The sequence below is a fragment of the Enterococcus sp. 3C7_DIV0644 genome (assembly GCF_002141235.1).
Taxonomy (GTDB): domain Bacteria; phylum Bacillota; class Bacilli; order Lactobacillales; family Enterococcaceae; genus Enterococcus_D; species Enterococcus_D entomosocium.
The window spans coordinates 1,194,756-1,310,098 of sequence record NZ_NGLK01000001.1 but is presented as its reverse complement, the minus strand read 5'-3'; the positions used below and the strand labels follow the sequence as shown (position 1 = coordinate 1,310,098).

100 protein-coding genes and 1 other annotated feature (2 of these 101 cut by a window edge) are annotated in these 115,343 nt (G+C 42.9%); of the genes, 79 read left to right on the top strand and 21 right to left on the bottom strand.

The genetic code is table 11. The features are described 5' to 3' along the window. A protein-coding gene (locus A5877_RS06100) for a DUF1015 domain-containing protein (RefSeq protein WP_086316565.1) crosses the window boundary here: on the top strand, positions 1-54 show its end. 1,170 nt of this gene lie to the left of the window's left edge; the window shows 54 of its 1,224 coding nt (coding positions 1,171-1,224); its start codon lies off the left edge, out of view; its stop codon occupies positions 52-54. A 43-nt stretch (positions 55-97) separates the two neighbouring features. Here the strand turns inward: A5877_RS06100 and A5877_RS06095 are convergent, their stop codons facing one another. Continuing rightward, positions 98-1,447: an Nramp family divalent metal transporter gene (locus A5877_RS06095; protein WP_086316564.1), complete on the bottom strand. Its 1,350-nt coding sequence runs from the start codon at positions 1,445-1,447 to the stop codon at positions 98-100. A 156-nt stretch (positions 1,448-1,603) separates the two neighbouring features. Further along, positions 1,604-3,946 (bottom strand): ABC transporter ATP-binding protein/permease, encoded by a 2,343-nt coding sequence (locus tag A5877_RS06090; RefSeq protein WP_008380388.1) that lies wholly within the window; start codon positions 3,944-3,946, stop codon positions 1,604-1,606. 138 nt (positions 3,947-4,084) lie between these two features. Between A5877_RS06090 and A5877_RS06085 the strand changes: the two genes are divergently transcribed. The 8 genes from A5877_RS06085 (at position 4,085) to A5877_RS06050 (ending at position 14,620) form a co-directional block, all read left to right on the top strand. Then, the gene (locus A5877_RS06085) at positions 4,085-4,570 is read left to right on the top strand and encodes a MarR family winged helix-turn-helix transcriptional regulator (protein ID WP_008380390.1); all 486 of its coding nucleotides are present in this window, start codon (positions 4,085-4,087) and stop codon (positions 4,568-4,570) included. 160 nt (positions 4,571-4,730) lie between these two features. After that, complete coding sequence (locus A5877_RS06080) at positions 4,731-6,518, top strand: glycoside hydrolase family 13 protein (RefSeq protein ID WP_008380392.1); 1,788 nt, start codon at positions 4,731-4,733, stop codon at positions 6,516-6,518. A 304-nt stretch (positions 6,519-6,822) separates the two neighbouring features. Then, positions 6,823-7,875, top strand: a complete 1,053-nt coding sequence (locus A5877_RS06075; RefSeq protein WP_016612859.1) for an aspartate-semialdehyde dehydrogenase — start codon at positions 6,823-6,825, stop codon at positions 7,873-7,875. Positions 7,876-7,997: 122 nt separating this feature from the next. After that, the gene (locus A5877_RS06070; RefSeq protein WP_005228243.1) at positions 7,998-9,680 is read left to right on the top strand and encodes a ribonuclease J; all 1,683 of its coding nucleotides are present in this window, start codon (positions 7,998-8,000) and stop codon (positions 9,678-9,680) included. Between the two features lie 241 nt (positions 9,681-9,921). Next, complete coding sequence (locus tag A5877_RS06065) at positions 9,922-11,361, top strand: MFS transporter (protein WP_016612801.1); 1,440 nt, start codon at positions 9,922-9,924, stop codon at positions 11,359-11,361. A 198-nt stretch (positions 11,362-11,559) separates the two neighbouring features. Then, positions 11,560-12,243 (top strand): metal-dependent hydrolase, encoded by a 684-nt coding sequence (locus A5877_RS06060; protein WP_086316563.1) that lies wholly within the window; start codon positions 11,560-11,562, stop codon positions 12,241-12,243. A gap of 37 nt (positions 12,244-12,280) precedes the next feature. Then, on the top strand, positions 12,281-13,612 hold the full coding sequence (locus tag A5877_RS06055) for a DRTGG domain-containing protein (protein ID WP_005233948.1): 1,332 nt from the start codon (positions 12,281-12,283) through the stop codon (positions 13,610-13,612). 54 nt (positions 13,613-13,666) lie between these two features. Further along, positions 13,667-14,620, top strand: coding sequence for a bifunctional oligoribonuclease/PAP phosphatase NrnA (locus A5877_RS06050; RefSeq protein ID WP_008380500.1), 954 nt, complete (start codon positions 13,667-13,669; stop codon positions 14,618-14,620). Between the two features lie 144 nt (positions 14,621-14,764). Here the strand turns inward: A5877_RS06050 and dapD are convergent, their stop codons facing one another. From dapD to dapA, 3 genes are read right to left on the bottom strand one after another with little or no spacing between them, the layout of a single operon-like run. After that, positions 14,765-15,478 (bottom strand): 2,3,4,5-tetrahydropyridine-2,6-dicarboxylate N-acetyltransferase, encoded by a 714-nt coding sequence (gene dapD / locus A5877_RS06045; RefSeq protein WP_086316562.1) that lies wholly within the window; start codon positions 15,476-15,478, stop codon positions 14,765-14,767. A gap of 12 nt (positions 15,479-15,490) precedes the next feature. Next, a complete protein-coding gene (gene dapB / locus A5877_RS06040) occupies positions 15,491-16,246 on the bottom strand; it encodes a 4-hydroxy-tetrahydrodipicolinate reductase (protein WP_086316561.1) in 756 nt (251 codons plus the stop codon). A 13-nt stretch (positions 16,247-16,259) separates the two neighbouring features. Next, positions 16,260-17,141 carry a 4-hydroxy-tetrahydrodipicolinate synthase gene (gene dapA / locus A5877_RS06035; protein WP_008380503.1) on the bottom strand — a complete coding sequence of 294 codons (882 nt, stop codon included), beginning with the start codon at positions 17,139-17,141 and terminating at the stop codon, positions 16,260-16,262. A gap of 222 nt (positions 17,142-17,363) precedes the next feature. Here dapA and A5877_RS06030 point away from each other — a divergent pair, with 222 nt between their 5' ends. The 8 genes from A5877_RS06030 (at position 17,364) to A5877_RS05990 (ending at position 24,956) form a co-directional block, all read left to right on the top strand. Then, positions 17,364-18,533, top strand: a complete 1,170-nt coding sequence (locus tag A5877_RS06030) for a M20 family metallopeptidase (protein WP_016621702.1) — start codon at positions 17,364-17,366, stop codon at positions 18,531-18,533. Between the two features lie 4 nt (positions 18,534-18,537). Further along, a complete protein-coding gene (gene lysA / locus A5877_RS06025) occupies positions 18,538-19,854 on the top strand; it encodes a diaminopimelate decarboxylase (protein WP_005233959.1) in 1,317 nt (438 codons plus the stop codon). A 23-nt stretch (positions 19,855-19,877) separates the two neighbouring features. Continuing rightward, complete coding sequence (gene dapF / locus A5877_RS06020; protein WP_005228261.1) at positions 19,878-20,711, top strand: diaminopimelate epimerase; 834 nt, start codon at positions 19,878-19,880, stop codon at positions 20,709-20,711. A gap of 93 nt (positions 20,712-20,804) precedes the next feature. Beyond that, positions 20,805-21,039, top strand: a binding site (T-box leader). 50 nt (positions 21,040-21,089) lie between these two features. Then, positions 21,090-21,947, top strand: a complete 858-nt coding sequence (locus A5877_RS06010; protein ID WP_086316560.1) for a MetQ/NlpA family ABC transporter substrate-binding protein — start codon at positions 21,090-21,092, stop codon at positions 21,945-21,947. A gap of 14 nt (positions 21,948-21,961) precedes the next feature. Continuing rightward, positions 21,962-22,987 carry a methionine ABC transporter ATP-binding protein gene (locus A5877_RS06005; protein WP_086316559.1) on the top strand — a complete coding sequence of 342 codons (1,026 nt, stop codon included), beginning with the start codon at positions 21,962-21,964 and terminating at the stop codon, positions 22,985-22,987. Further along, entirely contained in the window at positions 22,980-23,639 is a 660-nt protein-coding gene (locus A5877_RS06000) for a methionine ABC transporter permease (RefSeq protein WP_005233963.1), read from the top strand. The genes A5877_RS06005 and A5877_RS06000 overlap by 8 nt, the downstream gene beginning before the upstream one ends. A gap of 182 nt (positions 23,640-23,821) precedes the next feature. Then, the gene (locus A5877_RS05995) at positions 23,822-24,154 is read left to right on the top strand and encodes a zinc ribbon domain-containing protein YjdM (RefSeq protein WP_086316558.1); all 333 of its coding nucleotides are present in this window, start codon (positions 23,822-23,824) and stop codon (positions 24,152-24,154) included. 85 nt (positions 24,155-24,239) lie between these two features. Then, positions 24,240-24,956 carry a zinc metallopeptidase gene (locus A5877_RS05990; protein ID WP_005233966.1) on the top strand — a complete coding sequence of 239 codons (717 nt, stop codon included), beginning with the start codon at positions 24,240-24,242 and terminating at the stop codon, positions 24,954-24,956. Between the two features lie 55 nt (positions 24,957-25,011). On the opposite strand, the gene A5877_RS05985 is transcribed toward A5877_RS05990, so the two are convergent. After that, complete coding sequence (locus A5877_RS05985) at positions 25,012-25,692, bottom strand: hypothetical protein (RefSeq protein ID WP_086316557.1); 681 nt, start codon at positions 25,690-25,692, stop codon at positions 25,012-25,014. Positions 25,693-26,439: 747 nt separating this feature from the next. On the opposite strand from A5877_RS05985, the gene A5877_RS05975 reads away from it, so the two are divergent. Then, entirely contained in the window at positions 26,440-28,047 is a 1,608-nt protein-coding gene (locus A5877_RS05975) for a CTP synthase (protein WP_008380521.1), read from the top strand. Positions 28,048-28,311: 264 nt separating this feature from the next. Here A5877_RS05975 and A5877_RS05970 read toward each other — a convergent pair whose 3' ends face one another. Then, positions 28,312-28,767 (bottom strand): YehR family lipoprotein, encoded by a 456-nt coding sequence (locus A5877_RS05970; protein WP_005233973.1) that lies wholly within the window; start codon positions 28,765-28,767, stop codon positions 28,312-28,314. 368 nt (positions 28,768-29,135) lie between these two features. Between A5877_RS05970 and A5877_RS05960 the strand changes: the two genes are divergently transcribed. After that, entirely contained in the window at positions 29,136-30,005 is an 870-nt protein-coding gene (locus A5877_RS05960) for a class II fructose-bisphosphate aldolase (RefSeq protein ID WP_005228297.1), read from the top strand. A 92-nt stretch (positions 30,006-30,097) separates the two neighbouring features. Here A5877_RS05960 and A5877_RS05955 read toward each other — a convergent pair whose 3' ends face one another. Continuing rightward, the gene (locus A5877_RS05955; protein WP_086316556.1) at positions 30,098-31,645 is read right to left on the bottom strand and encodes a putative ABC exporter domain-containing protein; all 1,548 of its coding nucleotides are present in this window, start codon (positions 31,643-31,645) and stop codon (positions 30,098-30,100) included. After that, the gene (locus A5877_RS05950) at positions 31,629-32,363 is read right to left on the bottom strand and encodes an ABC transporter ATP-binding protein (RefSeq protein WP_086316555.1); all 735 of its coding nucleotides are present in this window, start codon (positions 32,361-32,363) and stop codon (positions 31,629-31,631) included. Before A5877_RS05950 ends, A5877_RS05955 begins: the two co-directional genes overlap by 17 nt. A 241-nt stretch (positions 32,364-32,604) precedes the next feature. Between A5877_RS05950 and A5877_RS05945 the strand changes: the two genes are divergently transcribed. The 4 genes from A5877_RS05945 (at position 32,605) to A5877_RS05925 (ending at position 36,645) form a co-directional block, all read left to right on the top strand. Further along, positions 32,605-33,864 carry a UDP-N-acetylglucosamine 1-carboxyvinyltransferase gene (locus tag A5877_RS05945; RefSeq protein WP_086316554.1) on the top strand — a complete coding sequence of 420 codons (1,260 nt, stop codon included), beginning with the start codon at positions 32,605-32,607 and terminating at the stop codon, positions 33,862-33,864. Positions 33,865-33,866: 2 nt separating this feature from the next. Further along, positions 33,867-35,162 (top strand): transcription termination factor Rho, encoded by a 1,296-nt coding sequence (gene rho / locus A5877_RS05940; protein ID WP_005233978.1) that lies wholly within the window; start codon positions 33,867-33,869, stop codon positions 35,160-35,162. A gap of 99 nt (positions 35,163-35,261) precedes the next feature. After that, a complete protein-coding gene (locus A5877_RS05935; RefSeq protein ID WP_008380527.1) occupies positions 35,262-35,525 on the top strand; it encodes a type B 50S ribosomal protein L31 in 264 nt (87 codons plus the stop codon). Positions 35,526-36,018: 493 nt separating this feature from the next. Next, positions 36,019-36,645 carry a restriction endonuclease gene (locus A5877_RS05925; protein ID WP_086316552.1) on the top strand — a complete coding sequence of 209 codons (627 nt, stop codon included), beginning with the start codon at positions 36,019-36,021 and terminating at the stop codon, positions 36,643-36,645. Positions 36,646-36,790: 145 nt separating this feature from the next. On the opposite strand, the gene A5877_RS05920 is transcribed toward A5877_RS05925, so the two are convergent. Next, positions 36,791-37,690, bottom strand: a complete 900-nt coding sequence (locus tag A5877_RS05920) for a LysR family transcriptional regulator (protein WP_005234023.1) — start codon at positions 37,688-37,690, stop codon at positions 36,791-36,793. A 236-nt stretch (positions 37,691-37,926) separates the two neighbouring features. On the opposite strand from A5877_RS05920, the gene A5877_RS05915 reads away from it, so the two are divergent. From A5877_RS05915 to A5877_RS05880, 8 genes are all read left to right on the top strand, one after another. After that, entirely contained in the window at positions 37,927-38,778 is an 852-nt protein-coding gene (locus tag A5877_RS05915) for a sugar phosphate isomerase/epimerase (protein ID WP_005234024.1), read from the top strand. A gap of 29 nt (positions 38,779-38,807) precedes the next feature. Further along, a complete protein-coding gene (gene aroE, locus A5877_RS05910; protein ID WP_008380533.1) occupies positions 38,808-39,656 on the top strand; it encodes a shikimate dehydrogenase in 849 nt (282 codons plus the stop codon). An 87-nt stretch (positions 39,657-39,743) separates the two neighbouring features. Then, positions 39,744-41,024 (top strand): MFS transporter, encoded by a 1,281-nt coding sequence (locus A5877_RS05905; RefSeq protein ID WP_086316551.1) that lies wholly within the window; start codon positions 39,744-39,746, stop codon positions 41,022-41,024. A gap of 115 nt (positions 41,025-41,139) precedes the next feature. Beyond that, positions 41,140-42,468, top strand: coding sequence for a hypothetical protein (locus A5877_RS05900; RefSeq protein ID WP_005234027.1), 1,329 nt, complete (start codon positions 41,140-41,142; stop codon positions 42,466-42,468). 17 nt (positions 42,469-42,485) lie between these two features. Then, positions 42,486-44,606, top strand: a complete 2,121-nt coding sequence (locus tag A5877_RS05895; RefSeq protein ID WP_086316550.1) for a hydantoinase/oxoprolinase family protein — start codon at positions 42,486-42,488, stop codon at positions 44,604-44,606. 12 nt (positions 44,607-44,618) lie between these two features. After that, on the top strand, positions 44,619-45,287 hold the full coding sequence (locus A5877_RS05890) for a hypothetical protein (protein WP_086316549.1): 669 nt from the start codon (positions 44,619-44,621) through the stop codon (positions 45,285-45,287). 87 nt (positions 45,288-45,374) lie between these two features. Further along, complete coding sequence (locus A5877_RS05885; protein WP_176273509.1) at positions 45,375-46,214, top strand: SDR family NAD(P)-dependent oxidoreductase; 840 nt, start codon at positions 45,375-45,377, stop codon at positions 46,212-46,214. 138 nt (positions 46,215-46,352) lie between these two features. After that, complete coding sequence (locus A5877_RS05880) at positions 46,353-49,268, top strand: NADH-dependent flavin oxidoreductase (RefSeq protein ID WP_086316547.1); 2,916 nt, start codon at positions 46,353-46,355, stop codon at positions 49,266-49,268. Between the two features lie 531 nt (positions 49,269-49,799). Here A5877_RS05880 and A5877_RS17280 read toward each other — a convergent pair. From A5877_RS17280 to A5877_RS05865, 4 genes are all read right to left on the bottom strand, one after another. Beyond that, positions 49,800-49,967: a hypothetical protein gene (locus A5877_RS17280; RefSeq protein WP_005234033.1), complete on the bottom strand. Its 168-nt coding sequence runs from the start codon at positions 49,965-49,967 to the stop codon at positions 49,800-49,802. Positions 49,968-50,189: 222 nt separating this feature from the next. Then, complete coding sequence (locus A5877_RS05875; RefSeq protein WP_061053221.1) at positions 50,190-50,963, bottom strand: ABC transporter permease; 774 nt, start codon at positions 50,961-50,963, stop codon at positions 50,190-50,192. Between the two features lie 5 nt (positions 50,964-50,968). Then, complete coding sequence (locus A5877_RS05870; protein ID WP_061053220.1) at positions 50,969-51,772, bottom strand: hypothetical protein; 804 nt, start codon at positions 51,770-51,772, stop codon at positions 50,969-50,971. Next, entirely contained in the window at positions 51,769-52,743 is a 975-nt protein-coding gene (locus A5877_RS05865) for an ATP-binding cassette domain-containing protein (protein ID WP_016612782.1), read from the bottom strand. Before A5877_RS05865 ends, A5877_RS05870 begins: the two co-directional genes overlap by 4 nt. Positions 52,744-53,139: 396 nt before the next feature. Between A5877_RS05865 and A5877_RS05860 the strand changes: the two genes are divergently transcribed. After that, positions 53,140-53,808 (top strand): CPBP family intramembrane glutamic endopeptidase, encoded by a 669-nt coding sequence (locus tag A5877_RS05860; RefSeq protein WP_086316546.1) that lies wholly within the window; start codon positions 53,140-53,142, stop codon positions 53,806-53,808. Between the two features lie 46 nt (positions 53,809-53,854). Here the strand turns inward: A5877_RS05860 and A5877_RS05855 are convergent, their stop codons facing one another. After that, positions 53,855-54,646, bottom strand: a complete 792-nt coding sequence (locus tag A5877_RS05855; protein ID WP_061053219.1) for a helix-turn-helix domain-containing protein — start codon at positions 54,644-54,646, stop codon at positions 53,855-53,857. A 235-nt stretch (positions 54,647-54,881) separates the two neighbouring features. Between A5877_RS05855 and A5877_RS05850 the strand changes: the two genes are divergently transcribed. From A5877_RS05850 to A5877_RS05840, 3 genes are all read left to right on the top strand, one after another. Further along, positions 54,882-55,895 (top strand): acyltransferase, encoded by a 1,014-nt coding sequence (locus tag A5877_RS05850; protein WP_086298042.1) that lies wholly within the window; start codon positions 54,882-54,884, stop codon positions 55,893-55,895. A gap of 177 nt (positions 55,896-56,072) precedes the next feature. Beyond that, entirely contained in the window at positions 56,073-57,137 is a 1,065-nt protein-coding gene (locus A5877_RS05845) for a DUF1002 domain-containing protein (protein WP_008380562.1), read from the top strand. A 160-nt stretch (positions 57,138-57,297) separates the two neighbouring features. After that, positions 57,298-57,669 carry a YccF domain-containing protein gene (locus A5877_RS05840; RefSeq protein ID WP_008380564.1) on the top strand — a complete coding sequence of 124 codons (372 nt, stop codon included), beginning with the start codon at positions 57,298-57,300 and terminating at the stop codon, positions 57,667-57,669. A 257-nt stretch (positions 57,670-57,926) separates the two neighbouring features. On the opposite strand, the gene A5877_RS05835 is transcribed toward A5877_RS05840, so the two are convergent. Continuing rightward, on the bottom strand, positions 57,927-58,778 hold the full coding sequence (locus A5877_RS05835) for a MurR/RpiR family transcriptional regulator (protein ID WP_008380566.1): 852 nt from the start codon (positions 58,776-58,778) through the stop codon (positions 57,927-57,929). A 152-nt stretch (positions 58,779-58,930) separates the two neighbouring features. On the opposite strand from A5877_RS05835, the gene gnd reads away from it, so the two are divergent. From gnd to A5877_RS05780, 11 genes are all read left to right on the top strand, one after another. Continuing rightward, positions 58,931-59,830 carry a phosphogluconate dehydrogenase (NAD(+)-dependent, decarboxylating) gene (gnd, locus tag A5877_RS05830; RefSeq protein ID WP_008380568.1) on the top strand — a complete coding sequence of 300 codons (900 nt, stop codon included), beginning with the start codon at positions 58,931-58,933 and terminating at the stop codon, positions 59,828-59,830. Positions 59,831-59,841: 11 nt separating this feature from the next. Then, on the top strand, positions 59,842-60,843 hold the full coding sequence (locus A5877_RS05825) for a D-isomer specific 2-hydroxyacid dehydrogenase family protein (RefSeq protein ID WP_008380570.1): 1,002 nt from the start codon (positions 59,842-59,844) through the stop codon (positions 60,841-60,843). A 15-nt stretch (positions 60,844-60,858) separates the two neighbouring features. After that, a complete protein-coding gene (locus A5877_RS05820; protein ID WP_086316545.1) occupies positions 60,859-61,962 on the top strand; it encodes an iron-containing alcohol dehydrogenase family protein in 1,104 nt (367 codons plus the stop codon). Between the two features lie 11 nt (positions 61,963-61,973). Then, on the top strand, positions 61,974-62,807 hold the full coding sequence (locus A5877_RS05815; protein ID WP_008380575.1) for a PTS sugar transporter subunit IIC: 834 nt from the start codon (positions 61,974-61,976) through the stop codon (positions 62,805-62,807). Positions 62,808-62,826: 19 nt separating this feature from the next. After that, positions 62,827-63,684, top strand: a complete 858-nt coding sequence (locus A5877_RS05810) for a PTS system mannose/fructose/sorbose family transporter subunit IID (protein WP_008380577.1) — start codon at positions 62,827-62,829, stop codon at positions 63,682-63,684. Between the two features lie 18 nt (positions 63,685-63,702). After that, positions 63,703-64,209: a PTS sugar transporter subunit IIB gene (locus tag A5877_RS05805; protein WP_005228434.1), complete on the top strand. Its 507-nt coding sequence runs from the start codon at positions 63,703-63,705 to the stop codon at positions 64,207-64,209. Positions 64,210-64,311: 102 nt separating this feature from the next. Beyond that, positions 64,312-65,187 carry a hypothetical protein gene (locus A5877_RS05800; RefSeq protein ID WP_008380581.1) on the top strand — a complete coding sequence of 292 codons (876 nt, stop codon included), beginning with the start codon at positions 64,312-64,314 and terminating at the stop codon, positions 65,185-65,187. A 24-nt stretch (positions 65,188-65,211) separates the two neighbouring features. Further along, entirely contained in the window at positions 65,212-65,667 is a 456-nt protein-coding gene (locus tag A5877_RS05795) for a PTS sugar transporter subunit IIA (RefSeq protein ID WP_008380583.1), read from the top strand. 20 nt (positions 65,668-65,687) lie between these two features. Beyond that, positions 65,688-66,785 (top strand): mannonate dehydratase, encoded by a 1,098-nt coding sequence (gene uxuA / locus A5877_RS05790; protein ID WP_005234052.1) that lies wholly within the window; start codon positions 65,688-65,690, stop codon positions 66,783-66,785. Beyond that, positions 66,782-67,399, top strand: a complete 618-nt coding sequence (locus tag A5877_RS05785) for a bifunctional 4-hydroxy-2-oxoglutarate aldolase/2-dehydro-3-deoxy-phosphogluconate aldolase (protein WP_086316544.1) — start codon at positions 66,782-66,784, stop codon at positions 67,397-67,399. The genes uxuA and A5877_RS05785 overlap by 4 nt, the downstream gene beginning before the upstream one ends. Positions 67,400-67,495: 96 nt before the next feature. Further along, positions 67,496-68,218 (top strand): HAD family phosphatase, encoded by a 723-nt coding sequence (locus A5877_RS05780; protein WP_008380587.1) that lies wholly within the window; start codon positions 67,496-67,498, stop codon positions 68,216-68,218. Positions 68,219-68,480: 262 nt separating this feature from the next. Here A5877_RS05780 and A5877_RS05775 read toward each other — a convergent pair whose 3' ends face one another. Continuing rightward, positions 68,481-69,275: an AraC family transcriptional regulator gene (locus A5877_RS05775; protein ID WP_176273429.1), complete on the bottom strand. Its 795-nt coding sequence runs from the start codon at positions 69,273-69,275 to the stop codon at positions 68,481-68,483. Between the two features lie 266 nt (positions 69,276-69,541). Between A5877_RS05775 and A5877_RS05770 the strand changes: the two genes are divergently transcribed. The 4 genes from A5877_RS05770 to A5877_RS05755 all read left to right on the top strand — a co-directional run bounded on the left by A5877_RS05770 (position 69,542) and on the right by A5877_RS05755 (position 74,354). Then, positions 69,542-71,158 (top strand): glycoside hydrolase family 43 protein, encoded by a 1,617-nt coding sequence (locus tag A5877_RS05770; protein WP_086316543.1) that lies wholly within the window; start codon positions 69,542-69,544, stop codon positions 71,156-71,158. Continuing rightward, positions 71,155-72,480, top strand: a complete 1,326-nt coding sequence (locus A5877_RS05765; RefSeq protein WP_086316542.1) for an ABC transporter substrate-binding protein — start codon at positions 71,155-71,157, stop codon at positions 72,478-72,480. Before A5877_RS05770 ends, A5877_RS05765 begins: the two co-directional genes overlap by 4 nt. 128 nt (positions 72,481-72,608) lie before the next feature. Beyond that, positions 72,609-73,520 carry a carbohydrate ABC transporter permease gene (locus A5877_RS05760; RefSeq protein WP_015510298.1) on the top strand — a complete coding sequence of 304 codons (912 nt, stop codon included), beginning with the start codon at positions 72,609-72,611 and terminating at the stop codon, positions 73,518-73,520. After that, positions 73,521-74,354 (top strand): carbohydrate ABC transporter permease, encoded by an 834-nt coding sequence (locus A5877_RS05755; RefSeq protein WP_086316541.1) that lies wholly within the window; start codon positions 73,521-73,523, stop codon positions 74,352-74,354. 55 nt (positions 74,355-74,409) lie between these two features. On the opposite strand, the gene A5877_RS05750 is transcribed toward A5877_RS05755, so the two are convergent. Then, a complete protein-coding gene (locus A5877_RS05750) occupies positions 74,410-75,588 on the bottom strand; it encodes an ROK family transcriptional regulator (RefSeq protein ID WP_005234059.1) in 1,179 nt (392 codons plus the stop codon). Positions 75,589-75,838: 250 nt separating this feature from the next. On the opposite strand from A5877_RS05750, the gene xylB reads away from it, so the two are divergent. From xylB to A5877_RS05715, 7 genes are all read left to right on the top strand, one after another. Beyond that, positions 75,839-77,335, top strand: a complete 1,497-nt coding sequence (gene xylB, locus A5877_RS05745) for a xylulokinase (protein WP_086316540.1) — start codon at positions 75,839-75,841, stop codon at positions 77,333-77,335. A gap of 117 nt (positions 77,336-77,452) precedes the next feature. Next, a complete protein-coding gene (xylA, locus tag A5877_RS05740; protein ID WP_086316539.1) occupies positions 77,453-78,760 on the top strand; it encodes a xylose isomerase in 1,308 nt (435 codons plus the stop codon). A 141-nt stretch (positions 78,761-78,901) separates the two neighbouring features. After that, positions 78,902-80,368 carry a glycoside hydrolase family 1 protein gene (locus A5877_RS05735; RefSeq protein WP_008380598.1) on the top strand — a complete coding sequence of 489 codons (1,467 nt, stop codon included), beginning with the start codon at positions 78,902-78,904 and terminating at the stop codon, positions 80,366-80,368. Positions 80,369-80,404: 36 nt separating this feature from the next. After that, complete coding sequence (locus tag A5877_RS05730) at positions 80,405-81,814, top strand: response regulator (RefSeq protein ID WP_086316538.1); 1,410 nt, start codon at positions 80,405-80,407, stop codon at positions 81,812-81,814. A 137-nt stretch (positions 81,815-81,951) separates the two neighbouring features. After that, positions 81,952-82,851, top strand: a complete 900-nt coding sequence (locus A5877_RS05725) for an ROK family protein (protein WP_086316537.1) — start codon at positions 81,952-81,954, stop codon at positions 82,849-82,851. After that, on the top strand, positions 82,848-85,118 hold the full coding sequence (gene yicI, locus A5877_RS05720) for an alpha-xylosidase (protein WP_016612766.1): 2,271 nt from the start codon (positions 82,848-82,850) through the stop codon (positions 85,116-85,118). Before A5877_RS05725 ends, yicI begins: the two co-directional genes overlap by 4 nt. Next, on the top strand, positions 85,119-86,582 hold the full coding sequence (locus tag A5877_RS05715; protein WP_086316536.1) for a glycoside hydrolase family 43 protein: 1,464 nt from the start codon (positions 85,119-85,121) through the stop codon (positions 86,580-86,582). Between the two features lie 57 nt (positions 86,583-86,639). Here the strand turns inward: A5877_RS05715 and A5877_RS05710 are convergent, their stop codons facing one another. Continuing rightward, the gene (locus tag A5877_RS05710; RefSeq protein WP_086316535.1) at positions 86,640-88,436 is read right to left on the bottom strand and encodes a sensor histidine kinase; all 1,797 of its coding nucleotides are present in this window, start codon (positions 88,434-88,436) and stop codon (positions 86,640-86,642) included. Next, complete coding sequence (locus A5877_RS05705; RefSeq protein WP_005234068.1) at positions 88,433-89,038, bottom strand: YesL family protein; 606 nt, start codon at positions 89,036-89,038, stop codon at positions 88,433-88,435. The genes A5877_RS05710 and A5877_RS05705 overlap by 4 nt, the downstream gene beginning before the upstream one ends. A 234-nt stretch (positions 89,039-89,272) precedes the next feature. Between A5877_RS05705 and A5877_RS05700 the strand changes: the two genes are divergently transcribed. The 11 genes from A5877_RS05700 to rbsK all read left to right on the top strand — a co-directional run bounded on the left by A5877_RS05700 (position 89,273) and on the right by rbsK (position 101,051). Next, entirely contained in the window at positions 89,273-90,214 is a 942-nt protein-coding gene (locus tag A5877_RS05700; protein WP_005228459.1) for a sugar ABC transporter permease, read from the top strand. Between the two features lie 15 nt (positions 90,215-90,229). Continuing rightward, on the top strand, positions 90,230-91,162 hold the full coding sequence (locus A5877_RS05695) for a carbohydrate ABC transporter permease (protein WP_005234069.1): 933 nt from the start codon (positions 90,230-90,232) through the stop codon (positions 91,160-91,162). A 21-nt stretch (positions 91,163-91,183) separates the two neighbouring features. Continuing rightward, a complete protein-coding gene (locus A5877_RS05690) occupies positions 91,184-92,932 on the top strand; it encodes an ABC transporter solute-binding protein (protein ID WP_016612762.1) in 1,749 nt (582 codons plus the stop codon). 138 nt (positions 92,933-93,070) lie between these two features. Beyond that, entirely contained in the window at positions 93,071-93,727 is a 657-nt protein-coding gene (locus A5877_RS05685) for an SGNH/GDSL hydrolase family protein (RefSeq protein WP_086316534.1), read from the top strand. Further along, complete coding sequence (locus A5877_RS05680) at positions 93,724-95,190, top strand: alpha-L-fucosidase (protein ID WP_086316533.1); 1,467 nt, start codon at positions 93,724-93,726, stop codon at positions 95,188-95,190. Before A5877_RS05685 ends, A5877_RS05680 begins: the two co-directional genes overlap by 4 nt. A 10-nt stretch (positions 95,191-95,200) precedes the next feature. After that, positions 95,201-96,010, top strand: a complete 810-nt coding sequence (locus A5877_RS05675; RefSeq protein WP_086316532.1) for an alpha/beta hydrolase — start codon at positions 95,201-95,203, stop codon at positions 96,008-96,010. Positions 96,011-96,161: 151 nt separating this feature from the next. Continuing rightward, positions 96,162-97,175 carry a LacI family DNA-binding transcriptional regulator gene (locus A5877_RS05670; RefSeq protein WP_008380606.1) on the top strand — a complete coding sequence of 338 codons (1,014 nt, stop codon included), beginning with the start codon at positions 96,162-96,164 and terminating at the stop codon, positions 97,173-97,175. A gap of 140 nt (positions 97,176-97,315) precedes the next feature. Further along, the gene (gene rihC, locus A5877_RS05665; protein WP_086316531.1) at positions 97,316-98,236 is read left to right on the top strand and encodes a ribonucleoside hydrolase RihC; all 921 of its coding nucleotides are present in this window, start codon (positions 97,316-97,318) and stop codon (positions 98,234-98,236) included. A gap of 11 nt (positions 98,237-98,247) precedes the next feature. Then, positions 98,248-99,618 (top strand): C4-dicarboxylate transporter DcuC, encoded by a 1,371-nt coding sequence (gene dcuC / locus A5877_RS05660; protein ID WP_086316530.1) that lies wholly within the window; start codon positions 98,248-98,250, stop codon positions 99,616-99,618. 4 nt (positions 99,619-99,622) lie between these two features. Next, positions 99,623-100,117, top strand: coding sequence for a GNAT family N-acetyltransferase (locus tag A5877_RS05655; RefSeq protein ID WP_005234078.1), 495 nt, complete (start codon positions 99,623-99,625; stop codon positions 100,115-100,117). Positions 100,118-100,121: 4 nt separating this feature from the next. Continuing rightward, positions 100,122-101,051 carry a ribokinase gene (gene rbsK / locus A5877_RS05650; RefSeq protein ID WP_086316529.1) on the top strand — a complete coding sequence of 310 codons (930 nt, stop codon included), beginning with the start codon at positions 100,122-100,124 and terminating at the stop codon, positions 101,049-101,051. A 91-nt stretch (positions 101,052-101,142) separates the two neighbouring features. Here the strand turns inward: rbsK and A5877_RS05645 are convergent, their stop codons facing one another. After that, positions 101,143-102,357: an amidohydrolase family protein gene (locus tag A5877_RS05645; protein WP_005234080.1), complete on the bottom strand. Its 1,215-nt coding sequence runs from the start codon at positions 102,355-102,357 to the stop codon at positions 101,143-101,145. Between the two features lie 228 nt (positions 102,358-102,585). On the opposite strand from A5877_RS05645, the gene A5877_RS05640 reads away from it, so the two are divergent. The 11 genes from A5877_RS05640 to A5877_RS05590 form a co-directional block, all read left to right on the top strand. Beyond that, positions 102,586-102,999: an RDD family protein gene (locus tag A5877_RS05640; protein WP_005234081.1), complete on the top strand. Its 414-nt coding sequence runs from the start codon at positions 102,586-102,588 to the stop codon at positions 102,997-102,999. Further along, positions 102,977-103,270, top strand: coding sequence for a hypothetical protein (locus tag A5877_RS05635; RefSeq protein ID WP_086316528.1), 294 nt, complete (start codon positions 102,977-102,979; stop codon positions 103,268-103,270). Before A5877_RS05640 ends, A5877_RS05635 begins: the two co-directional genes overlap by 23 nt. Before the next feature lie 50 nt (positions 103,271-103,320). Further along, positions 103,321-105,648 (top strand): glycoside hydrolase family 65 protein, encoded by a 2,328-nt coding sequence (locus A5877_RS05630; protein ID WP_086316527.1) that lies wholly within the window; start codon positions 103,321-103,323, stop codon positions 105,646-105,648. 11 nt (positions 105,649-105,659) lie between these two features. Continuing rightward, positions 105,660-106,937, top strand: a complete 1,278-nt coding sequence (locus tag A5877_RS05625; protein WP_086316526.1) for an extracellular solute-binding protein — start codon at positions 105,660-105,662, stop codon at positions 106,935-106,937. Positions 106,938-106,999: 62 nt separating this feature from the next. Then, positions 107,000-107,908 carry a carbohydrate ABC transporter permease gene (locus A5877_RS05620; RefSeq protein ID WP_008380619.1) on the top strand — a complete coding sequence of 303 codons (909 nt, stop codon included), beginning with the start codon at positions 107,000-107,002 and terminating at the stop codon, positions 107,906-107,908. Positions 107,909-107,913: 5 nt separating this feature from the next. Continuing rightward, the gene (locus A5877_RS05615) at positions 107,914-108,750 is read left to right on the top strand and encodes a carbohydrate ABC transporter permease (protein WP_016612747.1); all 837 of its coding nucleotides are present in this window, start codon (positions 107,914-107,916) and stop codon (positions 108,748-108,750) included. After that, positions 108,737-110,863, top strand: a complete 2,127-nt coding sequence (locus A5877_RS05610) for a glycoside hydrolase family 65 protein (RefSeq protein WP_086316525.1) — start codon at positions 108,737-108,739, stop codon at positions 110,861-110,863. The genes A5877_RS05615 and A5877_RS05610 overlap by 14 nt, the downstream gene beginning before the upstream one ends. A 3-nt stretch (positions 110,864-110,866) precedes the next feature. Continuing rightward, positions 110,867-111,892: a LacI family DNA-binding transcriptional regulator gene (locus A5877_RS05605; protein ID WP_086316524.1), complete on the top strand. Its 1,026-nt coding sequence runs from the start codon at positions 110,867-110,869 to the stop codon at positions 111,890-111,892. Between the two features lie 244 nt (positions 111,893-112,136). After that, on the top strand, positions 112,137-114,017 hold the full coding sequence (locus A5877_RS05600) for a BglG family transcription antiterminator (protein ID WP_034872122.1): 1,881 nt from the start codon (positions 112,137-112,139) through the stop codon (positions 114,015-114,017). Between the two features lie 3 nt (positions 114,018-114,020). Next, entirely contained in the window at positions 114,021-114,806 is a 786-nt protein-coding gene (locus tag A5877_RS05595) for a tyrosine-protein phosphatase (protein WP_016612742.1), read from the top strand. Positions 114,807-114,821: 15 nt separating this feature from the next. After that, on the top strand, positions 114,822-115,343 hold the 5' end (the start) of the coding sequence (locus A5877_RS05590; protein WP_086316523.1) for a PTS sugar transporter subunit IIC. 735 nt of this gene lie beyond the right edge of the window; 522 of the gene's 1,257 nt are visible here — the first part of the coding sequence; the start codon lies at positions 114,822-114,824; its stop codon lies off the right edge, out of view.

The window sequence follows — 115,343 nt, the reverse complement described above, 5'->3', positions numbered from 1 at the left end:
TTTGAACCAAAACTGTTGAGCGGTCTGTTTTTACATGATTTAGAAACGAATTAACCAAAAAAAGCTTACGAGGCTAGCTCGTAAGCTTTTTTCGATATTAGAAGTTGCCGAGTGTTTCGATGATCAAGCGGACATTCAAGACCGTCAGTGCAATGGCACAGATCCAGCCTAAGGTAGAGACCCATAGCGGATTCTTGAAGCGTTCCCCCATGATTTTTTTTGAGCTGGTAAAAAGAACCAACGGAATCATCGAAACGGGTAAGGCGAGGCTTAAAAAGACTTGCGAATAAATCAGCAGATCGTCCAAGGCTTGTTCGTTGCCGCCAAAGTAAATCGTACAAAGCAAGACGGGGATCACCGATAAGCCACGGGTGATCAGACGTCGCGCCCAAGTAGGGATCTTCATATGGATAAATCCTTCCATCACGACTTGCCCCGTCAGTGTCCCAGTGATCGTTGAATTTTGACCAGATGCCAAGAGCGCCACGGCAAACAGAACGCTCAAGACTGGACTGGCGACAGCACCAGCAATGGAGGAATCTTGCAAAGCATCGAACAGCGCGGAGAAGGTGCCGACTTCTTCGCTATGACCAAAGAACAAGGCGCTTCCTAAGATCAAAAGCAGGCAATTGACCAAAAAGGCAGCGGATAATTGGATATTGGAATCCCAAGTAGCGAACCGCACGGCCGTTGCCACTTCTTGGGTATCGCTGCGATCGATTTTTCGTGATTGGGAGATCGAAGAATGCAGATAGAGATTATGCGGCATCACAGTCGCACCAACGATCCCCAACGCCATTGTCAGCTGTCCATGGTTCAAGACTTGCTTTTGGGGAACAAAGCCTTGCAAGACAGCAGGCAAATTTGGTTGAGCAATAATGACTTCGTAACAAAAGACCAGCATAATGACCAAAATCAGTGTCATGACGATCGCTTCGATTTTTCGGAAACCCAATTTCATTAAAAAGAGCAGAAGCAGTACATCGAAAATCGTTAAGATGACCCCAACTAATAAAGGTAAGCCGAATAGTAGATTGAGAGCGATCGCTCCTCCGATCACTTCCGCGATATCCGTTGCCATGATAGCCAATTCGGTGACGATCCACAAAACAAAGCCTAAGCCTTTGCTGGTGTGTTTACGAGTTGCTTGCGCAAGGTCCATCTGGGTCACGATCCCTAGCTTGGCTGCCATGTATTGCAGCAGCATAGCGATCAAACTGGAAATCAAGATCACAGAAAGTAAGAGATAGCCATATTCAGCACCGCCACCGATCGAGGTGATCCAGTTTCCTGGGTCCATATAGCCCACGGCTACCAATGCCCCAGGACCAGAAAACGCTAAGAGATTGCGCCAAAAGCTGCCGTTTTTTGGAATGGCAACTGTATTATTTATTTCTTCCAAGCTAGGACCGTTGGCCGCTTGGATCAATTTTTTTTCTTCATTCATCGTTTCACACCCTATCTTTTTAGGTATACCTAAAAACAAATCTATTGTATTCCTCATTTATGGATTTTTCAAGAGAAACCTTTTGGAAGTCAGAAGGAAGGACAAAAAAACAGCAGCCAAGGGGATGGCTGCTGCCTGTTAGGTTTTCTTATAAAATTAGTCGGCGCGTAAAGCGATCGCTGCATCTTTTTTCGCTGCCATTCGAGCTGGAATGTGACCGCCGATCATGGTTAGGACGGTGCTGACAGCAATCAAGATCAGGCCGTGGACCGGATTTAATTGAGCAACATTTTCGAGATCAGTCATACTATATAAGATCGCGTTGATCGGGAATGTAGCTAACCAAGCAATTAGGACACCTAAAGCCCCTGAAGCGATCCCTAAAATACAGGTTTCGGCATCGAAGACGCGGGTGATGTCTTTTTTACGAGCACCTAATGCTTTTAAGACCCCAATTTCTTTCGTGCGTTCTAGTACAGAGGTATAAGTGATGATACCGATCATGATCATGCTGGTTACCAAGGAGATTCCTGCAAAAGCGATCAAGACATAGGTGATGGCATCCATCAAGCCACCAGTCAATTGAGTCATCGTACCGGCTAAATCGGAATAAACGATTTGGTCTTCTTTGTCTTTGCCTTTGTTGAAGTCATCCAAGTAATCAAGGATTTTTTCTTTGGCACTGAAATCATTTGGATAGATCATAATGCTGTTTGGTAAATCACTGCCGCCGAGATAAGCGATCAATGAATCTTTGGCACTTTCGTCAACGGGTTCATTCGTCATCACGTTGGTGTCGCTATCTTTTTGTGCTTGGACGATCGCTGAGTCTTGGTTTTCTTTGATCACTTCTTGCGCGAGGGCATCACTGTAGGCAATGCCGGTTGAAAGCAAGTTCATCGTAGAGTTTTGCTTGATACGTAAGATTCCGCTGATCGTTAATTCTTTGTTGTTGCTGTTATCGAAAACTTCATTTAAATCTTGGTTTGGAATGAAGTTTCCAGTCGGCAATTCGGTGTAAAAGGCATCATTAGACGCCAATGTGATTTTTGTTCCCACGATATCGTCGAAGGAAACCGTGTCACCATCTTCAATATCAAAACCGAGATTGATCAATGCATTGACATTCGTTACGTTGTTTTCATCGACGATCAAAACGACATCTGTGCTGGCACTTGGGTAGCTGCCTTCTAAAAGGTCATAGTTGTCTTTCAAGAAATTGCCGTTATCCTCTGATAACTGCTCAGGGAAAGTCGAAACCCCAATACCGGTTGAGGCACTCATGGCAGACATCATGGCATTGGTCTGTTCATTGTCAGGCGACGCGTTGGAGAAGCTGACTTGTTCCACATTGTCATCGATCTTGCGGAAAAGATTCAATGAAGTTGAACGAGTGTAGCCGATATTGTTACTTAACTCAGGATCAATGTCGTTGATGTAATCGAGAAACTCTTGATCGATTTTGTTGATATGGGTTGCACGATCCGTATCACTTAATTTGGCAGTGACCTCTTTATCTGAAGGGAAATCTTCAGATTTATCCCGCGTACCCATCGCTGATGGATCTTGTTCAGTGGCCACTTGTGAGATCGTGATCGGAAAACGAGCTAATGTTTCTGACTGGGTATTGTCGATTTGTTTTTGGAATCCCGTTGATAGTGACAAAACAATGGCGATTCCGATGATTCCGATACTAGAAGCAAAGGCTGTCAAGAAGGTGCGCCCTTTTTTGGTTCGGATATTGTTAAACGACAAACGTAAGGCCGTCATAAAACTCATTTTTGTGTGCTTTAATTCGAATTGGTCTTTCTTTTGGCCTTCGACATGGGGGTTCGAATCTTTAATGATTCGTCCGTCTTTGAATTCAATGATCCGTCCAGCGTATTTGTGGGCCAATTCAGGATTATGAGTAACCATGATGACCAATTTTTCTTTTGATAGTTCTTGGATCAGTTCCATGATTTGGACACTTGTCTCTGAATCTAAGGCACCTGTAGGTTCATCACAAAGGAGGATATCAGGATCATTTGCTAAGGCACGAGCGATCGCTACCCGCTGCATTTGACCACCAGAAAGCTGATTTGGTTTTTTGTGCATATGCTCAGCTAAGCCCACACGCGTCAAAGCATCGGTTGCTTTGGCGCGTTTTTCTTCTTTTGACACACCGCTCAAGGTCATTCCAAGCTCAACGTTGTCGATGATGCCTAAATGACTGATCAAATTGTAGCTTTGGAAGACAAAGCCGATCGAATTGTTCCGATAGGCATCCCAGTCGCGGTCTTTAAAGGACTTGGTTGATTTGCCATTGATGATCATATCACCAGAGTCGTAATTATCTAAGCCGCCGATCACGTTCAACATGGTTGTTTTCCCAGAGCCGCTTGGCCCTAAAATGGCAACAAACTCTTGTTTACGAAAGGCGACGGTGACGCCGTCGAGGGCTTTCGTAGTACTGGCGCCAACTGTATAATACTTCTTGATATCTTTTAATTCTAACATGGGGTCACTCTTTTCTTGCCGTTTTCACGATTATTTTCATTATGTAACCACGCTATCATAATGGTTAACAAAAATCAACGATTATCATTGTTTAAACAAATAATTTATACTAAACTAAAGACAGAAAAGAGGGAGAGTATGGAAAAAGCGTTAGGAACATTCAATATGGCGGTGTTTGCGGAGATCTTTTCGCTGATGGGAAACATATTGTTTGAAGAAATCGGTCTGGAAGATTTAAAATTGACCAAAATGGAAATCTTGGAACTCGTGGTGATCTCTAGTAATGAAGGAATTACGATGTCCGAGTTAGCCCAGCAAATCGGTACATCAAAAGTCCAAATCAGTCGTTCGATCTCGGGGTTGGAAAAGGCTGGCTTTGTGGTACGCAAAACCAACGGCGTCAATCGTCGCAACGTCAATGTTTATTTGGAAGAAGCTGGGAAGCAGTTGTTTGTCCAAAAGAAAAAACAAGTGGAAGACCGCTTGAATGCCAAAACCGCTCAAATGGCTGTGGAAGATATCCAGCAGTTGAGTCAGTCGTTGACGGAGGCAGTGGGGATCTTGCGTAAATATGACATTTTACGGACTGGCAATCAATGTGAGAAGAAGACACCGTTTGATTAAAAAAGGGTGAAGCAATCGTTTGCTTTTCAATCACTGAATTAATTTCATATTGACTTATATTATCGATTTTTTAGATAAAGCAACCGATTGCGTTTTTCTCTTGTTTTGACTTCTGATTTGTGCGACAATGGGTGTATCAAACAAGTCAAAGGAGTCTGCTATGAATACTACTGCCATCTATCATCGTCCCGAAAGTGAATTTGCGTATTTGTACGAGAAGGATAAAATGCATATCCGTTTGCGTACCGCCCGTCAAGACGTCCGCCATGTCCAGCTGCTTTGCGGTGATCCTTACACACTGTATAAAGAAGCTTGGTACCAACAAAGAATTGAAATGCAAAAAATTCTTTCCACGGACTTGCATGATTATTGGCAAGTATCGGTCGGAGCAGAATTCCGCCGTTTGTCTTACGGCTTTTCCATCGAAAGTTACGATGGGTTGCATGTCTTCTATGGGGATCACGGGGTCTACCCCTTTGAACAGCAATATTTAGAAATGAACAACAATTATTTTCGGATGCCTTACTTCCAAGAAGCCGATCGTTTCAAAATTCCCGAATGGGCGAAAGAAACGGTTTGGTATCAAATTTTCCCTGAGCGCTTTGCAAATGGGGACCCATCAAATGATCCTGAAGGTGTGTTGCCATGGAGCTCAAAAAATCCCGATCGCCAAGACTTTTTCGGTGGGGATCTACAAGGAGTCATCGATCATTTGGATTACCTTGTCGATCTAGGAATCAATGGGATCTATTTCTGTCCGATTTTTGAGGCATATTCGAATCACAAGTATGATACCATCGATTATTTGGCCATCGATCCTGCTTTTGGTGATAACGATACCTTTAAACGATTAGTGGAGGAATGCCACAAACGCGGCATCAAAGTTATGCTGGATGCTGTTTTCAACCATATGGGGGATACTTCGCATCAATGGCTAGATGTCATCAAAAACGGCAAAGATTCGCCGTTTGCTGATTGGTTCCACATCAATGAGTTTCCTGTCAACTACAAAGAAGGGGAAAACTTTGAAGATGCTTATGACATCACCTATGATGTTTTTGCCTTTACGCCGCATATGCCGAAACTCAATACGGAAAATCCCGATGTGCAAGATTATTTGTTGAAGATCGCTCGTTATTGGATCGAAGAATTTGATATCGATGCTTGGCGCTTGGACGTGGCTAATGAAGTTAGTCACTTCTTCTGGAAAAAATTCCGCCAAGTGTGTGATGAGGCCAAAGATGATTTTTATATCCTTGGGGAAATTTGGCATTCTTCTCAACGCTGGTTACAAGGCGACGAGTTTCATGCAGTGATGAACTACGCCTTTACAGATGCAATTATTGAATATTTTGTCAAAGACGAGATCTCCATGACGAAAATGGTCTCGGAATTAAATAACCAGCTGATGTTGTATCGGGAGCAAACCAACCAAGTGCAGTTCAATATTTTGGATTCTCATGATACCCCGCGTTTGTTAACTTTGGCTCGGGGAGACAAAGACTTGATGCGCCAAGTGATGGCCTTTACGTATCTGCAACAAGGCGTTCCTTGCCTGTATTACGGCGATGAGATTGGTTTGACCGGTGATATGGATCCGGATTGTCGTAAATGTATGATTTGGGATGAGGAAAAGCAAGATCGTGATTTGCTGCATTTCACCCAGTCATTGATCAAACTACGCAAAGACAACCAAAAAGTCTTATCTGAAGGTTCCTTGAGTTGGAACTGGGTTTCGGAAGAAGATGGCCTGATCATTTTCGAACGAGAGTTGGGGGCACAGCGGATCATCGGTATTTTCAACACTGGCGAGGACCAACTTACACTCTCTCGTCCTGATTCAATTTTGATGGAACAGTTTGTCCAACTGGAAGATGAGACGATGATCATCGATAACAAAGGCTTTGCTATCGTGAAAGTAAATAACGAAGAATCGAATGAAGCATAAAAATGAGGCAAGAATTGCATATGCAATTCTTGCCTCATTCAATGTTTTGGGTATTTTTAATTTCCCCATGCACGTTGGAAAGAATCTTCCCCAAAATTCCTTCTGTCGGTATTATATCCTATAACACCTAAATGTGACAAATGATAACCCTTAAATATAGGTAGTTTTTTCCTGAAACGGGGAAAACGATTGAAAATTTAGATAGTTCTGCCTTCTTTTTGCGCTTCTTTCCACGAAAGGCCTTTTCTTTTTTACAAGATATGATAAACTAGTAAAAATGTATTTTTATTCGAGGAGTGATTTGATGAGTACAGGGTATCACATAGCAGTTGTCGGAGCTACCGGCGCAGTAGGAACAAAAATGATTGAGATGTTGGAGAAGACCACGTTACCGATCAAAAAAATAACGTTGTTGGCATCCAAACGTTCTGCTGGGAAGACCCTTGTGTTCAAAAATGAACCACTCGTTATTCAAGAGCTGACCGCAGATTCCTTTGCGGGAGTCGATATTGCATTGTTCAGTGCCGGTGGTGGCATTTCAAAACAATTTGCTCCAGAAGCAGTCAAACACGGTGCAGTCGTAATCGACAATACCAGTCATTTTCGGATGGATCCGAATGTTCCTCTAGTCGTTCCTGAGGTGAATCCTCATGCATTAGCGCAACATAAAGGAATCATTGCCAATCCGAATTGTTCAACGATTCAAATGATGGTGGCATTAGAACCGATTCGTCAAAAAGTCGGTTTATCGAGGGTCTTGGTTTCAACGTATCAAGCAGTTTCAGGTGCTGGCGCACAAGCCTTGGCTGAATTGACTCGTGAATCTCAAGAACTATTAGCCGGCAAAGCCGCTGATGAACTAAATCCTGAGATTTTACCAGCAGGCAGCGATAAAAAGCACTACCCAATCGCGTTTAACGCCTTGCCACAAATCGATGTCTTTGCTGAAGACGACTATACTTACGAAGAGTGGAAAATGATCAATGAAACGAAGAAGATCATGGAAGATGCGCAGATTAAAGTAGCAGCTACGTGTGTGAGAATCCCTGTGTTTAGCGGTCATTCGGAGTCGATTTATATCGAGACCAAAGACCATGCCAGTGTTGAGGAAGTTAGGCAGTGGATCAGCGAATCCCCAGGAGCTGTCTTGCAAGATGATCCGAGTCAACAAGTGTACCCGCAAGCTTTGACCAGTGTGGACAAAACGGAAACCTTTGTTGGTCGGATTCGCAAAGATTTGGATGTCGAAAACGGCTTGCATTTATGGGTCGTTTCTGATAATTTGCTGAAAGGTGCGGCATGGAACTCTGTTCAAATCGCTGAAAGCCTGCATCAGCAAGGATTAGTTCATGTGTAAACCATAAGTTTTTCAGAAAAGTGTGGTGAATGCCACGCTTTTCTTTTTTTTGTTGTATAATAATAGGGACGGCTTATGCTTGGGAAATAATACAGTAGAAAAAAATTAAGAGGTGAATAAAAGTGGAAACGATAAAAATCATTCCTCTTGGCGGTGTACGCGAAAACGGAAAGAACATGTACATTGCTGAAGTTGGCGAGGATATATTTGTGCTGGATTGCGGTGTCCGTTATCCAGAAAATGAATTATTAGGGATCGATACAGTGATTCCAGACTTCACATATTTAGAAGAAAATGCCGACCGTGTGGCGGGTGTCTTCTTGACCCACGGGCATGCAGATGCGATTGGTGCATTGCCTTATTTCTTGGAGAATATCCAAGTACCGGTCTTTGGGACCGAGTTAACGATCGAACTAGCAAAATTGACCGTGAATAAAAATGAAGCTACCAAGCGCTTCAAAGATTTTCATGTGATCGATGAACATTCGGAGATCGACTTTGGCCATGCGACCATCAGCTTTTTCCGTACGACCCACTCTATCCCTGATTCTGTTGGAATCAGCGTAAAAACAGAAGCTGGCAATATCGTTTATACAGGAGATTTCAAGTTTGACCAAACAGCGATCCCTATGTATCAAACTGATTTTGGCCGCTTAGCGGAAATTGGAAAAGAAGGAGTCTTAGCATTGCTAAGTACGTCCTCAAATGCCGAAAATCCAACGCCGATTGCTTCTGAATTGACGATCCAAGATGAAGTTTATGACAATATCCGTTACTGGGAAGGTCGGATCATCGTCGCTAGCGTTGCTAGCAATTTGCAACGGGTGCAACAAGTATTAGATGCGGCGTTTCGTTCTGACCGCAAAGTCGTTTTGACTGGTCAAGATTTTGGTCGGATCATCAAAACGGCCATGAAGTTAGGGAAATTAAAATTACCTGCCGAAGACTTGCTGATCACCCAAAAAGAAATGAAAAAATACTCAGACGAACAGTTGTTGATTTTAGAAACAGGTCGTATGGGGGAACCAATCAAAGCGTTGCAAAAAATGGCCAACGGCTCTCACCGGACGCTGCGCATCAAAGAAGGAGATCTTGTTTACATCACAACGACGCCGACAACGGCAATGGAAACGGTGGTTGCGAAAACGGAAGATATCATCTATCGCGCTGGCGGTACCGTGAAACAGATCTCGGATAATTTCCGTGTTTCTGGTCATGCCAACCCGAATGATCTGCAGCTGATGTTGAATATGATGAAACCGAAGTACTTTATCCCTATTCAAGGCGAGTACCGCCAATTAGCCGCCCATGTGGACTTGGCGCAAGAAGTCGGGATTCCGATGAAAAATATCTTCATTACTGCACGCGGGGATGTTTTAGAATACAAAAAAGGCGAAATGATCGCCGCAGGTGCGGTCCCAGCTGAAAACGTCATGATCGATGGGATCGGTGTCGGTGATATTGGGAATATCGTCCTGCGAGACCGCAAAGTCTTATCTGAAGACGGAATCTTCGTTGCGGTAGTGACGATCAATCGTCGTGAAAAGAAAATTATTTCTGCGCCTCAAATCACTTCTCGCGGGTTTGTCTACGTGAAAGCCAGCCGTGACCTGATTCGTGAAAGTGGCGAGATCGTGGAAGAAATCGTAGAAAAACACCTTCATGATGAAGAGTTTGAATGGAGCAAATTGAAACAAGATATCCGTGATCGTTTGAGTCGTTTCTTGTTTGAACAAACCAAACGCCGTCCAGTCATCTTGCCGGTCATCATGGAATCAAGCCAAAGAAATCGCAACCGTAAATAATTCGTTTTGACCTACTGACAAAAGCAGGTGAAAGAATAGCCGTTTGACGGCCGATTTCTTTTCACCGAAGCTTTTGTCTTTTTTTGTGCAAGAAACAGGCGACGTTTTTTCAATAAATGCCCCTTATTTTGATCGTGAATGGGCAGATAAGGATTGACGGCGAATGGATTTCGATCAATAATACAAAGTTGTCCCCCTAAGACTAGAGGAACAAAATAAGCAAAGAGAGGATGGTCGATTTGTGAATAGTTATCAAGAAAACCCCGTAGTACAACAGAGAAAGTGGTGGATTCTCATTGCTGTTTCGATGTTTACCTTTATGTCAACACTGGATGGGAGTATCGTAAATATCGCATTGCCGACGATCTCGGCAGATATGGGTGTACCTATGAATCAAGCGGAATGGGTCGTGTCCGTTTACTTGATGATCGTTTGTGCCTGCCTTTTATTATTCGGTAAGGTAGGGGACAGTTGGGGCAAAATCAAAGTTTTCCGCTTGGGAATGCTAATTTTTATTATCGGTTCGCTGTTATGCGGGTTTAATCACTCCTTAGCATTTCTTTTATTTGCCCGAGTGGTGCAAGCGATCGGTGCTAGCATGACGATGGCGACGAATACCGGAATCATTACTGAAGTTTTTCCTATGAGTGAACGAGGACGCGCCTTAGGGATGATTGGTGCCTTTGTTTCGTTAGGCTCCATCGCCGGTCCTGGATTAGGCGGAGTGATTTTGGCGCATTTTTCTTGGCCGTTTATTTTTTGGATCAATGTTCCTGTCGGTATTCTGACGATGATTGCTGGAGAAAAGGTGTTACCAAAAGATATTACCATGAGTCATGATTCCATCGATAAAACCGGGTTTGTGCTGTTTTCAATTGCAATTATCAGCTTCTTCGGCGGCATTTTTCTTGGACAAGAGCGTGGCTTTCTAACGTGGCTGCCGCTGCTGTTGGGTGGGATCGCTTTAGTGGCATTCATCGTCTTTTTGCGAGTAGAAGCGCGTGTGAGCAAACCGCTGATTACCTTTGGGATCTTTCGTAATAAAATTTTCACCATGAGCCTGATCACGGCGTTGCTGATCTTTTCTGCAAACTTTTTTGTCAATGTCGTGATTCCCTTTTATTTGCAAAGTGCCCGAGGCTTAACGCCGAGCGTGGCAGGAATGCTGATGATGGTCTTTCCTTTGATGATGGTCATTGGTTCACCACTTAGCGGGTATTTGACGGACCGTGTAGGACCGGAGATTTTGGTCTTAGCTGGCTTAGCGTTGCTGTCCATCACTCAGCTGATGTATATGTTTATGAATCAGGATACGCCGATTTGGTATTATATAGTTGCCACTGCCATCATGGGACTTGGCAATTCGTTGTTCCAATCCCCAAACAATACGATGGTAATGAGCAGTGTCACCAAAGAAAATCTTGGGGTGGCAGGTAGTCTAAATTCCTTTGCCCGCAATTTGGGCATGGTGTTAGGGATATCCTTAGCAACGACGATTCTCTATGCAGCAATGAGTCAAGCGTATGGAAAGCATGTGACGACCTATATCGCAGGTCGGGCAGATATTTTTGCCTATGGCATGAAAATCACCTTCTTTGGTGCGTTCCTTCTTTGCATCACAGCGTTATTCTTAACCGTCTGGCGCATCTATAAACAAGGCGGGCGTAAGAAAACGCTATGATCGCTTGAAGTCATCAGGTCGAACTGTTCTATTCCTTATTCAGAAAGGGTAGAACAGTTTTTTTATTTTTCTTGACAAGAACCAGAAAAAGGACGGATGTATTAAAGTTGCCAGAATTTGTGCTTTTGGATTTCTGGCGTTATCTGTTATAATGAAAAATATTAGACTGTATTACTTAGATGGAAAGGGGAATGTTGTATGAAACTCACGTATCACGGACACTCAGTGCTTGCTATCCAATTAGCGGATGGCCAAAAATTGTTGTTTGACCCTTTTATTACTGGAAATGCTCTGACTGATTTAGATGCAGAGACAGTGGAAACCGATTGGCTTTTGATCACGCATGGTCATAGTGATCATATTGGGGATATGGTGCCGATCGCCAAAAGAAATGAAGCGCCAGTGATCAGTGTCGTTGAAATTTGCCGCTATGCAGCCCACAAAGGCGTTGCTGAGACGCATGGCATGAATATGGGAGGTTCTTTTGAGTTTCCGTTTGGCAAAATCTCAATGGTGGAAGCAAAACACAGCTCTGGCCTTGAAGAAGACGGAACGATGATCTATATGGGCAATCCTGTTGGAATCATTTTAGAAGCAGAAGGCAAAACCATCTACCACGCTGGAGATACTGCACTCTTTAGCGATATGGCGATGATCGGTGAACGTTTCGACATCGATGTGGCATTTTTACCGATCGGGGATAATTTTACGATGGGCGTTCAAGATGCCGCAACAGCAGCGGCGCTTTTAAACGCGAGCAAAGTAGTACCGATCCATTACAATACGTTTCCAATGATCAAGCAAGATCCGCAAACCTTCGTGAATTTATTGCCGGCAGGTGTGGGCCAGATCCTTGCAGTCGGTGAGACATTAGAAGTTTAAGCAACAGGAAGATTCGTAGTAGGAATAGGGGATAATTATGGCGACAAAACACGACTTGATTTTAGCGCATATCGAGAATCTGCCTGTAGGCGATCGCATCTCGGTGCGAGGAATCGCAAAAGACTTGAATGTCAGTGAAGGAACAGCCTATCGGGCGATCAAAGATGCGGAAAATATCGGCTTGGTTTCAACGATCCAACGTGTCGGAACCATCCGTATCGAACGAAAACTAAAAAAACACATTGAAAAACTAACTTTCGGCGAAGTCGTCCAAATCATTGAAGGTGATGTTTTGGGCGGCGCTGCCGGTTTGGACAAAGACTTGAACAAATTTGTTATCGGCGCCATGAAAGAATCAGCAATGGAACGCTACATCACGCCTGGCTCCTTAGTGATCGTCGGAAACCGCAACGAAGTCCACAAGTTGGCACTGGAGGATGGCGCAGCCGTCTTGATCACGGGAGGCTTTGAAACAACAGAGGAAATCTGTCGTTTAGCAGACGAATTGGAGTTGCCGATTTTACAAACGACCTATGACACCTTTACCGTGGCAACGATGATCAACCGTGCCTTAAGCGACCAGCTGATCAAAAAGGACATTATGCTGGTGAGTGACATTTATATGCCATTGGAAAAAACCAAGTATCTGCACACCTTTGATACGGTCAAGGATTACAAACTGCTCTCGGAGTCTACCAATCACTCCCGCTATCCAGTCGTCAACAAGAATATGCGGGTCGTTGGGATCATCACAGCCAAAGATGTCTTAGAAAAGCCTGATACGCAGATCATCGAACGAATCATGACCCGGGAACCACGGGTCGTAAAAAAAGAGATGAGTGTGGCCTCTGCCAGCCATCAGATGATTTGGGATGGCTTAGAAGTGATGCCCGTCGTAGCTGATGACCTTTCTTTGATTGGGATTGTCACACGCCAAGACATTATGAAAGCGATGCAGATGGTCCAACGACAAACGCAAATTTCAGATACGATTTCTGACCAAATCTCGGGACAGATGCAAGTTATCGAACAAGATTTTGAAGGGAACAAATTGCCGCAGCCGTATTTCAGCTTTGCGGTGACGCCCCAAATGGTTAATGAAGTCGGAACGATCTCTTTTGGTGTCTTGAGTGAAGTAATCGCTAATACGGCGAAACGTACGATGCAGTTGAATCAACGACGCAATAGCTGGATCGAGCAAGTCAATCTGCATTACTTCCGTTTGATCCAATTAGAAAGCGAGATCATCATTCAACCGAAGATTCTAGAACTGGGGCGACGTTCGGCGAAAATCGATATCGAAGTATCGATCGAAAATTCCTTAGTGGCAAAAGCGATCGTGGTATGCCAAGTAATGGAACGCCCATAAATCATCGAAAACGGCACTTATGGAAAAATTTTAGAGAGAAAGTTGAGACCATTCATGAAGGTACAAGAAGAAATACTTGCAACAATCAAAGCATTCGATCGGATCATTATCCATCGGCACCAGCGCCCTGATCCAGATGCATTAGGATCACAAGTGGGGTTGGCAGAAATTTTACGAGCTAGTTTTCCCAAAAAAGAAATCTATCAAGTTGGCGGACCCGTTGAAGGATTGGATTACTTGGCGCTGATGCAGACGATCCCTGATGATTTGTATAAAGGGGCGCTGGTGATCGTTACAGATACGGCCAATGCACCACGGATCAGTGACCAACGCTATGATCAAGGGGCGAAATTGATCAAAATCGATCATCACCCTAATGATGAACCTTACGGAGAGCTGGTTTGGGTCAATACGAAAGCCAGCAGCTGTAGTGAGATGATCGTTTCGTTTTGGCAAATGTTTCAAAACGAGCTGACGATGACGCAAGAAGCGGCTCGTCTGTTATATGCGGGCATTGTTGGTGATACTGGACGGTTTTTATATCCGGCAACGACAGCGACAACCCTGCGCTTAGCGGCTGAACTATTGGATTACGGCTTTGATGCTCCGAAGATCAATCGTCAATTGGATCAAGTCTCTCGCAGTGTTGCTCGCCTTTCAGGGTATGTCTACGAAAACATCGAGATTGATGAGATTGGTGCTGGCAAAGTGATCCTATCACAAGAATTGCAGCAGCGTTTTGGCGTAGTAGATTCGGAAACCTCAGCAGTCGTTTCCTTACCAGGGAAAATCGACGAAGTGATGGCTTGGGCGATCTTTGTCGAACAACCAGAAGGCTATTACCGGGTGCGGATGCGTTCGAAAGGTCCAGTGATCAATGAGATCGCCAAACGCCATCATGGTGGTGGACATCCGCTTGCCAGTGGAGCAAATGCAAAAGACCTTGAAGAAGTTGCAGTGATCTATCAAGAGATCCAAGCAGCGATCAAAGAATTTCAAGCAGAATAAACACTTTTACAAGCACATTTGCCAATAGAAAAAGGGCGTGCCAAAAGCTTTCGGCACGCCCTTTTTTAGACAAAACGCAGCGCAGGCTCATCACTGAACCGGCACTGCGTTTTTTTGTTGCGTATTTACGAGAAAATAAGAAGTTTACCCCCGTAGATCGTCTAAAAATTCGGTTTTGCTTTTCGTTTTCTCGTCTTTCATTTTGATGACTTTAGCTGGTGAGCCAGCAACGACTGCTCCAGCAGGGACATCTTCAGTCACCACAGAACCGGCAGCAACGACTGCACCTTCGCCGACACGGACGCCTTCAAGGACGACGGCATTTGCGCCGATCAAAACATTGTCTTCAATGATGACTGGGTTTGCTGAAGGTGGCTCAAGAACGCCAGCCAAGACAGCACCAGCGCCAATATGGGCTTTTTTCCCAACGGTTGCCCGGGCACCTAAAATCGCCCCCATATCGATCATGGTTTCTTCACCAACCACAGCACCAATGTTGATCACTGCCCCCATCATGATAACGGCATTTTTTTCAATGATGGCTTGGTCCCGGATAAAGGCACCTGGTTCGATACGGGCATCGACTTTCGTCAAGTCCAACAAAGGAATCGCTGAGTTGCGGCGATCATTTTCCAGATAGTGATCGGTGATTTTGTCTTGGTGCGCGGTTAAAAACTCAGCTACTTTTTGACTGTCACCAACCACGAAATAGAAGGTGCCGTTACCAAACAATTGGATGCCGTCTGCTTGGACGTCGCCAAGATCTCCATTGATATAGACTTTTACAGGTGTTTGTTTATTTGCTTCTTTGATATATTTTGCTAATTGATAAGGATCGGAAAATTGTAATTCTGTCATGAGAGACCACCTTTACTTGTCGATTAGATTTTGCATGGAATAAAAACCGGCTGGTTGATCGGCTAAAAATTCCGCTGCTTTTAGCGCACCATTGGCGAAGATTTCGCGGGAGAGCGCAGTGTGTTTTAATTCAATGATTTCATCCTGCCCAGCATAGATGACAATGTGTTCCCCAGGGATCGTTCCGCCGCGAACGGCATGGATGCCCATCTGCTTGCGGTCATTTACTAGATCACTGCCTTCACGCCCGTAGAGATACTCTTTTTTTGTTTCGCAGCTGTCATTGATACTATCTGCCAACAGCAAAGCTGTACCGCTTGGTGCATCAAGTTTTTGATTATGATGCTTTTCGATGATCTCAATGTCAAAGTCAGCTTCTAATGCGGGGGTGATACTTTGTAGTGCTTTGATCAGTACATTGATCCCCAACGACATATTGGCAGAATAGAAAACCGGAATCACTTTAGCAGCCAACGGCAGCATCATCTGCGTGTCTTCCGTCAAACCAGTTGTAGCAACCACGATTGGCAGCTGCTGTTCGACACAATAGTTCAACAAGGCAGGGACATTGCTATAATGAGAAAAATCAATCACCAAATCGATCGGCTGCGTGATTTTTTCTGGACGATCATAGATCGGAAACGGACCATCTAACTGCTCGGTACGATCCAAGCCGGCGGCCACTTCTAACTGAGGGTGCTTTGCGATCAGGATTTGCAACACTTTGCCCATGCGACCGTTTGCACCGCTTAATAAAATTTGTTTCACCAAAAACTCCTCCTTACAGCAATCCGTAATTGGTCATTTCTTCTTCTAAATGAACGAGAGTCGCATCTTCTGGGACACCCAAAGGCAAACGATAATGCAATTCACATTTGCCTAGCAAGGAGACCGCTGCTTTGATCGGCACAGGATTTACTTCACTGAAAATCGCATCGATCAACGGTTTTTGTCGCAACTGCTCTTTGATAGCTGCTTTTACATCACCATTTAAGAAATCAGCAACGAGTTGTGCCGTTTGTTTCGGAGCGATATTGCCGATCGTTGAAATCACGCCAGAGCCACCTAAAGCTAAAATTGGGGTTACTTGATCGTCATTTCCTGAATAGATCGCAAAGTCATCATCCGCAAGACGAGCGATTTCTGCGATTTGCGAAATGTCACCGCTGGCTTCTTTGATGCCTTTGATATTAGGGATTTTTTTCAGTTCTGCCACGGCTTCAGGTGTTAAATTTAAGCCGGTTCTTGAGCTGACGGAGTATAAGATCACTGGCAGCTCAACGCTTTGACAGATTGCTTCATAGTGAGCGACTAAACTTTTCTTGGTCGCTTTGTTGTAGTAGGGTGTTACAACCAATAATGCGTCAGCACCAACGCGCTGTGCTTCTTTTGAAAGATGGATCCCATGTTGGGTGTTGTTGGAGCCTGTTCCGCCGATGACGGGGATTCGACCAGCAACTTGTTTTACCACCGCTTCGATCACCGCGATATGTTCTTCATCGTCTAACGTGGATGCTTCACCGGTCGTACCGCATGCAATGATTGCATTCGTTCCTTGCTGCACATGCCACTCCGCTAACTCCTTCAGCTTATCGAAATCCACCGAACCATCTTGAAGCATAGGGGTGATCAACGCAACGCCAGAACCTTTGAATATTGTCAAACTACGACACATCCTTTCAACCAATTTATTTTTCGTAACTCTACGTATAAGTGTACCAAAACGAGGGGTAAATTTTTCAATAAAAATCGAAACATTTCGACAATTTATACTATAGATTATTCGAATTATATACTATAATATTAAACAATATCAATGAAAAACTGAATATTCGCTGGTTTTTATGGATATTTTTAAAAGGAATGTATAGAAAGGTGTTTTAACATGCAAGTATCGCAAGCAGTCAAAGAATTAACCGAAGACGTGGTTCGTTTTCGTCGTGAATTACATACAATCCCTGAATTAGGGTTAACTGAGTTCAAAACAAAGGAATACTTGCTGCGTCAGTTGCAATCCTTTGGGATCAAAGAAATCTATCCAGTGATTGAAACCGGCTTGATTGCTGTCTTTCGCAGCAATCGCCCAGGAAAGACGCTGGCCTTTCGAACGGATATCGATGCACTGCCGATCAAAGAAGAGACCGGTGTTTCCTTTGTTTCCAAACATGAAGGAAAAATGCACGCCTGCGGTCATGATGGCCATATGGCAACGATGCTAGGGTTTGCCAAATACTTAGCGACGCATCCTGAAGTGATTCGTGGAACGATCGTTTTGATTTTCCAACCAGCCGAGGAAAGCCCCGGTGGTGCTCAATTGATGATCGATGAAGGCATCTTACGAGATTTTGGCGTGGAAAAAATCGTGGGGCTGCACGTCTTCCCAGATTTTCCCGAAGGAGTCATTGCGAGTCGGAAAGGTCCGATGATGGCCCGTAACGGCGAGATCAATCTAACGATCAACGGCACGAGTGCCCATGGTGCCCAGCCTCATCAAGGACATGATGCCATTTTAGCTGCGGCTGCGATCATTCAAGGATTGCATTCGATCATTTCACGCAATATCAGCCCGCTTTCTGCTGGGGTCATCACTTTTGGGAAGATCCATGGGGGAGATGCGGAAAATATCATTCCCGGCAAGGTCGTTTTAAAAGGAACGATGCGGGCGTTTGAAGATGAAGTCTATGAAACGATGACGCGCAGAATCACCACTGTCGCACAAGAAATCGCCAAAGGATATGATTGCACGGCGGATGTTGAATTCGAACATCTTTATCGTGTCGTGGACAATGATCCTGAGATGGTGGAAGTGTTAGAAAAAGTGGTCGGGGAGAGCTACCGAGAAACACCGCCATATATGTTGGCAGAGGATTTTTCGATGTACCAAAAGGAGATCCCAGGCGTCTTTTTCTTTGTGGGTACCCGAAATGAAGAAAAAGGCTATGTCCACCCTTTACACAGCAGCAAAATGAATTTTGACGAAAAAAATCTATTGCAAGGCATCGAATGCTACGTTCGTTTGATCGAGGCGTTGAACGAGCCGACAGACAAGGAGTAAAGCGATGGCAAAAGAAATCAAGAACAATCACTTATACATTGACGGTTGCGATACCGTTGAGCTGGCAAAAACCTTTGGAACCCCCCTTTACGTGTATTCCGTTTCGGAGATTCGCGAAGAATGCCAAAAGATTCAGGCGCAGTTTTTGACGCGCTACAGCAAGACACGAGCAGCATATGCCGCCAAAGCTTTCTGTACTACAGCGATGCTGCAAGTGATCAAGTCAGAAGGACTTTCATTAGACGTGGTTAGCGGTGGGGAGCTGTATACAGCGATCCAAGCTGATTTTCCAGCAGAACACATCGAGTTTAACGGCAATAACAAATCCATTGAAGAATTAGCAGCCGCCCTTGATTATGGCGTGGGACGGATCATCGTTGATGGCATTCAAGAAGTCGGCTTGATCCGCGCGTTATGTCAAGAAAAGCAAGTCGTTGCTAAAATCTTGTTGCGCATCACACCCGAGGTTTCGGTCAGCACCCATCAATTTATCTCGACCGGACAAAAAGATTCAAAATTCGGGATTCCTTTAGATGAAGAAATCTTATTTCCGTTAGTGGAAGAAGTGATTCAAGCACCTGAATTGGATTTCTATGGCCTGCATTTTCATGTCGGCAGTCAATTGTCGGACAATCGCTCACATCTAGCGGCAGTTGATGCGGCTTTGGCCCTTGTCCAAACCATTCATGAACGTTTTGATTATTGGATCAAAGAACTAAATGTTGGCGGCGGCTTTGGCGTTCGATACACAGATGCAGATATTCGCCAACCCTACAGCTACTTTTTAGATCCTGTGATGGAAAAAATCGACGCCTTTTATGCGCAGCACCAGAGCGAACGTCCGACCATCGTTATTGAACCCGGTCGCAGTATCGTCGCAGAAGCAGGCATTAGTTTGCACACCATCGGCAGTATCAAGACATTGCCGGGAATCAGAACATACGCCAGCATTGACGGTGGCATGACAGACAATATTCGTCCTGGTCTTTATCAAGCAACTTATACTGGGATCTTAGCCAACCGCGCTTCCGAAGCAGCGACACAGAAGATCACCATTTCTGGTAAAGCTTGTGAGAGCACAGACATCTTAGTAAAAGATCTTGCATTACCGCCCGTTGAAACTGGGGATCTGTTTGCTACGTTCGCAACAGGAGCTTACGGCTATTCGATGGCCAGCAGCTACAATAATTTACAGATACCCGCAGTCGTCTTTGTGGAAAATGGCCAAGCGGAATTAGCCGTTAAACGCCAGTCCTACGAGCAAATGCTGCAAAATGAAGTGGTTCCTTCGTTTCTAAAAGAAGAAGCTTCCAGCAAGTAAAATTTTGAAAAGCAGGTGACAACATGACGATTCCTTATACAAAAATGCAAGGTGCGGGGAATGATTTTATCGTAATCGATAACCGCACATTGAAATTCTCCCATGAACAACTGTCGCAATTTGCTGCTCAAGTTTGCCATCGGAAATTTTCTGTCGGCGCGGATGCAGTCATGGCAGTGGATTTTCCCACAGGAACCGCTGATTTTCGGATGCGGTTTTACAATGCTGATGGGACCGAAGCAGAAATGTGCGGCAACGGCGCTCGCTGTATTGCCCGTTATGCCTTTGAGAAGGGAATTGCTGGCGAGCAGATGACCATCGAAACAGTTGCTGGCGATGTCCCCGCATGGCGCTTGTCGGCAAAACACTACAAAGTAACCTTGAATCCACCGACCGTGACTACATTTGATCAAGCGTACCCGAATCCAATGGTTTCTTTCGTGGACTATGTGGAATTGGGTGATCCAGGAATCCCTCATGCGGTGGTTCACTATCCTGGTCTGGCAGAAACTGAGTTGGAACAGCTGGCTGAACTTGCCAAAGAGATACGCTATTGGGAGGTTTTCCCCAAAGGGGCGAATGTCAATTTCTATGAAGAAGATGACAAGGGTGATCTGATCGTTCGCACGTATGAACGAGGGGTGGAAGGTTTTACCTATGCGTGCGGCACAGGTTCTGGTGCCACTGCGTATGTCGTGACCAAACGTCACCAGCAAGCGGCAGCGAATGTCTTGCTGCACGTGTTAGGTGGCGAGTTAACGGTAGAAGTTGATGTTGATCAGGGCGCATTAGAATTGATCGGTGATGCGGTTATGGTATCTGAAGGCTTGATTTTAGATGAGAATTTGACTGTGTAAACGCTGTGAAAATCATTGTAAAAAGATGGTTTTTTCGTGAAAAAAAGAATTGACATTCATTTGAGGCTATCGTATAGTTAAACACAAATTAAAAAACACGCGATGATAAGAAGAGTAAGTCAGTTTCGATTGGATCAGAGAGCTCGGATTGGTGAGAAAGAGCACAGCCGTTTGACTGAAGATGGCCTTGGAGCGTTTGGACGTGAGCAAAAGCAAGCGTGCAGCGGGATTGCCCGTTACAGCAAAGCAGTTGATAAACTGATAAGGTTGGCAGCTTGTGCCAATGAATTAAAGGTGGTACCACGAACATGGTTGTTTCGTCCTTTCTCTATGATGGAGAAAGGACGTTTTTTTATTATAAAAAGGGGGAACTAAAAAATGAAACAGTTGAAAAAGGGAATCGTTGGGTTAGTTGCTGCTGCTGTCTTAATTACATTGGCAGCTTGTGGCAATACTAGCAGCACAGAGGATACACAGTCTGGTGAAAACAGTGTAGATGCAGTGGAAGAAAAAGTCGTTGGAGTGGCACCAGGACCATATGGGGATATGGTGACAGAGGTGATCTCTCCATTACTGGAAGAAAAAGGGTATCAACTTACGACCAAAGTGTTTAATGATTATATTCAGCCGAACAATGCCTTGGCGAATGGCCAAATCGATGCCAATTTGTTTCAACATACGGCCTATCTAGAAAAATTTTCGGCAGATAACCAGTTATCCCTTACGGCATTACAAAAAGTGCCCACACTGGGAATGGGCATCTATTCGAATCAACTGTCCAGCTTGGATGAGTTAGCAGACGGGGCGACTGTTTCGATTGCCAATGATGCCTCAAATTTAGCTCGGACCTTGCAACTGTTAGCTGCCAATGAGTTGATCACCATCGCAGACAATATCGACGAAACGAAGGCAACGGTGAATGATATCGAAGAAAATCCGAAGAATCTGACATTTAAAGAATTAGACGCAGCCCAATTGGCTCGTTCGTTAGATACAGTTGATTTAGCTTTAGTACCAGGAAACTTCGCTTGGGCGGCTTCTCTTGATCCTGCAGATGCTTTGGCGTTGGAGTCGTTGAAAGAAGAATATAAAAATGTCTTTGTGGTGTCCTCCGAAGAAGAAGACAGTGATTTTGCTAAGGCAGTTACGGAAGTATTAGAAAGTGATGCATTTAAAGAAGCGATTGCCGAATCACCGTTCAGCAACTTTGATCAACCGAAATTTTGGACTGAGTAAGAAGGGCATATCTTATGGCAAAAATAGAAGTAAAACAAGTATCAGTGACATTCACTCATAAAAAACAAATCAAAAAAGCAGTGGATTCCGTTGATTTTTCCGTTCAAGCTGGAGAAGTATACGGGATCGTCGGATTGAGCGGGGCTGGGAAAAGTACCTTGGTTCGTACGTTGAATCTACTGCAGGTGCCCTCTAGCGGTCAAATTCTGATTGATGGTCAAGACATCACGCAAGCCAAAGGCAAACACTTGCGTGAAGTACGACAAAAAATCGGGATGATCTTTCAGCATTTCAATCTGATCCATAATCGAACCATCAAGGAAAATTTAGCCTTTGCTTTGCGCGCTGGGCATTATCCGAAAGATCAGCAAGAAGCGAGGATCAAGGAACTGTTGGAAATGGTGGATCTGCCTCACAAAATTCACGAGTATCCGAATAATTTGTCTGGGGGAGAAAAGCAACGGATCGGCATTGCACGAGCGATTGCCAACGAACCTGAGATTTTGTTGTGTGACGAAGCTACCAGTGCGTTAGATGTTGAAACGACTGAAGAAATTTTGAAATTATTGATCCGAATCAAGGAACAGACAGGCATCACCATCGTCTTTATCACCCATGAATTGGATGTTGCTCGCAAGTTTTTTGATCGGGTAGCAGTGATGGAAAAGGGTCGCATCGTTGAAGAACAAACGACCTACGGCTTGTTCAGTCAGCCTAAACAGCCTATTACGAAAAAACTGGTAGGTCGCTACTTGGATCTGACGCTTCCCGAGGAGATTCTAGCATCCTTCACGGAAGGCGACTTGCTGGAATTGCGCTATCAAGGTGAGTATACGTTAGAACCGCTGATTTCGACTGTAGCCAAAGCCTATGATGTGTCGATCAATATTATCCACGGAAAAATTGAGTATATCAAAAAAGATGTGATCGGTATTTTGTATATCTATTTGACCGGACCCGCCGAAGAAGCAGCAAAAGCCCAAGAACACCTAGCTGCGAACGTCTTTTCTCTAAGAAAGATAGGTGAAGAAAATGGCTGATACGCTTGAGATTTTAAAAACAAACCTGCCCCAAGCACTATGGGAAACATTCTTCATGGTGGGAACTTCAGCAATTATAGGAGTAGTTTTCGGCTTATTGATTGGATTAGTCCTGTTTTTAGTCGGCAGTAACCTTTTTCATAAAAATGTTTTCTTGCATCATCTGGCCGATTTTGTCGTCAATGCAATCCGTTCGCTACCATTTTTGATCTTATTGATTACGTTGATTCCGTTATCAGCGGTGCTGATCGGTGATCCTTATACCCCGGCGGGCGGAGCGATTGCTTTATCGATTGCCGCGATTCCTTTTTACGCCCGAATCGCTGAATCCGCATTTGCCGAAATCGACTATGGCGTCCTTGAAGCTAGTGTCGCTTCCGGAGCATCGACGGGGCAAGTTATTCGCGAAGTGATTTTACCAGAAAGTCTGCCAGCTTTGATTCGCGGATTTGTGTTAACTTTGATCAGTCTTTTAGGCTACTCGGCGATGGTGGGAACGATTGGCGCAGGCGGCATTGGCGATTTAGCGATTCAGTATGGTTATTATCGCTATGAAACGGCGATTTTGATTGTGGTGATTCTCTTGTTGATCCTTTTGGTACAACTCATCCAGTGGATCGGCGATGCTTGTGCAAATTATTTCTCGAAATAAAAATGAATTCTGTGTAGTTCCTTTTCGGATACACTTGAATTATCGCTTCTGTTATTACTCTACAGAAGCGATTTTTTTGCTTATCGGTCACTGATTTTTGGTTGCGCCACTAGTGGTTTTTCGGTATGCTGATGGTGAGTTGTTTTTTTACAGCGAAAATTATATTTTAAAGGAGCAACACTATGACTCAAATTCCTAATTGTCCAAATTGCCAATCTGAATACGTTTATGAAGATCGCGGGCTGTTTGTTTGTCCTGAATGCGGAAACGAATGGCAAGAGCAACAAGCGGCGGAAGAAGCACCGGTATACAAAGATACCAATGGCAATATTTTAGTAGATGGTGATACAGTAACGGTCATCAAAGACTTGAAAGTCAAAGGCGCATCTGGCGCCATCAAACAAGGAACGAAAGTGAAAAACATCAAATTAGTCGAAGGCGACCATAACATTGATTGCAAGATCGATGGCTTCGGCCCAATGAAACTAAAATCAGAATTTGTAAAAAAAGGTTAAAAACAAAATCTTCCAGTCATCTTCATAATTTTTTCACCACTTTAATGGTAAAATAAGGTCAAAGATTAAAAGGGGGAATTTTATCGTGTATGGTATGGGCGGATACGGGTTCGGCTTTTTTTATGACCCGACTTTCATTCTCGTAATTATCGGTATGGTGATTTCGCTAGCAGCGTCAGCGTATGTCAAAAGTACCTTTAACAAATATGACAAAGTCAGAAGTAAAAATAATATTACCGGCACAAAAGCGGCGCAGTACATCTTGCAGAGCCAAGGAATCAATAATGTTGGTGTGCAAGCGATCGCTGGTGATTTGACGGATAATTACAATTCTGGCAACAAAATGCTGAGTTTATCACAATCCACCGCACAATCAACTTCGGTAGCAGCAATCGGTGTTGCGGCCCATGAGTGTGGTCACGCAGTCCAAGATGCCAAAGGCTATTTTCCTTTGCGTTTGCGTCATGCGATCGTACCGATCGCCAATATCGGAACCAGCATCTCGATCCCGTTGATTTTGATCGGGGTACTGTTACGAGGCTCGTTTCTGATCAACTTAGGTTTGTTGGCTTTCTCATTGGCGTTTATTTTCCAATTAGTGACCTTGCCAGTCGAGTTCGATGCCTCAAAACGGGCGATCCGTATTTTGGCAGATGGTGGCTTGTTAACAGAAGAGGAAGTACCACAAGCGAGAAGAGTGCTCTTTGCCGCAGCGTTGACCTATGTCGCAGCTGCCGTAGCAACCTTATTGCAACTCTTACGTTTGATTATTTTATTTGGTAATAACAACCGTCGGAATTAATCGACAGTGTGACAGAAAAAAGACCAGCTCAGCATCCTGAACTGGTCTTTTTTCGTTATTCTACTATTAAGTAAACGTAATAGACGTTTTCAACGCTTTTTAAATTTTCTTCAGATAGATTGTTTTCCATTTCAGCATATAGTTTGACGTCACCGCCCTTGGCAATATAAAGCAACGGAATTTCTTGTTTTTTCTCAATGTTAAGCTCGTTATTGGGAATACTAGTACTAGCTCCAGTGGGAGATAAACTATCTTCTCCAAGGGACGTATAGTGGAATTTAGATAAGTCGGTCATTGTATTTGATGAGGAACCATTTGAAAATAAATCAACGAAGAGGAGAGAATCGCTCTTAGTAATTCCTATGTTCAAATAGCCATTATAATCACTTCTTGGCTCTGTTGTCAGGGAAGCGACTATTTTGTGTTCTTTTATCTCCCCTTTTTGATAATAATCAAAGTAAACCGTCATGGACTCAGACACTGTGTTAAATTTCAGTTGTGAGCCAAAATCCAACAATAAACTAGAAAGGTCCATAGGGTTCTTTAGCTGAACAAGGTGATTATTGGGAACGCCAGCTACTTTTTTACTAGGGAAAGGACTGTAATTATAGTAATAACAATAAAGCATGGTAGGTAGCCCTATCACGAGCAAGAATGCGAAAAAAATCTGTAAAGGATTTCGAGGCCGGATTAGTGTCTTGACAGTATCAGGTGCTTTTTGGTTTTTAGCAGTCATTGTCTTCTTCCTCCAAAATTGTGGCTTCTATAGAATCTCTTTTGGGAGACAATAGAATTTGATTTTTCCCTATCGGAAAATGATTACCGGAAGGTGTCATAAAAAAATAATTTAAATATATATCTATAATCTCAAAGATAACCAAAAAGCGCAATCAAATTTTGATATTTATTGAGGGCACTCCTTATTGGGGAATAATCATTCAGAGCACATTACTTGGCAGACAAAAATAGCAGAATAGTTAGCTCTATCCTGCAAAAGAAAAATTATCTTAGCGTAGAAGGCAGGAATCGAACCTGCACCTCGTCTTTGCCAAAAATAACCAGAAATACGTTCCGATCATTTTTACCAAAACGAGTAAAGCGCCAGACTTCATCTACACTTTGTATTATGCCAAAGAGAGTTCAACGATTTCGTAAGAAGCAATGAAAAAATTGCAAAAAGTTGTGCAGAAAACATGAAGGTTGTTTAAGAAAGAGTAACCTTAGAATGCCAGCGTGAAAAAGGAGGAACCAGCTGCATCGAAGCGTAAAGCGCTTCGTTTGGAAACCTCCGTTTTTTCTGAAAAAATCAGATAAAGTTTTCTTGACATTTGTGAGGTGAGAATGTATCATTCTGTTTGGGCACTCTTTACAAGAGTCAGAAAGTGATTTAGAATTTTCGCTCCCTATTCATTTATGGATAGGGAGCTTTTATTATTTTCTAAATGCTTTTCCTGTAAAATAGATTAAAGGAGTTTTTCAGTTTATGACAAAATATATTTTTGTAACCGGCGGTGTGGTTTCTTCTATTGGTAAAGGGATCGTAGCAGCATCATTAGGACGTTTGTTGAAAAATCGCGGCTTGAAAGTAACCATTCAAAAATTCGATCCGTACATCAACGTCGATCCAGGAACGATGAGCCCATATCAACATGGTGAAGTATTCGTAACCGATGATGGAGCAGAGACCGACTTAGACTTAGGTCACTATGAACGCTTTATCGATATCAATTTGAACAAATACTCAAATGTAACAACTGGAAAAATCTATTCAGAAGTTTTGCGGAAAGAGCGTAAAGGAGAATACTTAGGCGCGACTGTTCAAGTGATCCCGCACATCACCAACGAGATCAAAGAAAAAATCATGCGGGCAGCCAAAATGACTGATTCAGATGTGATCATCACAGAAGTCGGCGGAACAGTAGGGGATATTGAATCATTGCCGTTTCTAGAAGCTTTGCGTCAAATGAAGGCAGACGTAGGTGCGGACAACGTGATGTACATCCATACGACGCTGATTCCTTATTTGAAAGCAGCAGGCGAAATGAAAACAAAGCCGACACAACATAGTGTGAAGGAACTGCGCGGCTTAGGGATTCAACCAAATATCTTGGTCGTTCGGACAGAACAACCTGTAGGACAATCAACAAAAAACAAATTGGCACAATTCTGTGACGTGGCACCAGAAGCCGTGATCGAATCTCGTGACGTTGAGACCCTGTATTCGATCCCATTGGCACTGCAAGCGCAAGGCATGGATCAAATCGTGTGTGATCATTTGAAACTGACTGCACCAGTTGCTGACATGACTGAATGGCAAGCATTGGAAGAAAAGGTGCTGAATTTGAAGAAAAAAGTACGCATCGCGTTAGTTGGAAAATATGTGGAATTGCCAGATGCTTATCTATCAGTTGTCGAAGCCTTGAAACATTCTGGTTTTGCCTTTGATGCAGACATCGAGATCGATTGGATCAAAGCCCAAGAAATCACACGAGAAAACGTGGATTCTTACTTAGGTGAAGTAGACGGTATTCTTGTTCCTGGTGGATTCGGTGATCGCGGGATTGAAGGAAAAATCGAAGCGATCCGATATGCTCGGGAAAACGATGTGCCATTCTTAGGGATTTGTCTAGGGATGCAAATGGCTTGTGTGGAATATGCCCGCAATGTCGTTGGCTTGGAAAATGCCAATTCCGCAGAAACAGATCCTGAAACAGCCAACAACATCATTGACTTGATGGCTGACCAAGAAAACATCGAAAACTTAGGTGGAACATTGCGTTTAGGCTTGTATCCATGTAAAGTGAAAAAAGGCACCAAAACAGCTGCAGCTTATGATGGGGAGGAAGTTGTTCAAGAACGTCACCGTCATCGTTATGAATTCAACAACAAATACCGTGAAATCTTTGAAGCAAACGGGATGGTTTTCTCAGGTGTGTCACCAGACAATCGTTTGGTTGAGATCGTTGAGATCCCAGAAAACAAATTCTTCGTGGGTTGCCAATTCCACCCAGAATTGATTTCTCGTCCAACTCGCCCACAACGCTTGATCAAAGCCTTTGTTGGAGCTTCATTAGACAACCGCCAAGCATAATAATCGCTAGCGGCAAAATCAAGCAATGAATGTGCGAAACTCCTCATCTCAAGATGGGGAGTTTTTTTGAGTTGTGCGATCCCAGTAATCCGTAAAAGGTTGAAACTTGCTTGAGCGTTGGTAGAAGCTATCCCTTTTTGCACACAAAAAAACTTCCGTCAAAGCGACCGGAAGTTTCTGACTGATGCATTATTTTTTTCGCTAACAGTTCGAATGAAATCCGCCAGCGGTAATGCATGTTGATTTGCTGGTGCTTAGAGAGGATTATTCTTTTAGCTTATACCCTTGGTCTAAGAGCATTTCCTCTGTACGTTCCATGCTGATCCCATTTTCGGTGTTTCCTTCAAAACTAACTCCAGGCAATTGTTTCGCTGAATCATAATCCAACTCATCATAATTGATGGTCAATGATTCAGTCGCTTCACTATCTGTATAGTCGAGGGAATAGTCCAACCCTTTGACTTGCTGATACTGCTCTGCGATCGGATCAAGTACCGTCTGTGCTTCTTCTTTGGTCGTTACCCCAATCGCTGAATACGGCATGACATTGTTCGCAGTCTGGGTTTTTACTTTATCGCCTTCATAAGTGAAGACCAGTTCCATCGAAACCCCATTTTGATCCATTGTGAATGTTTTGGTTTCTTCTTTGGCCCCCGAGCTGCAACTTGCCAAGAAAAGAACCCCGATGACTGCCAAAAATCCAATAAGCGCTTTTTTCATTTTATCCCTCCTTTTTTACATGATAATATAGCCGCTTTCACAAGGCTATTCTTATGCTCAGAGGAGAAGAAGGAAGGATTTACTGGAAGATTATGATAAAATGACGAAAAAATATGTGAAATTTTTCTCGAATTTTCACATGCCGATTTGTTATCTAACGACCGCAGACAGAAGAGAAAAACCTTACAGAATCGTAGACTTTCAGAAAAGATGATGAAAATGCTGGATTTTTATATTTGTGCAATCTTTTTTTGAAAAGAGAAATTCCTCTTTTTAGTAGCAAATACCGCAAATCTTTGCTAAAATAGCATTGTCGGTTAAGCATTGCTTAACAAATAAAGTTTTTCAAAACTTAGGAGGAATTTTTTATGCCAGTAGTATCAGGAGCTGAATTCTTAAAAGCTGCTCGTCAAGGCGGATATGCAGTCGGCGGATTCAACACAAACAACTTAGAATGGACACAAGCGATTTTAAAAGCTGCTGAAGCGAAAAAAGCGCCAGTTCTAATCCAAACTTCAATGGGTGCTGCCAAATATATGGGCGGATACAAAGTTGCTAAAGACATCGTTACAAACTTGGTTGATTCAATGAACATCACTGTTCCAGTTGCAATCCACTTAGACCATGGTGATTACGATGCAGCAATGGAATGTATCGAAGTTGGTTACACTTCTGTTATGTTTGATGGCTCTCACTTACCATTTGAAGAAAACTTGAAATTGGCTAAAGAAGTTGTCGAAAAAGCACACGCAAAAGGCGTTTCTGTTGAGTGTGAAGTTGGTTCAATCGGCGGAGAAGAAGATGGAATCATCGGTTCTGGCGAATTAGCTGACATCGAAGAATGTAAACAAATGGTTGCAACTGGTATTGATTACCTAGCTTGCGGAATTGGTAACATTCACGGTCAATACCCTGAAAACTGGAAAGGCCTTGCTTTTGACCACTTACAAGCAATCGCTGATGCAGTAGGTTCTGATGTACCATTAGTATTACACGGTGGTTCTGGTATTCCTCAAGACCAAATCGAAAAAGCAATCTCAATGGGTGTTTCTAAAGTAAACGTAAATACTGAATTCCAATTATCATTTGCTAAAGCAACTCGTGAATACATCGAAGCTGGCAAAGATAAAGAAGGCAAAGGATTCGACCCTCGTAAATTATTAGCACCAGGTGTTGCGGCAATCGTTAAAGATGCAGAAGAACACATCGACTGGTTCGGTTCAGCTGGTAAAGCTTAATCTTATAATGAACGAAAACCGCTGGAAAGCATATTTTCCAGCGGTTTTTTTGTTGTAGATAAGATGTCGAGTAAATTATATTATCACGTATGTTATTCCGAATAAAGCCCATTGCCATTAAGTAGATCCAAACAGAAATAGCCACCAATACTTGCTATTAGCAAATTACAGATGGTAACAATACTGGCAAGCAAACCGATATTTCTCAGTAATTCTGGATGAAGGAAATACATCCCTCCTATAATCAGTACAAGGGGCACGCACGCCGCAAGCATTACTAGATAGCGGATCAGGCTTTGTGTTAAAAGATTGTTACGGTCTTTCAACCAACGAAGTGAAAGCAGATTGCCTACAAAAAAGACTAGCAAAAAAGAGAACAAGACAAGCGTAACATTTAGCCATAAGAAGAATGAAGGATCGAAAAAGATTAATAGCGAAACAAGCGGTAGAACAATGATCATTCCAGCCTTTAGAAAAGGGATCAGCATGGTATAGAATAACTTTTTGGCAGAAGAATCTGGAATCATATAAATATAGATATTTTTCATTTCTTCTTCTACGCCGGTATCCTTGACTAAACTAAGCAATGTAAGCCAAATAATTCCTGCCATCGCATAAATATCTTTGAAAACAAATGTAAGGAGGAGTAAGGAACCTAAAGTCATCCGTTCGTTGGTTGAAAGGATTCTTTTTTTCTTCTTCATCAATAGAATATGTTTCGATAATGAAGCGCCTGCTAATTTACGATAAGAAACAGAAGCATCACTGACCTTCGTTGAGTCGTGTGTTTTTCCTTCCAGCGCCTCTTGCAGCATTTCGCTCGCTTCTTCAGAATCCTGAATCGCTTGTTCAAAGAAATAGCCTTTGAGTGTACATAAACGCACGCTTAACAACAGACAGCTCAAAAGATAAAAACCATTGCTAAGAAGAAGGTGGGAGAGACTTTGACTGGAGTAGCCATCTATCAGCCATTTCCCCCAACCAATGATTGGAACAAAATAAAAGAAGGGCTGGTTCGTCAGAGAAAGAAGCGCTTCTAATAAATGATTCGTTGTAAAGTAGTTGAAGCCAACAAAGCCTAAGATACCAAGTAACGCAGCTGATGCTAACAATAGGCGATAATACGTTTTTCTTTCGCGAATCAATTCATTGATGTACCAAATTCCTGTAACCAATTCCCAAAAAAAGAAGAACAAGAGCGTACTCCAAAACAAGTAGAGAAGATAGACAAAAGAAAGTGAAAACAGTTGTCCTAAAATCACGCAAAGGAAGAAAATTATTCCTAATGCAACTGTCACACTTTGGGAGAGGCTAAAGAGAATCGCATAACCAAGGATCTGTTTAGTCGAATAGGGTCCGATAAAGAGGAAATGTGCATCTACTTGATAAAAGAGTACTTGCTTCTTTGAAAATAAACTGATTATCAGAAAGCCTGACGCAATTGCTGAGACGCTCAGATTGGTGATGGCGATTTGCTGGATGGACATGAAGTTCTCTTGACCAGAAAAAAAGATGCCGGCAACCGGAAAGAGCAAAAAAAACAATGCAATGATTAGGATGATAGCAGAAAGCGGTCTGCTGAAATAGTACCGTACCAATCCTTTAGCTTTTAAAAAGGTTAAGTTAATTAATGATTTCATCTGTTTCAAGAACCCCTCCCTGTTCAACTATATGCGATTGAGTGACGCGAAAGAACAGCTCTTTCAAGGGTTCCTCTTGGGTTGATTTTTTTGTTTCAGCTACCACTTTTCCATCTTTTAAAATATAGGCACTATCCCAAATATCATCGATCATATCAATGATATGCGTGCTCAATAAAATGCTAGTTCCTTTTTCTTTCAGGGAAGCCAGGATATTCAATGTTTCTTGAATACTTGTTGGATCAAGACCCATCATCGGCTCATCGACCAGCAGTGCCTTCGGTTCCGTCATTAGCGCAAGAATCATTGAGACTTTCTGCCGCATACCTTTAGAAAGCTCTTTGGCGATCGTTTTTCTTTTGTGGTCAAGGTGAAACGATTTGAGGTAATAAGCAGCCGTCTCTTGGTAATTTGGTAAATTATAGGCATTGCCGATATAATCAATATGCTCTTGTATCGTTAATAGTTCGAAAAGCACAGGCGTTTCAGGAATATAAGCAAAAAGCCGTTTCGCTTCAACGCTGAGGTTATCATGACCACAAATGGTGACTTCTCCTTTAAACTTTAATAATCCGATGATGCTTTTGATCGTTGTTGATTTTCCAGCCCCGTTTGCCCCTAGCAAAACAGTTAATTGACCGGGGGGTGCCGACAGTGAGATATGGTCAGCGCCTAAAACTTTGCCATAATCCTTCACCAAATTTTTTACTTCAATCATTTATTCTTCTCCTTAATGCGTTCATTTTCTAAAAAAATCTGCTGTTTTTTAATAAGTGTATCGAAGTTCTGCCGATTTATCAATATTCTTAAAACAAGCGTGTGATAAACTCATTTAAAAGACTAAAAAACTTGTTTTCTTATTTTGACTTATAAAATATCCTGCATCTTTTTTCTTTGAGTGATCTGTGCTAAAATTGGAATGATACACATAAATTAAAAAAGAGTATAGGTGGAATTCCATGAAAAAAATTGTCATCAACGGCAATCGTCCCTTAAAAGGTGAAGTCACCATTAGCGGCGCAAAAAACAGTGCAGTCGCATTGATCCCGGCAGCGATCTTAGCTGATTCACCGGTCATTTTAGAAGGAGTGCCCGACATCCAAGATGTGCACTCATTAATTGAGATTATCGAAATCATGGGCGTGAAGACCCATTTTGAAAACAATACGCTAGAGATCGATCCAACCAATATCGTTTCGATCCCGATGCCTAACGGAAAAATCAATAGTCTACGGGCTTCGTATTATTTCATGGGGGCATTATTGGCGAAGTTTGGTGAAGGCGTCGTTGGGTTGCCTGGCGGCTGTTTCTTAGGCCCGCGACCAATCGATTTGCATATCAAAGGCTTCGAAGCACTTGGCGCAAAAGTCACCAACGAGCATGGCGCCATGTATTTGCGTACCCAAGAAGAAGGCTTGACTGGCGAACGGATTTTCTTAGATATGGTCTCCATCGGAGCAACAATCAATGTAATGCTGGCAGCAGTAAGAGCCAAAGGTAAAACGATCATTGAAAATGCTGCACGGGAACCTGAGATCATTGATGTCGCGACCCTTTTAAATAATATGGGAGCGAAAATCAGAGGTGCAGGTACCAATGAAATTCGTATCGAAGGTGTGGAAGAACTGCACGGTTGTCGTCATTCTATTATTCCAGACCGAATCGAAGCAGGAACCTATCTTTCTTTAGCCGCAGCAGCGGGTGAAGGCATTACAGTCAAAAATGTGATTTATGAGCATCTAGAAAGCTACATTGCGAAATTGGAAGAAATCGGTGTGCGAATGGATATCAGCGAAGATGAAATCTATGTGCATCCCTCAAAAGAGTTGAAACCAGCGACTGTGAAAACTTATCCTTATCCGGGATTTGCCACAGACCTGCAACAGCCGATCACACCATTATTGCTAAAAGCAAAGGGAACATCGGAGATTATGGACACGATTTATGCCAAACGGGTCAACCATATTCCTGAATTAGCACGGATGGGCGCACAAGCAACGACAGAAGGCAACATGATTTTTGTCAGCGGACCGAGCCAATTGCACGGAGCAGAAGTTGTCGCTTCTGATTTGCGGGCAGGGGCTTGTCTAGTTATTGCCGGATTGATGGCGACTGGCACGACTAGCGTCTTTAATGTCGAGTACATTTTGCGCGGCTATGATCATATCATCGAAAAACTAACGGCTCTTGGAGCTGATATTCAAATGATAGAGGAGTAATTATGAGCGATTATCTTACGATGGCAGAGTTGGAAAACAAAACCTTAAAAGAGATCTACACCTTTGCCAAAGAGTTTCGAATTCCTTATTACAGCCAAATGAATAAAAAAGAATTGTCATTGGCTGTGATACGGGCGCAGGCGGAAAAACAAGGCTTCTTTTATATGGAAGGAATCTTGGATATCGTAGGCCAAGAAGGCTATGGTTTTTTACGTCCAATCAACTATGGACCGAGTGCAGAAGATATCTATATTTCTTCTTCACAGATTCGTCGGTTTAGTTTGCGTAATGGCGATAAAGTCGCCGGTAAGGCGCGCCCGCCTAAGGAATCTGAACGCTATTATGGATTGATGCACGTTGAGTCTGTTAACGGCAAAGATCCAGAAGATGCCAAAGAGCGTCCGCATTTTCCAGCGCTGACGCCCCTTTATCCGAACCGTCATTTAAAATTAGAAACAACGTCAGGACGTCTTTCGACTCGGATGATCGATATGCTGGCGCCAGTGGGTTTTGGTCAACGGGGACTGATCGTTGCCCCGCCTAAAGCTGGGAAAACCAGTATATTGAAAGAAATTGCCAATGGGATTACGGACAACTATCCTGAGGTGGAATTGATCGTACTTTTGATCGACGAGCGTCCAGAAGAAGTAACTGATCTAGAACGTAGTGTCAAGGGTGACGTGGTTTCTTCAACCTTTGACCTACAGCCTAGCAATCATACCCGTGTTTCAGAATTGGTACTAGAACGGGCGATGCGCTTGGTGGAAGACAAGCGTGATGTCGTGATTTTGATGGATAGTATCACTCGTTTGGCGAGAGCTTATAACTTAGTCGTTCCTCCAAGCGGACGTACACTAAGCGGCGGGATCGATCCAGCTGCTTTGTACAAACCGAAGAAATTCTTTGGCGCTGCCCGCAATATTGAAGAAGGCGGTAGTTTGACGATCCTTGCCACAGCTTTGGTAGATACCGGCAGCCGCATGGATGATGTCATCTATGAAGAGTTTAAAGGAACCGGCAATATGGAGCTGCAGCTTTCTCGCAGCCTCGCAGAACGCCGGGTCTTCCCAGCGATCGACATCAAGAAATCTGGTACCCGTAAAGAAGAATTGCTGATGAGCAGTGAACAATTGGAAGAAACTTGGCGCTTACGCAACAACATGTTGGGGGATTCCTTGGAGTTCACAGAACAATTCATTCAATTCTTGCGCAAAACGAAAAAGAATGAAGAGTTTTTAGCGGCTTTTCATGATGTCCATTTCGGAGACAAGCGGCCAAAAAGAAATATAAAAAGATAATTGCATCTAAAATCCAAACATGGTAAGATAGTCATGTTGTAAAATCGACAAATCAACTCTGGTGAAGCAAATGAGCCAGGGCAAAGGAGAGAAGAAGAAATGAAACAAGATATCCATCCAGATTATCATCCAGTTGTATTCATGGACTCAACTACTGGTTTCAAATTCTTATCAGGTTCTACAAAGAATTCTCAAGAAACTGTTGAGTGGGAAGACGGCAACACGTATCCATTGATCCGTGTCGAAGTAACTTCTGATTCACATCCATTCTACACTGGACGTCAAAAATTCACACAAGCAGACGGACGTGTGGACCGTTTCAACAAAAAATACGGTCTCAAAGACAACAACGCTGCAGAATAAGACAAATAAATGTAAATGTTGTTTCGATAACATTTCTGAGGTTTCCCTTTTACGAGGGAAACCTTTTTTTGTTTTTATAGGTAATAGACACTCAACTGCTAAAACGAAAAAAAACATTCAGAATCTGTTACAAACAAAGTAAAAGGAATCAATAAATCTGTAGGCAAGAATGTTGAAATTAGCACTGTAACGAATCCTATCTAGTAGTTTTCGAAATGGAGCAATGATCAAGAGTGGTTTGATTTAATCATCGATTATTATTGAATATTCAAACTTCAATTGACATTTATCTTGAATAAAATTATCATTAAATTAATAATATTCCGTTATAAGTTTCTTATTTTTGACTTATTTTATCGAGTTCACACGATTTTTATTGAGAAAAGTAGATAGTTCTCTCTTTAAGAACCAGTTTCTATTCTACATAATTAAAGACCACTCACTAGCTATGCTTTAACGAATCACATCCAAAACAATCAAGAAAGGAAGAGACATGTTTTCATTTAAGAAAAAGAAGGAAGTCATTAATTTCTCAGAACTAAGCAACCATAATGAACGTACATACCCGAAAAAATTGAAAAAGATTGTGGCTCAATTAGAAACCTGTAAATCAGAGGATTTGAATTATATTGCTGAATGTATTTTACAAAAGATGGGATATACCGTCCAAAACATCGATGGTTACAAAGATGGTGGTATTGATGTGTATGCTTTTTCTAATAATAAAAAGGCAATAGCGGTCCAATGTAAAGCCTGGAATCCGCAAAAGACAACGGAGCGGATCAGTAAGCCACTCGTTGCCGCATTTAAAGGGATTTTTCCAGACAAAGGGTTTCCCAATGGGCTTTTCATCACTACACATTTTTTTACAGATCAAGCATTAGAAATAGCCGGTGATAATCTACTGTTGGTTGATAGAAAAAAACTGATTGAGCTGCTTGCGCATTTTTATCCAGAGATGATCAGTGAGTTGTTTTATTATAAAACCTTGACGGAATTAGAAGAATGCAAGAGTTGTAAAAATGGGAAGAAGTTGAAACTCTACAATAAGAAGAAGCGCAATTATTACTATATCTGCGAAACGTGCGGTGAGTATAGCTCTTTTCATTATTCGTCATGAGAAAAAAGAACAAGAGAATAAGCAATAAAAAACAGACATTCTATTAATGAATGTCTGTTTTTTATTAAGTGAAAACGCCAAAAAAAGGCGGGAACATAGTTTTATTCCTATTTTCTAAAGCTTTGTTTTTCACCCACCCAGTCACTCAATAAACGATCTGTTTCGGATTTGCATGGGCCAAAATAAATTCTTTGAAATTGCTGACTACAGGTGGTAAGTAAGTCTCTTTATTGTAGGCTAAATAAAAGTATCGCTCCCAACTGATGCCATTAAGTTTGATTCGCTTAAGGGGCAAAGAGTCAAGCATCGTCATATTGGGAATGATAGCAATCCCCAATCCTTGACTGACTAGTCCAGCGATCACTTGATCGATCTTGACTTCGTAGGCTACTTGATAGCTGACGTTGTTACGCTGATAAAGGTCATCGATGATTTCACGTAAGGCACTTTTTTTGCTGAAAATAATCTGGGGATATTCTGCTAAGTCGTCCAAAGAGACTTCATCAAATTGTGCGAGAGGATGATCCAACGCGGTGATCACGACAAGTTCTTGACTTGCAATCGGGACGAATTCAATGGTTGGTTCATTGGTGATGTAGGAACAAATACCGAGATCATAGCGCAAGGTTTTTAGTCCTTGGACTGTTTCGGTACTGACGCTATCTGAGTGAAATTCAAATTGAATCTTTTTTTCAGGATTTGCTTCAAGAAATTGTTTAGTGATTTTTGGTACGTAAGATGTACCGAGGACTTGCAAAAAAGCAAAGCTGATATGCCCAAAGCCTTTGCTGATTTTTGTTACTGTATCGATACCCGAATCTAAGTTTTCTAACGTTCGTATAACATGTTCATGGAAAATTTTTCCAGGCTTGGTTAGGATCACATTTCGTCCGTTTTTTTCAAAGAGTTGTACACCTAGCTCATCTTCTAAAAGTGAAATGGCATTACTGAGACTTGGTTGTGTGATGTTGAGCAATTTACTCGAACGTGTATAGTGTTCTTCTCTAGCAAGGATATCAAAATATTTTAAATGCTGAAGATTCATTGAAACCTCCTCTAAAATCCTTCTTTTTTTATCAGTATATCACAAGACTTATATCTTTTATCTATAGATCCATAAAGAAAAAACAATTAGAAGTACGGAGAGGGAAAAGCTATAATAACGGTAATAAACATTGTGAATAAAAACACAATTACTGCGGCCGCTTTTTAGTTCGTGTTTTTATTTCCAGCTGTAAACCAAGTAGTAGTTGTTTACAGACTTTTAAAGGGGGAAATAACATGAGAAACATTCCATTGACGATTAGTTCTTACACATTAGGGACAGAGATTAATTTTGAAGACAGAGTGAAGATCGCGAAAGAGGCAGGATACGACGGGATCGGTTTACGTGCGGAGACCTATATGCTTGCTGTGAAGCAAGGCTATTCTGATGAGCGGATGCTTGAAATTCTTGCAGAACATGACATGAAAGTAACCGAGGTCGAATATATCACCTTGTGGGCTGATCCAAATAAAACGATGGAAACACCGGAAACACTGCTGCAACAATTTAAAGAGCAAACGATCTATCATATGGCACGTTTGTTTGGTGTTGGGCACATCAATTGTGGCTTGATGGAAAAATACCCAGCAGAGGTTCATATCCAAGCCTTTAAAGAACTATGTACACGAGCAAAAGAATTAGTCATTGGGTTAGAATTCATGCCTTATAGCGGTGTTCCTGATCTAGCTAGTGCATGGAATATTGTCAAAGAGGCAGATTGTGAAAATGGGATGCTGATCCTAGATACATGGCACTGGGCGAGAGCCAACATGACAGCAGCTGACTTGGAAGGGGTCCCAGCGGAGAAAGTTGTTTCGATCCAAATTTGTGATGTTTTAGAAAGACGATATCCTGATACGATCTTACGGGATGAGTCGATGCACGATCGCTTATGTCCAGGAACAGGATGGGGTGATACCGAAGGCTTCTTACGGGCACTAAAAGCACACGGCATCAAGCCTCGTGTTGTAGGCACGGAAGTGATTTCTGATCCGATTTTAAGTCAAGGCTATCAAAAAGCAGCAGAGCAAAATTACAAAACGAGTATTGAAGTGATCCAAAACGCATGGCCAGAATTGCTTGCGTAAAAAAAATCAAATAGAAAAGAGGAAATACGATGAGCGAAAAAATTTCGGGAAAAACGAAGCTCTTAGGATTGATCGGTACACCTGTTGGGCATTCTGGTTCGCCAGCCATGTATAATTATGGCTTTGACCAGCTTGATATCGATGCAGTTTATTTAGCTTTTGACATTAAAGAAGACCAAGTCGCCCAGGCGATCGAGGCATTTCGAACCTTCAAAATGAGTGGAAATGTCACGATGCCTTGCAAGACGGCAGCGGCAGAATACATGGATGAATTGACCCCCGCTGCAAAAATGGTTGGTGCCATCAATACTATCGTCAATGATGAAGGCAAGCTCGTCGGCCATATTACCGATGGTGTCGGCTTTGTTGATAATCTGCAAGCACACGATGTAAAAATGAAAGATCAAAAATTTGTTGTGATCGGAGCTGGTGGAGCTGCCACCGCGATCCAAGTCCAATTGGCGATCGAAGGCGCAGCCTCCATTGCAATTTTCAACATCAAAGATGCATTTTATGAAAAAGGCAAAGAGACCGTTGCTCGCATTAAAGAATATTACCCTGATCTAGTAATTGATATTTATGATCTGACGGATCAAGCGTTACTTGCTGAAAAAATAAAAGGAGCCGATTGTTTAGTGAATGCAACGACTGTTGGAATGGGTGAAGGAAATACAGCGACACCAATTGCAGACACAGAGGTACTGCATGCAGATTTGACGGTGGCTGATGCGATCTATAACCCACCAATGACCCAGTTATTGAAAGATGCCAGCGCAAAAGGGTGTAAGACCGTGGGTGGAAAAGGAATGCTGGTGGGACAAGGAAAAGCCGCCTTTAAACTGTTTACTGGCAAGGAACTGCCTGTCAGAGCAAACTAACTAGGGACCGAGTATCCCTTTCCTACGAAATACCAACAGGGAAATTTTCGTAGGAAAGCTGGATGTTCTTTTATAAGGAGCGTACAAATGAGAGCAAAAAAGTATATTTTGTCACTGGCAACTGTCTATATGTGTTATTTCACTCATGGGATCCAAGCTATTATTTTAAGCCAAAATGCGACTTATTTTTCGGATAAATGGGGCTATACCGATGCTTCTGCAGGAGCATCGGTATCGTTGGCCATCACTGCGACCGGATTAGGGAAATTCTTGACCGTCTGGATTGGTGGAGAAATTTCGGATAAAGTGGGACGCAAAAAAATGGCGGTCATGGGGGCTGTTTTGTATACGCTATGCTTTTTAGGTCTGTTACTGACGACGAATATGGTGATCGCGTCTGTCTGTGCCTTTATCGCAGGGGTGGCGACTTCTGGTTTCTGGGATGCTGCATTGTATCCCGCTTCTCAAGAAGCAGCACCGAAATATGCGGCTTCAGCAATGATTGGGATCAAGTTTTTTGTTTCTTTGTCAGGGGTTATCTATCCCTTACTTGTGGTAAATTTCATCCGGTCTGGGAATCAGTCGATGGGGATTATTATTCCATTAGTCCTATCGATCGTCTGCACGATTTTAGCAGCTATCGCGCCATTCGCCTATGATGACATGATGAAAGAAAAAGCGGCAACCGTTGATGGAAAAGAAACGAATGCGGTTCAAGAAGAAATTGCGGCGATGAAGGCCAAAATGCTTGTTAAGCCGAATATAATCGTTAACTTCTTCACAATGTTCTTTGGTTTTATCTGTATGTTCATCATGTACGGCGCCCAACAGTATACCAAAGCGTTTGGTTTGACGAATGCTGGTTTGACTGAGATGCAGTCAGCGGGGCTAACATCGATCTATACTTTTGGCTCAATGGTGGCTGTTTTGTTTTGGGCAGTAATGATGGGGAAATTGCGTTGGAATCCCTTAAAAGTCTTATTTATTGATACGGTATTCATCGCTCTTGCGTTAGGGATGGTATTAGTGATCCAACATGTCGTAGTGATTTATATCAGTATCGCCTTCTTGGGTTTCTTTGCTGCCGGAGGGGCGTTGCAAACTGGGCTAGGGGTACGACAAATGTTTTGCCCTGGACCAAAAGGTCGAAATACCGGGATCTACTATACTTGGATGGGCTTAGCAAGTACCTTTTTACCTTACATCGTTGCTTCCATGACTCGGTCAGTAGGAGAAACGCAAGCGATTTTTATTATGATGGGCTTATTACTCGCAGCTGCGGTTTTAGCGATCGTCATGATGGTTTATTTGTTACTGCAACACAAAAGAGTATTTGGCTACAGCGCATTTGATAAATTAAAGGACTAAACGTCCTGGAGGATAGTGGCCAACCACTTCCTCCTTTTTCGCTTTTGTTAAACGGCGGCTTTCGCGTATCTGGCTGCAGGTTCAAACGGCGTAATTTGTATGGAGGAGAAGAAGAATGGATAGCTTGATTGGCTTATTACTAGTAGTGTCATTTGGTGGCATGGTTTTTTATTGTATCAAAGGATATAACCTGATGATTGGTTTTATCGTTATGGCAACATTATGGGTGTTGTTGCCGCTTATAGGGAATGTCATTTCACCCAATCCGGCATTTGAAAACCTCCCTTTTACCGAGATGCTGGCACAGGTCTATCAACAGGCGCCAGAACGCTGGGGGGCTTCACAAATGAATATTTTTGTAGGAGCATTCTTTGGTAGGATCTTGTTGGAAACGGGCATTGCGGCAACTATCATTCGTAAGAGTGTGGAACTAGGTGGGGATAGCCCAGCGATTATTCTAGTAATTGTCAATTTGATTACCGGCTTTATCTTTTCATCCATGTCAGGTGCCGGATCTGTCATCGCGATCGCCGTGATCGTATTGCCAATTTTATTTTCGATTGGTATTCCTAAAGTCGTGGCATTCTTTAGTTTTTCGGCTTCCGTTGCAGCAGGTGTTTTCTTAAATCCAATCAATTTCACACAGTATCAAGCCTTTTTTGGCAATGTGAATGGTGGGGTTGATTACACCTACAATGATTATTTTTCGTTTGGATTATTGGCTTTCTTTGTGATGATTCTGGTTTCTTCGATTTTTGCTATTGGGTATTTGAGAGTAGAAAGTTTGACCTATGCTTGGGCGGTTGGAGAAGAACCGAAAGTTCAAGACGTTCCTAGTTTGGCGTTACTTACCCCTTTTATACCGGTCGTAGGAGTCATCATCTTTCAATTTCCAGTGATCTTTTGTTTTATTGGTGCGAGTCTTTATGCCTTGTGGATTTGTGGTGTTTTAAAGGATGGGTTTAGAAAAGATTCTCAGATTTTGACACGTATTTTTGCAGATGGGGTCAAAGATACTGCGACCTTAGTTGCCTTTTGGATGACCCTTGCGATGTTCAATGCAGCTGCAACCTTCGCTGCACCTTATTTTGAATCATTGCTAGGAGGAATCATTCCGACGCATCCCTTAGCGCTTTGTTTGCTTTTTGGTTTTTTAGCTCCCTTGACCTGGTTTCGCGGGCCACTTTCTTTGATTGGTTGTGGGGCAGCGTTATTAGCAGTAATCAGCAATCAAACCAATTATCCTGTGACGTTTTTATATCCGTTGTTCATTTCTAATATGATCGGTATGGGTCATTTTGATTTGACCATTTCTTGGAATGCTTGGGGATTAGGCTTCAATAATATCAATACGAAAGATTACATGAAGGTTGCTTTTTTACCAGGAGTCGTCATTTCGCTGGTTCTTGAAATTGCGACGTTCCTGTTATATAGCCCGATTTAAAAAAGTAGGTGAAAAAAATGAGAAGAAGTGTCCGAATTGGCATTGATGTGGGTGGAACCCATACAAAAGCTGTCGCAATCAACAATGACACGCAAGAGGTGATTGGAAAGTCATCTGTAAAAACGACCCACAAAAGTGAGCAAGGGGTTGCAGAAGGTGTAGTGGCCTCTTTTATTAAGTGTTTAGCCGAAAATCAGATCCAGCCAGATGAAGTGGTCTTTGTCGCTCACAGCACAACCCAAGCCACCAATGCACTCTTAGAAGGAGATGTAGCGAAGGTCGGCATTATCAGTACAGCAAAGGGCGGCGTCGAAGGTTGGCTGGCAAAGTGGCAAACGGCATTAAAAGACATTGATTTAGGTACGGGAAGAAGTATTGAAGTCGTTGCTCGCTTTATTCCTAAAAAAGAGCTTTCAGAAGCAACAATCGAAGCGGCATTAGCAGAACTACAACAGGCACAAGCTCAGGTCATCGTGACTTCAGCAGCTTTTGGTGTAGATGATTTACAAACAGAAGAAAGAATCGCTGAAGTAGCCAAACGAAAGGGCATCGAAGTAACCTTGGCGTCGGAGATGACCAAACTATATGGGTTATCCCGGAGAACCCGTACCGCAGCAATCAATGCATCGATTTTGCCAACGATGCTGGAAACGGCAAATTCAACAGAAAATAGTGTTCGCCAAGCAGGTGTGGATGTACCACTGATGATCATGCGGGGCGATGGCGGGTTGATGGACATTGTTGAAATGAAAAAACGACCGGTGCTAACGATGCTTTCTGGTCCAGCAGCCAGCGTGATGGGAGCATTGATGTATCTGCGAACGTCGAACGGTATTTATTTTGAAGTAGGGGGAACTTCGACGAATCTTGGCGTGATCAAAAATGGTCGGCCAGTCATCGATTACTCAGAGATTGCAGGCCATAAGACGTATGTCAATTCATTAGATGTTCGCGTCCTAGGTGTGGCTGGCGGCAGTATGGTTCGAGTGAACAAAAAAGGCGTGATAGACGTCGGCCCAAGAAGTGCCCATATCGCTGGGTTAGAATATAGTACGTATCTGCCAGAAGAAGAGATCGTTGCACCAGAACTGGAGCTTTATGCGCCAAAAGAAGGTGACCCAGCAGATTATGTTGCAATCAAACTTGCTAACGGGAAACGAATTACGATCACGAATTCTTGTGCAGCGAATGTCTTAGGATATGTCACAAAGGATGATTTTTCCTATGGCAATGCCCATTCGGCCAGAAAAGCCATGCAGCCTTTAGCGAAGTACTTAGAAACGACGGTGGAGGATGTCGCACAGCAAATATTGGATCAAGCAGTCCAAAAAATAGCACCTGTGATTCAATCTTTTGCCCGCAAGTATCAATTAGAGCCTAACCAAATGACTTTAGTAGGTGTAGGAGGAGGCGTCTCTTCACTGATCAAACATGCAGCGAAACAATTGTCGTTGAATTATAAAATACCTGAAAATGCTGAAGTGATTTCATCGATCGGTGTGGCGTTATCCGTCGTTCAAGACGTGGTGGAACGAATTGTCCCGAATCCAACAAAAGCGGATATTGCAGCAATCAAGCAAGAAGCAGCTACTTTGGCGATCGAGAGTGGGGCAACGCCTGATAGTATTGAAGTCTATATTGAAATCGATCCTCAGACGCAAAAAATTACTGCGCGAGCCTCCGGTGCCACAGCTGCTCAAGCCGCTGAGCGTCAAAACCAAATTAACCGTGAAGAAGCGCAAGACATTGCCTATGCTGAGCTGCAAGTTGCTAAAGAAAACGTGGTTTCTTGTGCTACGAGTGAACATTTTTATATTTATGGCGCAGCGACAAAAAAAGGCGATCGTGTTTGTGTCATTGATCATCGAGGCTTTATTCGCGTGCAAAGAGACCATGCAGATGTCGTGAAAACGACGATCCAAAGTTATAGTGAACAAATCGCTCGTCTTTGGGAAAGTATGGCGAACTACCAAAGTGATCTAGTCATCCGGCCAGATTTTTATATTTGTGCTGGACCGCGTCTCTTTGATTTTAGTTCGACAGATTATACCCAATTGATGATGTTGATCGATATTGAATTAAGTCAGTTGATTGGTACAGAAGAGATTATTATTATTGCTGCGAACCGCTTGCAGTAGGCCAAGGAAGGAATGAGATGCGTGAAAGTAGAAGAATTTTGCCAACAATTTTTACACCTATGGTCTCGAGCAACCAATCCTCACCTGCAGCTGTTCAAACAAGACCCCCTTCACGCCAAAGTTGATCCTGCGCAGGCAGAGTCCTTTATTGAAACTGCTGAAAGCATAGGTAAGCAAGAAGCCCGCTGGTATCGAGAGCATCCTCAAGAATTGCAAGGAATCATTGATTCATTAAAGATCAATGAACTGCCTGAAGCGCAAGCGCAACAGGAGCGCTATACCTTTGCTGTCTATAAAAAAACAGATCATATTATGATTGATCGCAATTTCTTGGCGCAAGCGCAGCATTTTATCGAAGCACAGCAATTAAGCCGATTACTTCCTGCGACGACACTTACGGAATTGGTTTTCATGCATGAAGTGTTTCATGTATTGGAATATCGTAAAAATCTCTGGACCATTCAAAGACAACTGCACTATCAGATAGGTTTTTTGAAAAAACAAGCACGTCTCTATTCCTTGAGTGAGATCGCTGCTGCATCTTTTGTACAGACGTTTTATCAGCTGGAAAATTCCCCTACATTGCTTGCTAGCTGCATAATCTATTGTAAAAATCCTGAGCTCGCTCAAGCGCTCGTTACGACTGCGTTAAAGGAACAAACCATTCACAGAAGCTATTGATCAATGGAAAAAAAGAATTAGTTTCTCTGCTCATATCAAGGTATATTATTAGTGAAGAATATAACAATATTAGAGGTGGTATAAATGATGGAGCAATCTTGGTTGAATCTTAAGAATGAGGTTGTAGTCATTACCGGCGCTTTAGGCGGTATGGGGAAAAAAATTGCACAGGACTTTGCTGATCAAGGCGCACAACTTGCATTAGTTGATTTACATGAGGAAAACCTTGCCAACTATGCAGTACAGCTAGCAGATCAATTTGGTGTGAAAGTAAACAGCTATGTTTGCAATTCGACGATCGAAGCGCAGGTAGATGCATTGGCAGAAAAGGTCAAAGAAGATTTTGGCCGCATTGATGTTTTGGTAAACACAGCGGCTATTTTGAAATTTTCATTGCTTGAAGATCTACCATTTGAAGAATGGAAACAAGTGATCGACGTCAACTTAAACGGCTACTTCTTGGTTTCTCAAAGAATCGGGCGAGTGATGATCGCACAAAAATCAGGGCGGATGGTGCATGTCTCAACGATCGCCTCAATCAGCCCTGAAACATATTCTGGTGCGTATAGCCCAAGTAAGGCTGGAGTTAATATGATGTCGAAACAAATGGCTGCAGAGTGGGGTCAGTACGGCCTTCGCAGCAATTGTGTCTTGCCATGCTTTGTGAAGACACCTTTATCCGCAAGCTTTTATGCAGACCCAGAAGTTGAAGAGGGGCGGAAACGTTTAACTGCCAATAAGCGAATCGGCGATGTGCAAGACATTGCTAATGCAGTCCTTTACTTAGCCAGCGAACGTTCCGATTATACGAACGGGCACGAATTACGTGTTGAAGGCGGTTTTGGGATCATGATGGGGGATCAAGTACCAAAACCTGGTGGGCGTAAACAGTATGCCATCAATTCTCGGCCGGAAAACCAAAACTAACGGGGAAATGAAATAGAAAACAATTGAATAAGAAGTGCACTCATCCTTTTCTGATTTTTAGAAAAAGATGGGTGTATTTCGTGATGCCTTAATACATGCGGTCTGACGAAGCAAGCTATTTGAAAGGAACTGATTTTTATGAAAAAAGAATTATTTGAACCAATCAAACTATCTTCTGGCGTTGAACTTAAAAATCGACTCGTTATGGCACCTATGACAACTCAATCTGCTTTTTACGATGGTGAAATAACGGAAGAGATCATTGAATACTATCGCTGTCGTGCCGGTGCAGCTGCGGCAGTGATCGTAGAAAGCTGCTTTATCGAAGAACATGGGCGTGGGTTTCCGGGAGCACTCGGGGTAGATACAGACAAGAAAATTGCTGGGCTCACTAGATTAGCAAAAGCCATCAAAGAAAAAGGCTCGAAAGCGATCCTGCAAATTTATCATGCTGGACGAATGGCATGGCCTGAGTATAATGGCGGAGCCCAGCCGATTTGTGCAAGTCCCGTCGCAGCGTTACGACCAAACGCACCTGTTCCGAAAGAAATGAGTAATGATGAGATCCTAACGATGATTCAACGATTTGGAGATGCGACTAAGCGTGCCATCAAAGCTGGTTACGATGGTGTGGAGATACATGGTGCGAATACCTTTTTGATCCAACAATTTTTCTCGCCCCATTCAAATCACAGAAACGACCATTGGGGAGGCAGTCTGGAAAAAAGAGCGCACTTTCCATTAGCCGTATTAAAAGAAGTACAGCGGGTCCGTCAAGAAGAATCGGTTGAAGACTTTGTTATCGGTTATCGTTTTTCGCCAGAAGAAATGGAAAAGCCTGGGATTTGTTTTGAAGAAACGATGTACTTGTTGAATCAACTAGCGAAAAGCAAGCCAGAGTACCTTCATTTTTCAATGGGAACCTATCATCGCAGTTCTATTATTGATAACGAGAGCAGCGAGCCATTGATTGTGAAGTTTTTAACAATGCGTTCGCCTGAACTTTCGACTATTCCGATTATAGGAGTGGGCTCTATCTTGCAACGAGAAGACGCAGAAGCAGCACTGAAAATTGGCTACGATTTGCTTGCCATCGGGAAAGGATTTTTAGTCGAACCTAATTGGGTTCAGATGATCGCCGAGAAGAAAGTTGTTCGTCATTTTGCTCTTAGTCATGCGCAAAGTGAGTTGAAAATCCCAACACCATTGTGGCAGTTTATGGAAGATATGGTCATTGATCCAGAAGAGGAGAAACAAAAGCATGAACGCTTGAAAGAACTCCAAAAGCGGAAAGTCGCTTACCAACCAGGGACATATCTTGTACAAGCCCAAGGACACAATAGTCCGATTGAAATGCAAGTGACTTTTTCAAAGGAAACGATTGAAAAGATTACGATTGATAAAGGCAATGAATCTGAAGGTTTATCTGATTTAGTCTTTACGAGAATTCCGGCACAGATCATTGAAGGACAAACGCTGAATGTCGATGCTGTTTCTGGTGCTTCTGCTTCCAGTCAAGGGGTGATCGCAGGGGTGGAAGAAGCGGTAAAACTTGCAGGCGCCGATGTAGAGGTCCTCAAAGCACGGCCAAAGCCAGTCGTGGCTTGGTCAGAAGAAGTGGTTGAAGAAGCAGTTGATGTAGTGATCATTGGCTCAGGCGCCGCTGGGCTTGCTGCTGCATTGCGAGCGGATCAGTTAGAACGAAAGGTCATCTTACTGGAAAAATTAAGTTTTGTGGGTGGAGCGATCTCTATTAGTGGTGGAAACCAAATCGTGACTGGTTCGAAACTACAACAGATTGCTGGTGTAAAAGATGATACACCGACAGCAATGGTGGCTGATTTTCTGGAAAACGGGAATGGGCTGAACGATCGAAACCTTTTGACCCTTTTCGCTGAGAACGTAGGAGAAACCACAGATTGGGTCCATGAATACTTAGGTGTAGCCTACGATATGGAGCAAGGGCTGCACGTCCTACCAGAATATCAAAAAAATCGCGAACTTGCTTATCAAGGGGGCGGCGCTGGATTTGCCCAGACCGTCCGTAAAACACTACAGAATAGTGGGGTTCAGGTCTTGCTCCAAACGAAAGCCCAACAGCTACTAGTAGATGATCAAAATAATGTCATAGGCGTCAAAGCCGTCGAAGAATCAGGGAAAACTCATATGATCTATGCCCCAACGGTCATTATGACAACCGGTGGCTATGGGAATAATGCCTCCTTACTCAAGGAAAGATTCAAGCAAATTTTGTATTATGGACCAAAATCTGCCACCGGCGATGGTCTGTTGATGGCAACCATTCCTGCTTTAAAGGCACAAACGCGAGCGATGGATCAAGGAAAAATCTATCCCAATGGATTGGAAGTTTCTCAAGGGGTGGCGAAATCAACGATTGGTGGCAATCTGATCGTGTTGAAAGAAAACGGTATTCTAGTGAATCAATTTGGAAAGCGGGTAGTCAACGAACGAGCTAGCAATAAGCTAGTATTAGAAGCATTATTAAGACAACGCTCGCCAATGCTTTATTTATTTCTAGACGGCAAACACTTTGAGCATTTCAGCCAAGGTGTAGCAGAAGGCGGAATCACCAGTGAAGAGCTGGCTTGTTGGATTGCGCAAGAAGGAAAGGCCACACCTCGTATTCTTAAAGCTGCCACGTTAGAACAGTTAGCCATCAAAGCGCAGATGCCTGTAGAACAACTGATCGAAACAGTGGATAATTTTAACTACTGGGTAGCGCAAGGAAGCGACGAAGAGTTTCACCGTGCACCTGAATACTTGCAAGAACCGATTGGTGCAGGTCCCTATTATCTTATCGAACAAAAGCCTCGGTTTGCGACTACGCTAGGTGGGTTAGCGGTCAATCGTTCGTTGCAAGTTTTGAATCAGCAAAACCAGCCCATTAAAGGGCTCTATGCTGCAGGTGAAGTTGTGGGAGGCGTCATGGGATCAGACTCTCCATCTGGTGCCAATAATGCCTGGGCATTGACTTCTGGGAAATTAGCAGCAGAAGCTGTTTGTGAAGTGACGAAAGGACCGAAAAAAGCGTAGAATCCGCTTTTTCGCTTTATTGTTAAATCGAGAAAACAGCGTCGATGACGGATCAGCTAGGAGAATCCTTCTATAATTCTCTTTCAGAAATTTGGCTAGAATCAGAGCGATTTAGGTCGTTTCTCTAGATAATCAAATCAGCAAAAAAACCAGAACGATCCTTTCGGGGGTTCTGGTTTTTTCGTGTGATTTTAACAAACTTGTCGTTTACGACTGATTGGTCGCCTGTAGCCACTGTCAATCTACTTTGCAAAAAAACATAAGTGGTACATCGTTCTACCTCGGACTTGGAAGAGTGATCGGCGAACGCACGGGCATCCACAAAGGTTACTGCGAAGATGGGGACGGTATCACCGACATCAAAGGTGCATATGTTGCTTTCGCTAGACTTGATAAAGAGCAAAAGAACAGCGATTTGTTTGAAGGTGGACACAAATTGTGTGTCCAATAGCTTCTAAATCGGGTGTAATGACTAAAACAGCCTCGTTTGTTTCGGTAGGTTCGTAGCCATCTCCCCGTGTTTTTGACAACTTAAAGTGTATTTGAATAGAAGAAAACGTAAGAAATGGCAATCAAGCAAACCAACAATAAACCAGAGAGTGACAGAAAAAGCAGCATGATTCGTTTCTTCTTCAATCCAAGTACAAGTATCACTACATTCAATAGAAAGAAAACAAGTAAAATCGCTAAATATTCCATAACTGGTCCTCTTTTACGTTTTTATTTATCTTACCAGAGATTGCTTGCTTTTCCTAGCCAGTTTTTGTCTTTAAGGGGATAAATATTTACAGTATATCAGTGACGTGATTGCTCAAATAAAAAGCGACTGAGCAATTTTACAATTATCGAAAAGAAAAAGAGCACCCATCATTAGAGGATGCGTCTTCAATGATTGATGTCAATAAGGGCTTCTTGCTTGTTCTACGAACCCGTAGAAATATAATTCTTCAAACCTACTCGCCAAAAGAAGAAGGCGGGAAAGGCAAAGAGCAGACAAACCGACGGTGATAAGATCCACCAAGGATTAGTTACGCGACCAATGACATACAAAAACGGATAATACTGAAACCAAGCCATCGGCACGACGTAGGTCAACAAACGCAAGACATGTTTTCCGTAGATACTAAATGGGTAGCGGCCAAATTCTCGGGCACCATCGGTAAAAATATTCATAAATTCAAGTCCTTGGATCGTAAAGAAGGAAATGGCGGCATACACTAAGAACAATAGGGCGAAAAAGAGGGCGCCGCAGACGATCATTAAAAAAAGAGTCAGGACATTTCCAAAATGCCAAGCAATTCCACTATTGGGAATCGCATAAGCAAACAACAGCAAGGCTTGAATAAAACGACCGAGACGAGAGAACTCCATTTTGGAAGCTAAGACTTGAAAGATCAAGGATCGAGGGCGCACGAGTGCCCGATCGAACTCGCCATTACTGATCATTTGTGGAAAAAGATCGAACCCGCGAAAGAAGCATTCCGCAATCGAAAAGGCAAACAAAACCGTCGCAAAGGAAAGCAGGACTTCCTCAAAGGTAAAGCCATCCACTTGATGAAACCGGGTAAACATAAACCAAATGCCTAAAAAAGCGGTAAAGGAACCTAGAAATTGTCCCAAAGCAGTTAACACAAAGGAAACCTTATACTGCATCTGACTTTTGAGATGAATACAAAAATAATGCCAATAAACCATATTCCTTAACCTCCTTGCACAACGACACGCTTGAGTGCCTGCTGCAGCCAAATTTTTCCGATCACGATCAAAAGTATGAGCCAAAACGCTTGTAAGAGCAATGCTGAAACAAGCGCAAAGCCAGTCAGATCCCCGTTGTAAATTCGCAGCGGGACGTTTTGCATGGAAGCAAAAGGCAATAGTTCCACGAATTGGCGAAAAGGCTGTGGAAAGAAAGGCAGAGGAATGACCCCGCCAGCTAAAAATTCACCGATGGAGCTGATGACGATCCGCACCCCGATGGAGGATAATGTGTAAAAAGTCGAGATATAGACCAGCTGCGACATAGCGATCACTACACCTAAACTCAGCGCCATAGACAAAAGAAACAAGAACAGGGCAACGATGTTTGTTGGCAGAATCAAGCGATAAGGTGCTGGCAGTAAAAAGGCAATCACAAAAATCGGTCCGCAACGCAAGAGGGCTTTTGCTAAGCGATTGGCAGCCGATTGGCAAAACCAGCGATTGTATAGATCCATCGGCCGCACAAGTTCGTAGGCGATCGTCCCTGTGGTGATGGTATTGAAAATTTCTGCCTCAAAGAACCACAACATAAATAAAGACAAGAAGGCTTGCTGGAGCCAAACATAGGAGACGGTTTGTTGAAAGGTCATGGGAAAGGCACTAGGATTTGCTTGGTAAAAGGCGTGGAATGCCAGAATTTCCATCAAGCCCCAAGCTAGTTGCGTAGCCATCCCGGCAATCGCCGCCGAGCGGTATTGCAAGGTATTGATAAAGCGAATGCGGAAAAATGCCTGATACTTCCTCATATTTGATACTCCTGATACAGCTTAGCGACCATTTCTTCGGCCGTGATACTGGCAACGGCCAAATCGGTGATCTCGACTTGATTGCTGAGCAGACTGAGCAGCTGAGCGACCGACACTTCTTTGGGATTAAGTTTCAGAACAAGGCGACCAACGTCTTTTTGAAGCAGCTGGACGTTTTCTGGCAGATGAGGTTCATTCCCTTGATAGTCGATCTCCAGCGTTTTGACATCAGAAAAACGATGCTTTAGTTCATCGAGGCGACCATCCAGCAAAATTTGCCCTTTGCCGATCAACAGAATTCGCTGTGTCAGCGCCTCGATATCTTGCATATCGTGGGTCGTCAGGATGACTGTGGTGCCTTTTTCTTGGTTTCTTTTTTTAATAAACTGACGCACGGCAATCTTTGATACAGCATCTAAACCGATGGTGGGTTCATCAAGAAATAAGATTTTGGGGTCATGGAGTAAGGAGGCGGCGATCTCACAGCGCATACGCTGACCGAGACTCAAGGACCGAGCAGGGGTTTTTAAGATCTCACCTAAATCTAGTAAGGTGACTAATTCTTCTAGGTTGCGCTGATAACTAGCAGCGTCGACTTTGTAGATATCACGGATCAAATCAAAGCTGTCATTGACGGGGACATCCCACCAGAGTTGACTGCGCTGCCCGAAGACGACGCCGATGTCTTTGACATGTTGAATACGTTCTTGCCAAGGCGTACGACCATTGATGTGACAAATGCCTTGATCAGGGGTCAAAATCCCGCACATGATTTTTATGGTGGTACTTTTTCCAGCACCATTAGGCCCGATGTAGCCAACCATTTCGCCTTCATTGATGGTAAAGCTAATGTCTTGCAACGCATGGACGGTGGTGGTTTCACGAGAAAGAAATGCTTTGGCTGCTTGGCGAAAGCCGCTTTTTCGCTTGGACACTTGGAAGGTCTTGCTGAGGTGTTCTACTTGGATCATTTGGATTCACTCACTTTCTTTTGACAAACGCGACAAAAAGAGCATTCGAAATCGAATACTCGCAACGAGTTGGTCCAAACGAACATGGTTGGGGCAGCGGTTCGTCAGCCAAACAAAAGTAGGAACAGTGTAGCATAAGAGAGCGCTTTTTTCAAACACTACTTATATTTTTTTGAGGGCAGCGAAAGAAAAAACGTGGTTTGTTGGATAAAATACGCAAAATAACTGTTTTTATTTTTTATTTGTTGTAAATACTGAGGAAACTCAGTATCATTAGAAACAAGCCGATAGCGGCTAAGCAGTTTCTGGATATATGGGGAACCAAGTGATGGACTGTGTCATGATTTGTCGTAACCCAATCCTGCAAAATGCAATGAGCAAACAATGGAGGAGAGCATGAAAGCAGTAAAGAACTTATTTATTTTGATTTGCTTATTCTTACTAAGTCAAGTAGGGATGACCGTATTCAGTGTGGTAAAAATCTATTATTTGGAAGCAGGAGAGCCGAGGATTCCTGCGATGATGAGCTACGGGTTGATTGCCTTGCTTTTGGCAAACATTGGCCTACTGATGTATTTGGCTCGGAAGCTAGGACTTGCCACCTTTGACTTTGGGTGGTCAACGAAGCGCAACTGGCTATGGATCATCGGTGGTTTTGTTTTAGGTCGAGTCGTTGCTGTTGGTGGTACCATGTATCTGCAGCATATATCCGATCAAGAGGCGACCGCGAATGATGCATTGTTAGGGGAACTGTTTACAGGCGAAAATCCGCTTTTGATTTTCCTATTGATCGCTGTGGCGGCGCCAATCATGGAAGAAATCGTTTTCCGTGGTGGGTTTATCGGCCTTTTATTCAAGAAATACCCGATAGTCGGGATCATTTCAAGTGTAGCCGTTTTTAGTATCATCCATTCCGTCACCAACCTGGTCGAGTTTTTGATCTACGGTGCTATGGGGCTGATCATGGCGTTGATTTATGTAAAAACCAAGCGCTTAGAAACAGCCATCGCCATGCATTTTCTCAATAACGCCTTGGCGGCGATCGCAATGATCTTGCTAGGATAAGAAGTCAGCAAAAAACCACCGATCAAAACGATTCGGTGGTTTTTGTTTACTCTGGCAGTTGTCCTTGTTCAAAGGGTAATTGTTCCAGTTCTTCTGCAGTAAAGAGGAGATCGCCTTCGTCTTCGATAGAAAATGCGTCACCTGCTGCAGATTTTTGATAGGCGCGCGCTTTATTCATATTACGAAGATAAAGATCCTTGTTTGCATTTAATTCTGGTGCAGCTAAATTGTCTTCGCGATTGCTGCGAATGATGATTTTGCTTGTTTGCGTGCCAAAATGAAAACCGTGATAACCCGAAACCATTAATTGGCTGGCATTTTCGCTGCTGTATTCTTTATAACCCGACAGACGGCCCGTTTTTACCATTGGCCGATCGATCGTATAAGTGATCAAGTATTCCGTATCTTCAGGCAGCTGAATCACTTGTCCGGTTTCCTGATTCGTTATCTCAGTGGCAGGCAAGTGGTACTTTTTAATAGAAGTGATCGTTAGGTCTTCTTTTGTGAAAAAGACTGGATCGATCCAAAATCCTGCCAGCAAAATCGTACTTAAGCTAATACTGAGAACAGTCAAAAGGGCGATCAATACGAGGCCAATTCGTTTTCGGTGAGTGGTCAGATTGAGTTCTTGGACCATCTGTTTGTCTTCTTTTAATAAATAGTCCAAGGTCAATTCAAAATAGTTGCTCAGTTTGACTACTTGGTCTAGATCAGGATAGCTCTTGCCGTTTTCCCATTTTGAAATCAGTTGCCGAGTGACAAAAAATTCCTGCGCCAATTGTTCTTGCGTGAGATTTCGTTTGGTGCGTTCTTCTTTAATAATTTTCCCAATATCCATGTGTCTGTTTTGCCTCCATCATTCTTCTTATATATTATAGCAAACTCTTTTCTATGCGAACGAGGATCTATGAAATTAACGATGCAACAAAGGGTAACATCCTTTATTTATCAATGTTTCTACTTGTTGCACTGTCTTTCTATTCTGGAAGCTTTCAGTGCTGGTCATAAAAAGAAAGGTCCAGTAGAGTGAAGTATGTTTGATCAAATTTGACGGAGAAAGGAGAAACGATCGAATGAAGACAAAACACCTTATGGTTCCAATTGGCTATACCCAATTCTTCGCTTCCTTACTGGTGATTCTCGTTCACTGTGGTCGACTGGCAGAAAACAACGGGCTTCATTTTTTGTTAAAGAGTCTCTTATGTCGTTTGGCGGTTCCTTTTTTTCTGCTGCTGAATGGCTATTTTTTTCAAAAGAGCACCTGTTCATGGAAGCAATGGTGCAAACGACAACTCAAGCTTTATTTGCGTTGGTCGATCGTGTACCTTCCCTTAGGTTGGTTTTATTTAGGACAGCAAAATCTTGCCGATCCATTACGGGTCATCGGTTTGGCTGCTGGCTTTTTAACAGTAGGGGTCTGGTACCATCTTTGGTATTTTCCAGCGTTGCTCTTTGGCATGTGGTTAGTAAGGAAAACCCGTTTTCTTGGCTATCGGTGGCAGTTTTTACTGGCGATCAGTTTGTATTTGATTGGCTGTCTTGAAACGTACAGCAGTTATTTAAGTGGACCTTTATTGGTATTTTATCAAAATTATCGGACCCTATTTTTTACAACGAGAAACGGTCTTTTTTATGGGTTTCTTTTTTTGCTGTGCGGGTTTTGTTTAGGTGAACACCAGAAACGTCCTTTTTTCACGAAGCATCTTGGCAGAAAATTCGCGGTCTCTCTTTGCTTATTAGGCATTGAAGGTCGACTGGTGTATCTCAATCAGGGGGACGATAAGAATTTCATGCTGTTCTTTGTGCCGACGACTCTTTTTTTCCTTGCTTGGCTGATCAAGCAGCAACCACAAAAGCGGACTTGGCAAGAAAAACAGACAGCTGAGGCTAGTCGATTGATCTTTCTGAGTCACCCGCTGTTTCTGGAATCCGGGAAAGTCTTTTTTTCACTAGGAGGGTTTCCGTTGTTCTTTTATACGATAGTTTTAACGGGAGCCTTTCTCGGCTTGAGGAAAGTGGGCAGTCATTTCAAATCCTATGCTGTTGGGTTTGCTAAAAAAACAGTTGATGAAAAGAAAAGCGCCTAAAGCATTGCTGCGCCAAGGATAATACCAAATTACGCCTTTTTTAAATAGCAGCAGAGTTCTAAGTTTTTCTTCATTTCAGACCCTAGACGTAGGCTTTGCAAGAAAACCTATAGTACAATAACAGCAGTAAGAGGGAAAAATCCCTGAAAAAGAGATCAACACTTGGAGGATATAGTGATGAAAAAACAGACTCGAAAACCAGCGATGATTTTAGCGACTCTCTTGGTATCTAGCCAAGTTTTATTAGCAGCACCACAAGTTTTTGCTGACGAAACCAATTCAACGACGAGCAGTTCCACTGCAACAAGCAGTTCTACCGCAACGACAGCCACTACCGACAGTCAAACAAGTACCTCTGACAGCAGTTCAGATCGTTTGCAAGTCAATGCTGTGGCGATCGGAAATGCCTTGACGAAAGCACAAGAAGACTACACACTTGAGCGCTTAGGCATCCAAGGCGAAACACCGATTTATACGACAAACGGTAATGACTTGATGAAATACATTCCCGATGGTGGCTTTACCGCAGATTGGGCGGTCTATAGCTCGGTCAGAATGCAGACGCTAGAAAGCGGGGCAGGAATCACTGTCGATATCGCGACACCAGATAACATTACCCGGATCACCGCAGCCCAGTATCAAAATGCGGCGCTGACGGCAGGGATCACTGATGCGAAGCTAACGGTTGCTTCTGCTGTACCGATCGACGGTTCCGGTGCTTTAGCTGGGGTTTACAAAATCGTTGAAGAATCAGGCGGCGTCATCAATCAGAATCGAGTAGCTGTAGCTCAAGATGAGATGGATGTGCTTTCTACGATCACCGAAGAGAACAAAGACAAAGAAGGCTATTCCGATGAAGCTTTGAATGCTGCGCAAGAACAAGCGAAAACCGATTTGGCTGCTCAAACCGCAGATGGTACGGAATTGACTCAAGCAGATATTCAAGAGACAGTAGAAAAAGCCTTGAAGGACAACGGACTTGAAGGAATCGTTACGGAAAATCAAATTTCTGAATTGACCTCTTTGATGAGCGACATGCGAGACAACAATATCTTCGATGACTTCATCAAAGAATTGGATCTGTCAGAAGCTCGCAAGCAAATCGAAGAAACCTCTAAGGGCCTTTGGGAAAATATCAAGAGCTTCTTTAGCGGCATCTGGTCTTCGATCACCGGTGTCTTCGGCAATGACTCAAATGAATCAAATAACAGCAGCGAATCAACGGTTGATTCTGGACAATAAGCATTTTACAAAATAACGTATTTCGCTTGTATTAAGAAAAAAGAGAAGAGCGCAGGGGAAGGAGCAGGGACGCTAGTGCACATCTGAGTGCTAACGATGTCCTCTGCTTTCTTTGCTAAAACAGGAGCAGTCTTTATTAAAAGAGAAGGAGGGCAATCAGATGAATTTTTTAGGCAACGTGATTTGGTTTGTCTTTGGCGGCTTGATCGGTGCGATCTCATGGTTTTTGGCTGGGTGTTTATGGTGTATTACCATCATCGGCATTCCCATTGGTCTGCAATGTTTTAAGTTTGCGACTTTGTCATTAGCACCATTTGGGAAAGACATCGTTTACCGTGGCGGTGGCGTGTCCGTGATTCTCAATATTTTATGGTTGATTTTTTCTGGTATACCACTGGCTTTAGGACATTTAGCTAGCGCAGTCCTTCTAGCCATCACGATCATCGGCATTCCATTTGCGGCGCAATCATTGAAAATGGCGCGCTTAGCGTTGATGCCCTTTGGAGCAGAGATTGTGTCTAGTCGTTATTGATTTACCCCAAAAAATAGTCTTAAAAAACCACATTACAGAGCGGATAGCTTTGTGATGTGGTTTTTTTGCGAATATCAGCAAGAGTAAGGGACAAGATTTTTGGCAGGCTCACCGCAGTTGAATTTCAGAACTGAAAAAGTTGTTAAGAAACCAAAGAAGAGGACAGGAAAAAACACACAAGTTTTTTTGCATATCAACCGTGATTCACAAAAGATTTAGCGAAACACAGAAAAATGTTAAGTTTTTTTCTTCCCTTCTCAGGGTTCTTTGATTTTTGAAATGGAGCGCCGAATTTTGGCAATCGATTGTTGTGCTTTGTCTCGATTAATAAACATTAAGATGACATAGAGGGAATCCATGATGCTCAGTTGAGCGATTCTGGATGCCAATGCCTCTGAGCGAAACTCAGTTTCTTCGGAAATAGAGATGAAAACCACGTCGCCGAGTTTGGCTAAAGGAGAAGCAGCATGGCTAGTAATGACGATAATTTTGGCACCATTGTTTTTGGCAACTTGAGCTAGTTCAATGGTTTCTCTTGATTTTCCAGTATGAGAGATAAAAATGCCGCAATCATCTGGCGTCAACAATGAAGCCTCCATCAGTTGGATGTGATAATCACTGCTGTGGAAAACAGTGATCGGCGAGCGCAAAAATTTGTGATAGGCATCGGTTGCCACGATTTCTGAACCACCAACGCCGAAGAAAAAAAGTCGTTTAGATTTATTGATCATTGCAGCAGCAATCTTTAAATCTTCTTCTTTTAAAAGATTTTTGGTATCAGTCAGTGTGGTCATATTGGAATCAAATACTTTTTGAGCCATAGTCAATTCATTATCAGACTTCTGGATATTTTCATGGATCGAAATGGCAGAAAAATCATTTTCCTGCATCAGCATTGCCATTTTGAAGTCTTTAAATCCGTTGTAACCGAGTTTTTTTGTGAATTGAAAAAAGGTCGAATCAGCGATGCCTAATTCATTGGATAAATCACTGATTGAACTGTGGCTGACTTTACTAGGATTTTCCAAAATGTAGTCGGCAATCGCTTGTTCTTTGAGACTTAAGTCTTTATAAAGCGTTTTTATTTGCAGTCGAATCGAAACAGTCAAAGACGGTTACCTCCTTTATATGAACATTATCATCTTTGTATTGTTACGTTACCTCTTTTAAAGAAAAAAAGCAAATAAAAATTATTTTTATTTTTATTGTTTACAAAAAAATATTTTTTTGTATAATGGAAGTATGGAATGGAGGCGCTATCATGGAGGTAGGAATTATCGGACTTGGAAAAATGGGATTGAACTTAGCCCTCAATTTAAAAGATCAAGGTTATCAAGTAAAAGGGCTGGATCTTTCGGTACATGCGCAGAAAACAGCGCAAGAAGCTGGAATCACACTCTATCAAACGCTAGCTGATTTGACGAATTCCTTTAGCGGCCGACGGATTTTATGGTTGATGCTTCCTGCGGGAACGGTGACTGAGGGGGTTCTTGAAGAACTATGGACCCTTGTATCAGCGAAAGATATCGTGATTGAAGGCGGAAATTCTAATTACAAAGATTCGATTCGCCGAGCAGCCTGGTTTAAAGAAAAAGAGGTGCATTACTTTGATTGTGGGACTTCTGGTGGGGTTTCCGGAGCTAGAAAAGATGCATGTTTGATGATTGGCGGGAATGAGATCGCTTTTTTAGAGGTGGAATCTTTGTTTGCAGATGTGGCTGTTTTAGGAGGCTACCTTTACGCAGGGGAATCAGGAAGCGGTCATTTTCTAAAGATGGTCCATAACGGTATCGAATATGGAATGATGCAAGCGATCGGTGAAGGCTTTCAATTGATTGAACAAAGTGCCTATAACTTTGATTTGGCTTCCGTCGCGGAGGTATGGAATCATGGATCGGTTATTCGCAGCTGGCTGATGGAAATCGCAGCGGCCCAATTTAATGAGAGCCCTAAGTTGGAGGAATATCGCGGGGTTGTTGCAGCTTCTGGTGAAGCTAGGTGGACAGTGGAAACGGCTTTGGAGATGAATGTTGCTGTACCGACGATCGCTATGAGTTTGTTTATGAGAAATTTGTCCCAAGAAGAAGACAGTTTCTCAGCAAAAGTCGTCTCTGCGCTAAGGAATGGTTTTGGTGGTCATGAGATTGTTGCAAAAGAGTAAGGAGGAAGAATATGGAACAGTTTAAGATCGCTATAGTGAATTCCAGCAGCTTTGGAAAAATCTTTCCGCAACATATCGAGCGGTTGAAAGCAATCGGAACTGTCAGTCCTTTCACGTTCGATAGCGAAATCAACGGGAAAGAATTGGCAGAAAAGCTTAAGGGATACAACATCATTATAGCAAGTGTTACCCCATTTTTTACCAAAGAATTTTTTGAGTACAAAGATGAATTGCTACTGATCACACGCCACGGGATCGGCTATAACAATATTGATTTAGAAGCAGCGAAGGACCACCAAACGATTGTTTCGATCATTCCAGCTTTGGTCGAGCGTGATGCAGTAGCAGAAAATAATGTGACCAATCTATTGGCGCTTCTGCGCTGTACAGTTGAATCGAATACAAAAGTCCGCGAAGATCAATGGGAAAAACGAGCGAACTTTGTCGGACGCGCACTATTTAACAAGACAGTAGGCGTGATTGGTGTCGGCAATACTGGAAGTTGTGTAGTAGAAATATTGAGAAATGGTTTCCGCTGCGAGATTTTGGCATACGATCCATATAAGTCCGCTTTGCATATTCAAAGCTATGGCGGAAAAAAAGTCGAGCTAGACGAGCTGCTAGCAAAATCAGATATTATTTGTCTATGTGCTAACTTGACGGAGGAAAATTATCATATGATTTCCTTTGAAGAAATTTCAAAAATGAAAGATCAAGTGTATCTCTCCAATAGTGCCCGTGGCGCACTTTTGAATGAAGAGGCAATTGTAAGCGGATTAAAAAGTGGGAAAATCGCTGGTCTTGCCACCGATGTCTTAGAGGAAGAGCCTGGTCATAAAGATCATCCGTATTTAGCTTTTGAAAATATAGTTATGACACCGCATACATCAGCTTATACTATGGAATGCTTAGAAGAGATGGGAAACAAATGTGTAACGGATATTGAACGAATCGTTAAGGGACTGCTGCCAGACCGTGCTGTTCAAGCGGAAAGTCGGTTTTTGGCTGTATAAAGGAGAGTGAAGCTCGTGCTAACGGATTTAAAAGTAAAGGTTGGACCGCAAGTTTATCGTTACCATGAAGGCGCGATCGACTATGTGCCGGAAGTATTAAAAGAGTACAAAGTAAAACGACTGCTGCTCGTACATGGAACGGTTTCATGGGAAAAAGCGAAACCAAAATTACCCTTTTTAGAAGATGGGCATTTGGAAATTTTTTATCATCGCTACACAGGAGAATGTAGCTATTATGGCGCTGGACTGATTGCTGATCTTGTTGAAGAACTGGCGATCGATTTTATTCTGGGGGTTGGTGGCGGGAAGTTAGCCGACTTAGTGGGATATGCAGCACATGTAGTCAATCGACCCTTTGGACTGATCCCAACATTGGCCAGTAATTGTGCACCATGGACACCCTTGTCTGTCATGTATAAAGAGTCGGGAGAATCTGAAGGGAAGTCGGAACACTATTTAAGACAGGCTGCTTTTTTGATTACCGATCCGACGTTAGTGATCGATGCACCAGTCTCCTACTTTATCGCCGGTTTAGCAGATACGTTGGCAAAGTGGATTGAATCGGAAGCAATCTTAGCCCAACCACATTTGAAAAATGAGCCTTTCTTGCAAATGGCAGGCTATACAGCAAAATTATGCGAAACAGCTATTTTGACACAATCGAAACAAGCGATTGAAGATATGAAGCGGCAGGAAGTGACAGACGCCTTTTGTCATTTGTCGGAGATCGTTATTGCAGTTGCTGGAATGGTAGGCGGGCTAGGCGATAAATATGCCCGCAATGCAGCGGCGCATGCGATGCATGATGCCATCAGTAAATATCTTCCTGAGAGTCATCGTTTTCTTCACGGGGAAAAGGTTGCCTATGGGATGTTTTATCAATTAGCGCTTGAAGAAAAATGGACGGTCATCGATCAGTTGATCCCCTTTTATCAAGAATTGCACTTACCAATGAGTTTACATCAAATGGGTATTTTTCCTGAAGATGCACAAGTCATTGATCAGTTGGTGCAGTTCATAGATTCAAAAGAAAAAGTACACTTGATTCCAGTCTTAATCACCAAAGAACGCTTGAAAGAAGCTGTTCTTGATTTAGAAAACTATTTGAAAGAAGTTTAGGAGGAGGAAAAATGGATACATTAAGTGTTACACAAAGTTTACTGATTGCGCTATGGGTTGCAGCAGTCATGTCTCGTTGGCTCGGCGGAGGCGCCACACTGACTTTACGTTTTTCACCGTTGATGACGGGATTAGTTGTCGGACTGGTGATGGGAAATGTGCCTCAAGCCATGATCGTCACTGCCGCTTTACAAATGATTTACATGGGGGTATTTTCTCCCGGCGGATCCATGCCGGCGGAACCTTCGATTGCAGCGGCGATTGCCGTACCGGTAGCTTTGCTAGGAAATCTGCAACCAGAAGCAGCGATTGCTGTTGCCGTACCTGTTGGTTTGCTTGGGAGTTATTTATATCAGTTCCGTTTCTTTATCAATACCTTCTTAGGAAAATATACGGATAAAGCAGTGGAAGATCTTAATGACAAAGCAATGACTCGTTCAATAATTTTATACCCAACGCTGGCTTCATTTATTTTATTTGTTCCGCTGGTATTTATTGCACTTTATTTAGGCGCTCCACTGATTGCTGATGTCATCAATGCTCTTGAGGGGACAGTCGTTATCCATATTTTAGAAGTAGTCGGCGGCGGATTGGCAGCGATCGGGATTGCAACTACCGTCTATGTGATCGGTCGAAAAGATTATATGGTCTTTTTCTTCTTGGCCTATTTCATGAGTGTAGTTTTCAGTTCGCTGGAAATTACCATGGTCACCTATGCGATTTTTGGTATTTTGATCGCGTTGATTTTTGTTCAGTCACAAAAAGGAAAATTGGCCCCAGCCCCAGAAACGAATACAGCATCACCATCCTTTGATGATGACGATGACTATGATGACGGGTTCTAATCGATAAGGAGGAGCAGTAATGACCGAAATAATTCAAAAAGCGCAAGGCGCACCGGAAGAAATCACGAAGAAAGATGTCACAAAAGCATACCTAAGATGGCATTTCGCCAATGAGATCCCGCATTCGTTTGAACGGTATTTATCACCATCGCTTTTATACGCCATGATGCCGATTTTGCGCAAACTTTACAAAGACGATGAGGCACTGAAAGCTGCCTACAAACGCCAACTGTTGTTTTTCAATACCCAGCTAAGTTGGGGTGGCGGTGTTATTACTGGGCTGATGTCATCAATGGAACAACAGCGAGCCGAGGAAGAGCATGAGAAAAAAGAGATCTTGATGCAGGATGATCTAATGTACAACACGAAAGCTGGTTTGATGGGTGCTTTAGCAGGAATCGGGGATGCCATCGACTCAGGAACCGTTCAATATATCTTTATTGCGATTGCCGTCCCTTGGGCACAGCAAGGAAGTCCGCTAGGTGCGTTGTTTCCGTTCATTTGCTTTGCACTGTATCAAGTTTCTCTAGGAATGTTTTTTGCCCGCCAAGCGTTCTCAATGGGACGCAACGCAACTGGCTTGATGCAGAGTACAGGTGTTCAAACTGCCATTGAAACACTGTCGGTTCTCGGTTTGTTTATGATGGGGGTTCTGGCTGGAAACTATGTCAAAGTCAGTTCTTCGCTGCAGTTTGATATTTCTGGACGAGAATTTATTATCCAAGATATCCTTGATCAGATTGTACCAGGGATCTTGCCGTTAGCAGTTGTAATGGGCGTCTACTGGTTCTATACAAAGAAAGGATTAAAAGTCACGCAAGCATTGCTATGGCTGACTTTGATTCTGATTATTTTAGCCGGTGTCGGTATTTTATAAGAAAAGGAAGTGTCAACAATGGGTGTAGTAAATTTAGCACGAGTAGATGAACGATTGATCCATGGGCAGGTCATGATGACCTTGTCGCAAAAAAGCGGAGTCAACTCGATCTTTGTAGTGGATGAGGTAGTAGCTAAGGATAAGTTCATGCGGGAATTATACAAAAATGCCGGTAGCCGCACAGGGCAAAAAACGATCGTCGTTACACCAGAAAAAGCCAAATTTTACTGGGATGAATACAACTTCAAAGATTACAACTGTATTTTGATCGCTAAAACCGTCAGTGTGATGTACGACTTAGTCAAACACGGCGTGCCAATGAAAGAATTGAACATAGGCGGTATCGCCCAAAAAGATCCCGAGAAAGATCTCTTGGTAACAAAATCTGTTTATTTAAATCAAGCTGATGCGCAAAAACTCAAAGAAATGAACGAAGCGTACGGTGTGGAATCAATCTATTTTCAAGCAACACCTTCTGCACCGAAATCAACCCTTAAAGATGTGTTGAAGCAGTTCAATTTGTAATCATTGAGCGCGTTCGTCATCTGTTGAAGAGGAAGGCGGAGGGTCTTATAAAAATAGAGTTCCTCCTTCCTTGTCAGTAATTTGTGAATAGGAGAATCCGCCATGAATCAAACAGAAGCATTTCGTGATTGGCTTTTTCGTTATCGATATGTCTATCGGTCGCGATCAACGGATAAAAGCAAACAAAGATTTTTGAAGGCACTCATCGCGGATATCATTCCATTTCGCAAAGACCTTCAGGTGATCGAGTATGATCACACGAAAAAAAACGCCTCACGCAATTTGTATGTTGGTGATCTGACCAAAGCAAAACGGATCATCTGCACATATTATGATACACCGCCAGAGCATTTCGGCGATTACCATTTTTTTGATCGGCAGGAGCAAGGCCGTAAAACAAATCAATTTATTCTGACTGCTTCAGCAGTGATGATTCTTTTAGGGTTGTTAGGTACCTGGCTTTATATCCACTTTGCCTCAGGGAGATTTCCCTTATTGTCTTGGCAAACAGCGCTTTTTGCTTCAGGGGTCGGTATTTATTTTCTGCTATTAAATCGCGTAAGCCGCGGGGCAGGATTTCAGCAAAATCTAACCCGCAATACCTCCTCTATCTTAGCGCTGCTGTCCCTAATCAGTCAAAACAGTCAAACAACGACGGCCTTCGCATTTCTTGATGAAGGAAGTTACGGAGAACGCGGGTTGGAAGTGTTACGTGATTCAGTAAGGCCGAATGCGAAGATTTATTATTTAGATTCTATTGGTGCCGATGCTCCGATTCGAGCGATCGGCAAGCAATTCAATGAAGGGCAACTCCAGCAGTTGTCAATCGAACACAGTAGTGAAGCAATGGGCAGCATCAACTATCTGTTTTGTGCAGAAAAGCAACAGGATCAGACGTATGTGTTGCCTAAAAAACAATTAAAGCAAAAAGAGCTGAATAGTAGGAATATGCAAAAAGTCCTTGCGTTATTTGGTTAGGAAGCGAAAAAGGAGGAACAACATTTGTTAGGAATCGTATTGGCAACTCACGGACAGCTGAGTACTGGTTTTAAAGATGCCGCAGAGGTGATCATGGGCAGTGTCGAAAATATTGCGGTCGTTAATTTGAACCACGGAGAGGATATTCAACTTCTGGGAAACAAAATCCATGAAGCAATCCATGAAACAGATCAAGGGGACGGTGTCGTGGTGTTTGCTGATCTATTGAGTGCCAGTCCCTACAATCAGTCGGTTGTAACGATCAATCAATTAGATGAACCACTTCAGGAAAAGACGTATGTGATCGGCGGAGTGAATCTACCGATGGTATTAGAAGCAATCAATCATCAATTTTTGGCGACACCGATTGAACAGGCGGTGGCAGCAGTGATCCAGCAAGGAGAAAACAGTGTAGCGATTTGGCACAATTCTTCAGCAGGTGATAGTAGCGAAGAAACTGATGAGGACGATGATTTTTAAAAACGAAAGGGTGACAGCAAATGCAATGGGGGTTTCGATGGTACGGGGAAGGGGATACGATCCCGTTAACGAATATTCGACAAATTCCAGGAATGCACGGCATTGTAGGAACACTTCTGAATAAAATGCCCGGAGATGTCTGGGAGATTTCCGAAATCAACGCACTAAAAGCATCAATTGAAAAAGAGCATCTTTCGCTATTAGGGATTGAGAGTGTCGCGATCCACGATGCGATCAAAGCTGGAACAGAGGAACGGGATCACTACATCGATCAATATATTCAAACGATTCGGAATTTAGCAGCTTGTGATGTACATATGATCTGCTATAGCTTCAAACCGATCTTCGGCTGGGCAAAAACAAACCTATTTTATCAAAACGAGGATGGCAGCTTCTCCTTGCTCTATGATCAAGCCGTTGTGGATGATATGGAACCTAGTGAGATGTATACGCTAATCCATAGCCAATCAAAAGGCTTTAAATTGCCAGGCTGGGAAGAAGAACGACTGAAAAAGTTCCAGCGTTTGATGGCAACTTATGAAGGGGTCACTCAAGAGATCCTCTTTGATAACTTAAGCTATTTCTTAAAGCGGATCATTCCTGTGTGTGAAGAAGTAGATGTGAAAATGGCGATCCATCCGGACGATCCACCTTGGGAAATTTTTGGTTTGCCACGGATCACCAAAAATTTAGAGGACTTGAAAAAAATCATGGCCATCGTGGATTCGCCTTATAATGGGGTGACGTTGTGCACCGGTTCGTTAGGTGCCGATCCAGAAAACGACATGGTGGAGATCGTTCATGGCTTAAAAGGCCGCATCAACTTTGTTCATTTTCGCAATGTGTTGTTTATGGGGGAACGCAAATTTAAAGAATCTGCCCATCTTTCCACTGAAGGATCGTTAGATATGTATGCCATTATGAAAGCCTTGGTTGAGGTCGGTTTTGATGGTGTCATCCGTCCTGATCACGGGCGGACGATCTGGGGGGAAGTGGCGATGCCAGGCTATGGTCTGTATGATCGCGCGATTGGTATCAGTTATCTTCAAGGGCTTCATGAAGCCGTCTTGAAAGAGCAAATGCAATCGAGGGGAACGAAGGGAGGAGAGAGCGTATGACACTCTATGAACAATTGGCAAAAACAAGGGTGTTGCCTCTTTACACTGCAACAGACCTTACCTATTTGCCAGTAGTAGAATCACTGCTGATTGAGCATGAACTGTATTTTATTGAAGTGACCTTCCGCAGTGACCTTGCTTTAGAAGCGATTGAAAAACTCTCTCAATCGGGCAAATTGATCGTAGGCGCAGGCACGGTCCGCACCTTAGAACAAGCGAAAGCAGCGGTTGAGAAAGGAGCGCGCTTTATTGTTTCCCCTGCTCTTGTACCTGATGTGGTGGAATTTTGTCTTGCCGAAAACATTCCAGTGTTTCCAGGGACAGCTACCCCAAATGACATTCAACGGGCAACGGATTATGGCTTATCAGTTGTGAAATTTTTCCCTGCGGATATCTACGGGGGCTTACCGGCAATCAAAGCCCTCAGCGGTCCGTTTTACGATATTCGATTTGTCCCAACTGGTGGGATCACTCTCGAAAATGTTCAAGACTATTTATCTGATCCGCAAGTATTAGCGGTTGGCGGCTCCTTCATTCTGTCAGAAGCGCTAGTAAAAGAAGGGCGGGAAAAGGCTGACAGCCATTTGGCGCATGTAAAATCATTGCTAAGTTGAGCAGTCAGCTGTAAATAAACAAGATGAAGCAATGGGTGCCAAAGGATTTTGGTACCATTGCTTTTTTATTCGCAGAAAAGCAAAGGAGGCCATAGGATGGAGAAGATAAAACTGGTGATTTTTGATATGGACGGTTTGATGTTTGAAACAGGTCGGTTAGTTTACCGCGCCTATTTAAGAGCCGCGGAGGAGTATGATTTTGAAGTTTGCCAAGATGTTTATTATTACCTGACTGGCAGAACGGAAGCAGATATTCGTAAAGGGATGCAGGAACTTTATGGCAGTACGGTACCAACGGATCGGTGGCGAGAAGCGATGAATCGTCAGAAAGAAGTGATTTTAGCTGAAGAAAAGCGGGTGTTCAAAAAGCCCGGCCTTCTTGAACTATTGGAAGCATTAAAAAAACAAGATTGCTTGATAGCCGTGGCGTCCTCTTCGTCGAAAGAAAAAATCAAGGCGTATTTTGAAATGGAACAGATGCCAGATTGGTTTGATACGGTGGTTTCTGGGGATCAAGTGCGAAAGGGCAAACCTGATCCAGAAATCTTTCTGACAGCATGCCAACAATTAGGCGTAAAGCCTGAAGCAGCCTTGGTATTAGAAGATTCTCTAGCCGGCATAAGAGCCGCAAAACAAGCCAAGATCCCAGCTTTTCTGATTGCGGATGATTTGAGTATTTTGCCAGTCAAGAAAAATGGGAAGTATCCTTTGCTTAAACAGCCAAAACTTGAGCAAGAAGTAGCTGCACAGGTGAAAACTTTTTCTGATCTGACGGAAGTCAGAGACTGGCTAGTCGTGAATCATTTTTCTTGGCCTTGATCGATGTTCCAAGAAGCTTCGATAAAGCAAACGGCATTAAGCAAGAACATACGGTGCTATAAATCAGGCATAGCGTTGCGGAATCGGTAAAACAACAAAGGTTCATTTTGGCAATTGGTCTTTTCCTGCTCATTTCTCTATGAAGAAGGGGAGAGTTAGAATGTTTTTCACTACTTTCTGGGAACGTGGCAAAAGGCTGACTAGAAAAACGAGTAAGATTGTAGCAGCTCACTTTATAGGTAAGTGAAGCTGCTTTTTTGCGCTATTCCTTCAGCAACGAAAAATGAGCATTGTGTGTTAAGCGGTATTCTTTCGGAGTCAGTGAGGTCAAAGCTTTGAAATTTCGATTGAAGGTTCGCACATTTTGAAAGCCAGCCTGTTCTGCTACTTCCGTAATCGGCAAGAGACTATGAGTCAGCAAAAAAGAGGCATGGCGAATTCTTGCTTGATTCAAAAGCCGAGGAAAGGTGCTTTTCAATTTCTCAGTGATCATTCTGGAAACGTAGACGCTACTATAACCGATACTGCTGCTTAGTTTTTCGAGCGTCAGCTCTTCTTTGAAGTGTGACTCGATATAGGCAAGCAGCTGGATCAGGATATCCTCTTGGTTTTTGGCTGGTAGTAAAGTCGTTTGGTGCTCAAAAAGGTAAAGGACTAGATACAGTGCCGATTTTCGTAAATAGAGGGAATCCGTTTCAAATAAAGGATAATACAGCTGATTTGCGACAGACGAATCAATGGTGATAACGGGATCTGACAAAGCGAAATCTTTGGTTTTGGCATAAAAATCTGGAATAAACTCCGGCGAAAAAACCAGAATATGCAGTTGTGATTCCTTAGGGGTTTCGATGGCATGGGTCTGGTAAGGCATGACTAATAACACTTGGCCAGTTGTAAGGACATAGGGACTTTCTTCGATTTTGACAACCGCTTCGCCGTCACTACAAAAAAGCAATTCAAAGGAACGATGAAAATGTTCCATGTAATTAAGCGAGTAGGGATGGTAACTGGAAACGCCTAGGTATTCGCCGAAATGGTATTCTTCTAAAATAGTCACGCGATCTATCCTCCATTTTTTGTCTATCGATGTGTGGAAATCGTCCTGTGAATGATAGCGATTTCATTTTATAATTATGACAGTTCAGCTGAAGAAAGTAAATAGAACAATGATTAGTGAATATTTTTAAAATGAGCTGCAGCAGCAAGTTTCTTTTTTTTGTTAGGTATATTAGTAAAGAAAACTTACTAACTGGATGAAGCTCATTCCTACTGACACTCAGTTGAATCACAAAATGCCAAAAAGGGAAAGAGGAGGAAATTTTTTTGATTACCAATCCGATACTAACAGGCTTTCATCCAGACCCGAGTATTTGTCGTGCAGGAGAAGATTATTACATTGCTACGTCGACCTTTGAATGGTTTCCAGGTGTGCGCATCTTCCATTCGAAGGATTTGAAGAACTGGCGCTTGATCAGTACACCAGTCAATCGTGTCAGTCAGTTGAATATGCTGGGAAACCCAGATTCTGGGGGTGTTTGGGCGCCAAACTTAAGTTACAGTGATGGTCGTTTTTGGTTGATTTATTCAGATGTCAAAACACAATCTAATAGTTGGAAAGATGTGAACAATTATTTGATCACCTGTGAGACCATTGATGGGGATTGGTCAGAACCAATCTATATGAATTCTTCTGGTTTCGATCCCTCGTTATTTCATGACGACGACGGCAAAAAATATTTTTTGAACATGGTTTGGGATTATCGTCCGACAAACCATTCCTTTTATGGGATCGCTCTCCAAGAGTTTGATTGGCAAGCCAAGAAATTGGTGGGGCAGCCCAAAATCATCTTCAAAGGAACAGAGCGCAAATTGACGGAAGCACCGGTTATGTATAAAGTGAACGGCTATTATTATTTATTGACGGCAGAAGGCGGCACCAAGTTTGAACATGCAAGTACCATCGCTCGTGGGACGCACATCGAAGGGCCTTATGAAGTTCATCCTCAAAACCCTCTGATCAGTTCCTGGGGACAGCCAGAGATCCTGCTACAAAAAGCTGGCCATGGTTCATTTGTGAAAACGCAGACCGATGAATGGTATTTTGTTCACTTAACAGGGCGAGCGCTGAAGTATCCAGAAACGCCCCTCTTAGAAAATCGCGGCTATTGCCCGCTCGGACGAGAAACAGCGATCCAGTCTGTTTATTGGGAAAATGATTGGCCGTATATCACAGGCGGAAACTTTCCAAAAGAGGAAGTCCCACAGCCACAGCTGCCCGAACATCCGTGGGAAACAGAATCAGGCTTTGATGATTTTGAAGAGGCGTCGTTGGCACCAGTGTTTCAAACCTTGCGGATTCCTTTTTCTGAGGAAATCGGTAGTTTGACCGCACGACCAGGGTACTTGCGCTTGTATGGGCGAGAGTCGTTCAATTCCTTGTTCCATCAAGCACTGGTGGCAAGAAGATGGAGCGATTTTCGTTTCGAAGCAACGACTGCCGTCGAATTTTCACCGACCTCGTTTCTACAGTTAGCAGGCATGACGAATTACTACAATACACAAAACTGGTCGGCGATCTACATCACTCATGATGAGACGAAAGGCAGAATCATCACTGTATTGACAAGCGAAAAGGGCCAACTGAAGAGTCAAAAAGCACCAGAAGTTGTGATACCAGCCGATGTACAAACAGTCTACTTCAAAACGATCGTTAATTATGCCCACTATCAATACGCGTACTCCTTTGATCAAAAAGAGTGGCAGGTCATCGATCAGCTATTTGACAGCTTGCAATTGTCTGACGACTATGTAGCAGAACATTACGGTGGGTTCTTTACAGGGGCTTTTGTAGGGATGTTTGCGATCGATACGACCGGCAATCGTTTGGCGGCTGATTTTGATTCATTTGACTATCAAAAAATCGAGGAGGAAGAAAGATGAAAAATTGGAAACGGGTCTTACAAACAGCGTCAGTGGCGGGCTTAGCGGCTTTTATGCTTAGTGGCTGTGGAAATGGTTCAGGAAACAGCGGCTCAGATAATAGCGCAACGGGAAGTAGTGGCAAGGATGAACTCGTGGTTTGGACCTTTACTTCAGAATTATCAACGATGATCAATGATTACTATTTGCCGGCGCATGACGATTTGGCCTATGACATTCGGATCGTGGAGATTCCTTCTGACCAATTCGAGACCAAGCTCGATCCGATTCTCGGTTCCAAAGATGCACCAGATGTGATTGCTTTAGAATCTGCCTTTGTCAAAAAATATGTGGAATCAGGGATGATGGCAGACCTTGGTTCACTGGGACTTGATGAAGCCGCGGCAGATACGTATCAATATGTCAAAGACGTAGGAACTTCAAAAGACGGGGTTCTTCATGCCTTGGCTTGGCAAGCTGCTCCTGGCGGGTTTTATTACCGGGCGTCGATGGCAGAAGAGCTGCTAGGGATCGATGATCCAGCGGCTGCGCAAGCGGCATTGTCAGACTATGACAAGTTCTATGAGCAAGCCAAAGCAGTCAAAGAAAAAAGTGGTGGAACCACCTATATGATCTCTAGTGTCCAAGATTTGGCGAAGCCTTTTTATGGACAACGCGAACATGGCTGGGTTGAAGACGGCAAATTAGTGATCGACGACAGTTTGTATGACTTGTTGGATGTATCACGAAAATTTGTAGAAGAAGGCCTGACACAAGATACAGAAGGACAATCAGAAGCTTGGTTTGCTGGAATGAATGGCGACAATGTATTCGGTTATAGTTTGCCGACATGGGGGCTGCACTATTGGTTAAAACCAAATGCGACAGCTGCCGATAACTCCAGCTCAACAGAAGGGGACTGGCGCATGATCCAAGGACCGTCGTCGTGGTTCTGGGGCGGCACATGGATCGGTGCTACGGCAAATTCTGAGATGCAAGAAGAAGCTGCGCAATTGGTGGCTTACTTGACCACAGATCAAGCATTTTTAAAACAATGGGCCGAAGATACCGGTGATTTTGTATCGAATGAGCGAGTCGTTGAAGAAATTAAAGGCGAATATGAAGAGGAATTTTTAGGCGGTCAAAACCACTATGCAGAATTTGCCGATATGGTTCAAGACATCAACGCGAAAATTCTGACCGAGTATGACCAAACGATTGAAACCCTCTTTACGGATAGTTGTTTGACACCATATTCAAAAGGCGAAGTGGATCAGGAAACGGCGATCCAAAACTTTAAAGATGCGGTCGTCAATGCTTATCCAGATGTTCAAGTAGATTAGGTGTTGTTGAAACCGGCACCGAAGACGGGGGCGGTTTCAACCTTTTCTAGGTACTATGCGCTGCTTAAAGGGCTTGTCTTTACAGGCAGAAGTTGGCAGTAGAAGAAAAAAATATCAGGGGGATTACGATGCAGAATAAGAGAAGATTTGAACAGTATCATCGCTATGGGCTATTATTTATCGCACCATTTTTTCTAGCATTCTTGGTTTTTCAGCTTTATCCAATTCTCTATACGATTTACCTGAGCTTTACAGATCTAAAAGGGTGGAATCCAGCTGCCAATCTTGTCGGACTGGATAACTATTTTGCGATTTTTCGCAACCCGTTATTTTTAAAATCGATCAGCAATACTTTTATTTTGTGGGGCGTAAACTTTGTCCCTCAAATTGGCTTGGCTTTGTTGTTGGCGGCATGGTTTACCAATATCAAGCTGCGCTTGCGAGGGAAAGGCTTCTTCAAAGTCGCTTTTTACTTACCCAACATCATTACTGCGGCTTCAGTAGCAATCTTATTTTTTGTTTTGTTCAGTTTTCCGTTAGGTCCGATCAACCTAGTCTTGCAGCATTTCGGTGTTTTGGACCAGCCCTATGACTTTTTCCGTAGTGAAACGGGCACTCGGCTGATCGTTTCCTTCATCCAATTTTGGATGTGGTATGGTCAGACAACGATCGTTTTGGTTTCGGGCATTTTGAGCATTGATGATGCTCTTTTTGAATCAGCAATGGTCGATGGAGCCAATGATGGTCAAATTTTTCGCAAGATCACGCTGCCTTTGTTAAAACCAATCTTGCTTTATACATTGGTGACGTCCTTGATAGGCGGCTTGCAAATGTTCGACATTCCTTTTTTGCTGACAAATGGCAATCCCAACAATAGTGTCTTAACGATCACGATGTTCATCTACAACCAGGCCTTTACCGGGAGTCGGAATTTCAACGTTGCCGCAACCGCGTCGGTACTATTATTGGTACTTTCAATCGTATTAAGCACGTTATTGTTTCAATTTTTCAAAGAAAACAGCAAAGTGGGGCGAAAATAAATGGAAAATAGCTATCGAGCAAAACGATTGTTGATCTATGTCTTTTTGGTGTTGCTGACCATCCTAAGTATACTGCCGTTTTGGGTCGTCTTAGTCAATGCAACCCGTTCAGCGGAACAGATCCAGCAAGGGCTGTCCTTGTGGCCCGGCGGTAATCTCCAATACAACTGGTCCGTCTTAATGGGCAGAGGCTTCAATGTTTTCAATGGGTTTAAAAATAGTTTCCTGATTGCTGCTGGTGCTACCGTTCTCAATGTGTATTTTTCGGCGCTGACGGCTTATGGCGTGATCGCCTATGAATTTCGTGGCAAGAAAGTCCTGTTTGCTGTCATTCTTGGGCTGATCATGATTCCTCAGCAAATCAGCATGATCGGTTTTTATCAATTTATGAATCGCTTAGGACTCTTAAATAATTTTCTGCCATTGATTTTACCAGCGATTGCATCACCCGCTACCGTTTTTTTCTTAAAGCAATACTTAGAAACGATCTATCATCCTGATTTGGCAGATTCTGCTCGTTTAGACGGAGCCGGCGAAATCAAAATTTTCCATCGCATCATGTTGCCTTTGATGAAACCGGGCTTAGCTACCATGGCGATTTTCTCGCTCGTGACCTCGTGGAATAATTTCTTGATGCCCTTGATCTTGATCAACGATACGGAAAAGTATACGTTGCCGATGCTGGTCCAATTGTTGAAAACTGATGTTTACCGTACTGAATTTGGCAGTATGTATCTAGGGATCTCATTAAGTATTATTCCTTTACTGCTGATTTACCTGTTTCTATCGAAATACATCGTGGGCGGTGTGACGGCTGGCGGAATCAAAGGATAGCGAGACCTTTTTACCAAAAGAAAACGCTGGACTGAGTTTTCAGTCCAGCATTCATTTAACGGATCGCACGGGAGAGATCAAGTGCCGCAAAGCGCAAATCGTTGATATTTAAGAAATGTTTTGCCACTAAAACGTTGCCGCCAAATAACGGGGCTTGATCGCCTAATCGACTGTTTTTGATCTTCGTGTTTTTGGTGAACTGGCTGGTCAATTTTTGCTGCAGCGCCAGCAATAAATCAGGAATTTTGCGATAGATCGAGCTGTTGATATAGACTTCTTCGGGATCAGAAAAAGTGATGACATTATTCAGCCCAATACTAAGAAACTCAACATTTTGTTGCGCCAATTCGACTGCTGATTTTTCTCCGGCATGGTAGGCTTGTGCGAAGGTATCCGAATTAACGAACGCAGTTTTTGTATAGTGACTGTAGGTGTCAAACAAGACTTTGTTCGAGGCATATTGCTCTAAGCAACCTCGATTGCCGCAAGGACACAAGTTGCCGTGAGGGAAGAGCGTAGAGTGGCCAACTTCCCCCGCCATGCCGTGAGTACCGGTTTGCAGCTGCCCATCAACGATGATTCCGACACCGATCCCGCTATGGACGCTGACGCTCAGTAAATTCGTGGAATCAGAAGAAAAACAGTACTCGCCTAAAGCCGTCAGATTGGCTTCGTTCTCTATATAGACCGCCGTATTGTATTTTTGGCTCAAAGGGGCGATCAAATCAAAGTGCTCCAAGTCGTAGTAGGGGGCAAAGGTGATCGTCTGATTGTGAACGATGCCGTGGATCGCCAAACAGATTCCTACTAATCCATGAGTGGTTTGCGGCATTTGCGGCCAAAATTCTTTCATCATGGAATCGATCGTCGCTAGTACATTTTCTTTGGTGATCAATTCATGGGAATGGTCGGCGGAGGCGATCATCTCGCCATTGATATAAGAAAGCATTCCACGAACATAGTTATAGCCGATGTCAAAGGTAACAGCTAAGCTGCTGCGGTGATTGAATTGCAATTGAATCGGTTTGCGACCACCGATCGAAGTGGAATCCCCAATGCCGACTTCGCGAACGAAGTCCGTGTCGATCAGTTTTTTGGTTATTTGAGAAACAGACGCTTTATTGAGATGGGTCAAATTTGACACTTCCGCTCGTGACACATTTTCATTGTCAATGATCGTCTTCAATACAGCCGCTTCATTTTGTTCGCGTATGCCCATTTTATTGATAATCATGTGTTCTCCTCTTCATAGATGTGATTAGTGTTAGTTTACCGTGCAAATTAATATTGTGCAAGCTGAAGAATAAAGAAAAGAGGAAGAATGCAAGATCAGCAGTTTGAGAACGAAAAACCATGAAAGATTCGTTGAAAGCGCTTGACATAAATGCGAGAATCGTTTACTATCCAATTAGTTAGTTTTGAATGCTAATTAACCGATTGAGAGGCAATGGTTAACTGCTTCAAACAGAGGAAGGAGAGAAGAGATGGCTTATTTTTTAGGGTTGGATCTAGGAACAAGTGCGTTAAAAGGCTTAGTTTTTGATCAAACCGGGGAACTCCAAGGAACAGCAAGTGTTGACTATCCATTGTCATCCCCTAGACCGGGGTTCAGTGAGCAAGAGCCGGTGCATTGGCAAGAGGCGGCAGATAAGGTAATCAAAACCTTGATCCAGCAGCTTCCAAAGCTGCAGAAGGAATTGATCGGCATCAGCTTTTCCGGGCAAATGCATAGTCTTGTTTTATTGGATGAAGAAAACCGAGTCATTCGCCCGGCAATATTATGGAATGACGTTCGAACCACCAAACAATGTCAAGCGATCATGGCATCCTTTGGAGAGGAAATAAAAGCAATCACCAAGAATGTTGCTTTGGAAGGGTTCACCTTACCCAAAATTTTATGGGTCCAAGAACACGAGCCTGAACATTGGCAACAAGTTCGTCACATGATGCTGCCAAAAGACTACTTGGCTTTTTGGCTGACTGGTAACTATTCGATGGATTATTCTGATGCGGCGGGTACGTTACTGCTGGATATCGAAAAGAAGTGCTGGTCTGAAGCCATTCTAGAAAAATTCGCAATCGCATCGGATTTACTGCCGCCGCTTTTTGAATCAGCAGCGCCTGTAGGGCAAATGCGAAAAGAACTGCAAGAAGCCTTTGGCTTTGAACAAGAGGTGACGATCTATGCAGGTGGCGCAGACAATGCCTGTGCTGCATTAGGGTCCGGGATCATCGCCGAAGGTGTCGGCATGGTGTCGATTGGCACTAGCGGTGTGTTCTTATCCTTTGAAGAAGCGCAAGAGGTTGATTATCAAGGCGATCTACACCTTTTCCGTCATGCGATCAAAGACAAGTTGTATTCAATGGGGGTCACTTTAGCCGCTGGAAATTCCTTAAGCTGGTATCGTGATACGTTTGCCCCAAACCAATCGTTTCAGGAATTGCTTTCAGCGATCAGTGAGGTAAAACCGGGGGCAGAAGGCCTGCTGTTTACGCCGTATATCGTGGGTGAACGCACACCACATACCGACAGCCAAATCAGGGGAAGTTTTATTGGCATTGACACACGGCATCGCGAAAAGCATTTCAGTCGTGCCGTCTTAGAAGGGATCACCTTCTCTCTGAAAGATTCCCAAATGATCATGGAAGAACGAGCACAGCGGAAATTCACCCAGATCGTTTCTGTGGGGGGCGGTGCGAAAAATGCCGAATGGCTGCAAATGCAAGCCGATATTTTTAATGCAGAAATGCTGACTTTATCTACTGAACAAGGTCCAGGTATGGGCGCAGCAATGCTGGCAGCAATCGGCAGCGGCATTTATCCAGATGCGGCCGCTTGTGTTAACGCCTTTGTCAAATACAGCAAGGCCATTGCACCGATTCCTGAAAATGTCGCCAAATACCAAGAAATCTATGCGATCTACCGGACCGTCTACCAGCAAACCGCGCCTATCTGCCATGCGTTGGCGCAAATCGAATAGCATAATGGCAGCAGAAAATCTGCTTGATTAAAGCGAGGAATCGTTTTTGGTTCTAAATGATTGGAACCAAGTAAGTTAGTTTATTACGCTAAAAAACATAAAATGGAGGCAACAACAATGACTTATTTCCCAGAAATCGAAAAAATCCGCTACGAAGGTCCTAAAACAGACAATATGTTTGCATTTCGCCACTACGATGCCGAAGAAGTTGTTTTAGGCAAGAAAATGAAAGATCATCTACGTTTTGCAATCGCCTATTGGCATACGATGACGCAAGACGGCTCTGATCCTTTCGGCGCACCCGTCAACAAACGGACGTGGATTGGTGACACCGAAATGGAAACGGCGAAAAATCGAGTAGAAGCCTTTTTTGAGATTTGCGAAAAATTAGGGGCAGAGTTCTTCTGTTTCCATGATGTTGACGTGGCACCTGCGGGAGAAACGTTAGAAGAATTTTTCCAAAACTTAGACGAAATCACCGATTTGATCAAAGAAAAAATGGAACAAACGGGGATCAAACTCTTATGGAATACAGCAAATATGTTCTCACACCCTCGTTTCAACAACGGCGCTGCTTCCACCAATAATGCGGAAGTTTACGCGTATGCAGCAGCCCAAGTTAAAAAAGGCTTAGATATCTCGAAAAAATTAGGCGGTGAAAACTATGTCTTCTGGGGCGGCCGTGAAGGCTATGAAACCTTGTTGAATACAGACATGAAATTTGAACAAGACAACATCGCCCGTCTATTCAAAATGGCGATCGCTTATGGCGAAAAAATCGGTCATAAACCGCAGTTCTTATTAGAGCCGAAACCAAAAGAACCATCAAAGCACCAATATGATTTTGATGCAGCGACAACGATGGCCTTCATTCAGCACTACGGCTTAGAAGGAGATTTCAAATTAAACCTAGAAGCCAATCATGCAACATTAGCTGGCCATACCTTTGAACATGAAATCGCCGTTGCCCGTAGCTATAACGCATTAGGCTCACTGGATGCCAACCAAGGAGATATGCTGTTAGGATGGGATACGGATGAATTTCCAACCAACGTTTTTGACTCGACACTCGCTTTATACGAAGTCTTAGAAAACGGCGGCATCGCACCGGGAGGAATCAACTTCGATTCTAAAGTCCGTCGTTCGTCATTTGAAATGGAAGATCTGTTGTTAGCCCACATCGCTGGTATGGATACGTATGCCCGAGCGTTAAAAGCAGCAGCGAAACTGAAAGAAAACCGCTTCTTAGACGAGTTGAAGGAAAAACGGTACGCCTCGTTCCAAGAAGGCATCGGAGCGAAGATCGTTGCTGATGAGGAAAACTTAGAAACACTGACAGATTACGCATTGGCGCATGATCAAATCGAATTAGAATCCAGCCACATTGAATATGTGAAATCTCGTTTGAATGATTACCTGTTTTAATAAGAAACGACTGTCGTTCTGAGGAGCGACAGTTTTTTCACCTAAAAAATGTCTTTTGGCAATTGTTACGAATCAACCAAATTATGATACGATAAAATGTAACCGATTTAACTCGGTTTAGGAATTGAAGGAGGCAACTTGATGTTTCACACAAACTTAGATCCTTTCCCAGAAAACTTCTTATGGGGGGCGGCTTCGGCGGCCTATCAAATTGAAGGTGCATGGGCAGAAGACGGCAAAGGTCCGTCGATTTGGGATACCTATGCCCAAATTCCCGGCAATACCTTTGAGGAAACCAACGGCAAAGTGGCGATCGATCACTACCATCGATACAAAGAAGATGTTGCCTTGATGAAGCAAATGGGCTTGAAAGCCTATCGCTTCAGCGTGGCGTGGTCGCGAATCGTGCCTGATGGCGAAGGTGCGGTCAATGAAGCTGGTGTGGCGTTTTACGAAAAGCTGGTGGACGAATTGCTTCGGCAAGGAGTAGAACCGATTTTGACGCTGTATCATTGGGATCTTCCTCAGGCTTTGCAAGACAAATACCAAGGATGGGAGGGACGAGAAACAGCAGCGGCATTTGAACGGTATTGCCGAATCCTTTTTGAACGCTTAGGAAAGAAAGTCACCTATTGGGTCACCATGAATGAACAAAATGTCTTCACTTCTCTTGGGTACCGTTGGGCGGCACATCCACCGGGCTTGAAGGACTTAAAACGGATGTATGCAGCCAATCATATCATCAACCTTGCCAATGCAAAGGCAATTAATTTGTTCCATGAGCTGGTTCCACAGGGCAAGATTGGTCCAAGTTTTGGCTATGGTCCGATGTATCCGTTTAGCTGTGACCCAGAAGATGTGCTGGCTGCAGAAAATGGCGAAGCCTTCAACAACGCGTGGTTTTTAGATGTCTATTGCAAAGGCGAATACCCGAAATTTGTCTACAAGCAATTAGCCAAAGTCGGTCTGGCTCCTGAAGTCACTCCAGAAGATCAAGCACTATTAAAACAGGCAAAACCTGACTTCTTAGGGATCAATTACTATCACGGTGGAACGGCCCAACAAAACAATTTGCAAAAGCAGTCAGCTGAAAAGAAAGAATTTTCTAAAGTCGATCCGTATTTGATGCAAGCGGCAGCTGGCGAGTTCTCACCAGAAGAAACCATGTTTGCGACGGCGGAAAATCCCCACTTGAAAAAAACAGATTGGGGCTGGGAGATCGATCCCGTTGGTTTCCGTGTAGCCTTGCGACGTATCCAAGCCAATTATGACTTGCCGATTTTTATTACTGAAAATGGGTTAGGCGCCATCGATCAATTGACAGAAGACAAACAGATCCATGATCCATACCGCATTACCTATTTGCAGGAACATCTGGTGGAACTGCAAAAGGCTATCACGGATGGGGTTGAGCTGATCGGCTATTGTGCTTGGTCCTTTACAGATCTACTAAGTTGGTTGAATGGATACCAAAAACGCTATGGGTTTGTTTATGTCGATCGCGACAATCAAAACGAACGTCAGTTGGCGCGCATCCCGAAGGATAGTTTTTATTGGTATCAAGAGGTGATTCGCACCAATGGGGCAAGTTTGACAAGTGAAACATGATGTAACGAAGGAGTAGCTGAAAATGGAGGTTGGAAAATGCGTAAAGTGTTGATCGTTGATGATGAAGCATCGATCCGAAATGGACTGCCTCTGATCATCGATTGGGAATGTCTGGGGTATCAAATTGTCGGGTCGGCGGAAAACGGCGAAGCTGGCTTGGCAATGATCCGCGAATTGAAGCCAGACGTTGTGATCGCTGATATCCGTATGCCGGGAAAAAATGGTCTTGAGATGGTGCAAGCAGCATCGGAGGAAGGGCTTTTGTTTTTTGCCATTATTTTGTCCGGCTACTCAGATTTTGACTATGCCAAGCAAGCGTTACAACTGGGTGCTGTGACCTATTTGCTGAAACCAGTTGATGAAGAAGAGCTGATTGGTATTTTGACGAAAATCGATCAAAAAGCCAAGACCGATCAGCAGAAAAATCAGAAGAGTCAGTTGATGGAGAAATTGTTTGGCGGGGATCAAACGGGGATCAAAGACGCACAAGCCATCAAGCTATTGCGACTTTCCGAGGAGGCAGATGCCCAAAAGCTGGTTGAGAAATTGCAGGAGCAAGTGGCGCAAGTCATCACCTTGATCCATCGGCATCATCGGTATTTGGTTTTGTTAAACGAGGAACGCTTTCCCGACGAGGCGATCGATGCGTGGTGCCGCAAAAAAATGGCTCATCAAGAGATCTTGATCTCCCGATGGTTTGCGGCGCAAGAGAACTTGAAGCCATTGATGATCGATATCCAGACATTAAGTAAATTGATTTTCTTATTTCCCAATCAAGTCATTTCTCACCATGTTTTGGATACGACCCAAGAAGCAGAAGAACGAAGCGATTTGCGTGAAGAATTAGTAAAAGCGATTTTGGCAAACGATCCGTTGGAACAGCCGTTATTCCGCTATTATCAAACCTTTTATCATTTATTGGCATTGGAAGAAGAGATCAAATGGCAAGTCAATGGCGACATCGAATGGCTGCAGCATCAAATCAGTGAAAAAGTAGCATTAGCGATCGAATGGTCGACAGACGAAGTGCATCAGCAGATTTTTCTCGCCCAAACGTTTCCGATGCTACAAGAGGTGATCACCGAAAAACTAGCAGACTTGCAAGCAACAGTCGCCAGCAGTTTGAACCAAATCGATATCATTGCAGAATTGATCCAATACACAAAAAAGCATTATCAAGAAGATTTGACCTTGAAAAAAATCGGGGAACGTTTCAATTACAATAGTGCCTATCTAGGCAAGAAGTTTCGCAAAGAAACCGGTAAAAATTATTTGGCGTTCTTGGATGAAGTACGAATGGAAAAAGCGGTGGAAATCTTACGTCATTCCAATCTAATGGTCTACGAAGTTGCTGAATTGGTGGGCTACAGCAATGTTGATTATTTCTATAAAAAGTTCAAACAATACCATCGGGTTTCACCGAATGAGTTTCGGAAAAATGAATAACCACAAAGATGTCCGTGATTTTCTACGGACATCTATTTTTTAGGGTAACGATGACTAAATTGCTTGGTAGGCTTTCTTTTTTTTCTTTTATATAATTTAAATGAAACTGTAAGCGCTTTTTGAACGGAGGAGGAGAAATGACAGATGTACGCCTGTGCTTTGATGTAGGCGGGACCTATATCAAATTCGGGGTTTTTACCGAGAAGAATCAATGGCTGGACCGAGGCAAAATCAAAACCCCGAGTAATACGCGGGATGAACTTTTTGCTGCCTTAGCTGCCAAAATACAAGAAGTCGAGCAAGCGCATGTTATCGAAGGGATCGGGCTGAGTTTTCCTGGTTTCATTGATTCAGTCAATGGCCGAGCGATCATGGCGGGGGCGTTGGCTCCTTTACACGGCTGTGCTGTCGTACAAGAGCTACAGCAGCGTTTAACCAAGTCTTATCCGATCTGGATCGAAAATGATGCGAAATGTGCTGCTTTAGCAGAACTCTCGACCGGCAATGCTACTGACGTACAAGATTTTGTCATGATCACATTAGGCACCGGTATTGGTGGCGCGCTCGTTCATCAGCGCCAGTTGATTCACGGAAATGGGTTTCGGGCAGGAGAATTCGGAATGATGATCACTGATTTTCAAGCATCTTCTTTTGCGACCCTCCATGACCTAGCTTCAACGAGAGGACTGATTGATGCCTATCGACGGGCAAAAGCGATTCCTGAATCAGAGGAGATTTTAGGCGAAACCATCATGCAGCAGCGGTCGAGTGATCCTGAAACGCAAGAGATTCTGAAACAGTGGGCACGTTATGTCGCACTTGCGATTTACAACCTAGCTGTCACGATGAATCCCGAAAAAATACTGATCGGCGGCGGCATCAGCCAAAACCCTGATCTATTAGCTATAATCAAACAAGCAATCAATGAGAACCCCCATTGGCCGGATTTCCAAGTGCCGATAGAGACTTGTCGTTACTATAATGATTCTGGTCTGTTAGGGGCGTTGACATTGATCCAACAAGGAGGAAAAAAATGAAATTTTCAGATGGCGGTTGGTTATTTCGTGAAGGATTTGATGTGAAATTTGCGGTGCATGTCTACGATGCCCGTAAAGAAGAAAACAAATTGGTCTTATATCTGCCTTATAGCTATGTCGGGCATAAAGGGGCAACACTGGATGGCGGATTGTTAACGATGGAAGTTACTACCCCTAGAACCAATATCATTGGGATCACCCTCTACAATTATAAAGGGGTCCAAGCCAAAGCCCCCAACTTTGAATTGATGACAGAAGAGATCACTCCTGATATTTCAGAAGATGAGCAATCGTATGTTTTTCGCTCGGGAGACTTGCAAGTCGTGATCAGCAAAGAGGAAAATGTGACAGCTTCGTTTTATTACAAAGAACAGCTGATTACCCAAAGCAAACCTCGCAGCAAAGCCTTAGTGATTGATCCGCAAGCAAATACCCATATCAGCGAACAGTTGACCCTGGATGTGGGAGAAACGATTTATGGTTTAGGGGAACGCTTTACAAATTTCGTGAAGAACGGCCAAAGTGTTGATATCTGGAATGCCGACGGGGGCACTGGTACGGAGCAAGCTTACAAAAATATTCCGTTTTATGTAAGTAATAAAGGGTATGGCGTCTTTGTCAATTCACCCGACCGGGTGCAATTTGAAGTGGGGAGTGAAAAAGTTTCTCGTGTTCAATTCAGCAATCCAGGACAAACGCTGCAGTACTTTGTGATCGCCGGTGATGAGTTAAAACAAGTGATCCAGCGCTACACTGATTTGACGGGGAAACCGTCGCTGCCACCTGCGTGGTCCTTTGGGTTGTGGCTAAGTACCTCGTTCTTGACGGATTATGATGAACAAACCGTAACATCTTTTGTAGACGGTATGGCAGAACGTGAGATTCCCCTTGAGGTCTTTCATTTTGACTGCTTATGGATGAAGGAATACGAGTGGTGCAACTTCACGTGGGACGAACGAACTTTCCCAGAACCGGAAAAAATGCTGCAGCGCTTGAAAGCCAAAGGATTGAAAATCTGTGTCTGGATCAATCCGTACATTGGGCAAAAATCACCCTTGTTTGACGAAGGGATGGCCAATGGCTACTTTTTGAAACGCGCCAATGGAGATGTCTGGCAATGGGACAAATGGCAAGCAGGTTTGGCGATCGTCGACTTCACCAACCCTGAAGCGGTCGCTTGGTACAATAGCAAGCTGCGTGCCTTATTAGACATGGGTGTGGATTGCTTCAAAACGGATTTTGGTGAACGGATTCCCACCGATGCGGTGTACTATGACGGCTCTGATCCAGAAAAAATGCACAATTATTACGCCTACCTATACAATAAAGTCGTCTTTGACTTGCTGAAAGAAGTCAAGGGAGCAGAAGAAGCCATCGTTTTTGCGCGGGCAGCTTCGGTTGGTTCGCAACGCTTGCCTGTACACTGGGGTGGCGACAGTACCTCAGATTATCCATCAATGGCAGAGTCACTGCGGGCAGGTCTGTCCTTTGGGTTAGGCGGCTTTGGATATTGGAGCCACGATATCTCAGGGTTTGAAGCTGGCTCAACCCCAGACCTTTACAAGCGCTGGACACAATTTGGTCTGCTGTCTTCCCATAGCCGTTACCATGGCAGCTGGGAATACAAAGTGCCTTGGGTTTATGACGACGAAGCCGTGGCGGTAGCCAAAGCCTTTACCAAGTTAAAATTGTCCTTGATGCCTTACTTGCAAGCTCAATCGGTGCTAACCGCCCAAACGGGGATTCCGATGATGCGGGCGATGGTCTTAGAGTTTCCTGAAGACGAGATGACCCATCATTTGGATCGCCAATACATGCTGGGGGAACACCTTTTAGTTGCGCCCATTTTTAATGATCAAGGAACGGTCTCCTTTTACGTACCGAAGACGAAGGGGCATTGGATCGACTATTTATCTGGCAAAGCTTACGAGGGCGGACGTTGGTACCAAGAAACCTATGATTATTTCCACTTGCCACTGTTAGTCCGACCAAATCAACTGATTATCGAAGGCCATGAACAAACCAAAGCAGTCTATGACTATGCCGAACATCCAACGATCCATCTCTTTGATCCGCAAGACAAGACCGCTGCGGCTATCTATGATCACCACGGTGAGTGGATTGGCGAGGTGGCTGTTGAAAGAGTCGATCAAGAACTGATCGTCAAGCTGACAGGGATCCAGCAAGCATCCTTGCAGATTCACACGACTGCTGGAAAAACGAGCCATAAGCTGACGGCTGACCAAACCACGATAAAGGAGTTCTAGATGCCGATGCGAACCATCACGAATCCAATTTTACCTGGATTCCATCCAGATCCCAGTATTTGCCGTGTCGGTGAAGACTTTTATCTGGTGACGAGTACTTTTGAATATTTTCCTGGATTACCAATTTATCACAGTAAAAACTTGGCAGACTGGCAGCTGATTGGTCATGGACTTTCGCGACCTGAGCAGCTGCAGTTATCGACGGAAAATCCCAATGCTTTTGGTCTGTATGCCCCAACCTTGCGTTTTATCAAGGACCGCTTTTACCTCGTTTGTACAAACGTTGGGGCAAACGAAGGAAGAGAAGGCAACTTTCTGATCTGGACAGATGACATCGCCGGTGAATGGTCTGACCCGATTTGGTTGGACACTCCTGGGATCGACCCGACGATTTTCGCAGATGACGATGGGCAGACCTATTACTTAGGCACCCATAAGGAAATCTATCTGCGGACGATCGATTTGGCTTCTGGAGAATTAGGTCCGCGCCAAAACATTTGGACTGGCAGCGGAGCGGCTGATCCAGAAGGCCCCCACTTGTATAAAAAAGACGGCTATTACTACCTGTTGATCTCCGAAGGTGGAACGTCCTATGGGCATATGCTGACCATGGCCCGCAGCCGTTCCTTGACGGGACCCTATGAAGCATGCCCCAACAATCCAGTGATGACCAATCGCAGTACGAATCTGCCGCTGCAAGCTGCAGGGCATGCGGACCTCGTGCAAGATACCCAAGGCAATTGGTGGGCAGTTTGTCTGGCAGTACGCCCCATCAGCTATCCTTTGAGGCATTTGCTAGGTCGGGAAACATGCCTGCTACCGGTGGACTGGTCAAACCCATGGCCGGTGTTTGGCGAGGAAGATCACTTGCCAGAAATCATTCAGGTAGACACAGCGGCGGCACCAAAGGAAACACAAAAGAAGACCAGCAAGCCTGATTACGTGACTTTATTCGAATGGGACCCGACGTTGATTGAAGAAGAGCCACATGGCTTCTTGCTGCATCCTAATCAGACGGGTCTGTCCGATCAAGGCAAACTCGCCGCAGTGTTCCAACGGCAAACCGCCTTTGAGCAACAATTTCAGGCAACCTTTGATTGTCGGCAACTAACGGATGGGCAAGCAGGATTGACGGTTTTCTTAAATGCCACCCATCACTATGAGGGTTACCTGGAAAAAACAGCCATCAGTCGACAGTTGGTTTTCCGCCGACAAATCGGTTCCTTATGGAAAGTGGAAAAGAAACTGCCTTATGCAGCAGATATGGTCACCTTGCAGCTGAGCGCCGATAAAGAAACCTATCGTTTTTCTGTTCTTGATGAACAAGGACAAGCACAGCTTTTAGGCAGTGGAGAAACAAAATATCTGACCACTGAAGTCGGTGGTGTCTTTACTGGGATCATGGTGGGCTGTTACGCCAGTGCTTCTTCACCACAACAAACCGTTCGTGTGCGGGATTTCTAATCAATCAAAAGCCCCCTTTCGATTTCTGAAACAGGAATCGAAGGGGGCTTTACTGTTTTAGTGAAGAGAAAATGAATCTTGGCTTAGATCATGGATGCGCAAGATGACTTGTGTGCCGCTACCCAGCACACTCTCGATCGTCAAGCCGTATTCAGGTCCATAAAACATTTTGACCCGATGATTGACGTTGGCTAGCCCAATGTTCTTTTTGGCATGGGTGGAGGGCGTCTTGATTTTTTGCTGCAAGCCTTCGAGTTTTTCTGGCGGTATCCCGCTGCCGTTGTCTTGTACCACGATCACCAGATCATGGCCGTCTTTGGTGATCGTCAAACGGACAAACCCTGGATAGGTGATGCCTTCCAAGCCATGGGAGATGGCGTTTTCCACCAATGGTTGAATCAGGAGGGGCAATATTTGGACTTCTTTTTGGTCGATCTCATTGGAGACTGAATAGGAAAAGTTGACTCGATCGCCAAAGCGCATCCGCTGGATCTTGACATATACGTGAACGGCATCTAAGGACTCTTCTAAACTCGTTCGCTTGGTTCCGTGGGCTTCTAGCGTATAGCGCATCGATTTTGCCAGTAATTTGATGGCGTAAACGACGTCAGAATTGCCGGAAGTCAGCGCCATCATGCGAATCGTTTCTAACGTGTTGAACAAGAAGTGAGGGTTGATCTGCCCCGCTAAGATATTAAATTCCATTTGCTGTTGTTGAGTCAACAGCTCTTGCTGCGCCAGACGCGAGCGGTAGATCTCTTCTTCTTTTTTCTTGATTCGTTGAATGATCTTATGGAAATCAAGAGAGATCTGAGAAATTTCGTCTTCGCCGCTAATATTTTGAAAGAAATCATAATCCTCGATCGAGGCAAAGTAGACCGCCTGCTGCAGTTGAGAAATTCGTTTGGTAAAGAATCGAGCAAACAGAAAGACGATGATGAAAGTAGTGATCAAAATCACCAAAACGATCGTGCTCCAACGGATCAGATTGGCGCGTAGATTGCTATAGGCATTTGTATCCGCACTATAAATTGTGATGATGTCTTCTTTGTTACTCATGGGTAAGGTGCTTTTGGTGAGCATCACCTTGGTACCATCATCTTTTAAAAAGGCAGCACTCGTTTGCGGCTCAGAAAGAGTCGTAAGCTGTCCCGGTTCACCGACTTGATTGATTTTGTCGCTATAAAAGATGACATCATCATTTAACTGTAATTCCAATTCATAGGATGAATTACGAAGTCGGTTGCTGAGATAATTATAATCGACTTGGATCTCCAAAACGGCAGTTTCTTTTGATAAAGGCAAAGGCAACGTTTTATAAAGACTCAAACGATTTGCTTTGTAATCCTCTGGCATCGTCATCAAAAAAGCATCGGGTTGCTTGAGGGCTCGTTGGTACCAGGCGGTCGCTTGAATTGTGTCATCTGCCTGTTGAAAATATTTATAGTTCGGAATGGTTTGATTCGTCGTATAGATAGTTAATTTCGCAATCGAGGTTTGAAGATTTCTGATCTCATCTAGCTGATCATAGCTATTGATGTCCACGATCGCTTCTTGGTCGTCAAGGTAATTTGCAGTTAAAAGCTGACGTAGATGAGTATCGTTTGATAAGGAACTCGCCGTGTTGGTCAGCGTGTTTGTTGTATCAAAAAGAACAGATTTGACACGCTGAGCATTTAACTCAGCCAAGTGTTGGTAATTGCCTGTCAGCTGCTTGGTTGAATCGTAGACCAATAAGAGACCAATAGTCACTGTGGATAAAAAAACAACAGGCAGATAAAGAATGAATAATTGTCGCCGAATGGAAAACTGACTCAGACGACGAAAAAGTGAGAGATGACTGATTTTTTTCATGCTTGCTGATTACGAAAGATGGAAAGCAACAGGAACGAACTACAATAAATAACGAAAGAAAAACCAAAAATCAACAAGAGGAATTTAAACAACGGAAATAAAACAACAAAACAAAACGCAGCGATAGGAATAAGCGCGAGGGCTAACGAACGGATAGGGTCCGCGATCGGTAACAGAAACGCGTTTTTTAATGTTTGCCTAAAGCTGTTTTCATAACGTCCAATTAACGCAAGGCAATAGACTAATACAATAAACAGATAAATAGCTGTAACAATTAGAACGAAAGCAAAAATACTGGCAAGAATGGTTTTTGAGGAAAACCAAAACAAGCTACTATACAGTAGTGCTACCATGGGGAGCCCAAGAAGGAGAAAACTACCGGTGGCTTTCATAAAGTTTGCTCGTAGCGCTCGCACATAGCCTACAATCAATTCACCACGCTCCTCATCCGCATAACGAATCGTCACTTCATAAAGGGCAGCTGTCGCAGCACCAATCGTAATAATTGGCAAACAGCTAATGATATATAGTAAATTTAACAATGTGAATTGTGAAAAAACGGTGGTTATTTTGTACAGTTGGCCATCAGGATTGTACTTCATTTTTATCCCTCCAAAATTGATATATTCCTATAGTACTCGCAAAAAACAAATTTTGAAAGCCTTACCATATGGGCGTCTTTTATCTGAAACCTTGATGTATCAGCATTCTTTATAAATAAAAGAAAAATAAAGTCTAAAATGTACGGATTGACCTCTATTTTTAACAGGTGGCAAATGAGATTTCAGGTGCTAGTATTAAAAATGTAAAAGCGGTTACAAAAAAGGGGGAGGAAAATGGAAAGTAAACTAAGCAGTGTCCCAAGAAAAAATAAGCGGGTGACACGAGAAGGGAAGATTTTGTTTTTATGTATCGTTCCCTTTCTGATTCTCGTGTTTTTGTTCTCTTATTTTCCTTTGCACGGATGGATTTATTCACTTTATGATTACAAACCAGCATTAGGTTTAGCGCGCAGCGAGTTTGTAGGCTTCAAATGGTTTCGACTTCTTGTCTCTAGTCCAACACAAGTGGATCAGATCGTACAAGTAATGAAAAACACCTTTGCCATGAGTTTTTTAGGGATCGCCACTTCGATCCTACCAGTAGGCTTCGCCATTTTATTGAACGAAATCAAGTGCAAATGGTTTAAAAACTTGGTCCAAACGCTGACCACGCTGCCGAATTTTATCAGTTGGGTTTTGGTGTATACGATCGCCTTTAGCTTGTTTTCTTCAACAGGGCTGGTAAACACGTTGCTGCAAGAATGGGGCTTCGTTACAGATCCAGTCAAATTTTTGGATAGCGGCAATCATACGTGGCTAATGATGTGTCTTTGGAATATTTGGAAAGGCTTGGGCTGGGGTGCCATCATGTATCTTGCAGGCATTTCAGGAATTGACCCCGAATTGTATGAATCGGCGCGAATCGATGGGGCGAATCGTTTCCACCTGATGCGTCATATCACACTACCTGCCTTGATGCCGACGTTTCTTGTGATGCTGATGCTGTCTATCGCCAACTTGTTGAACAACGGGATGGATCAGTACTTTGTTTTCCAAAATGCATTCAATCGAAATACGATCCAAGTCCTCGATTTGTATGTCTACAATTTAGGGATGGGTGGAAATAGTCTATCTCTGGCTACCGCGATCAGTATGCTAAAAAGTGTCATTTCTGTTGCCTTGTTAGCCATCGTCAATATTGCGTCGAAAAAAATTCGGGGGACTTCCATTATTTAGGAGAGGAGGATATCTATGGAACTATCGATTAGTGAAAAGAAAAAGGCGAAAAAAGTACCCAAACGTGAAAACCTGACGTTTAGTATCCTCAATTATACCTTTTTCTTTCTGATTACGTTGATTTGTGCGTATCCTTTTTATTACTTGATTATTAATTCAATCAGTAATAATGAGTTGAGTGCGTTAGGACAAATTCGCTTTTTTCCACAAGAGATCCATTTTGAAAACTACAGTCAAGTGTTACAACTAAAAGGGTTGCCATTAGCCGCAACCGTTTCGGTGGCTAGAACGGTGATTGGAACAGCAGCAACCGTCTTAGCTTCAGCCTTCTTAGGCTTTATGTTTACCCAAGAAAAAATGTGGAAACGAAAATTTTGGTATCGCTTTGTCGTGATTACAATGTATTTCAATGCAGGGCTGATTCCATTATTCATCACGATGAAGACATTAGGTTTAACGAATAATTTTTGGGTCTATATTTTGCCGGCTGTCGTTCAGCCTTTTAACATCATCTTAGTGAAAACCTATATTGAGTCAATCCCCAAATCGTTGCAAGAAGCAGCTGAAATGGATGGAGCTGGCATCATTCAAGTATTCTTTCGGGTAATTTTACCCAACTGTACGCCGATTTTAGCAACAGTCGCGATCTTCTCGGCAGTTGGTCAATGGAATTCTTTCCAAGATACACTGATTTACATTACGGATCAAAGTCTCTACTCCTTGCAATACCTTCTTTATACGTATATCAATCAAGCCAATTCGTTGGCACAAATGGTCAAAAATACATCGGGATCACTTTCCAGTATCGCTTCAGCTGCAACAACGCAGACACCGACTTCGATTCGCATGACCGTTTCAGTCATTGTTGTTTTACCAATCATGTTTATTTATCCGCTTTTCCAGAAATATTTTGTCAAAGGAATTATGTTGGGTGCGGTGAAAGGTTAATAAAAAGAAAGAGGGAAGAAAATGAAAAAAATGTCGAAATATGTAACAACAGGTTTGTTAGGCATGACATTGCTAGGTAGTTTAGCCGGCTGTGGAGGAGCGGCTGACTCTGACACAGACGCTGCTTCCAGCGAAAGTGGCTACGATGAAACGATCACGATCGATGTCTATAATGGGCTAGCCAACTATATGGGGATGCAAGAAGGTTGGTTTGCCAAAATCGTGCGGGATAAATTCAATATGGAATTGAACATCATCGCACCAAACGTTGCTGGAAACGGAGACACTCTTTATCAAACGAGGACGGCAGCAGGTGATTTGGGCGATTTGATCATTGTTGATAATGGCCAACAATACAACGAATTGGTTGAAGCTGGTTTGTTGACCGATGCGAGCGAGTATTATGAAACTATGGAAAATGTTCAGCGCTTCGATGCGGCTGTTCAAAATCTAAACAAAGATGCCGATGGTCTATATGGCTTTCCAACTTCCGTTTCTACATTAAAAGCCACCGATCCTTCAGAAGGATTAGATCCTACATTTGGTGCTTATGTGCGTTGGGATCTTTATGGGGAGCAAGGATATCCAGAAATCGGTACATTGGAAGACCTGCTTCCTGTGATTCAAAAAATGCAAGAAGACAATCCAACAACAGATTCTGGGAAAAAAGTTTATGGGTTTTCTCTATTCAGCGATTGGGACGGCAACATGATGAATGCAGGCAAACAGCTGGTCACCTACTATGGGTACGATGAATCAGGTTTTGTCTTGGCAAAAGCGGATGGTTCTGATTATCAAAGCATTCTCGATAGTGATTCTGAATATATTCGCGCACTTAAGTTTTATTTCCAAGCCAATCAAATGGGCTTAGTGGATCCAGAATCAACGACGCAAAATTACGATACACTTTTTGCCAAATTCCAAGAAGGACAAGTCTTATTCTCATGGTGGCCTTGGTTAGGTCAAGCGGCTTTTAATACGACTACGAACTTGAATGAAGGAAAAGGCTTTATGTTGGCACCGATTCAAGACCAAAAAATCTTCTCTTATGGTGCGGAAGTTTACGGTGGCAAACAATTTATCGGGATCGGTTCAAATGCCGAAGACCCAGAGCGAATCGCAGCCTTCATTGACTGGCTCTACTCTTCAGAAGGCGTGTTAGCAAATTCTTCTCAAACAAGCGGTAGTAGTGGCCCTGAAGGCTTAACTTGGGAAATGAAAGATGGCGAGCCTGTCTTAACTGAGTTTGGGAAACAAGCGTTGCTAGATGGCGATGGGGATGTGCCAGAAGAATATGGTGGCGGAAGTTACAAAGATGGTGTATCCGCGCTAAACGTCAATACGGTATTACCGATCGATATCAATCCTGATACCGGCTTCCCATATGCTTATACGATGTGGGAAAGCTATCAAAATGAAACAACCGATCCTGTAAAAGAAGATTGGTCAAAAAATATGGGTGGTGCAGAATCGACCATTGGCTATTTAGAGGAGAACGACCAATTGTTAGTTGCCCCTGGTGCCAGCTATGTAGCGCCAGAAGATAGTTCGGAGATCTCTACGTTGCGGAACCAAGCCAAAGCGACAATCATCGAGTACTCTTGGCGAATGGTTTTTGCCAAAGATGAAGCAGAATTTGACCAATTGCTAAAAGAAATGCAAGAAACAGCAGACGGCTTAGGCTATCAAACAGTGCTAGAATTTGACATGAATAATGCGAAAGATCAAAACGAAAAACGGGTAGAAGTAGCGAAAGAATTTGGGGACTAATCAAAAACAAAGAATCATAAAAATGGTTGGTCAACGGTTCCTTGACAAAAGTGAGTAAACAGCTTTTGGTTAAGCAATCACTTAAGAAGATTGATCCAGCACCAGCGGATCAGTCTTCTTTCTTTAAGGAGGAAAACAATGATAGTGGATAAAAAAGATCGTCTGCTTTTTATGGGGGATTCGATCACAGATAGTAATCGAAATTATCAAGCGATACCTGCGGGATGGTCGTCATGGGGGGACGGCTATGTTCATCTGATCAACGCCTATACCACAGCATTACTCCCACAAATGGAATTAATGATCGTTAACCGAGGCATCAGTGGAGATACAGTCGTCGATTTGAAGAAGCGTTGGAAGGATGATGTATCGGCATTTCAACCAGATTGGGTAACGATCATGATCGGTGTAAATGATGTGTGGCGGCATTTTGATGGCACATTTGCTCAAACGGAACTGGTGGGGATTGAAAGATTTGAATCAGAGTTGCGTGATTTGATCGCTCAGACATTACCGAGTGTCAAAGGAATGATTCTCTTGACCCCGTTTATGGTTGAAGCCAACAAAGAAGATCCACTAAGAAAAATGCTTACCAACTACCAACACGTGCTTGCTAAAGTAGCGCAAGAGTATGGTATCCTTTTAGGAGATACGCAGGAAAAGTTTGATGATTTTTTGCTTTATCAGTCATCCTATGTCTTAAGCAGTGATCGTGTGCATCCGTCGACTGCAGGACATGTGTTGATTGCAAAAACATGGCTGGAAACAGTCGGTATTTTGGAGGAAAGACCATGATCACAGTAGAAACGATCCACCAAGTCGCGCATCAAGGCCCCTTTTTCCCAAATTGGCAATCTTTGGGCGCTTTTGTTCTACCGGAATGGTTCCCCAAAGCAAAATTCGGGGTCTTCATTCATTGGGGATTGTATAGTGTTCCTGCATTTAATAACGAGTGGTACTCCAGAAATATGTACATCAAAGACCATCCGGAATACGATCACCATATCAACACCTACGGTCCGCAAAAAAACTTCGGCTACAAAGACTTTATTCCCATGTTTACCGCAGAAAAATTCGATGCAAATGAGTGGATTCAACTGATCAAACAAGCCGGTGCCAATTATCTTTTTCCCGTTGCAGAACATCACGATGGGTTTCAGATGTACAAAAGCGAGCTGTCTGAATGGAATGCGGCAGTTATGGGACCGAAAAAAGATATTCTTGCGGAATTAAAAGAGGCAGCTGAGGAACAAGGCCTGCATTTTTGTACCTCATCTCATCGTGCCGAACATTGGTTTTTTATGGGACACGGTAAGGAATTCGACAGCGACATCAAGGAACAGTTAGAAAAAGGCGACTTTTATTGGCCTGCTATGCCAGAACCTGATAATCAAGATTTGTATAGCGAGCCATATCCCTCAAAAGAGTTTTTAGATGATTGGCTGCTGCGAACCTGTGAACTCGTCGATAACTATCAACCAGAGCTGCTGTATTTTGATTGGTGGATCCAACATGAAGCCTTCAAGGAGCACTTGCAACTTTTCGCCGCTTACTATTACAATCGTGGGGCTGAATGGGGCAAAAAAGTTGGTATCTGCTACAAACACGATGCCATGATGTTTGGTAGTGGTGTCGTGGAGATCGAACGGGGAAAATTTGCCGAACCACAACCTTTTTACTGGCAAACAGATACAGCGATCGCTCGCAATTCATGGTGTTATACCACAACGTTGGATTACAAAACAACGCGTGAGATTTTACAGGATTTGATCGAAGTCGTCAGTAAAAATGGCAATCTTCTTTTGAATATCGGGCCGAAAGGGAATGGTTCGATCCCAGAAAAAGATCAAACGATCTTAAAAGAAATCGGTGCGTGGCTGGATGTAAACGGTGAAGCCATTTATGAAGCGAAACCATGGCGCAAAGCCGGGGAAGGACCCAAGACCGTTGTCTCAGGCCAATTTCAAGAGGCACAGGCGACGACATACACGAGCCAGGATTTCCGCTTTACGGTTCAGGGGGATTCGTTGTATGCTATTGGCATGGCAAGTCCTGAGAATGGACACGCAAGGATCCAAGCACTGGCCCAGTCTAAAGATCAAAATTTGCCAGAATTTCACGGCATCATCCAAACCGTGACGATTCTAGGACACGAAGAACAGCCTATTGATTGGCAAGTGACCGATGAAGGCTTGCAACTAACTTTTGAACCAATTGAAACCGACCAACCAATCGTCTATAAAATTACAATGAAATGAGGCGCAATCCGTGATACATGAAAAAAGAACCGCACTTTTACCAGAAAGCCAAGCCAGTTTAACCACGTATGTCATGGAAAATTCTCCTGAAATGGAACCAGATCGTGTTCGACCAGCGGTCATCATCTGTCCTGGCGGCGGCTATGAAATGTTGTCTGATCGCGAAGCGGAACCCATCGCCATCAAAATGATGAGCTTTGGTTTCCAAGCCTTTGTGTTGCATTATAGTATCAAACCGGCTGTCTATCCGTTAGCCTTAAAGGAATTGGCGGCTGCCGTTCGTCTTGTCCGCACCAATCATGAGGTCTGGCACGTCGATCCTGAAAAAATCATTGTTGCCGGTTTTTCAGCTGGCGGTCACTTAGCTGCTAATCTGGGTGTGTCTTGGCAGCAACCTTTTCTAGCAGAGGCTTTACAAGGAGCCAATGAAGAATGGCGACCTAACGGGTTACTGTTGAGTTATCCGGTCTTATCTAGTGGTGAACTTGGGCACCAAGATTCCTTCCGTTCATTATTAGCAGATCGCTATGAAACAGAAAAAGCGGCTTTGTCTTTAGAGACTTTAGTCAATGAACAGACACCGCCGACGTTTCTTTGGCATACGTTAGAAGATGGATTAGTCTTGGCGGAAAACAGCCTCCTTTTTGCCGAACAGCTGCGCAAATTTAATATACCTTATGAGCTGCACATTTTCCCTCGCGGTGGTCATGGACTAAGTTTAGGAACACCGGAAACCGCCAACGGCAATCAACACGGGATCGAAGCATCGGTTGTCCGTTGGCCAGAATTGTTTGCTGATTGGGTGAAGTGGAACATCTAAGAGGAATTCAAAAAAACAGTATAATCTCTAATCAATCATCTTTGTCTAATTCTCAAATCCATTTTTTCAACAGCATAAAAAGGATTTACTGAAAACACAAGATTGAGTGCTTGGTTCATTTACAAAATTAGGAAAGTGAAAGGAGTATTCAGTGAAAGTCAGATTAAAAGACATTGCAAAAGAAGTAGGTGTATCGATCGCAGCCGTTTCTCAAGTGTTAAATGACAAACCGATTCGGATCACAGAAGAAAAAAAACAGCAAATCAAGCGCTTGGCGGCAGAAAACAATTATACGCCGAATGCTGCGGCTAAAAGCCTGGTTTTGAAAAAAACCAATACGATCGGACTGATCATCCCAGATATCAACAATCCTTTTTTTGCCAACTTGGCCAAGGTCTTAGAAGATTTGCTGCGAAAACAGGGGTATCTGCTGATTTTGGTCAACTCAGATGATAAAGTTGACGTTGAGAAGGAATTGATTCAGCTCCTGATTGACCGCAACGTTGATGCGTTGATCATCGCCCTTTCAACCGAATCCTACGCGGATGAGGTACAAACCAAAGAACGATTGAAGAATCTTTCGGTTCCAATCGTTTTGGTTGATAGAGGAATAGATAACTTTGAGGTCGATCAAGTCTTTTATAATAATCGGCATGGGGGATACATTGCTACCAGTGAGCTAATAAAAAAAGGACACAAAAAGATTGGTACGATGATGAACCCTGATAAAAATATCAATTGTGTGTATCGATACCAAGGCTATTTAGATGCGCTGAAGGAATTCAATCTCCAACGAAAAGACAGTTGGCATGTGGTAACAAAGTTCCAATTTGAAGACGCCTATGAAAAAGCAGACATTCTCTTAAAAAACCGAGATGTAACCGGCATTGTTGCTGGCAACGACTTGATTGCATTGGGAATTATGAAGCGTGCCAAAGAACTAGGAATCAAGGTTCCAGAGGATGTTTCGATCGTAGGATACGACAATCTTGTTTTGAATGATCTTTTAGAAGTATCTCTAACGTCTGTGGAACAAGATGTAAATGATTTAGGTGAAAAAACGGTTCTTGCCTTGATGAATGCAATCAGCGGACAGAAGCCACGTTACGTCCAATTGACACCTAGATTGATAAAAAAGAACAGTGTGACTGAAAGAGTTTCCTAGCGAAACTCTTTTTTTACTATTGACAGCGCTTTAAAACGATGCTATTCTTTGTGTGAACATTAGATAAAACGCTTTATCAGATGTTCGCTTTTTTTAGAAAAATGATAAAACGTTTTATCAAAGGTGAGAGGAGAATACGTATGTCAAAAAAAGAAGTCATTATTGATACGGATCCGGGGATCGATGATGCAGTTGCGTTGGGAATTGCTCTATTTAGTGAAGTCTTGGAGGTCAAGTTGATCACGACAGTGGCCGGAAATGTCGGTATTGAACATGTCACCAATAATTTACTGAAACTGCTTTCTTTTTGGGATTTGTCGATTCCAGCAGCACAAGGTGCATCTCAGCCACTAACGCGAGCAGTCAAAGATGCCAGCGATGTTCATGGGGTCACAGGAATGGCCGGCTATTCATTTCCAGAACCAGATCGTTCATTGCTGCTGGAAACTTCAGCTGTGGAAGCGATGTATCAAACGATCAAAAAGAATAAAAAAAAAATCACAATTGTCGCATTAGGTCCTCTAACGAATATTGCTCTTTTGCTTAAGATTTATCCAGAAGTCAAAGAAAAAATCGATGAGATCGTTTTAATGGGCGGAGCCTTAGGCAGAGGAAACTTTGGTGTATTGTCAGAGTTCAATATTGCGATTGACCCCGAGGCTGCAACGATTGTTTTTGAGAGCGGCTTACCACTTTCTGTAGCACCATTAGATGTGGGCGCCAAAGCGCTTGTTTACCCAGAAGACAGCGCAAAAATCAAAGAAATGAATCAAACTGGAGATATGATGGTTCAATTATTCAAAAAATATCGTGGCGGTAGTTTTGGAACGGGTCTGAAAATGTATGACAGTTGTGCGATCGCTTATCTTTTGTGTCCAGAGATGTTCACTGTTCAAGAGACTTTTGTTGCGATCGAAACACAAGGATCCTATACAGCAGGTGCGACAATTGTCGATCTCAACAATCGTCTGAAGCAGAAAAACAATTGCCGTGTTTGTGTCGATATCGATGAAGCACTCTTTAAAGAATGGTTTTTACAGGCAATCAGCAAGTGTAAATAGGAGGGAAAGAAATGATAGAAGCGATTTTAGTACTCGTTGTTTTGGGGGTCGTCGGATATTTTATTATTAAGAGTTATAATCCAGCATTGATTCTGATTATTGGGGCACTTGTCTTGCTTTGTGCATCCGTTGCATTAGGAAATCCGCTTTACCCAGAAGGCGAAGGGACTGGCTTGGCCTTATTCGATATTTTCCTAAAGCTTAAAGATACGATCATCTCTCAAGTAAGTTCTGCTGGTCTAGTGATCATGATCTTATTCGGATATTCAGGTTATATGAATCTCATTGGTGCCAATCAAAAAGCTGTCAATATCCTGGTTCAGCCAATGACCAAAATCAAGTCTAAGGCATTATTTATTCCGATCGTTTTCTTATTAGGGAATTTGATGTCGTTAGTCGTCCCAAGTGCATCTAGTTTGGCAATAATTTTGATGGCAATCCTTTATCCGCTGCTTCAAGGGATTGGTATCTCTTCCTTAACAGCAGCCGGAGTTATCGCAATGACTGCCACGATCATGCCGACGCCATTAGGTGCGGATAATGTGATTGCGGCTCAGACATTGAATTACAACATCTTAACTTATGTTCTGTACCATGCGAAAATTTCCATCCCAACATTGCTGATCATGGCCATTGTTCATTACTTTTGGCAAACGTATTGTGATAAAAAAGAAGGCAAAGATGCCTTTGTAGAACTAAAAGAAATTGAAAGTAAGTCAGAAGAAACGGCTGTTCCTGGATTTTATGCAATTTTACCACTCCTTCCTTTGGTGTTGATCATTATCGTTGGTATAATCGGTATATTCAAAGAAGGTGTAACAATGGATATTTTCGTCCTAACGATGATTTCCTTTTTTGTCGCATTACTGATTGAATGTTTGAGAAAGAAATCTTTCAAAATCGCGCAAGAAAGTGCAGTGGAACTATTCAAAGGAATGGGACAAGGGTTTAGTCAAGTAGTCATGTTGGTTGTGGGTGGATCATTATTTACCACAGCTATCCAAAGCTTAGGAGTGATTGATTCACTAATGAGTGCGGTAGAAAATTCTCAATCTGCTGGCGTGTTAACGGCATTGATATTCAGCGGCGCAACCGCATTGTTCGGTATTTTGAGTGGCGGAGGATTGGCGATGTTTTACGCTGTGATTGAACTGATTCCCGATATTGCCGCTAAAGCGGGAATTGACGGGATTTTGATCGCCTTGCCAATGCAGATGATCGCCAATCTTGGCAGAACGATCTCACCAGTTGCCGCTGTAATTATGATTGTGTCTTCTTCAATCGACGTCAGCCCTGTTCGGTTACTGAAACGAACCAGCGTTCCAACGATCGTTGGGATTATAGCAGTGGTCATTTTGTCGTTGGTATTGCTCCCTTACTAGAGTCATGAATGAACTTCAAAGGGCGTCACGACAAGAATTAGCAGAGATTTTTCAACTGTTCATCGAAGCAAAGCAGCAGATGAATAGAAGGAAAATCTACCAGTGGACTGATACTTATCCCTCCCTAGAAATCTTAGCGAAGGATATCGAGAAAAAGGAACTGTTTGTGTTGAAGGATGAAAATAAAAACATTGTAAGTGCCGGTGTTTTGTCAGTTGACTCATTGTCAAATTGTAGCAAAGAATATCATGGGATAAGAACGATTCAGCGACTCGTTGCGAGACCATCTCAAGCGGGGCAAGGCTTTGGCCGCCAGTGGATCAGAAGCTGTTTGGAACAACAGTGTGATGAAGGGGAAACACTTCTTTCAATCACAAATCATACCAATCTGCCCATGCAGCGATTATTTGTAAAAACAGGGTTTTTAAAGGTTGGTGAAACGACCATTGAGGGTCGGGAAGCCTTTGGTCCTTTTTATATATTCAAGAGAAATAGGTGATTTTTTGAGTAAGATAACGATTTTAGGTAGTGTGAACATGGATATCGTGATCACGACAACACGAATGCCGAGGATCGGCGAAACGATCATTGGGGAGCAAATTGATTATTTTGTCGGGGGCAAAGGAGCAAATCAAGCAGTGGCAGCTTCTCGTTACGGTGCATCAACAAAATTTTTAGGGAAAATCGGGGAAGATACTTTTGGGGAAAAGGTTCTTCAGCACCTCAGCAGAGAAGCTCTCGATTTATCGGCTGTTTCCCGTGAAAAAAATATGTTCACAGGAATTGCGAGTATTTTTAAATTAGCAGAGGATAATTGTATCACTGTCGTCCCCGGTGCGAATGGACTGATCGATGAAGCCTACGTTCAGCAAACAATCAGTGAACTTTCACAAGGGGATATCTTACTTACTCAACTGGAAATTCCTGTGGAAACAATCAAACAAGCATTGATTCTTGCCAAGAAAAAAGGAGTTCTAACGATTTTGAATCCTGCTCCTTACAATGAAATCGTACCGGAACTCCTGCCGTATATTGATATTTTGACACCAAATGAAACGGAATTTGCCGCTTTGATCGGTAAAGAGGCCATTTTGGAAGACGAAATTGAGCAGGTCATTGCTGATTGGCAAAAAAAATATGCCACGCGAATCGTTGTCACACGAGGAAGCAAAGGGGTAACATTTGTAGAAAAGTCACAAGTTGTGACGATTCCATCGAACAAAGTTTCAGTTGTAGACACTACCGGTGCGGGGGATACCTTTAATGGCATCTTGGCAGCAGCTTTAGGGGAAGGAGCCGATTTTTATGAAGCCGTTTGTATGGCGAATAATGGAGCTAGTCTGTCCGTTCAAAAGCTGGGGGCTCAAACAGGAATGCCACTAAAAAGTGAAATAGAAGAGTTTATGAAGCAGCAGGTTGATTCATTTACCTGAAAGACTATGTACAATTAGCAAACGACTATTCCTGAAAAAAGGCATCTGCGCTTCTTTTTAGAGGCGCAGATGCCTTTTATATAGGTAAGATTTATGCGGTGAAAACAACTGTTCCTTGATAAAAGCTTTTGCTGACGAAGCCTTTACGGGCAACGAATTCTGCCGTACAAGTAGCTGGTGTCAGTAAGAAATCAGCCGAATCACCAACCTTAGGCCATTGCTGCGCACCGTTTTTATCCAACGGGACTTTGCCATCCGTGACTAAACCTAATGCTTGCGTCAAGTCTTCCTGACTTTTGACGGCAAAAATCTCTAAATAGCGGGCCAGTTTTTCTTGTAAAGAACCATCTCCTAGAGAAGACCAAGAATCATAGACGTTGTCGCAACCAATATGAACAGCAACGCCATAGCTTTGCAATTCCTTAAGCGGTGGAATCGTGCCAGGGCTGATGGGAATACTTGAAATGATGTGGATCTCTAAATCTGCTAAGGCTTGAAAGACTTCTTTGCGTTCTGTGCCTTCAAAGTCATTTAGACCAAAGGCGTGACTGATCGCCACATTTCCTTGCATATTGAATTCCTTCGTCAAACGAATCATTTCTTTGACGGTCGCTCTGCCAGCTTCTTGCCGATCGTGAAGATGGAGGTCAATCCCGACATGTCCTTTTTGAGCAAGTTCAAAAGTTGTCCGTAAGGAAGCCTGGTAATCTTGATCGAGTGTATAAGGATCAACACCGCCAATAAAAGATGCTTTGCCCGTTGCTAAGGCTTCTTCAATCAAAGAAGCAGCATTTGAGCGCAATAAGCCATGTTGTGGGAATAAGACCAACTCCGAGCCAAAAGGTTGTTCGGCAACTAATTCGGTAATCGCATCAAAATAACGCAGCTGAGTCATTGGTTCAATATCAATATGTGAGCGGAACATCACCGCACCATGAGGCAGTTCTAAATCGATCAGCGCTTGTCCGCGTTCTTTGATCGATAACGGCAAGGCATCTAATTGGGGAATCTCAGTTTCAAATCGTTCCACCAAGCTAGCTGCCGGCGTTACTGGACGCCAAGGAGTACCTAATTTACTTTTGTCCAAATGACAATGTTTTTCGATCAATCCTGGCAACAATAACTGATTTCCCCCATCAATGATCGTCGCTTCGCTTGATGCCTGCCATTCGGTCATCGGCACGATCTCCGCTATTTTTCCATCATTGATCCCGATTGCTGTATTTTCTGTTTTGGTTCCATAAGACCAATCGCCTTCTTTTAAATAACTCGTCTCAAGTTGTACATTTGTAAGCCATAAATCCAAGAAATCGCCTTCTTTCGTATTTGCTTCATGGTATCACAAGTAAAGCTGGTTCCCAACCAAATCGCTTGCAAAAAAACAGACAATCTAAAACGTTTTAGTATTTACGCGATTTTCCATTAGGAAATCGGAAAAAATAAAAATTATTTTTTATGAAAACGCTTGAATAGAGAAAAGATGTCTGGTAATATGTGGATGTAACGAAAAGGTTTTCGAAAAAAGGGGAAAAATATGCTGTTACTAAGATTGCTAGCATTTTTGATTGATTGCATGATCATTTTTTTACCAAGTACCATGCTTAGCTATCTCCTAATGGTACCTGCTGGAGTAACGATTGTCTTGCCACAACTTCTCTTTGTGGTCTACAACATGATTTGTTTGAGTAGTTTTGAGGGGAAAACGATTGGCAAACATTTTGCGAAACTCGTTGTTTTTACGAATCAACGTAATTTATTAACTGTAGGAATGAGGGAAGTAGCAAAATTGCTCTACTTTTTACCAATGATCGGTTGGTTGTTTTTCACTGGTTCTTTCTTCCTCTATCTAGGTACGAAAAAAACGTTACACGACATTTTAGGACAAAGTGTAGTGGGGTTCAATAAGAAACAGGGGAATGATCAGTATGAACGAAATCTCCTTCGATGAGTTGTTAACAGGGAATCCTTTATTGGAGATCAATACACAAGCGCTACTTTTGTTAGTTATTTTTGCTTGGGCTAGTGCTAGTCTTATTGCTTGGAAGTGGCGAAACGAATACCAAGCCGCAAAAATAATTAGAGATTATGCTTACTATGCGCCACTCCACTTGATCGTAGGATGGGTGTTTCTTAACGCAGCAATTGTCCTAGTAATTGGTAGTTATTTCATGGGCTTGATTGTACTTTTGTTTCGGTCCAATAACTATTTTTATAAATAAAAAATTTTTGAAAGAAACTAAAACGTTTTCTGAAGAAGTAGGAGGAAAAAATGGAGACAGCGATGCAGTATTTAAAAGAAGACCCTTGGAAAATTACGGAAAAGACCTTTGATACAAAATGGTTAGGCAAAGCAGAAGCCATCATGTGTTTGGGCAACGGGTATCTGGGGATGCGCTCTGTGACAGAAGAGAAATATGTTGGCGAAACGCGTAATCTTTTTGTTGCAGGAACCTTTAATAAATTCGACGAAAATGAAGTGACTGAGCTTCCTAATGTGCCGGATATGATTGGAATGGAGCTCCTTTTTGATGGCGAACGATTAGATTTATCAAAAGGCAAATATTCAAACTATTCACGTGTCTTAAATTTGAGAACTGGGGAACTCACGCGCTCCTTTCAATGGAAACATGGTCAGATTAATGTCGAACTGACCTTTAAGCGATGTGTTTCCTTTGCCCAAAAGCATGTGTTTGCGCAACAAGTGCTGGTCGAAAATTTAGGAAAAGAAGTCACGTTGGAAATTATTTCTGGTATTGACGGACAAAAGACAAATAGCGGCTCACAGCATTTTACTGAAGGTGACAAATCATTAACAGAAAATCGTTTCTTACAAATGATGCCAAAGACCACTCAATCTAAGATCGCCTTTGTTCTTTCGACAGCACATAATCTAGAAAAAACAGAAGATTGCTATGATGGAACCAAGAAGCGGATCGAGATGGGAAGACGGAAAATCTACAATCGTTACTGGCAAACCTTGGCACCTAATGAGACGTTGAAGCTTGAGAAGTTTTCTTCTGTTTATACCACGATCGATAAAGAGCATTTAGGAAAGACACCACAAGATTTGAAGAAGATTGCCCTTGAAGAGCTGAAAGAGATTCGCAAAAACGGCTATCAGGAATTAGCAAAAGCTTCAGCAGCGGCATGGGACAAAGAAGTCTGGTCCGTCTTTCCAATCAAAATCAAGACAGAGAACACACTAGATCAATTAGCGATTCATTTTGCAAAATATCATCTACATGTGATGACACCAGCCCATGACGAACGCATGAACATAGGTGCCAAAGGCCTATCTGGGGAAGGGTACAAAGGACATACCTTTTGGGATACAGAGATTTTTATGCTGCCATATTTTACCTTCACACACCCAGAAATCGCCAAAAAATTAGTGACTTATCGCTATTTAGGTTTGGCTGGTGCCCATAAAAAAGCTACTGAGAACGGCTATCAAGGCGCCCAATTTCCGTGGGAAGCTGCTTGGCCTGAAGATGGTGAGACTACGCCAGTTTGGGGCGCTGCGGATATCCTTACGGGCTTACCAACGAAAATTTGGTCAGGATTTATTGAACAGCATATTACCAGTGATGTCACCTACGGCATCAAACAATTTATTGATGTAACGAATGATCAACAATTTGCATGGGAAAAAGGCTATGAAGTGATTTTTGATACGGCGATCTTCTGGGCGAGTCGTTTAGAGTGGTCCGAAGAAAACCAGCGCTTTGAAATTTTAGACGTAGTCGGACCAGATGAATATAAGGAGCATGTCGATAATAATGCTTTCACGAATCATACTGCGCACTGGAACATTCAATTAGCTATTTCATTGTATGAAGAGTTGAAAAAGAACCAGCCAGAACAATTTACGAAACTAGCTGAAAAATTACCATTAAATGAAGCTTATCAAGAATGGCAAGCAAAAGTAGCTGCTATTTATTTACCGCAACCGAATGAAGCGGGAATCATCCCGCAAGATGATACCTATTTGACGAAAAAAGAGATCGATCTCACGAAATATAAAAATGATTCGCAAGTAGGCACACTGTTCCATGAGTATAACTTAGAACAGGTCAACGAGATGCAAGTTTCGAAACAAGCGGATGTTCTTTTGCTCTTGTTCTTATTTGAGAACCTTTTTCCAAAAGAAGAGAAACGGTTGAATTGGGATTACTATGAGCCGAAAACGTTGCATGATTCTTCCTTATCCTTATCGACACATGCCATCCTCGCTGCTGATTTAGGGGAAATAGCACTTTCTTATGATTTGTTTCAACAAGCAATCAACATTGATATGGGAGAAAATATGCTGTCTTCCAATGAAGGGATTCATGCAGCATCACTCGGCGGTATTTGGCAAATGACGGTCTTCGGCTATGGTGGTGTCCGTTGTTTAGACGGCCAGTTAAGAATCGAACCACATTTACCAAAGGCTTGGGAAGCACTTGAATTTGGTATTATGTGGCACCAACAGCCATTAAAGATTGAGGTCACACAGGAAGGTTTTACGGTCACCAACCATGGGGAGCAAGCGATTGAGTTTATCGCTTTTGATAAGGTTTATCTGCTTGAAGAACAAATCAAAATCACTTTTTAGGGGGAAATAAAATGACTGGATGGAAAAAAGTAGTAGGAACAGGGCTTCTATTGTCTGCAGCAGTGGTGCTGGCAGCTTGTGGGGGAAACGAAGACACCAGTAGTTCGACAGATCAGACGGATTTCACAGGGGATTCGTTAACGATCGGTGTTTGGGGTGGCAACGAGGCAGAAGAAAAATCGTTGGATGAGATGATCCAATCTTTTGAAGAAGCAACGGGTGCAACAGTTGAAAAGAAAGTATATACCGATTATAATACCCAAATTCAAGCTGACATGGCTGGTAGAACGGCACCAGATGTCTTTTACGTGGATGCCTATATGTTCCCATGGTTCTCAGAGAATGGCACACTTGCAGAGCTGGATCCGGCTAATTTTGAAAGTGAGCAGTTTTATGATAGCTTGATCGATGCTTTTACGACTTCGGATGGACAACTGCAGGCTGTTCCCAAAGATATGTCAACTTTAGCACTCTATTTCAATACAGCGATTTTTGAAGAAGCGGGTGTGTCGATCGATGAAGTGCCAGACACACTTGAAGCGTATGTTGAGTGGCTGCCGTCGTTCCAAGAAAAAATCAATGAGGCGTATGGTGACGGAAATGTTTTTGCCATGAGCTATAACCAAGATATGGCTCGCAACTATCATCTTGCAACGCGGGAAAATGCTCAACCAATCAATGAAGATGGGACGGCTAATTTGGCTGATCCAGCAGTAGTTGATAATCTTTCTATTTTAAAAGAGTTGGTCGATACGAAAGCAGCTGTTACACCGCAAGATATCGGAACAGGTTGGAACGGCGAAGCTTTTGGTTCTGGAAAAATTGCGATCACGGATGAAGGAAACTGGGTGTATGAGACACTTAAGACAGAATTTCCTGATATTCCTTTTGTTGTAAAAGAAATGCCAACGTATAAAGGAACGGAAGGGTCAATGATGTTTTCTGTCGGTTGGGGAAAATATGTTGGGACTGAAAAAAGTGCCTTGGCAGATAAATGGATTCAACACGCTACTGGTCAAAGCGGTATGCAAGCATGGGTTGAAGGAACCGGGACATTACCTAGTCGTCAAGATGTAGCAGATGCGGCCAAAATCACAGAAAACAGTGACTTGAATGTTCACCTAGAGGCTTGGGATTATGCAACGATTTGGCAAAAGGGCACCACTTTAGATACGATCAACAAAGCCTATCAAAACTTTTTACCGAATGCTTTAAATGGAAACATGACCTTTGAAGAAGCAATGGAAGCTGCTGATGAACAAGCGAACGCAGATATTACAGCAAACTAGTCTGAATTTGAACGAGGGAGAGGAACTCCTCTCTCTTTTCTTTTGGGAAAGGTGACAACATGATGGAACGAAAAAAAACTAACTATACAAAAAGCCAATGGCAAGAAATCCGACAAGCGTGGCTCTTTCTGGCTCCAGCAATCATTGTCGTAGGAATCTTTTTCGTCTTAGCTGTTCTCTTTGCTTTTTATCTATCTTTCAACGACGTCAATTTGTTTACCAATACATTTTCTTTTAAAGGGATAGAAAACTATTTACGTATCTTCACCGATCAAAAAGCGCGAATCGCTCTTAGAAATACGGCCACGTTTGCCTTGGTCGTCGTTCCGTTACAAACGATTTTTGCTTTGATTATCGCGTATATTTTAAGCAGCAAAGGAATCAAGGGGAAGAAACTGTTTCGGATGGTTTATTTTTTGCCAACTTTAACCTCTAGTTCAGCATTGACGATCATCTTTATGTTTATTTTTAATATTTACGGTCCAGTCAATGACTTATTTATGAATTTAGGATTTTACTCAGAACCAATCAATTTTTTACAAGAACCGGCCTATGCGTTGAAAGTGATTATGGTAATGAATATCTGGTCGACCGTGCCTTATTATATGACGATCTATTTGGCTTCTTTAGTTGATCTGCCTCATTCTTTGTACGAAGCAGCAGAGATCGATGGCGCGACAACCGTGGATAAATTACGGTATATCACGATTCCTTATCTACGCCCAATCACTACCTATGTACTGCTGACGGGGATCATTGGTACCTTTCAGATGTTTGACCAGGCGTATATCTTCTCGAACGGATCAGGGGGACCCAACAATTCGACTCTGACCTTGTCACTAATGATTTACCAATACGCCTTTGGACAAATGAACACGATGGGGTATGCGGCAGCATTAGCGATCGTTTTAGCAATTATTATCTTTATCACGTCACTTTTAGCAGAAAAATTGAACAAAGAAAGAGGGTAACGTCCGTGAGAGGAAAAGAGAAAACAAAAATTTTAAAGATCTTGCTCTATACGATCTTGATTCTTTATGCAGTACTGACCTTTTATCCTTTTGTCTGGGCAATTGCTGCATCTTTCAAACCCTATAGAGAAATTGTTTCTGGGGATATGAGTTTGATCCCCAATGAGTTTACTTTAGACAATTTTCGATATGTCTTGGGGCGCTCTTCTTTGTTTATGCGCTGGTTTCTAAACTCCGTGATTATATCCGTTATTGGAACGACCATCAATATTTTATTAAATACGATGGCAGGTTATGCCTTAGCAAGATTAAATTTTCCGGGGCGTGAACGAATTTACTATGGATTTTTGGCATTGATGATGGTGCCAGCTCAGGTTTTGTTGATTCCAAATTACTTAATCTTGATGAATCTAGGAATGTTAGATAGTTTTTCAGCGTTGATTTTACCAGCTGCGATCAACATCGGGAATATCTTTATGATGCGTCAATTCTTTTTATCTTTTCCAAAAGATGTGGAAGAAGCTGCGGCAATCGATGGTCTCGGCAGATTTCAAACATTCTTTCGTATCGTGATGCCATTAGCAAAACCATCCATCGCAACACAAGCTGTCTTTATTTTTATGGGCTTTTGGAATGAATTCATGAAACCAATGCTCTATTTGACCACACCAAGTAAATATACTTTGACTCTAGGGTTGCAGACTTTCCAAAGTCGAAATGGTGGTGTACGATGGGATCAGACGATGGCGGCAAGTGTGATCACGATCATTCCCATTGTGATCATTTACTTGCTGTTCAACAAATATTTCTTACAAGGAGTGCGAATGGATGGCGAAAAATGATTCATTTAAAGTAAGAGCACAGGAACTTTCTCATCAAACCCCTGAATACTTAGAAACATTGTTTGCAGTTGGCAATGGTCAAATTGGCGTGCGGGCAGGGCATCCTTTAAAAGTTAATGAGCTTTACGGGGGAAATCCGGGCTCCTTTGTTAACGGTTTTTTTGATAGTGAGCCGATTCAATACGGTGAATGGGCATACGGCTATGCCAAAGAGCATCAGACGATCATCAAGCTGCCGAATCTAAGAGGCGTACGTTTACAGATTGGTGACGAGGACTCTAGTGCTTCAGAATGGCAAGTAAAGCCTATACAAATGACTTTGGATTTGGAAAAAGGCGTGTTGGATGAATCCTATAAAGTAGTAACGCCACTAGGTAAAACTTTTGAATTGGTGATGCAGTCGTTTGCCTCTATGACACGAAGTGAACTCTACGTCTGTCAGTATCAAATTAAGAACACCAATTTCTCAGAGCCAATTTCCATGACACATCCGTTAGAACAAAAAGCAGCAATTGTTCAAACAGATGATCCTCGGGTTGCCAGTAAAGCACATCACTTACGAAAAGCTGATTATCAGGATTATGCGATTTGGACTGCTGAAAATAGTCAACGAAGTATAGCAATTCGAGTGATCAATGGCGAAAAGCAATTACAAGCAGAGGAAACGCTTACGACGGTTTTCCAAATGAAACTACTTGAAGATAATCAAAATCACGAAACACCTTTTAACCAAGAGTTAGCCGATTTTGAAGTTCTCTTGCAAGAGCAGCAACAAAGTTATCAGCAATTTTGGGCGGCAAGTGATATTCAAATCGAAGGAGATCCAGTTCTTCAAAAAGGCATTCGGTTCAATTTGTTTCATTTGAATCAAGGTGCGGGGCGAGACGGCAGAACAAATTTCGCAGCCAAAGGATTGACTGGCGAGGGATATGAAGGGCATTACTTCTGGGATACGGAAATGTATCTGTTGCCGTTTTTTATTTTCACGAACCCTGAAATAGCCAAGGCATTGCTTTCCTATCGCGGGAAGATCTTGCCGCAAGCCAAACAACGGGCGCAGGAGCTAAGCCAAGAGGGTGCTTTGTTTGCTTGGCGAACAATTGATGGAAATGAGACGAGTGCTTATTATCCAGCGGGAACTGCCCAAGTCCATATCAATGCGGATATCGTTTATGCATTCCAATTGTATGAACGAGTGACTGGCGACCAGGCATTCATCGAAACGGTTGGCAGTGAAGTTGTTTTTGAAACGGCGAAATTCTGGTTGAGCTATGGCGATCTAGTAGAAAAAGAGGGCAAACTTGCCTTTTGCATCAATGGAGTGACTGGACCTGATGAGTACAGTGCCCTTGTTAATAATAATTTTTATACGAATAAAATGGTTCAAAATAATCTATATTATGCCATTGAGTTAGCACAGCGGTATGGTAAATACCAAGAAACAATTAGTGCTTGGCAGCAAGCAGCCGACTTAATGTACTTTGGTTACGATGAACAGCGAGGGATTACGAAGCAAGACGATGGATTCTTAGAACAAGCAGTCTGGCCATTTGAAACTACACCTGCTGAAAAGTATCCTCTCCTGCTGCATTATCATCCAATGGTCATCTACAAACATCAAGTCTGTAAGCAAGCCGATACGGTTTTAGCCCAAATGCTCTATACAGGAGACTTCAGTCTTGAGCAATTAAAAAAAGATTATGACTATTACGAACAAGTGACGACGCATGATTCCTCCTTGTCTCGTTCTATTTTTAGCGTGATGGCGAGTCGAATTGGGGATTCTGAAAAAGCCTATCGTTATTTTATGGATACGGCTTTGATGGATTTAACGGATCTCCAAAAAAATGTTGTCGATGGCATTCACGCAGCAAATATGGGGGGAAGTTGGCTGAGCTTGATTTACGGTTTTGCAGGGGTGTATTACGATCAAGGCCTGCGATTAGCGAATCATTTGCCACAGAAAATAAAAGAACTAAAATTTACGCTCTTTTATCAAGGAGAACCTGTTAAAATCAGTTTAAAGGATCGCGATATTGACTGTCAGTTAGCGGAGACAACCCAATTGCTCGCTACGAAGGCTGATGGTGGTATTTGGATAAAGGAGAGATAGCAAATGCGAACAACGATTCGCGATGTGGCAAAGGCAGCCGGTGTATCAATAGCGACTGTATCCAAAGTTTTTAACGGGTATAGTGATATCAACCAACAAACCAAGCAAGAAATTTTAAAAATAGCGAAAGAATTAGACTATTCCCCAAACATGGCAGCAAGGACACTGTCTTCGAAGAAACAACAAACCATCGCCTTGATTTTAAATGAGTTGAATTTCAACCGAAAATCAACGATGCCTTTGGAAGTGTTGAATGGGGTCTATCGTTATACGGATCAGTCAGATTTTGAGTTTGTCTTTTATGGGACAAGTACTGAGAAACAAAAGCAAAAGACGTTTAGTCAGTTCTGCAATGAGCACAATATCACTGGTGTAGTGATCCAAGGGTTAAAAACCACCGATCCTTACTACCAGGAAGTACAGCAAACCTCTTTGCCGACAGTTCTGATTGATATGGAAATCGACAATCCTAAGATCGGCTTGGTTTCGATTGACAATGAAAAAGCGGCGCAAGAAGCTGTGGATTTTTTGATTGCCAATAATCATCGACAAATTGGCATGATCAACGGGAGTCGTGATGCCAATGTCAGTGAACTTAGAGAAAAAGGCTACCGCGCTTCTTTGGCAGCGCATGGCTTGTTAGTGAATGAGTCGTATATCCAGTACGCCAACTATGAAGAAGAAATTGCCTATTTGATTTGTAAAAATCTGTTAGAAAACAATCAAGAAATCACTGCACTGTTCTGTGCTAGTGATATTATGGCAATCGGAGCGATACGAGGAATCAAAGACATGGGCTTGCGGGTTCCTGAAGATATTTCGGTCATCGGGTTCGATGATATTATTTTGGCTAGCTACGTAACGCCTGAATTAACAACCGTTGCCCAAGATATGGAACGAATCGGTTATGAAGCAGCTGAATTACTAACAGACATCATCACCAATCAAGCAGAAACGAGCCATCGAAAAATTAGTCCCCATCAATTAAAAGTGCGACAGTCGGTAGAGAAAATCAGCGAGGTTCGCTAAATAAAAAAGACATGACCTTCATTGAGTGAAGATCATGTCTTTTTTTGTGGAGAAGAAAACTCAAACAAATTGGTCGGTCATATGTGGCAACAACAAAGTGAAAGTCACCACCATTCGTTTTTTTCATAAGAAGCAAAGCACAAGGCAAGCAACTTCTTGTAGAAATTTCCCTTAATGAAAGGGAAGATATACCTATGGAGGTTGCTTGGGTTTGACTCTAAACTAGTAAGCGAGGGAGAGAGAGATGGAAAAATTAAGCCTATTGTTGTTAAGAACACTTTCGGAGCATGACGGTTTTATGACGAGTAAAGCGGCTGCTGCCGAGTTGGGTGTTAGCAGAAAAACCGTTCGCCGTTATGCAGAAGAAATCAACCAGCATCAAGAACGATACGGTTGTATGATTCAAGCGAAAAAAGGGAGTGGGTTGTATTTACAAATAACGAACGAAGAAGCTTTTCAGCGAAGGAAAGAACAAGCGTCCCACAATGACGACTTTGTTTCTAGAATTATTGAATTCTTTATTCAAGAAGAAACGTATATTAAATCCGAAATGCTTTGCGAACGCTTATTCATTTCTCAGAGTAAGCTATCTCAAGAATTGAAAAAGCTGCGACGGATACTAAGCCATTACCAGCTCTCCATTCAAACGAAGCCGTATTACGGAATGAAACTTAGCGGTAGCGAATTTGACTTGAGACGGTTTATGGCTAGTAATTATTTGCAAAGAACCCATATCAAGCAGTTAGAAGAGGGCACAATCAGCGAAGATACACCGTCGCTTCTTCACCAGCAGATAAAAGCGATCGTTTCGTCGGAGTTTTCGCAAAAAGCCTACCCCATGTCGGAGGCTATTTTGAACAATCTGGTGAATCATTTAGCGATTGCTGTCTTACGCATGCAAAGCGGCCGCTACTTAGATCGAAACCTACCGATCAGCGGCAGGACCAATGATGAGCAGACATTACTAGGAGAGCGAATCATCGCCAGAATTGAAAAAGAGTGTGCTGTACATTTTACCGAATACGAGCGAAATTATGTTTTAGGGCAAATCGTTGGCAAACGAGTAGTCCCTAGAAATGAAAAGATGACTGTTTCAGATGAAGCAGCAGAATTGGTCAGCAAAATTTTAAAAGCGATCAAGGAAAGCCGCCAAATCAATTTCAGCAAAGACTTGGATCTGCAAACGATGTTGATGTTGCACTTTGCTCCGCTGATCGATCGGATCGAATTGGGGATCGAGCTGAAAAATCCTTTGTTGAATGAGGTGAAGGTACACTGTAATGTCGCTTATGATTTAGCCATTATTGCCGGTCAAGTCATTGCAAAGCAATTTGAAAAGACCATCAGTGATCATGAACTCAGCTATTTGGCGATGCACTTTGATGTGGCTTTAAATAAGAAAAATTCGCAAACACAGCGCAAGTATATTTTAGTGGTCAATGACCTAGGCCGAGCGGCCAATACCTTCCTTAAAGAGAAATTTGAGTTTTATTTTCGCAATTATATCAAGAAAGTCACGGTATGCAATCAATATGAATTTTTGCAAATGATCGAAGAGCAGGAGTTCGATTTTATCTTTTCTTCGATTCCACTTCCTTACGAAGGAACGATTCCTGTTATGAGTGTTGATTATTTTATGCAACCGGATATGATCAAAAAGATCGAAGCCGCATTGGCCGCTGTCTTCACAGAAGAAGTGCTTTTGAACTACTTTAAGGAATCGTTATTCATCTGTGAACAAGAATTTGAAACAAAAGAAGCGGTGTTGCATTTTTTATGCCAACAAATCAAAGAACAGTATTCAATGCCTGAGAATTTTGAAACGTTGGTTTTTGAACGAGAAGCCTTTTTTGGAACCGATTTCTTACCGTCAGTCGCTTTCCCTCATCCCAATGCGCTGATTGGTGCAGAAACGGTGATTGCCGTTGCAAACTTGAAAAAGCCAGTGTTCTGGTACAAACAGACGGTTCGTCTCGTTTTCTTATTAGTGATTGCTGAACAAGATCACTTAAAAGTGAAACCGCTGAATGATCATTTGATCAAACAATGTTCTTCGTTGGATAAAGTAAACAAACTTGCTGCGACAACGGACTTTATGACGTTCATTAATTATTTAAAGGAGTAGTGTATGACAAATGAAAAAGTAACCTTAGAAGGTGCGTATAATTTTCGCGATTTTGGCGGCTATCGGACCAAAGAGGGCAAATACGTAGTGACTGGAAAACTATACCGCTCAGACGAATTGAGCAAATTGACAGAAGCTGATCAGAAAAAATTAGCAGCTCTGGGAATTGAGAAAATTATTGACTACCGCAATGCCCAAGAAAGAGCAGACAATGAAGACAAACCCATTGGGAATGCTCAGATACTTTATTTGACGCCAATTGCTGATATTGCTGCTTTAGCTTCTTCAGAAGAAGGGGAGCCAATGGCGCTTTCTGCAGAAAAAATCACCGCCGAAGTTGCAAAAGAATTGATGATTCGGCAAAATTATGAATTTGTTGAAAACAGTCAATGCAAGACCGTTTTTAAAGAAGTATTGGCCATTCATTTGGAAGCTGAAGGTGCAGTGGTTCAGCACTGCCGTGGTGGCAAAGACCGCACCGGGTATGGGGTTGCCCTGATTCAGTTACTGTTGGGTGTCAGTTATGAAGAGGTCATGGAAGATTACCTGCTGACCAACGAGTACAAAAGGGAGAAAAATACCAAGAGTCTCAAGCTGATACAAGAAGAAACGAACAACCCCGATTTTGTGGCAGCAATGCGATACTTCAAAGAAGCTGATCGGTGTTTTTTACAAACCGCTTTGGATTTGATTGAGGCTCATGGGGGGATTGAAACGTATGTAAAAGAAGAACTGGGTTTTTCACAGCAGAAAATCCAGCTGCTTAAAGATAAATACTTGCGGGATTAAGTGAAGGAGGACCTTATGAATACACTGAAAGATAAAATACTAGCTGCAGCCGTTCAAGTACAAAACAATATTTATATGAAAGCCATTGCCAATGCAATGATGGGCTTAATGCCCGTCATGATGATCAGTTCCATTGCTTCCTTGATCAATGCGATCGACATTGGGGCAACGCAACAGATAATGGAACAAATTGGTTTGAAAGCATTATTAACCCAAGTCAACGCGATGACGATCGATGTCGTTTCCGTTTATGTCGCCTTTCTAGTTGGCTATAAATTAGCCGAGCATTTAAATGCGGATCAACTAAATGCCGGTATCATGAGTTTGGTATCATTTTTGATCTTGAGTCCGATTTCGACTTTAGAAGAAACCCGTACGATGGAGTTGTCGACCCTTGGCTCCGGTGGGATGTTTGTCGCCATGTTTGGCGGTTTGTTGGGTGCCAGAATTTACATTTTATGTGTACAGAAGAATTTGATGATCAAAATGCCGGATTCGGTACCGCCGATCGTCAACAAATCCTTTGCAGCGATCGTG

Coding starts and splice junctions, on each gene's coding strand:
- A5877_RS05765 (WP_086316542.1), top strand. CDS start 71,155: ATGAAAAATTGGAAACGGGTCTTACAAACAGCGTCAGTGGCGGGCTTA.
- A5877_RS05715 (WP_086316536.1), top strand. CDS start 85,119: ATGCCGATGCGAACCATCACGAATCCAATTTTACCTGGATTCCATCCA.
- dcuC (WP_086316530.1), top strand. CDS start 98,248: ATGATAGAAGCGATTTTAGTACTCGTTGTTTTGGGGGTCGTCGGATAT.
- A5877_RS06005 (WP_086316559.1), top strand. CDS start 21,962: ATGGCAAAAATAGAAGTAAAACAAGTATCAGTGACATTCACTCATAAA.
- A5877_RS05885 (WP_176273509.1), top strand. CDS start 45,375: ATGGAGCAATCTTGGTTGAATCTTAAGAATGAGGTTGTAGTCATTACC.
- A5877_RS06080 (WP_008380392.1), top strand. CDS start 4,731: ATGAATACTACTGCCATCTATCATCGTCCCGAAAGTGAATTTGCGTAT.
- A5877_RS05735 (WP_008380598.1), top strand. CDS start 78,902: ATGTTTCACACAAACTTAGATCCTTTCCCAGAAAACTTCTTATGGGGG.
- A5877_RS05975 (WP_008380521.1), top strand. CDS start 26,440: ATGACAAAATATATTTTTGTAACCGGCGGTGTGGTTTCTTCTATTGGT.
- A5877_RS06085 (WP_008380390.1), top strand. CDS start 4,085: ATGGAAAAAGCGTTAGGAACATTCAATATGGCGGTGTTTGCGGAGATC.
- A5877_RS05950 (WP_086316555.1), bottom strand. CDS start 32,363: ATGATTGAAGTAAAAAATTTGGTGAAGGATTATGGCAAAGTTTTAGGC.
- lysA (WP_005233959.1), top strand. CDS start 18,538: ATGGCAAAAGAAATCAAGAACAATCACTTATACATTGACGGTTGCGAT.
- A5877_RS05865 (WP_016612782.1), bottom strand. CDS start 52,743: ATGATCCAAGTAGAACACCTCAGCAAGACCTTCCAAGTGTCCAAGCGA.
- gnd (WP_008380568.1), top strand. CDS start 58,931: ATGGAGGTAGGAATTATCGGACTTGGAAAAATGGGATTGAACTTAGCC.
- A5877_RS06090 (WP_008380388.1), bottom strand. CDS start 3,946: ATGTTAGAATTAAAAGATATCAAGAAGTATTATACAGTTGGCGCCAGT.
- A5877_RS05845 (WP_008380562.1), top strand. CDS start 56,073: ATGAAAAAACAGACTCGAAAACCAGCGATGATTTTAGCGACTCTCTTG.
- A5877_RS05760 (WP_015510298.1), top strand. CDS start 72,609: ATGCAGAATAAGAGAAGATTTGAACAGTATCATCGCTATGGGCTATTA.
- A5877_RS05855 (WP_061053219.1), bottom strand. CDS start 54,646: ATGGATATTGGGAAAATTATTAAAGAAGAACGCACCAAACGAAATCTC.
- A5877_RS05755 (WP_086316541.1), top strand. CDS start 73,521: ATGGAAAATAGCTATCGAGCAAAACGATTGTTGATCTATGTCTTTTTG.
- A5877_RS05630 (WP_086316527.1), top strand. CDS start 103,321: ATGGAGACAGCGATGCAGTATTTAAAAGAAGACCCTTGGAAAATTACG.
- A5877_RS05870 (WP_061053220.1), bottom strand. CDS start 51,772: ATGAGGAAGTATCAGGCATTTTTCCGCATTCGCTTTATCAATACCTTG.
- rihC (WP_086316531.1), top strand. CDS start 97,316: ATGTCAAAAAAAGAAGTCATTATTGATACGGATCCGGGGATCGATGAT.
- A5877_RS05690 (WP_016612762.1), top strand. CDS start 91,184: ATGAAAAAAATGTCGAAATATGTAACAACAGGTTTGTTAGGCATGACA.
- A5877_RS05655 (WP_005234078.1), top strand. CDS start 99,623: ATGAATGAACTTCAAAGGGCGTCACGACAAGAATTAGCAGAGATTTTT.
- A5877_RS05895 (WP_086316550.1), top strand. CDS start 42,486: ATGAGAAGAAGTGTCCGAATTGGCATTGATGTGGGTGGAACCCATACA.
- A5877_RS05625 (WP_086316526.1), top strand. CDS start 105,660: ATGACTGGATGGAAAAAAGTAGTAGGAACAGGGCTTCTATTGTCTGCA.
- A5877_RS05920 (WP_005234023.1), bottom strand. CDS start 37,690: ATGAATCTTCAGCATTTAAAATATTTTGATATCCTTGCTAGAGAAGAA.
- rho (WP_005233978.1), top strand. CDS start 33,867: ATGAGCGATTATCTTACGATGGCAGAGTTGGAAAACAAAACCTTAAAA.
- dapD (WP_086316562.1), bottom strand. CDS start 15,478: ATGACAGAATTACAATTTTCCGATCCTTATCAATTAGCAAAATATATC.
- A5877_RS05925 (WP_086316552.1), top strand. CDS start 36,019: ATGTTTTCATTTAAGAAAAAGAAGGAAGTCATTAATTTCTCAGAACTA.
- A5877_RS05880 (WP_086316547.1), top strand. CDS start 46,353: ATGAAAAAAGAATTATTTGAACCAATCAAACTATCTTCTGGCGTTGAA.
- dapF (WP_005228261.1), top strand. CDS start 19,878: ATGACGATTCCTTATACAAAAATGCAAGGTGCGGGGAATGATTTTATC.
- A5877_RS05610 (WP_086316525.1), top strand. CDS start 108,737: ATGGCGAAAAATGATTCATTTAAAGTAAGAGCACAGGAACTTTCTCAT.
- A5877_RS06075 (WP_016612859.1), top strand. CDS start 6,823: ATGAGTACAGGGTATCACATAGCAGTTGTCGGAGCTACCGGCGCAGTA.
- A5877_RS05915 (WP_005234024.1), top strand. CDS start 37,927: ATGAGAAACATTCCATTGACGATTAGTTCTTACACATTAGGGACAGAG.
- A5877_RS05860 (WP_086316546.1), top strand. CDS start 53,140: ATGAAAGCAGTAAAGAACTTATTTATTTTGATTTGCTTATTCTTACTA.
- A5877_RS06050 (WP_008380500.1), top strand. CDS start 13,667: ATGAAGGTACAAGAAGAAATACTTGCAACAATCAAAGCATTCGATCGG.
- A5877_RS05995 (WP_086316558.1), top strand. CDS start 23,822: ATGACTCAAATTCCTAATTGTCCAAATTGCCAATCTGAATACGTTTAT.
- A5877_RS05960 (WP_005228297.1), top strand. CDS start 29,136: ATGCCAGTAGTATCAGGAGCTGAATTCTTAAAAGCTGCTCGTCAAGGC.
- A5877_RS05935 (WP_008380527.1), top strand. CDS start 35,262: ATGAAACAAGATATCCATCCAGATTATCATCCAGTTGTATTCATGGAC.
- A5877_RS05750 (WP_005234059.1), bottom strand. CDS start 75,588: ATGATTATCAATAAAATGGGCATACGCGAACAAAATGAAGCGGCTGTA.
- A5877_RS05605 (WP_086316524.1), top strand. CDS start 110,867: ATGCGAACAACGATTCGCGATGTGGCAAAGGCAGCCGGTGTATCAATA.
- A5877_RS05600 (WP_034872122.1), top strand. CDS start 112,137: ATGGAAAAATTAAGCCTATTGTTGTTAAGAACACTTTCGGAGCATGAC.
- A5877_RS05620 (WP_008380619.1), top strand. CDS start 107,000: ATGGAACGAAAAAAAACTAACTATACAAAAAGCCAATGGCAAGAAATC.
- A5877_RS05900 (WP_005234027.1), top strand. CDS start 41,140: ATGGATAGCTTGATTGGCTTATTACTAGTAGTGTCATTTGGTGGCATG.
- A5877_RS05875 (WP_061053221.1), bottom strand. CDS start 50,963: ATGGTTTATTGGCATTATTTTTGTATTCATCTCAAAAGTCAGATGCAG.
- uxuA (WP_005234052.1), top strand. CDS start 65,688: ATGCAATGGGGGTTTCGATGGTACGGGGAAGGGGATACGATCCCGTTA.
- A5877_RS05840 (WP_008380564.1), top strand. CDS start 57,298: ATGAATTTTTTAGGCAACGTGATTTGGTTTGTCTTTGGCGGCTTGATC.
- A5877_RS05945 (WP_086316554.1), top strand. CDS start 32,605: ATGAAAAAAATTGTCATCAACGGCAATCGTCCCTTAAAAGGTGAAGTC.
- A5877_RS05815 (WP_008380575.1), top strand. CDS start 61,974: ATGGATACATTAAGTGTTACACAAAGTTTACTGATTGCGCTATGGGTT.
- A5877_RS05635 (WP_086316528.1), top strand. CDS start 102,977: ATGAACGAAATCTCCTTCGATGAGTTGTTAACAGGGAATCCTTTATTG.
- A5877_RS05810 (WP_008380577.1), top strand. CDS start 62,827: ATGACCGAAATAATTCAAAAAGCGCAAGGCGCACCGGAAGAAATCACG.
- A5877_RS05640 (WP_005234081.1), top strand. CDS start 102,586: ATGCTGTTACTAAGATTGCTAGCATTTTTGATTGATTGCATGATCATT.
- A5877_RS05785 (WP_086316544.1), top strand. CDS start 66,782: ATGACACTCTATGAACAATTGGCAAAAACAAGGGTGTTGCCTCTTTAC.
- A5877_RS06030 (WP_016621702.1), top strand. CDS start 17,364: ATGCAAGTATCGCAAGCAGTCAAAGAATTAACCGAAGACGTGGTTCGT.
- aroE (WP_008380533.1), top strand. CDS start 38,808: ATGAGCGAAAAAATTTCGGGAAAAACGAAGCTCTTAGGATTGATCGGT.
- yicI (WP_016612766.1), top strand. CDS start 82,848: ATGAAATTTTCAGATGGCGGTTGGTTATTTCGTGAAGGATTTGATGTG.
- A5877_RS05800 (WP_008380581.1), top strand. CDS start 64,312: ATGAATCAAACAGAAGCATTTCGTGATTGGCTTTTTCGTTATCGATAT.
- A5877_RS06055 (WP_005233948.1), top strand. CDS start 12,281: ATGGCGACAAAACACGACTTGATTTTAGCGCATATCGAGAATCTGCCT.
- A5877_RS05850 (WP_086298042.1), top strand. CDS start 54,882: ATGAAGACAAAACACCTTATGGTTCCAATTGGCTATACCCAATTCTTC.
- A5877_RS05685 (WP_086316534.1), top strand. CDS start 93,071: ATGATAGTGGATAAAAAAGATCGTCTGCTTTTTATGGGGGATTCGATC.
- A5877_RS17280 (WP_005234033.1), bottom strand. CDS start 49,967: ATGGAATATTTAGCGATTTTACTTGTTTTCTTTCTATTGAATGTAGTG.
- xylA (WP_086316539.1), top strand. CDS start 77,453: ATGACTTATTTCCCAGAAATCGAAAAAATCCGCTACGAAGGTCCTAAA.
- A5877_RS05970 (WP_005233973.1), bottom strand. CDS start 28,767: ATGAAAAAAGCGCTTATTGGATTTTTGGCAGTCATCGGGGTTCTTTTC.
- A5877_RS05825 (WP_008380570.1), top strand. CDS start 59,842: ATGGAACAGTTTAAGATCGCTATAGTGAATTCCAGCAGCTTTGGAAAA.
- A5877_RS05730 (WP_086316538.1), top strand. CDS start 80,405: ATGCGTAAAGTGTTGATCGTTGATGATGAAGCATCGATCCGAAATGGA.
- A5877_RS05890 (WP_086316549.1), top strand. CDS start 44,619: ATGAGATGCGTGAAAGTAGAAGAATTTTGCCAACAATTTTTACACCTA.
- A5877_RS05725 (WP_086316537.1), top strand. CDS start 81,952: ATGACAGATGTACGCCTGTGCTTTGATGTAGGCGGGACCTATATCAAA.
- A5877_RS06010 (WP_086316560.1), top strand. CDS start 21,090: ATGAAACAGTTGAAAAAGGGAATCGTTGGGTTAGTTGCTGCTGCTGTC.
- A5877_RS06000 (WP_005233963.1), top strand. CDS start 22,980: ATGGCTGATACGCTTGAGATTTTAAAAACAAACCTGCCCCAAGCACTA.
- A5877_RS05595 (WP_016612742.1), top strand. CDS start 114,021: ATGACAAATGAAAAAGTAACCTTAGAAGGTGCGTATAATTTTCGCGAT.
- A5877_RS05680 (WP_086316533.1), top strand. CDS start 93,724: ATGATCACAGTAGAAACGATCCACCAAGTCGCGCATCAAGGCCCCTTT.
- A5877_RS05695 (WP_005234069.1), top strand. CDS start 90,230: ATGGAACTATCGATTAGTGAAAAGAAAAAGGCGAAAAAAGTACCCAAA.
- xylB (WP_086316540.1), top strand. CDS start 75,839: ATGGCTTATTTTTTAGGGTTGGATCTAGGAACAAGTGCGTTAAAAGGC.
- A5877_RS05700 (WP_005228459.1), top strand. CDS start 89,273: ATGGAAAGTAAACTAAGCAGTGTCCCAAGAAAAAATAAGCGGGTGACA.
- A5877_RS06060 (WP_086316563.1), top strand. CDS start 11,560: ATGAAACTCACGTATCACGGACACTCAGTGCTTGCTATCCAATTAGCG.
- A5877_RS05780 (WP_008380587.1), top strand. CDS start 67,496: ATGGAGAAGATAAAACTGGTGATTTTTGATATGGACGGTTTGATGTTT.
- A5877_RS06095 (WP_086316564.1), bottom strand. CDS start 1,447: ATGAATGAAGAAAAAAAATTGATCCAAGCGGCCAACGGTCCTAGCTTG.
- A5877_RS05955 (WP_086316556.1), bottom strand. CDS start 31,645: ATGAAATCATTAATTAACTTAACCTTTTTAAAAGCTAAAGGATTGGTA.
- A5877_RS05710 (WP_086316535.1), bottom strand. CDS start 88,436: ATGAAAAAAATCAGTCATCTCTCACTTTTTCGTCGTCTGAGTCAGTTT.
- A5877_RS05905 (WP_086316551.1), top strand. CDS start 39,744: ATGAGAGCAAAAAAGTATATTTTGTCACTGGCAACTGTCTATATGTGT.
- A5877_RS05985 (WP_086316557.1), bottom strand. CDS start 25,692: ATGACTGCTAAAAACCAAAAAGCACCTGATACTGTCAAGACACTAATC.
- A5877_RS05805 (WP_005228434.1), top strand. CDS start 63,703: ATGGGTGTAGTAAATTTAGCACGAGTAGATGAACGATTGATCCATGGG.
- A5877_RS05705 (WP_005234068.1), bottom strand. CDS start 89,038: ATGAAGTACAATCCTGATGGCCAACTGTACAAAATAACCACCGTTTTT.